The sequence below is a fragment of the Rhodococcus sp. NCIMB 12038 genome, from assembly GCF_002165735.1.
In the GTDB taxonomy this organism is placed as follows: Bacteria; Actinomycetota; Actinomycetes; order Mycobacteriales; family Mycobacteriaceae; genus Rhodococcus_F.
This window is the reverse complement of the sequence record NZ_NHML01000009.1, coordinates 112575-227501: the sequence shown is the minus strand read 5'-3', so window position 1 is coordinate 227501 and position 114927 is coordinate 112575. Positions and strand designations below refer to the sequence as shown.

At 68.5% G+C, this 114927-nt stretch carries 110 protein-coding genes (2 of these 110 running past the window's edge); 67 read left to right on the top strand and 43 right to left on the bottom strand.

All coding sequences use genetic code 11. From position 1 onward, the window contains the following. The 14 genes from CA951_RS16095 to CA951_RS16030 form a co-directional block, all read left to right on the top strand. Positions 1-384 carry the final stretch of an enoyl-CoA hydratase/isomerase family protein gene (locus CA951_RS16095; RefSeq protein WP_087557770.1) on the top strand. The gene continues 405 nt to the left of window position 1, outside the view, so only the last 384 of its 789 coding nucleotides appear in the window; its start codon lies beyond the left edge, outside the window; it ends in the stop codon at positions 382-384. Between the two features lie 37 nt (positions 385-421). Further along, positions 422-799, top strand: coding sequence for a Zn-ribbon domain-containing OB-fold protein (locus CA951_RS16090; protein ID WP_087557854.1), 378 nt, complete (start codon positions 422-424; stop codon positions 797-799). Beyond that, positions 799-1947 carry a thiolase family protein gene (locus CA951_RS16085; RefSeq protein ID WP_087557769.1) on the top strand — a complete coding sequence of 383 codons (1149 nt, stop codon included), beginning with the start codon at positions 799-801 and terminating at the stop codon, positions 1945-1947. The genes CA951_RS16090 and CA951_RS16085 overlap by 1 nt, the downstream gene beginning before the upstream one ends. A 9-nt stretch (positions 1948-1956) precedes the next feature. After that, entirely contained in the window at positions 1957-3162 is a 1206-nt protein-coding gene (locus tag CA951_RS16080) for an acyl-CoA dehydrogenase family protein (protein WP_256973776.1), read from the top strand. Further along, positions 3159-4121 carry a phosphotransferase family protein gene (locus CA951_RS16075; RefSeq protein ID WP_087557767.1) on the top strand — a complete coding sequence of 321 codons (963 nt, stop codon included), beginning with the start codon at positions 3159-3161 and terminating at the stop codon, positions 4119-4121. The genes CA951_RS16080 and CA951_RS16075 overlap by 4 nt, the downstream gene beginning before the upstream one ends. 52 nt (positions 4122-4173) lie before the next feature. Beyond that, positions 4174-5376 carry an acyl-CoA dehydrogenase family protein gene (locus CA951_RS16070; protein ID WP_087557766.1) on the top strand — a complete coding sequence of 401 codons (1203 nt, stop codon included), beginning with the start codon at positions 4174-4176 and terminating at the stop codon, positions 5374-5376. Next, positions 5373-6134 carry an SDR family NAD(P)-dependent oxidoreductase gene (locus CA951_RS16065; protein ID WP_087557765.1) on the top strand — a complete coding sequence of 254 codons (762 nt, stop codon included), beginning with the start codon at positions 5373-5375 and terminating at the stop codon, positions 6132-6134. The genes CA951_RS16070 and CA951_RS16065 overlap by 4 nt, the downstream gene beginning before the upstream one ends. 35 nt (positions 6135-6169) lie before the next feature. Continuing rightward, a complete protein-coding gene (locus tag CA951_RS16060; RefSeq protein WP_087557764.1) occupies positions 6170-6931 on the top strand; it encodes an SDR family NAD(P)-dependent oxidoreductase in 762 nt (253 codons plus the stop codon). An 11-nt stretch (positions 6932-6942) separates the two neighbouring features. Next, positions 6943-7992 (top strand): NAD(P)-dependent alcohol dehydrogenase, encoded by a 1050-nt coding sequence (locus CA951_RS16055; RefSeq protein ID WP_087557763.1) that lies wholly within the window; start codon positions 6943-6945, stop codon positions 7990-7992. 72 nt (positions 7993-8064) lie between these two features. Beyond that, on the top strand, positions 8065-9567 hold the full coding sequence (locus CA951_RS16050) for a class I adenylate-forming enzyme family protein (protein WP_087557853.1): 1503 nt from the start codon (positions 8065-8067) through the stop codon (positions 9565-9567). An 87-nt stretch (positions 9568-9654) separates the two neighbouring features. After that, complete coding sequence (locus CA951_RS16045) at positions 9655-10263, top strand: TetR/AcrR family transcriptional regulator (protein ID WP_083395629.1); 609 nt, start codon at positions 9655-9657, stop codon at positions 10261-10263. A gap of 74 nt (positions 10264-10337) precedes the next feature. Further along, the gene (locus CA951_RS16040) at positions 10338-10673 is read left to right on the top strand and encodes an EthD family reductase (RefSeq protein WP_179220216.1); all 336 of its coding nucleotides are present in this window, start codon (positions 10338-10340) and stop codon (positions 10671-10673) included. A gap of 11 nt (positions 10674-10684) precedes the next feature. Further along, on the top strand, positions 10685-11686 hold the full coding sequence (locus CA951_RS16035; protein ID WP_087557761.1) for an MBL fold metallo-hydrolase: 1002 nt from the start codon (positions 10685-10687) through the stop codon (positions 11684-11686). 15 nt (positions 11687-11701) lie between these two features. After that, positions 11702-12733 carry an NADP-dependent oxidoreductase gene (locus tag CA951_RS16030; RefSeq protein ID WP_087557760.1) on the top strand — a complete coding sequence of 344 codons (1032 nt, stop codon included), beginning with the start codon at positions 11702-11704 and terminating at the stop codon, positions 12731-12733. A 98-nt stretch (positions 12734-12831) separates the two neighbouring features. Here the strand turns inward: CA951_RS16030 and CA951_RS16025 are convergent, their stop codons facing one another. The 6 genes from CA951_RS16025 to CA951_RS16000 all read right to left on the bottom strand — a co-directional run bounded on the left by CA951_RS16025 (position 12832) and on the right by CA951_RS16000 (position 19251). Then, positions 12832-13596, bottom strand: coding sequence for an SDR family NAD(P)-dependent oxidoreductase (locus CA951_RS16025; RefSeq protein WP_087557759.1), 765 nt, complete (start codon positions 13594-13596; stop codon positions 12832-12834). 45 nt (positions 13597-13641) lie between these two features. Further along, positions 13642-15342 carry an iron ABC transporter permease gene (locus tag CA951_RS16020; RefSeq protein ID WP_087557758.1) on the bottom strand — a complete coding sequence of 567 codons (1701 nt, stop codon included), beginning with the start codon at positions 15340-15342 and terminating at the stop codon, positions 13642-13644. Then, positions 15342-16508: an ABC transporter ATP-binding protein gene (locus CA951_RS16015; protein ID WP_087557757.1), complete on the bottom strand. Its 1167-nt coding sequence runs from the start codon at positions 16506-16508 to the stop codon at positions 15342-15344. The genes CA951_RS16020 and CA951_RS16015 overlap by 1 nt, the downstream gene beginning before the upstream one ends. Before the next feature lie 149 nt (positions 16509-16657). Continuing rightward, positions 16658-17434 (bottom strand): SDR family NAD(P)-dependent oxidoreductase, encoded by a 777-nt coding sequence (locus CA951_RS16010; RefSeq protein ID WP_087557756.1) that lies wholly within the window; start codon positions 17432-17434, stop codon positions 16658-16660. Continuing rightward, on the bottom strand, positions 17431-18468 hold the full coding sequence (locus CA951_RS16005; protein ID WP_087557755.1) for an ABC transporter substrate-binding protein: 1038 nt from the start codon (positions 18466-18468) through the stop codon (positions 17431-17433). The genes CA951_RS16010 and CA951_RS16005 overlap by 4 nt, the downstream gene beginning before the upstream one ends. 87 nt (positions 18469-18555) lie before the next feature. Next, on the bottom strand, positions 18556-19251 hold the full coding sequence (locus CA951_RS16000) for an alpha/beta fold hydrolase (RefSeq protein ID WP_087557754.1): 696 nt from the start codon (positions 19249-19251) through the stop codon (positions 18556-18558). A 105-nt stretch (positions 19252-19356) separates the two neighbouring features. Between CA951_RS16000 and CA951_RS15995 the strand changes: the two genes are divergently transcribed. Both CA951_RS15995 and purD read left to right on the top strand, forming a co-directional pair. Beyond that, positions 19357-21291, top strand: a complete 1935-nt coding sequence (locus CA951_RS15995) for an FAD-dependent oxidoreductase (RefSeq protein ID WP_087557753.1) — start codon at positions 19357-19359, stop codon at positions 21289-21291. 34 nt (positions 21292-21325) lie between these two features. Further along, positions 21326-22579, top strand: coding sequence for a phosphoribosylamine--glycine ligase (gene purD, locus CA951_RS15990; protein ID WP_087557752.1), 1254 nt, complete (start codon positions 21326-21328; stop codon positions 22577-22579). 71 nt (positions 22580-22650) lie between these two features. On the opposite strand, the gene CA951_RS15985 is transcribed toward purD, so the two are convergent. After that, positions 22651-23403, bottom strand: coding sequence for a 3-hydroxybutyrate dehydrogenase (locus CA951_RS15985; RefSeq protein WP_087557751.1), 753 nt, complete (start codon positions 23401-23403; stop codon positions 22651-22653). Next, on the bottom strand, positions 23400-24788 hold the full coding sequence (locus tag CA951_RS15980; protein WP_087557750.1) for an MFS transporter: 1389 nt from the start codon (positions 24786-24788) through the stop codon (positions 23400-23402). Before CA951_RS15980 ends, CA951_RS15985 begins: the two co-directional genes overlap by 4 nt. Positions 24789-24919: 131 nt before the next feature. Between CA951_RS15980 and CA951_RS15975 the strand changes: the two genes are divergently transcribed. The 6 genes from CA951_RS15975 (at position 24920) to CA951_RS15950 (ending at position 29343) form a co-directional block, all read left to right on the top strand. After that, the gene (locus tag CA951_RS15975) at positions 24920-25828 is read left to right on the top strand and encodes a LysR family transcriptional regulator (protein ID WP_087557749.1); all 909 of its coding nucleotides are present in this window, start codon (positions 24920-24922) and stop codon (positions 25826-25828) included. A gap of 23 nt (positions 25829-25851) precedes the next feature. Continuing rightward, positions 25852-27018, top strand: coding sequence for a pyridoxal phosphate-dependent aminotransferase (locus CA951_RS15970; RefSeq protein ID WP_087557748.1), 1167 nt, complete (start codon positions 25852-25854; stop codon positions 27016-27018). Positions 27019-27109: 91 nt separating this feature from the next. After that, positions 27110-27397, top strand: a complete 288-nt coding sequence (locus tag CA951_RS15965) for a PLDc N-terminal domain-containing protein (protein ID WP_087557747.1) — start codon at positions 27110-27112, stop codon at positions 27395-27397. A 56-nt stretch (positions 27398-27453) separates the two neighbouring features. Beyond that, complete coding sequence (locus tag CA951_RS15960) at positions 27454-27873, top strand: DUF1707 domain-containing protein (protein WP_087557746.1); 420 nt, start codon at positions 27454-27456, stop codon at positions 27871-27873. A 104-nt stretch (positions 27874-27977) separates the two neighbouring features. Then, on the top strand, positions 27978-28574 hold the full coding sequence (locus CA951_RS15955) for a PepSY domain-containing protein (RefSeq protein WP_087557745.1): 597 nt from the start codon (positions 27978-27980) through the stop codon (positions 28572-28574). A gap of 88 nt (positions 28575-28662) precedes the next feature. Continuing rightward, positions 28663-29343, top strand: coding sequence for a DUF998 domain-containing protein (locus CA951_RS15950; RefSeq protein WP_087557744.1), 681 nt, complete (start codon positions 28663-28665; stop codon positions 29341-29343). On the opposite strand, the gene CA951_RS15945 is transcribed toward CA951_RS15950, so the two are convergent. Continuing rightward, entirely contained in the window at positions 29330-30853 is a 1524-nt protein-coding gene (locus CA951_RS15945; protein WP_087557743.1) for an alpha/beta fold hydrolase, read from the bottom strand. The genes CA951_RS15950 and CA951_RS15945 overlap by 14 nt on opposite strands. A 99-nt stretch (positions 30854-30952) precedes the next feature. Between CA951_RS15945 and CA951_RS15940 the strand changes: the two genes are divergently transcribed. The 3 genes from CA951_RS15940 to CA951_RS15930 all read left to right on the top strand — a co-directional run bounded on the left by CA951_RS15940 (position 30953) and on the right by CA951_RS15930 (position 33514). Then, positions 30953-31582: a TetR/AcrR family transcriptional regulator gene (locus tag CA951_RS15940; RefSeq protein WP_087557852.1), complete on the top strand. Its 630-nt coding sequence runs from the start codon at positions 30953-30955 to the stop codon at positions 31580-31582. 22 nt (positions 31583-31604) lie between these two features. Beyond that, on the top strand, positions 31605-33026 hold the full coding sequence (gene purB, locus CA951_RS15935) for an adenylosuccinate lyase (RefSeq protein ID WP_087557742.1): 1422 nt from the start codon (positions 31605-31607) through the stop codon (positions 33024-33026). 74 nt (positions 33027-33100) lie between these two features. After that, positions 33101-33514, top strand: a complete 414-nt coding sequence (locus tag CA951_RS15930) for an HIT family protein (RefSeq protein WP_087557741.1) — start codon at positions 33101-33103, stop codon at positions 33512-33514. 36 nt (positions 33515-33550) lie between these two features. Here the strand turns inward: CA951_RS15930 and CA951_RS15925 are convergent, their stop codons facing one another. After that, a complete protein-coding gene (locus CA951_RS15925) occupies positions 33551-34294 on the bottom strand; it encodes an NRDE family protein (protein ID WP_087557740.1) in 744 nt (247 codons plus the stop codon). A 504-nt stretch (positions 34295-34798) separates the two neighbouring features. Between CA951_RS15925 and CA951_RS15920 the strand changes: the two genes are divergently transcribed. Next, the gene (locus CA951_RS15920; protein WP_087557739.1) at positions 34799-35653 is read left to right on the top strand and encodes a pyruvate, water dikinase regulatory protein; all 855 of its coding nucleotides are present in this window, start codon (positions 34799-34801) and stop codon (positions 35651-35653) included. After that, complete coding sequence (gene ppsA, locus CA951_RS15915) at positions 35650-38031, top strand: phosphoenolpyruvate synthase (protein WP_087557738.1); 2382 nt, start codon at positions 35650-35652, stop codon at positions 38029-38031. The genes CA951_RS15920 and ppsA overlap by 4 nt, the downstream gene beginning before the upstream one ends. Positions 38032-38102: 71 nt before the next feature. Here the strand turns inward: ppsA and CA951_RS15910 are convergent, their stop codons facing one another. The 4 genes from CA951_RS15910 to CA951_RS15895 form a co-directional block, all read right to left on the bottom strand. Next, on the bottom strand, positions 38103-38525 hold the full coding sequence (locus tag CA951_RS15910; protein ID WP_087557851.1) for a nitroreductase family deazaflavin-dependent oxidoreductase: 423 nt from the start codon (positions 38523-38525) through the stop codon (positions 38103-38105). Positions 38526-38623: 98 nt separating this feature from the next. Then, the gene (locus CA951_RS15905; protein ID WP_087557850.1) at positions 38624-40276 is read right to left on the bottom strand and encodes a (2,3-dihydroxybenzoyl)adenylate synthase; all 1653 of its coding nucleotides are present in this window, start codon (positions 40274-40276) and stop codon (positions 38624-38626) included. Positions 40277-40312: 36 nt separating this feature from the next. Then, entirely contained in the window at positions 40313-41083 is a 771-nt protein-coding gene (locus tag CA951_RS15900; protein WP_087557737.1) for an SDR family oxidoreductase, read from the bottom strand. Further along, a complete protein-coding gene (locus tag CA951_RS15895) occupies positions 41080-42222 on the bottom strand; it encodes an isochorismate synthase MenF (RefSeq protein WP_087557736.1) in 1143 nt (380 codons plus the stop codon). The genes CA951_RS15900 and CA951_RS15895 overlap by 4 nt, the downstream gene beginning before the upstream one ends. A gap of 294 nt (positions 42223-42516) precedes the next feature. Between CA951_RS15895 and CA951_RS15890 the strand changes: the two genes are divergently transcribed. The 4 genes from CA951_RS15890 (at position 42517) to CA951_RS15875 (ending at position 46782) form a co-directional block, all read left to right on the top strand. Next, positions 42517-43467: an Lrp/AsnC family transcriptional regulator gene (locus tag CA951_RS15890; protein ID WP_087557735.1), complete on the top strand. Its 951-nt coding sequence runs from the start codon at positions 42517-42519 to the stop codon at positions 43465-43467. Positions 43468-43619: 152 nt separating this feature from the next. Beyond that, positions 43620-43889, top strand: a complete 270-nt coding sequence (locus CA951_RS15885; RefSeq protein WP_087557734.1) for a hypothetical protein — start codon at positions 43620-43622, stop codon at positions 43887-43889. Continuing rightward, positions 43886-45358 carry a sodium:solute symporter gene (locus CA951_RS15880; RefSeq protein ID WP_087557733.1) on the top strand — a complete coding sequence of 491 codons (1473 nt, stop codon included), beginning with the start codon at positions 43886-43888 and terminating at the stop codon, positions 45356-45358. Before CA951_RS15885 ends, CA951_RS15880 begins: the two co-directional genes overlap by 4 nt. After that, positions 45355-46782: an amidase family protein gene (locus tag CA951_RS15875; RefSeq protein ID WP_087557732.1), complete on the top strand. Its 1428-nt coding sequence runs from the start codon at positions 45355-45357 to the stop codon at positions 46780-46782. The genes CA951_RS15880 and CA951_RS15875 overlap by 4 nt, the downstream gene beginning before the upstream one ends. A gap of 65 nt (positions 46783-46847) precedes the next feature. Here the strand turns inward: CA951_RS15875 and dctA are convergent, their stop codons facing one another. After that, on the bottom strand, positions 46848-48296 hold the full coding sequence (dctA, locus tag CA951_RS15870; RefSeq protein WP_087557731.1) for a C4-dicarboxylate transporter DctA: 1449 nt from the start codon (positions 48294-48296) through the stop codon (positions 46848-46850). A 125-nt stretch (positions 48297-48421) separates the two neighbouring features. Continuing rightward, the gene (locus CA951_RS15865) at positions 48422-49516 is read right to left on the bottom strand and encodes a tartrate dehydrogenase (protein ID WP_087557730.1); all 1095 of its coding nucleotides are present in this window, start codon (positions 49514-49516) and stop codon (positions 48422-48424) included. A 191-nt stretch (positions 49517-49707) separates the two neighbouring features. Between CA951_RS15865 and CA951_RS15860 the strand changes: the two genes are divergently transcribed. Both CA951_RS15860 and CA951_RS15855 read left to right on the top strand, forming a co-directional pair. Further along, positions 49708-50643 (top strand): LysR family transcriptional regulator, encoded by a 936-nt coding sequence (locus tag CA951_RS15860; protein ID WP_087557729.1) that lies wholly within the window; start codon positions 49708-49710, stop codon positions 50641-50643. A gap of 33 nt (positions 50644-50676) precedes the next feature. After that, a complete protein-coding gene (locus CA951_RS15855) occupies positions 50677-52020 on the top strand; it encodes a diacylglycerol kinase family protein (RefSeq protein ID WP_087557728.1) in 1344 nt (447 codons plus the stop codon). Positions 52021-52044: 24 nt separating this feature from the next. Here CA951_RS15855 and CA951_RS15850 read toward each other — a convergent pair whose 3' ends face one another. The 3 genes from CA951_RS15850 to CA951_RS15840 all read right to left on the bottom strand — a co-directional run bounded on the left by CA951_RS15850 (position 52045) and on the right by CA951_RS15840 (position 55591). Beyond that, positions 52045-53079 (bottom strand): D-2-hydroxyacid dehydrogenase, encoded by a 1035-nt coding sequence (locus CA951_RS15850; RefSeq protein ID WP_087557727.1) that lies wholly within the window; start codon positions 53077-53079, stop codon positions 52045-52047. Between the two features lie 10 nt (positions 53080-53089). After that, positions 53090-54538 carry an MDR family MFS transporter gene (locus CA951_RS15845; protein ID WP_087557726.1) on the bottom strand — a complete coding sequence of 483 codons (1449 nt, stop codon included), beginning with the start codon at positions 54536-54538 and terminating at the stop codon, positions 53090-53092. 96 nt (positions 54539-54634) lie between these two features. Further along, positions 54635-55591: a GlxA family transcriptional regulator gene (locus CA951_RS15840; RefSeq protein ID WP_087557725.1), complete on the bottom strand. Its 957-nt coding sequence runs from the start codon at positions 55589-55591 to the stop codon at positions 54635-54637. A gap of 208 nt (positions 55592-55799) precedes the next feature. Here CA951_RS15840 and CA951_RS15835 point away from each other — a divergent pair, with 208 nt between their 5' ends. The 4 genes from CA951_RS15835 to CA951_RS15820 are packed head-to-tail and all read left to right on the top strand — an operon-like array spanning position 55800 to position 59802. Then, positions 55800-56453, top strand: a complete 654-nt coding sequence (locus CA951_RS15835; protein WP_087557724.1) for a DJ-1/PfpI family protein — start codon at positions 55800-55802, stop codon at positions 56451-56453. 11 nt (positions 56454-56464) lie between these two features. Then, entirely contained in the window at positions 56465-56773 is a 309-nt protein-coding gene (locus CA951_RS15830; protein WP_087557723.1) for a hypothetical protein, read from the top strand. An 11-nt stretch (positions 56774-56784) separates the two neighbouring features. Further along, the gene (locus CA951_RS15825; RefSeq protein WP_087557722.1) at positions 56785-57669 is read left to right on the top strand and encodes a phosphoribosylaminoimidazolesuccinocarboxamide synthase; all 885 of its coding nucleotides are present in this window, start codon (positions 56785-56787) and stop codon (positions 57667-57669) included. A gap of 3 nt (positions 57670-57672) precedes the next feature. Further along, a complete protein-coding gene (locus CA951_RS15820) occupies positions 57673-59802 on the top strand; it encodes a S9 family peptidase (protein WP_087557721.1) in 2130 nt (709 codons plus the stop codon). Between the two features lie 101 nt (positions 59803-59903). Here the strand turns inward: CA951_RS15820 and CA951_RS15815 are convergent, their stop codons facing one another. The 3 genes from CA951_RS15815 to CA951_RS15805 all read right to left on the bottom strand — a co-directional run bounded on the left by CA951_RS15815 (position 59904) and on the right by CA951_RS15805 (position 62483). Continuing rightward, positions 59904-60083, bottom strand: a complete 180-nt coding sequence (locus tag CA951_RS15815) for a hypothetical protein (protein WP_087557720.1) — start codon at positions 60081-60083, stop codon at positions 59904-59906. 148 nt (positions 60084-60231) lie between these two features. Continuing rightward, positions 60232-60921: a response regulator gene (locus tag CA951_RS15810; RefSeq protein WP_087557719.1), complete on the bottom strand. Its 690-nt coding sequence runs from the start codon at positions 60919-60921 to the stop codon at positions 60232-60234. Then, positions 60918-62483: a sensor histidine kinase gene (locus tag CA951_RS15805; RefSeq protein WP_087557718.1), complete on the bottom strand. Its 1566-nt coding sequence runs from the start codon at positions 62481-62483 to the stop codon at positions 60918-60920. Before CA951_RS15805 ends, CA951_RS15810 begins: the two co-directional genes overlap by 4 nt. A 160-nt stretch (positions 62484-62643) precedes the next feature. Here CA951_RS15805 and CA951_RS15800 point away from each other — a divergent pair, with 160 nt between their 5' ends. The 3 genes from CA951_RS15800 (at position 62644) to CA951_RS15790 (ending at position 65407) form a co-directional block, all read left to right on the top strand. Next, positions 62644-64029: a cation:dicarboxylate symporter family transporter gene (locus CA951_RS15800; protein WP_087557717.1), complete on the top strand. Its 1386-nt coding sequence runs from the start codon at positions 62644-62646 to the stop codon at positions 64027-64029. 81 nt (positions 64030-64110) lie between these two features. Continuing rightward, on the top strand, positions 64111-64605 hold the full coding sequence (locus CA951_RS15795; protein ID WP_087557849.1) for a glutathione peroxidase: 495 nt from the start codon (positions 64111-64113) through the stop codon (positions 64603-64605). Between the two features lie 97 nt (positions 64606-64702). Beyond that, positions 64703-65407 carry a DUF2334 domain-containing protein gene (locus CA951_RS15790; RefSeq protein WP_087557848.1) on the top strand — a complete coding sequence of 235 codons (705 nt, stop codon included), beginning with the start codon at positions 64703-64705 and terminating at the stop codon, positions 65405-65407. Positions 65408-65457: 50 nt separating this feature from the next. Here the strand turns inward: CA951_RS15790 and CA951_RS15785 are convergent, their stop codons facing one another. Next, complete coding sequence (locus tag CA951_RS15785; RefSeq protein ID WP_087557716.1) at positions 65458-66105, bottom strand: MBL fold metallo-hydrolase; 648 nt, start codon at positions 66103-66105, stop codon at positions 65458-65460. 131 nt (positions 66106-66236) lie between these two features. Here CA951_RS15785 and purS point away from each other — a divergent pair, with 131 nt between their 5' ends. Both purS and purQ read left to right on the top strand, forming a co-directional pair. Further along, entirely contained in the window at positions 66237-66476 is a 240-nt protein-coding gene (gene purS, locus CA951_RS15780) for a phosphoribosylformylglycinamidine synthase subunit PurS (protein ID WP_005244409.1), read from the top strand. Next, on the top strand, positions 66473-67150 hold the full coding sequence (gene purQ / locus CA951_RS15775) for a phosphoribosylformylglycinamidine synthase subunit PurQ (protein WP_087557715.1): 678 nt from the start codon (positions 66473-66475) through the stop codon (positions 67148-67150). Before purS ends, purQ begins: the two co-directional genes overlap by 4 nt. Before the next feature lie 53 nt (positions 67151-67203). Here purQ and CA951_RS15770 read toward each other — a convergent pair whose 3' ends face one another. Continuing rightward, positions 67204-67851, bottom strand: a complete 648-nt coding sequence (locus tag CA951_RS15770) for a HemK2/MTQ2 family protein methyltransferase (RefSeq protein WP_087557714.1) — start codon at positions 67849-67851, stop codon at positions 67204-67206. 195 nt (positions 67852-68046) lie between these two features. Here CA951_RS15770 and malQ point away from each other — a divergent pair, with 195 nt between their 5' ends. Next, positions 68047-70158, top strand: coding sequence for a 4-alpha-glucanotransferase (gene malQ, locus CA951_RS15765; protein WP_087557713.1), 2112 nt, complete (start codon positions 68047-68049; stop codon positions 70156-70158). Here malQ and CA951_RS15760 read toward each other — a convergent pair. After that, the gene (locus tag CA951_RS15760; RefSeq protein WP_087557712.1) at positions 70155-70745 is read right to left on the bottom strand and encodes a TetR/AcrR family transcriptional regulator; all 591 of its coding nucleotides are present in this window, start codon (positions 70743-70745) and stop codon (positions 70155-70157) included. The genes malQ and CA951_RS15760 overlap by 4 nt on opposite strands. Positions 70746-70839: 94 nt before the next feature. Here CA951_RS15760 and CA951_RS15755 point away from each other — a divergent pair, with 94 nt between their 5' ends. The 7 genes from CA951_RS15755 (at position 70840) to CA951_RS15725 (ending at position 79018) form a co-directional block, all read left to right on the top strand. Next, positions 70840-72045: a macrolide family glycosyltransferase gene (locus tag CA951_RS15755; protein WP_087557711.1), complete on the top strand. Its 1206-nt coding sequence runs from the start codon at positions 70840-70842 to the stop codon at positions 72043-72045. A gap of 40 nt (positions 72046-72085) precedes the next feature. After that, positions 72086-72439, top strand: coding sequence for a VOC family protein (locus CA951_RS15750; protein WP_087557710.1), 354 nt, complete (start codon positions 72086-72088; stop codon positions 72437-72439). Positions 72440-72464: 25 nt separating this feature from the next. After that, entirely contained in the window at positions 72465-73748 is a 1284-nt protein-coding gene (locus tag CA951_RS15745; protein ID WP_087557709.1) for a M18 family aminopeptidase, read from the top strand. 143 nt (positions 73749-73891) lie between these two features. Next, positions 73892-76213, top strand: a complete 2322-nt coding sequence (gene purL / locus CA951_RS15740; RefSeq protein WP_087557708.1) for a phosphoribosylformylglycinamidine synthase subunit PurL — start codon at positions 73892-73894, stop codon at positions 76211-76213. Between the two features lie 3 nt (positions 76214-76216). After that, on the top strand, positions 76217-77986 hold the full coding sequence (locus CA951_RS15735; RefSeq protein ID WP_087557707.1) for an alpha/beta-hydrolase family protein: 1770 nt from the start codon (positions 76217-76219) through the stop codon (positions 77984-77986). Next, positions 77983-78627 (top strand): CPBP family intramembrane glutamic endopeptidase, encoded by a 645-nt coding sequence (locus CA951_RS15730; RefSeq protein ID WP_087557706.1) that lies wholly within the window; start codon positions 77983-77985, stop codon positions 78625-78627. The genes CA951_RS15735 and CA951_RS15730 overlap by 4 nt, the downstream gene beginning before the upstream one ends. Positions 78628-78631: 4 nt before the next feature. Continuing rightward, a complete protein-coding gene (locus CA951_RS15725) occupies positions 78632-79018 on the top strand; it encodes a sterol carrier family protein (RefSeq protein WP_087557705.1) in 387 nt (128 codons plus the stop codon). Here CA951_RS15725 and CA951_RS15720 read toward each other — a convergent pair whose 3' ends face one another. After that, complete coding sequence (locus CA951_RS15720; protein WP_087557704.1) at positions 79019-80338, bottom strand: cyclopropane-fatty-acyl-phospholipid synthase family protein; 1320 nt, start codon at positions 80336-80338, stop codon at positions 79019-79021. Between the two features lie 173 nt (positions 80339-80511). Here CA951_RS15720 and purF point away from each other — a divergent pair, with 173 nt between their 5' ends. Both purF and purM read left to right on the top strand, forming a co-directional pair. Next, positions 80512-82095 (top strand): amidophosphoribosyltransferase, encoded by a 1584-nt coding sequence (gene purF, locus CA951_RS15715; RefSeq protein ID WP_087557703.1) that lies wholly within the window; start codon positions 80512-80514, stop codon positions 82093-82095. A 120-nt stretch (positions 82096-82215) separates the two neighbouring features. Further along, positions 82216-83295, top strand: a complete 1080-nt coding sequence (gene purM / locus CA951_RS15710) for a phosphoribosylformylglycinamidine cyclo-ligase (protein WP_087557702.1) — start codon at positions 82216-82218, stop codon at positions 83293-83295. Positions 83296-83406: 111 nt separating this feature from the next. Here purM and CA951_RS15705 read toward each other — a convergent pair whose 3' ends face one another. The 4 genes from CA951_RS15705 to CA951_RS15690 form a co-directional block, all read right to left on the bottom strand. Continuing rightward, positions 83407-83607, bottom strand: a complete 201-nt coding sequence (locus CA951_RS15705; protein ID WP_005244376.1) for a DUF3073 domain-containing protein — start codon at positions 83605-83607, stop codon at positions 83407-83409. Positions 83608-83788: 181 nt separating this feature from the next. Next, complete coding sequence (locus CA951_RS15700; RefSeq protein ID WP_087557701.1) at positions 83789-84742, bottom strand: asparaginase; 954 nt, start codon at positions 84740-84742, stop codon at positions 83789-83791. Beyond that, entirely contained in the window at positions 84739-85407 is a 669-nt protein-coding gene (locus tag CA951_RS15695) for an MOSC domain-containing protein (RefSeq protein WP_087557700.1), read from the bottom strand. The genes CA951_RS15700 and CA951_RS15695 overlap by 4 nt, the downstream gene beginning before the upstream one ends. After that, positions 85404-86525: a folate-binding protein YgfZ gene (locus tag CA951_RS15690; RefSeq protein ID WP_087557699.1), complete on the bottom strand. Its 1122-nt coding sequence runs from the start codon at positions 86523-86525 to the stop codon at positions 85404-85406. The genes CA951_RS15695 and CA951_RS15690 overlap by 4 nt, the downstream gene beginning before the upstream one ends. 62 nt (positions 86526-86587) lie before the next feature. On the opposite strand from CA951_RS15690, the gene CA951_RS15685 reads away from it, so the two are divergent. The 5 genes from CA951_RS15685 to cydC all read left to right on the top strand — a co-directional run bounded on the left by CA951_RS15685 (position 86588) and on the right by cydC (position 93517). Further along, entirely contained in the window at positions 86588-87460 is an 873-nt protein-coding gene (locus CA951_RS15685; protein WP_087557698.1) for an aminodeoxychorismate lyase, read from the top strand. A gap of 133 nt (positions 87461-87593) precedes the next feature. Then, positions 87594-89090, top strand: a complete 1497-nt coding sequence (locus CA951_RS15680) for a cytochrome ubiquinol oxidase subunit I (RefSeq protein WP_087557697.1) — start codon at positions 87594-87596, stop codon at positions 89088-89090. Between the two features lie 11 nt (positions 89091-89101). After that, complete coding sequence (cydB, locus tag CA951_RS15675) at positions 89102-90139, top strand: cytochrome d ubiquinol oxidase subunit II (protein ID WP_087557696.1); 1038 nt, start codon at positions 89102-89104, stop codon at positions 90137-90139. Beyond that, complete coding sequence (cydD, locus tag CA951_RS15670) at positions 90136-91848, top strand: thiol reductant ABC exporter subunit CydD (protein ID WP_087557695.1); 1713 nt, start codon at positions 90136-90138, stop codon at positions 91846-91848. Before cydB ends, cydD begins: the two co-directional genes overlap by 4 nt. After that, positions 91838-93517, top strand: a complete 1680-nt coding sequence (gene cydC / locus CA951_RS15665; protein WP_087557694.1) for a thiol reductant ABC exporter subunit CydC — start codon at positions 91838-91840, stop codon at positions 93515-93517. The genes cydD and cydC overlap by 11 nt, the downstream gene beginning before the upstream one ends. A 243-nt stretch (positions 93518-93760) precedes the next feature. Here the strand turns inward: cydC and CA951_RS15660 are convergent, their stop codons facing one another. Further along, entirely contained in the window at positions 93761-94870 is a 1110-nt protein-coding gene (locus CA951_RS15660; RefSeq protein ID WP_087557693.1) for a type IV toxin-antitoxin system AbiEi family antitoxin domain-containing protein, read from the bottom strand. Positions 94871-94957: 87 nt separating this feature from the next. Beyond that, positions 94958-95680 (bottom strand): FABP family protein, encoded by a 723-nt coding sequence (locus CA951_RS15655; protein ID WP_373413831.1) that lies wholly within the window; start codon positions 95678-95680, stop codon positions 94958-94960. 242 nt (positions 95681-95922) lie between these two features. Here CA951_RS15655 and CA951_RS15645 point away from each other — a divergent pair, with 242 nt between their 5' ends. Further along, the gene (locus CA951_RS15645; protein ID WP_087557691.1) at positions 95923-97194 is read left to right on the top strand and encodes a cutinase family protein; all 1272 of its coding nucleotides are present in this window, start codon (positions 95923-95925) and stop codon (positions 97192-97194) included. 128 nt (positions 97195-97322) lie between these two features. On the opposite strand, the gene CA951_RS15640 is transcribed toward CA951_RS15645, so the two are convergent. The 5 genes from CA951_RS15640 to CA951_RS15620 all read right to left on the bottom strand — a co-directional run bounded on the left by CA951_RS15640 (position 97323) and on the right by CA951_RS15620 (position 100467). Beyond that, complete coding sequence (locus tag CA951_RS15640) at positions 97323-97628, bottom strand: DUF1416 domain-containing protein (RefSeq protein WP_072943045.1); 306 nt, start codon at positions 97626-97628, stop codon at positions 97323-97325. A gap of 3 nt (positions 97629-97631) precedes the next feature. Further along, positions 97632-98468: a sulfurtransferase gene (locus CA951_RS15635; protein WP_087557690.1), complete on the bottom strand. Its 837-nt coding sequence runs from the start codon at positions 98466-98468 to the stop codon at positions 97632-97634. Positions 98469-98535: 67 nt separating this feature from the next. Continuing rightward, positions 98536-98988 (bottom strand): DUF4395 domain-containing protein, encoded by a 453-nt coding sequence (locus CA951_RS15630; protein ID WP_087557689.1) that lies wholly within the window; start codon positions 98986-98988, stop codon positions 98536-98538. A 235-nt stretch (positions 98989-99223) separates the two neighbouring features. Further along, a complete protein-coding gene (locus CA951_RS15625; protein WP_087557688.1) occupies positions 99224-99691 on the bottom strand; it encodes a thioredoxin family protein in 468 nt (155 codons plus the stop codon). Further along, the gene (locus CA951_RS15620; RefSeq protein WP_087557687.1) at positions 99688-100467 is read right to left on the bottom strand and encodes an LmeA family phospholipid-binding protein; all 780 of its coding nucleotides are present in this window, start codon (positions 100465-100467) and stop codon (positions 99688-99690) included. Before CA951_RS15620 ends, CA951_RS15625 begins: the two co-directional genes overlap by 4 nt. Before the next feature lie 195 nt (positions 100468-100662). On the opposite strand from CA951_RS15620, the gene CA951_RS15615 reads away from it, so the two are divergent. The 6 genes from CA951_RS15615 (at position 100663) to pstB (ending at position 106567) form a co-directional block, all read left to right on the top strand. Next, a complete protein-coding gene (locus CA951_RS15615) occupies positions 100663-101421 on the top strand; it encodes a response regulator transcription factor (protein ID WP_072943049.1) in 759 nt (252 codons plus the stop codon). Next, the gene (mshD, locus tag CA951_RS15610; protein ID WP_087557686.1) at positions 101418-102335 is read left to right on the top strand and encodes a mycothiol synthase; all 918 of its coding nucleotides are present in this window, start codon (positions 101418-101420) and stop codon (positions 102333-102335) included. The genes CA951_RS15615 and mshD overlap by 4 nt, the downstream gene beginning before the upstream one ends. Before the next feature lie 240 nt (positions 102336-102575). Then, on the top strand, positions 102576-103694 hold the full coding sequence (gene pstS, locus CA951_RS15605) for a phosphate ABC transporter substrate-binding protein PstS (RefSeq protein WP_087557685.1): 1119 nt from the start codon (positions 102576-102578) through the stop codon (positions 103692-103694). A gap of 68 nt (positions 103695-103762) precedes the next feature. Then, the gene (pstC, locus tag CA951_RS15600) at positions 103763-104836 is read left to right on the top strand and encodes a phosphate ABC transporter permease subunit PstC (protein ID WP_087557684.1); all 1074 of its coding nucleotides are present in this window, start codon (positions 103763-103765) and stop codon (positions 104834-104836) included. A gap of 2 nt (positions 104837-104838) precedes the next feature. Then, the gene (pstA, locus tag CA951_RS15595) at positions 104839-105747 is read left to right on the top strand and encodes a phosphate ABC transporter permease PstA (RefSeq protein WP_087557683.1); all 909 of its coding nucleotides are present in this window, start codon (positions 104839-104841) and stop codon (positions 105745-105747) included. A 43-nt stretch (positions 105748-105790) separates the two neighbouring features. Beyond that, positions 105791-106567 (top strand): phosphate ABC transporter ATP-binding protein PstB, encoded by a 777-nt coding sequence (pstB, locus tag CA951_RS15590; RefSeq protein ID WP_015888703.1) that lies wholly within the window; start codon positions 105791-105793, stop codon positions 106565-106567. Positions 106568-106708: 141 nt separating this feature from the next. Here the strand turns inward: pstB and phoU are convergent, their stop codons facing one another. The 4 genes from phoU to CA951_RS15570 form a co-directional block, all read right to left on the bottom strand. Beyond that, positions 106709-107407: a phosphate signaling complex protein PhoU gene (phoU, locus tag CA951_RS15585; protein WP_087557682.1), complete on the bottom strand. Its 699-nt coding sequence runs from the start codon at positions 107405-107407 to the stop codon at positions 106709-106711. 82 nt (positions 107408-107489) lie between these two features. Then, positions 107490-109565 carry an LCP family protein gene (locus CA951_RS15580; RefSeq protein WP_087557681.1) on the bottom strand — a complete coding sequence of 692 codons (2076 nt, stop codon included), beginning with the start codon at positions 109563-109565 and terminating at the stop codon, positions 107490-107492. A 119-nt stretch (positions 109566-109684) separates the two neighbouring features. Next, positions 109685-110827, bottom strand: a complete 1143-nt coding sequence (dusB, locus tag CA951_RS15575; RefSeq protein WP_087557680.1) for a tRNA dihydrouridine synthase DusB — start codon at positions 110825-110827, stop codon at positions 109685-109687. A gap of 78 nt (positions 110828-110905) precedes the next feature. Continuing rightward, a complete protein-coding gene (locus tag CA951_RS15570) occupies positions 110906-111862 on the bottom strand; it encodes an acyl-ACP desaturase (protein WP_087557679.1) in 957 nt (318 codons plus the stop codon). Positions 111863-112267: 405 nt separating this feature from the next. Here CA951_RS15570 and CA951_RS15565 point away from each other — a divergent pair, with 405 nt between their 5' ends. After that, the gene (locus tag CA951_RS15565) at positions 112268-112708 is read left to right on the top strand and encodes an MmcQ/YjbR family DNA-binding protein (RefSeq protein ID WP_087557678.1); all 441 of its coding nucleotides are present in this window, start codon (positions 112268-112270) and stop codon (positions 112706-112708) included. Then, on the top strand, positions 112705-113298 hold the full coding sequence (locus CA951_RS15560; protein WP_087557677.1) for a hypothetical protein: 594 nt from the start codon (positions 112705-112707) through the stop codon (positions 113296-113298). The genes CA951_RS15565 and CA951_RS15560 overlap by 4 nt, the downstream gene beginning before the upstream one ends. Before the next feature lie 27 nt (positions 113299-113325). On the opposite strand, the gene CA951_RS15555 is transcribed toward CA951_RS15560, so the two are convergent. Both CA951_RS15555 and CA951_RS15550 read right to left on the bottom strand, forming a co-directional pair. Continuing rightward, on the bottom strand, positions 113326-113622 hold the full coding sequence (locus tag CA951_RS15555; protein ID WP_256973752.1) for a hypothetical protein: 297 nt from the start codon (positions 113620-113622) through the stop codon (positions 113326-113328). A 142-nt stretch (positions 113623-113764) separates the two neighbouring features. Then, on the bottom strand, positions 113765-114238 hold the full coding sequence (locus tag CA951_RS15550; RefSeq protein ID WP_087557676.1) for a DUF4334 domain-containing protein: 474 nt from the start codon (positions 114236-114238) through the stop codon (positions 113765-113767). A 120-nt stretch (positions 114239-114358) separates the two neighbouring features. On the opposite strand from CA951_RS15550, the gene CA951_RS15545 reads away from it, so the two are divergent. Further along, a protein-coding gene (locus CA951_RS15545) for a TetR/AcrR family transcriptional regulator (protein WP_087557675.1) crosses the window boundary here: on the top strand, positions 114359-114927 show its 5' portion. 22 nt of this gene lie beyond the right edge of the window; the window shows 569 of its 591 coding nt (coding positions 1-569); its start codon is at positions 114359-114361; its stop codon lies beyond the right edge, outside the window.

Below are 114927 nucleotides of genomic sequence, written 5' to 3'. Positions count from 1 at the left end.
CACATCCGCCGCGCACTGTTCGGTGGGGCGGGCCCGATCTACCGGCTGCCGCGCATGATCGGCGTTCGCAAGACGAAGGAACTCATGCTCACCGGCAAGCTCCTCACCGGCAAGGAGGCGGAGGCCTTCGACCTGATCAACGCGTCGGCGCCGGCCGACGACCTGGACAAGCTTCTCGCCGAGTTCATCGCGCCGATCGTCGACAAGAGCCCGTTCATGATGAAGCTCACCAAGATGTGCATCGACCGCGGTCTCGACGCGGACATCCAGTCGCTCATGGTGATGGAGCACCTCGCCGTCGGCAACGCGCTGCAGTCGGAGGATGCACGAGAAGGCGTGAACGCGTTCCTCGAAAAGCGTGAGCCGAAGTGGGTCGGTCGCTGATCCGACCCCGAAAACGAATCCCGAGGAGAGAATGACGATGGGCGAGACACCCACCGCGCCGGCGCTCGAGGCGAGCCGCTGCACCCACTGTTCGACCGTCGCGTTCCCGGCCGCCACCGTGTGCTCGAGGTGTGCCGGGCCGGCGATGTCGCCGTTGACCTTGAGTGCACGCGGAACGGTCTGGGCGTACACGGTCCAGCGGTTCGCCCCGAAATCGCCGCCGTATGTTCCGCCGCCGGACGGGTTCTCACCGTTCGCGGTCGGCTACGTCGAACTCCCCGAGGGAATCAGGGTCGAAGGCGTGCTCGACTGCCATGACTTCGACGAGTTGGACGACGGGGCGCCGGTGACCTTGGTCGCCACGGCACCGGTGCCCCGGTTCGCCACCGACGCTTATCTGAAGGAGACCCGCTGATGTCCACCGTGTCGATCATCGGGGCCGGACTGTCGAAGTTCGGGCGTCAACCGGACAAGACCGGCCGCGGGCTCGCCCTGGACGCGATCGCGTCCGCCCTGGCCGACGCCGGCATCGCGTGGACCGACGTTCAGGTCGCGTTCGGTGGCAGCGACGGCTCCGGGCTCGCCGACACCCTGGTGTCCGAACTCGGACTCACCGGCATCCCGTTCACCAACGTCAAGAACGGGTGCGCGACAGGGGGTAGCGCTCTGGTGTCGGCCGTCAACGCCATTCGTGCGGGCGCCGCCGACATCGCGCTCGCGGTCGGCTTCGACAAGCACCCGCGCGGTGCGTTCGACCCGGCACCACAGGACTGGGGTCTGCCCGTCGGGTACGGCGAGGCGGGTCTCATGGTCACCACCCAGTTCTTCGGCATCAAGATCGCGCGGTACATGCGCGAACACGGAATCAGCGCCCCCACACTGGCCGCCGTCGCGGAGAAGGCGTATCGCAACGGCTCCCTGAACCCGAATGCCTGGCGGCGAGAACCGATGTCCGCCGAGGAGATCGCCGCCGCGGACATGGTCAACGACCCCCTCACCCGGTACATGTTCTGCTCGCCCGGCGAGGGCGGTGCGGCCGTCGTCGTGGCGAGCGAGGCCGCCGTCCGGCGACTCGGCGGAAGGCCGGTGCACCTGCGCGGCATTGCGGCAGGCACCCGCCGGTTCGGCTCGTTCGAGGTGTTCGGTCCGTCGATACAGGGCGCGGGTACCCCGTCGAGCGTGAGCACGTCCACCGCCGCCGCCGCATTCGAGCAGGCCGGACTCGGACCTTCCGACGTGGATGTCGCGCAACTCCAGGACACCGAAAGCGGCGCCGAGATCATGCACCTGGCCGAATGCGGATTCTGCGAGCACGGCGAGCAGGAAAAGCTGATCGCCGCGGGGGAGACGGAGATCGGCGGACGGATCCCGGTCAACACCGACGGCGGCTGCATCGCGAACGGCGAACCGATCGGCGCGTCCGGCCTCCGGCAGATACACGAGATCGTCACGCAATTGCGCGGAGAGGCCGGTGCCCGGCAGGTGCCCGGAAGCCCGCGGATCGGATTCACCCACGTCTACGGTGCGCCCGGGATCAGCGCCTGCACCGTCCTGTCAGTCTGAGGAAGAGCGATGAATCAAGCAACGATGCCCGGCCTGGACCAGTTCGTGGACGACGCACGCGCGTGGCTGCGCACGGTCGCCGAACCGCGCACCCAGATCAAATGGGGAGTGGGACCCGACTCTGTCGCCGTCTTCGAGAACTGGACCGCGGCGCAGGAACGCGAAGAGACCGACCACATCCGTGCGTACGAGCAGACGAAGTTCGATGCCGGCTGGGGTTCGATGAACTGGCCGGTCGAATTCGGTGGACGCGGCCTGCCGATGTCCTACGTGCTCGCCTTCCGGCGGGAGGAGAACGCATTCGACGTGCCCCGCCGAACCGAAATGTTCTCGGTCACTCAGCAACTGGTCGCACCGGCCATCGCCCAGTGGGGAACGCCCGAACAGTGTGAGCGGTACGTGCGGGCGATGCTCCGCACCGACATCATCGCCTGCCAGCTGTTCTCGGAAACCGAAGCCGGATCCGACCTGGCGGCGGTCCGGACGAGAGCGGTCGAGCGCGACGGCCGGTGGACGATCACCGGGCACAAGGTCTGGACGTCCGGCGCCCGCGTCGCCGATGTCGGGGTCGCGGTGTGCCGCACCGACCCCGAGGCGCCCAAACACAAGGGCCTCACCGTCTTTCTGGTCCCGATGGACGCTCCCGGCGTCACCGTCCGGCCGATCCGCCAGATGACCGGGGGCAGTTCCTTCAACGAGGTGTATCTCGACGGCGTCGAACTGTCGGACGACTACCGGCTGGGGCCGGTGGGGCAGGGCTGGCCGGTCGCATTGACGGTGCTGGCGGCCGAGCGCCTCGATGCCGGGAATCTGGGGCTGGCCAACGCGGATCAGGCCGTCGAACTCGCCCGCCACCTGGGCCGCGAATTGTCCGAGATCGAGCGCGACAAGATCGCGGATCTGGTGACGCGCAGCTATGTCCAGCGGGTCACGGGAATGCGGGTGGCCGCCGCGGTGGTCGCCGACAAGGACCCCGGTCCGGAGGCGTCGGTGGGCAAGTTGCTCGCCACCGACACCATGGCGCGCACCTCGGAAGTCGTCCGGATGCTGCTGGGGCGCGACCTGATCGCCGACTCGGGCGAGTGGGGCACGTTCGCGTGGACCGAGCACGTCCTCGGCGCACCCGGATACCGCATCGCAGGCGGCACCGACGAGATCCAGCGCAACATCCTCGCCGAGCGCGTGCTCGGCCTGCCGAGGGAGCCCCGACCGTGAGTGCAACGATCACCCTCGACGACCGTGTGGCGCGTCGCCTGCGCGAGCAGAACCCCGGCCTGGACGTCGGCCCGCTCGAGCCGCTACTCGGCGGGCACTCCGGTCTGACCTACAAGGTCCGGACCGGTGAGGGCGACCTCGTCGTCAAGGCCGTGCCCGAGGGGCAGCGTCCCATCGGGCGGCACGACATGGTGCGCCAGGCGAGGATCATGGAAACACTCGGAGCTACAGCGGTTCCCGTGCCCCGCATCGTCACCGTCGACGAGAACGGTCCGGCATGGTTCGCGATGGAGTGCGTCGCAGGCGAATCCCTCGAGCCGGTGCTCGATACGCCTGCGGTCGAACCGGCCGTCGCTGCCGCTCGGATGCGCCGGGCCGCCGAGGTGCTCCCACTACTGCACGGGGTGCCCCTCGACACGATCCCGGCCGCCGGAGAACCGTTGTCGCCCGGCGCCGAACTGGCGCGGTGGCAACGCACCCTGGACGCCGTTCCCCCCGAACTCGTGAGCGGGGGCGAGGAGTTGCTGGGTCTGCTCGCCGCCGACGTCCCGGACGGGATGGCGCCGACGTTGGTGCACGGCGACTACCGGCTCGGCAACATCCTCGCGCGCGGCACGGAGCCGGCGGCGTTGATCGACTGGGAGATCTGGAGCCTGGGCGATCCTCGGGTCGAGTTGGGCTGGTTCCTCGTCTTCGCCGACGGTGCAAACTTCCCCGGCGTCGGGCGCGCGGTGCCGGGTCTGCCGTCCGGGGACGAGCTGATCGACCTCTACACCGGGGACTCCCCGGCACTGCCGGACATGAACTGGTTCAACGCACTCGGCCGTCTGAAGATGGCGGCGATCATGGGCCACAACCTGCGCAGGCACCGGGAGGGCCGCCACCACGATCCCGATCAGGAACGGCTGCCCGACACCATCGCGCAGCTCATTCGCAGCGGCACCGCACTACTTGCCTGACCACTCTTTCGCGCACGGCTCGAGGCGCTGACAGGAACTGAAAGGACGACACGTGGACTTCGGATACTCCGCACGCACCGAGCGACTGCTCGAGCAACTGCGGACCTTCATGGAAGAGCACGTCTATCCGGCCGAGGCCGTGTACGACGAGCAGATCAGGTCGAACGACAACCCGCACGAACAGCCGAAGGTCATGCTGGACCTGCAGACGAAGGCACGGGAACTCGGACTGTGGAACCTCTTCATGACGCACGGCGAATGGGGCGCCGGGCTCACCAACCTCGAATACGCACCGCTTGCCGAGATGGTCGGACGCTCGGTGATCGGCAACGAAGCGATCAACTGCTCGGCACCCGACACCGGCAACATGGAAATCCTCGCCATGTACGGCACCCCGCAGCAGCAGTCCCGCTGGCTCGCGCCGCTCCTCGACTGCACGATCCGGTCGGCGTTCGCGATGACGGAACCGGAGGTGGCGAGTTCGGACGCCACCAACATCACCTCGACCATCCGCCGGGACGGCGACGAGTACGTCCTGAACGGCCGGAAGTGGTACACCTCGGGCATTCTCGATCCCGACTGCAAGCTCGTCATCTTCATGGGCAAGTCCGATCCCGACGCCCCGACGTACCGGCAGCAGAGCATGATCCTGGTGCCGGCGGATGCTCCCGGCATCGAGGTGCTCCGCGACCTGCCGATGTTCGGCTACCGGGACCGGCTCGGCCACGGCGAGGTCCAGTTCACGGATGTGCGGGTGCCGGCCGACCACATGCTCGGCGCCGAGGGTGACGGGTTCGCGATCGCGCAGGGCCGGCTCGGGCCGGGACGCATGCACTACGCGATGCGGGCGATCGGCATGGCCGAACGCGCCCTCGAGCTGATGTGCCGACGGGTCCTGCAGCGCACGGCTTTCGGCGGACCTCTCGCCGATCGCGGAGTGGTGCGTGAGTGGATTGCGCGGAGCCGGATGGAGATCGACCAGATCCGGCTGCTGGTACTCCAGTCGTCGTGGCTGATGGACACCCGCGGCAACGCCGCGGCCCGCTCGGAAGTCGCCGCGATCAAGGTGGCCGCGATGGAGGTTGCGCATCGCGTGGTCGACCATGCCGTCCAGGCGCACGGCGCCGCGGGCGTGAGTGACGACACGATCCTCGCCCGGCTGTACGCGATCACCCGGGCACTGCAGATCGCCGACGGCCCGAACGAAGTCCACCTGCGCACGATCGCGCGCCTCGAACTGAAGAAGTACGCATGAACACGACACAGGAGTTGAAAGGCAAGGTCGCACTCGTCACGGGGGCGACCCGCGGGCTCGGATACGCCATCGCCGGCGGGCTCGCCGCCGCAGGAGCGACCGTGATCGTGTCGAGCCGCAAGGAGGAGGCGTGCGTCTCCGCTGCCCGTGCGATCGTCCGGGACACCGGTGGAATCGCCGAACCGCTCGCACTGCACGTCGGGAAGTGGGACGCGATCGAAACCGCGGTCGACCACATCGTCTCCCGATTCGGGAAGCTGGACGTGGTCGTGAACAACGCCGGCATCGCGCCCCTGTCACCGACCCTGGAGTCGGTGTCCGAGTCGCTGTTCGACAAGACGATCGAGGTCAACCTCAAGGGACCGTTCCGGCTGATGGCGGTGGCCGGCGCCAGGATGAGCGCGGCCGGAGGCGGTTCGATCATCAACATTTCGAGCATCGGCGCGGTGCGGCCCAGCCCGCCCGAGGCGATGTATGCGGCGTCGAAGAACGGCCTCAACGCGCTGACGATGGCGTTCGCGCAGGAATACGCGCCCCGGGTGCGGGTGAACTGCATCATGCCGGGCGGATTCGCGACCGACATGGCGGCGGACTGGGACGACGAGTTCGTCGGCAAGATCGTCGACCGGCTGCCCGCCGGACGGCTGGGGCATCCGGATGAAATCGCCGGCCTCGTCGTGCATCTGGCCGGGGACCGCGCCGGCTACACCACGGGCGCCGTGATCCCGGTAGACGGCGGACGCACCGCCGTCTACTGACGCGCGTGCCACGAACAGGAGTAGGAGCCAACCACATGCAGGTACCCGAGCTGTTCCAGCTGAGCGGTCGCGTCGCCGTCGTCACGGGTGCGTCGTCCGGACTGGGGATGGGATTCGCGCGGACGCTGGCGGCGGCGGGCGCCACGGTCTACGCGGCCGCCCGCCGGGTCGATCGGCTCGAGGCACTGGCGGCGGAGGTCGACACCGTGGTCCCGGTCGAATGCGACATCACCGTCGACGCCGACCGCCGCCGCCTCCTCGACCGCGCCCGCGAGCGAACCGGCCACGTCGACATCCTGGTCAACAACGCCGGCAAGCCCGGACCTCCGAACGCGGAGGACGAAACCGCCGACGGATTCGCGTCGATCCTCGACGTCAACCTCGCGGCGGGGTTCCATCTGGCCACGTATGCCACGTCGACCGTTCCGGAGGGCGCGGGGATCTCGATCATCAACATCTCCTCGGTGATCGGTCTGGTGTCCACCGCTCCCATCGGCGGTGCGAGCTACGCGGCGTCGAAGGCGGGCATTCTCGGTCTGACCCGCGAGTTGGCGGGGCAGTGGGGCAGACGGGGCGCCCGTGTCAACGCCGTCGTGCCCGGGTGGTTCGATACCGAGATGACGGACGGACTGTTCGGCAACCAGCGCTCGGCCGACTGGGTGCGCCGCAACACGATGCTCGGCCGCGGTGGCCGGGCGGGCGAGGTGGACGGCGCCGTGCTGTTCCTCGCTTCGGATGCATCTTCGTACGTCACCGGGCAAACGCTCGTCGTCGACGGCGGCTGGGCAGCCAGGTAGGCGACGGGACCATGACCATCGAGACGATGCGAGCAGTGCGCCTGACCGGCTGGGGTGAACCCGTGCAGGTCCTGCGCGTCGAAGTCCCCGCAGCGCGGGGCGCCGAACTGCTGATCGAAGTCCGGGCCGCCGGGCTGTGCCGATCCGACCTGCACGTCATGGACGCACCCGCGGGCGCGTTCGACTACCCGCTCCCGCTCACACTCGGGCACGAGGTGGCCGGAACCGTGGTCGGCGCGGGCCCCGAGGCCGACAGGTCGTGGATCGGTGAGTCCGTGGTGGTCCACGGCGTGTGGTCCTGCGGGGAGTGCCGCAACTGCAGGCGGGGCCGGGAGAACTACTGTCACGAACTGCGTCCGCGGGCGGACGGCCGCCTAGCGGCGATCGGCAACGGTCTCGGGCACGACGGCGGTCTCGCCGAGGCCATGATCGTTCCCTCGGAGCGGTTCGTGGTGCGCACCAGGGGGCTTGCCCCGGAGAGTGCCGCCCCGCTCGCCGATGCGGCCCTGACCGCCTACCACGCGATCCGCACGAACCGGGACCTCGTCGACGGCCACTCGGTCGCCGTCGTGGTCGGTGTCGGGGGGCTGGGCCATCTCGCCGTCCAGATCCTTCGCGCTCTCGGCGCCGGCACGATCATCGCGGTCGATCCACGCGAGGACTCGCGCGACCTCGCCCTCCGATTGGGGGCCGACCGGACGGTGTGCGCGGTGGCCGATGCCGGCACAGGGCACAGCACCGCCGACGTGGTCTTCGACTTCGTGGGATCCCCGGCCACGATGGAACCGGCCGCCCGGTTGCTCGGCCCCGGTGGCCGCCTGGTCACCGTGGGCAGCGGCGGCGGCCGGCTCACGGTCGGCAAGGACCTCGGACTGCCCAGCGGCTGGCAGGTCAGCGCCCCGTTCTGGGGAACACGCGCCGACCTCGAAGCGGTGGTCGACCTCGCCCAACGGGGGATGCTGAGCGTCGAATCGACGGCGTACCGATTGGACGACGCCGTCGACGTGTACGACCGGCTGCGCCGCGGAACGATCCGCGGGCGCGCCGTCCTCGTGCCGTGACCGGCGAGGCCTGCGCGATACCGCGCACGATGACCGAGAATGACAGTGTTCGCTGAACAGGAGGATTGCGGGATGTGGGAGTTGGCTCGCGAATTCGTTGCTCGCGCAAAGAGTTCGCCCGATGAGATCGCGATCGTCGACGCCTCGGGCGAGTACACCGCCGCGCGCATCGCCGCGGCGGCGACCGAACTTGCCGCTCTGCTGGGCACCGCTCGCGGGGGTTCGCCCACCGTGCTCGTCCAAGCGGACAACAGCTGGCGGACGCTGACCGCGGCGCTCGCGGTCGGTCTGCGCGGCGGTGTCGTCGCAGTGTTCAGCAGGCACGCCACCCCGTCGGAGTTCGCCGTCGCCCTGCACGACATCGCGCCCGACGTGGTGATCGCCGACCCCGGGTCCCTTGCGCACTGGGGTGCCTCCGACGACCACTTCACCGAAGAGGCGACCGCGCTGGACGGCTGGTCAATGCGCTGGTCCCGGACACCGGTCAGCGACGTCGCCCGGTGGAACGGCGGGATCGCGATCGCGATGACGTCCGGGTCGACCGGACACCCCAAGTGCGTCGTGCAGTCGGAATCCGCGATCCGTTACGCCTGCCGCTGCACGATCGACGCGGTCGGCCTCGAACCCGGAGACCCGGTCGCCGCGTTCGTTCCGCTGTCGTCGGTGGCCGCATTCTGCTTCGGGCTCTACCTCCCGACGATGCTGGCCGCGCCCATGGTCTGCATGGACGGCTGGAAGCCCGCGGCCGCCCTCGAGGTGGTCGGGAAACATCAGGTTGCCTGGACGATGCTCGTCCCGACCATGGCGCTTCAGCTGGCCGTCGCACCCGACGCGGCGGGCGCGCTGAGCTCGCTGCGGGCGATGACCGTCGGCGGCGGCCCGATGGACGCCGGTGCGCTCGGCCGCGCCGAGCAGATTCTCGGGACGACGTTCCTGCGCGTGTTCGGGATGTCCGAGTGCCTCGGGCACACCACCCCGCTGCCGTCGGACGCGCCGGCTGTACGCCTGGGACGGGACGGCAGGCCGTTCCCCGGCACGGTGGTCCGAGCCGTCGACGAGCGCGGCGCTCCGTTGCCCCCGGGGCGGGTGGGCGACGCTCAGGTCAACGGGCCCTCCCTCTTCGTCGGCTATGCCCGAGCCGGGGTTCCCGCGCCGCCCGAACTCACCGCGGACGGGTTCCTGTCCACCGGCGACCTCGTCGAGATCGCGGACGACGGAACCATCCGGGTCATGGGGCGGCAGAAGCAGATCATCATCCGCGGGGGTCGCAACATCGACATCAACGAGGTCGAAGCCGCCATCGCTCGCATCCCGACCGTGTCCCAGGTGTGCGTGGTACCGGTGCCGGACGAACTGCTCGGTGAACGCGCCGCAGCCCTCGTCGTGAGCACGGGTGCAGCGATTACCCTCGGCGAGGTGGTTGCGCACCTCGGTGACATCGACTTCCCCAAGTTCAAGTGGCCGGAGTTCGTGTTCACGATCGACGACCTGCCGCAGAACCGGGTCGGGAAACTGTCTCGGCCGGATGCGGTGGACCTCGCAACACGCCTGCTCGCCGGTACCGAGACCACCTGACCTCCACCCGACCTGACCTCAGTTCAGGTAGTCTTACCGGTACCGACCCGACGACGAATGGATGGGGATCCCGTGTCCGTAGAAGCCATGACGCTCCGCGATGGTCCGCGTTCCAAGCGCGGGCTCATCCTCACGGCCGCAATCGAACGCTTCGGGGAAGTGGGCTTCGAGCACACGAAGTGGGCGTCGATCGCCGACGAGGTCGGTATCGGCCAGACCGCGCTCTACCACTACTTCGAATCCAAGGCGCACTGCCTGCTGACGATCATGCGTCTCGAACTGGCGCAGTCGCTCGAGCGATTCACGACCGCGATCGAGGGCATCGACGACCCGGTCGAGGCGTTGAGCGCCGCCATCACCAGCGCCCTGGAAGCGACCCCCCGCGACGCCCTGCAGCGCCGGATCCTTCAGAGCCACATGGATCTGCTGGCTACGCCCCGCCAGTCCGAGAAGGAAGAAGCCGAGCGCCAGACGTCACGGGCGCTGGTGAATTCGATCGAAGAGGCGTGGTCTCTCCTCATCGCGAAGGGGATGGGCGCCGGGGCCTTCGCCGACGCCGATGCGCGTTTGATGGCCCGACTCGTCCTCGGGCTCGTCGTCAGCGTGTGGCGCTGGTACCGGCCCGACGGCGACATGACACTCGACCAGCTCAACCGCCACGTTCGCGACGCCACTCTGCGTATCGTCCGCGCATAACCCGCGGCGGTCGTGGAGTGGTTTTCGCACACCCTCAATAATTGAACCAAATTCATGTCAATAATGGAGTGATGATGTACAACTTGATCGTCCTGGCCTCCCGTCCGCACGACTGGAGCCACGAGCAGTTCATCCAGTGGTGGCGCGGCGAGCACGCCGACGTGACCTATCCGCTCCCCGGCCTCCGTCGCTGGCAGCACACCGAAGTGCTGGACGCGATGGACGACAGGTCCCGGGAATGGGACGGCGTGTCGATCCTGAGCTTCGACTCCCGCGAGGACCTCGATGCCGCGCTCGCCAGCCCGGAATGGCAAGCCGCAGTGGACAACGTCGGCAAGATGCGCGGAAAGCGCATCCTCGTCATGGGCGAGGAGAAGACGATGGTCGAAGTGGACAGCGCGACATCATGAGCGCGGGGTGGATGGAGCCGGGCTGCTACGAAGTGGCGCCCGGTGTGCATCGAATACCCCTCCAGATGCCCGGCGACGGTCTCGGGGCCGTGAACGTCTACGCCCTCGAGACCCCGGACGGCCTGGCTCTCGTCGACGGTGGGTGGCGAGTCGACACGACGTTCGAGGAGATGGAACGGGCACTGCTCCGGATCGGCCACGGCACCGAGCAGATTCACGACATCTACGTCACCCACGTGCACCGCGACCACTACACGTTCGCCGTCGAACTCCGCCGCCGTCACGGTGCACGCGTCCACCTCGGAGTCGCGGAGGCAGACGGATTGGCGGCGGTCGGTGCCCTCGGCAGCAACGTTCCGACGGATTCGCTGCACGAACTCCGGCGCGCGGGAGCCCCCGTCCTGGCAGACACCGTCGAGGCGCTGACCGCCGCGGAACCCTTCCACCGCTCGGATTGGGAAGAACCCGACCACTGGCTCGCCGCGGGTCCGCTCCGGATCGGCAGGCACACCCTCGACGTCGTGCACACCCCGGGCCACACGAAGGGCCACATGGTGTTTCACGACGTGCGTCAGAGGCTGCTGTTCAGTGGTGACCACGTCCTGCCCACGATCACCCCGTCGATCGGCTTCGAACTGGGTGAGTGGGACCTGCCGCTGGGGCGCTACCTCGACTCGCTGTCCCGAATGCTCGACCGCCCCGATTCGCAACTCCTTCCGGCGCACGGAGATCCGACACCGAGCGTGCACCGTCGAGTCGAAGAGCTTCTCGCGCACCACGACCAGCGATTCGAAGTGATGCGCAACGCGCTGATCTCGCTCGGGCAGGGGACCGCGACCGCCGTGGCACACGCGGTCACGTGGACTCGTCGCGAAAGACCGTTCACCACGCTCGACCCGTTCAATCAGATGATCGCTACCTGTGAGACCCTCGCGCACCTCGACACCCTGGTCGACCGCGGCCGGCTCACCGTCCGACAACGAGACGGCCACGACCTCTTCGCCGTCGTCTGAATCGAAAGGATTCCTATGCAGAGTCGTGAGCTCACACTGGCGCGCCATCCCCGGGGGCGGGTTGTACCGTCGGACTTCCGCCTCGACGTGGTGACGGTTACCGAAGAACTCGGGCCCGGTGACATTCTCGTGCGCAACTCGTGGTCGTCGATCGACCCGTCCGTCAGGATGCGCCTCGGGCCCACCGGCCCCGCCGGCTACCTGCCGCCGTTCCGCATCGGGGAGACGCTGACCGGGTTGGCCGTCGGGGAGGTGCTCCGGTCCCGTGCCCCCGGCTTCGAGCCGGGCGACACGGTGCTGCACATCAACGGTTTTCGCGAGTTCGCCGTGATCCGGCAGGACAGTGACACCCTGGCCGGGGCCGGTGGTGTGACGCGACTCGACACCGGCGAGCATCCGCCGCAGGCGTATCTCGGAGCGCTGGGCAGCGCCGGGCTCACCGCGTATGTGGGATTGCACTGCATCGGCGAACTCGCCGGCGGAGACGTCGTGTGGATCTCGTCGGCGGCCGGAGCGGTCGGCAGCCTTGCCGCGCAGATCGCCAAGCTCCGAGGTCACTACGTGGTCGGCAGTACGGGATCGGCCGAGAAGGTCCGGTTCCTGAGGGAGGAACTGAATCTCGATGCCGCGTTCGACTACCACACGCCGGACCTGACGCGGGCCCTCGACGGTGCGGCACCCGACGGCATCGATCTGTATTTCGACAACGTGGGCGGAGCGCATCTCGGGGCCGCCCTGCATCGCCTTCGGCCGGGAGGCCGCGTGGCCATGGCCGGCGCGGTCGCGTCCTACGACGCCGAGACGGCGGCGGCAGGTCCGGACAATCTCTTTCAGATCGTATCGAAGAGCCTCACGGTGAAGGGTTTCCGGGCCGGTGCCTACGACCACCTGCTCGGCGACATGCGGGCCGAGGTCGGGGGCTACCTCCGCGACGGGCGGCTCGTTGCCGAGGAGACCGTGTTCGACGGTCTCGAGTCGGCGCCGGACGCCATCGTCGCGATGCTGCGCGGCCGCACCGTGGGAAAGACGCTGTGCCGTCTGCGGTGACGACCCAGCCACGCGGCAAACCTAGCCGGACAGGAAACCTAGCCACACAGCGAACATGGCCTCCGCATCGCGCGGAGGCCATGTTCGTCTGCCCGGGTTCAGGCCGCTGTCCACCCGCCGTCGGCGTAGATCTCCGATCCGGTGACGAAGGTGGAGTCGTCGCCGGTGAGGAAGGCGACCGCGGCCGCGATCTCCTCACCGCGCCCGAGCCGGCCCATCGGCGTGCCGGCCAGCATCTCGCGGTGACGCTCGGTGCCCTCCCAGCGTTCGAGCAGCGGTGGCGTCGCGATGAATCCCGGGTGCAGCGAGTTGACCCGCACTCCCGCTTTCGCCCAGTGCAGGGCGGCGTTCTTCGTCATCGTGCGGACGGCGCCCTTGGCGGCCGCGTAGGCGACACTGTTGCCCAGGCCGCCCACCGTTCCCAGGATCGAGCACATGTTCACGATGGAACCGCCGCCGCTGCGCTCGATCAGAGGGCCGGCATGTTTCATGCCCAGCCACGTGCCGGTCTGGCCGATCCCGATCACACGATCCCAGTGCGTTCGGGTTTCGTCCTCGGCGGTTGCGACACTGCCGATGGCGGCGTTGTTGACCAGGGCGTGCAGAGCGCCGAACGTCCCCTCGGCTGCCGCGACGACCGCCTCCCACTGTTCCTCGGAGGAGACGTCGAGGGCGTGCGCGGCGTGTCGCTCGGGCCGGGCGAGAGTGCGGAGCAGGTCGTGGCAGGCCGATTCGTCGAGATCGGTGACGACGACGTGGGCGCCTTCGTCGGCAAGTCTGCGGACTATCTCGACGCCGATTCCACCGGTCGCACCCGTCAGCAGGACGACCTTGTCGCGAAGCCGGTCAGGTCCCACACTCATCTGTACTCCTCGTCGTTCGTTCGGATCGGGCAGGGCACATCGACATCACAGGTTGCTCAACACGTTCCGGCCGCCGACGAGCATCGCGAACACGACGCCGATGCTGGTCACGGCCGTCATGAGCAGCGCCATCGCCGCCACCAGCGGGTAGGAACCGTTCTCCCACAGGTCGAACAGCAGCGTGCCCATCACCTGTGTCGTGGCGGCACGGACGAGCAGGGAGGCGGCGAACTCGTGGGTGAGCAGGATGAACATCAGGGCGACGGCGCTGAGCACGGTCGGTCTCATCAGCGGCAGGATCACCCGGAGATTGGTGACGAACGGGCTCGCGCCACTGGTCGCCGACGCCTCGGCGTAGGTCTCCCCGAGCGACAGCATCGCCGTCATCTGCATCCGGGTGGAGAACGGCACCATGAGCACGACGTACACGAGGATGATGACCGCTTTGGTGCCGTAGAGGATCAGCGGCGGCTGCGTGTAGGTCAGCAGGAACCCGACGCCGAAGATCACCGCCGGAATACCCAGGGGGAGAGCAGTGATGATGTCACCGATGGTTCCCAGGACCCGGTGCTTGCGGCCTCGCACGAGCAGAGTGGCGGTGAGATAGCCGATCGGCACGCAGATCACCACTGCCACGACGGAGGTGAGAAGACTGGTGAACACCGAGTCGACGATGCTCGCCGTCTGGAAGAGCGCCCGGAAGTTGTCGAGCGTGAACAGATTCCAGGACAGTGATTCCGACCAGTACGGAGACACCGCCACGATGGCGAGCCCGATCAGCGGAACGACGAGTGCGAGAATCGCGTACACGGAGATCAATGCGGCGGCCCAGACCGAGCGACCGGTGTTCGGTGCGAACGCTTTTCCGCCGTGAGTGACGAAGCGCTTCTGATTGCCGAGAAGCATCTTCTGCGCGAGCACGACGACGATGCCGAAGATGACGAGCGGTGAACCCGCGGCCGCCGCGGCCGCGAAATCCGCAGGCGACTCCGACACACGGCGGTACATTTCGGTGGTGAGTACCTTCACGCCCGCGTTCTGCCCCAGCAGGAGGGGCCCGGTGAACTGGCCCAGTCCGAGAAGCAGCGCGATTCCGCCGCCGTACACCAGCGACGGGCGCAGCAGGGGGAGCACGACGCGAAAGAACACCCCGAGCGTCGACGAACCGCTGATCTGCGCGGCCTCGAGGTGCTCGGAACTGATGTTCTGCATGCCCGCGCTGACAAACAGGTAGACGAAGGACGTGAGTCCGAAACCGGTGAGAATGATGATCCACGGGGTGCTGTAGACGTCGACCGGTCCGGAATCCAGGGTGTTCCACCAGGGAAGCGTGCGCAGGAGTGCGTTCAGGTACCCCGGTCCCGGTGAGAGGAGGAATGCCCACCCGACCACGTTGGCGACCGCGGGCATCACGATGGGCAGGATCGGGACGATCCGGAGAAAGCTCAGCCGGCGGGGCAGTCTGGTGGCCGCGAACGCGAGCACCGTTCCCAGCACCATGGCGATGGCGAGCGACGTGACGGCGAGGGCGATGGTCGTCCGGATGGTCTGCCCGATGTCGTACCGCCCGTACTGGGCCTGATACCCGCGAGCGCCGTCTTCGAACGCCAGCGACTGCAGGCGGAACAGCGGGAGCACGACGAGGTACGCGAGAAACGCCAGCAGCGCGCCGTACCCGAGCCGGGTTCGCCACACCGCGCTGACGACGAGCGGACGCGCGCCGCGGCTCACGGCGACGGTAGCCATCATGCCTCCGCTCGGGCTGCGGTACGAGCGAGCTCGGGAGCCTGCAGATCGACGTGCCCGTCGGGGTGCGGGAACACCCGTAGTGCGCTGGGGGAGAAGCTGACCACCAGAGGAGATCCCGTGGCGGCGCCGCGCAGCCAGGGCCCGTGCCGTCCGGCATCCGCGCGCAGGTACAACCGCTCACCGCCTGCGTCGACCGTCACGTCGAAATAGCGGCCGCCGTACTCCGAGGTGACGAGTTCACCGGTGAGTCCGACGTCGCCGGGGCGGACCTCGTCGAGCGAGCGGTGCAGGGCGAGGTCGTCGGGGCGCATTCTTCCCAGGGCCGTGTCGCCGCCGAGGCGTCCGCCCTGGATGCCGGCCGCATCGAGGTCTACCGGGGTGCCCGCGCGCGTCGTCCAGCCCTCGTGCCGCCGGACGAGTTCGAGTCGGTTCGCCATGCCGATGAACGCGGCGACATAGTCGGAGGACGGGGCCTCGTAGACCCGCTCCGGGGTGTCGTACTGCTCGATCTTGCCCGCCTTCATGATGGCGAGCCGGTCTCCGAGCGCGAACGCCTCGGCCTGATCGTGGGTGACGAATACGGCTGTGAAGCCGAGACGTTGGTGGAGCTGATGGATCTGGGACCGCACCTGATCGCGCAGTCGCGCATCGAGATTGCTCAGGGGTTCGTCGAACAGCACCAGGTCGGGTTGGGCGACCAGTCCGCGCGCCACCGCCACCCGCTGTTGCTGCCCACCGCTGAGCTGGGAGGGGTACCGGTCGAGCAGAGCCCCGCAGTCCACCATGCCCGCAGCGGTTTCGACCTGACCGGAGGCCATGGCGCTCTTCATCCGGCGGACCTTCAACGGGTACCGGATGTTCTCTCGCACCGTCATGTTCGGCCACAGCGCGTAGGACTGGAAGACCATGCCGATGTTGCGTTTGTAGGCCGGAACGTTGATCCGGGCCGATGCGTCGAAGACGGTGTGGTCCTTGAACGTGATCGACCCGCCCTCGGGTGTCTCGAGGCCGGCGATGCAGCGAAGCGTGGTCGTCTTCCCGCAACCGCTCGGGCCGAGCAGGACGAGGAATTCACCGTCCTCGATGTCGAGATCGAGTTGGTCGACGATGGTGTTGGACCCGAAGGTCTTGGTCAGGTTGGAAACCCTGAATTGCGATGTCACCTGGCACCTGCCTGGTTGCGAGTGGTTTGTCTTGGAGGGCGTCCGCCCAGGCTCCTGTCCTTGGAGCATCGGCGGAAATAAAGTGAATTCAGTTCATTTCAGCCTAGCGGTCGTAGGCCCGGCGGGCAAGGAGTTGCCCGGCCGGTCCGTCACGACGACGAGAGCTTGGGAGTCCTGGCGCCCGCCGAGGTTCCACCGTCGATCATGAGATCGGTGCCGGTGACGTAGCTGCTCTCGTCGCCGGCGAGGAACAGGATGGCCTTCGCCACCTCGAGCGGCAGACCGCGGCGTTGCAGCGGAATGCTTTTCACGTACGCGTCCATGTCGTCGTCGGCGAAGTCGGCGCCCGCGGTGATGGCCGTGTCGATGCTGCCCGGGCACACCGCGTTGACCCGGATGTTCTTCTCCGCGAATTCCAGCGCCGCAACGCGGGTCAGGGCGCGAACGCCGAACTTCGACGCGCCGTACGCACCGAGTTCGGCGGTCGCGAGGACGCCGCGCAGCGAAGACAGGTTGACCACCGACCCGCCCGTGGTCATCGCGGCACCCGCGGCCTGCAGTCCGAGGAACGTGCCCACCAGGTTGAGATCGATCATGCGTCGCAACTCGGCGAGCGAGGTGTCCATGATCGACGCCTTGGACGCGGCGCCTGCCGAGTTGACGAGAATCCGCAGCGGGTGGCCGCGATCCGCCATCTCGGCGGTCACCCGGGACCAGTCGGCTTCGTCGGTCACGTTCAGGTGCCGATAATGGGCTCTCGCACCGAGTTTCGCCGCGACACTGTTGCCGAGATCGTCGTCGACGTCGCACAGGTACACCGTCGCCCCGTGGGCATGGAAGAGTTCCGCTGTCGCGGCGCCGATCCCGCGTGCCGCACCGGTGACGAGAGCGCAGGTATCACGCAGTCGCGCGTCGTGTGACGTCACTGGATGAATCTCTTTTCCCAGTCGGCCTGGTATTCGGTGAGCGATTCGGGCGTCAGATCGGACGGGTTGGGCATTGCGATATCCTGGGCCCGCGCGACGCTTCCTTCGATGCCGGGGAGGGCGCTCGCGTAGCCGAGCGACAGCGCCTTCTGGCCGGCAGGCGTGACCATGAAATTCGCCAGCACCTGAGCCGCATTCGGGTGCGGCGCCGCGGACAGGGCGTGCGTGAACCAGGGTGTTCCCCACGGGGGTGAGGGCAGCGCCCAGTCGACGGGTGCGCCCGATTCCTTCTCCCGCACCAGGGGTTGCACCACCGGGGTGGCGACGATCTCGCCGGAGGTCAAAGCCTGGGCGACGCCCAGTGCGCTCGGGTAGATGCGCGGTTTCAGTTCGGCGAGTTTCTGGAGATAGTCGGGGCCGAAGTTCTTTTCGAAGAAGCGGTAGAAGTCGACGTAGGCGGCGATACCCGACGGGTTGACGATGCCGATCTTGCCCTTCAACGCCGGGTCGAGGAGGTCGTCCGGCTTCTGCAGACCGCCGGGAAGTGCTGTCGTGTTCCATCCGAGAGAGAACACCGCCGCGCTGGTCAGGAAGAACTTGTCGGAGATGATGCTCTTCTCGGGTTCGTACTCCGGCGCGTCGAACGCCGGGCCGACGAGGTCGGTCGAGTACGTGCCCGACTCCGCGGCCGTCTCGATCCAGGCGGAGTCGGTGAGCATGTGGACGTCGGCCGTGCCGCGTTTCGTCTGATTCTCGACCTCGACCTTCGGGTTGATGTCGGCGTCCGTTCCCCGGACGTATTCGAGGGAGATCTCGGGATACTCCTGCTCGAATGCCACTTTGAGCGCCTCGAGATTGGCGGGATTCTGGCTCGAGTACAGCTGTACGCTGCCTTCGCTCTTGGCTGCTGCGACGACGTCGTCCCACGTGCCTGACACGGGTTGACTGACGCCGGAACCGCCGGATCCACAGGCGGCGGAAGCGAACGCGGCGACCACCGCGACCGCCATCAGCTTTATCGGCACACTTCTCATGGCATGAAAGTCCTTCCGGAATCGGTTCGCCGGGTGCGAAACCGTGTATTCGTTTGCGGAGCGAGGGATCGAATGGGCGGCGACGGCCTACAGCGAGAGCCTGTGAAGCAGCGCGGCGACCTGATCGGGAATCGTCACCATGGCCATGTGGCCGGATTCGAGAAAGACGGTATCGCCGCCGACGACGGCGGCCGATCGCTCCTGCAGTTCGGGCGGATAGCAGGCGTCCTTCGTCAAACGTACGTATGTGCGGGGTATGTCGGCCCGAAGGCCGGACAGATCGACGGATTCCGTGAGTAACGCGGCGGAGTCGTCGACCAGCTGGTCGATCATCCAGCCGGTCTGCTCGGCGTCCATGTCGTTGCAGAGCATCGCTGTGGCGCCCACAGGATCCTGGCGATAGACACCGCCTTGAATCGACTCTTCCACGGCGGCGCGGACGTCCGGGTCGATCTGGTCGATCACTCGCGTGCCGTCGGCCGGGACGACAGCGGAGAGGAAGACGACGTGCCGTAGTCGGCCCGCGAGCGCCGCCATGGCAGGCGGGGCCGTCACTCCGGCAAATGAATGTGCGACCAGAACGATGTCCTCGAGGTTCGCCGCCTCCACATCCGCGACGACGGCCGCGGCGCAGTCGGCGAGGGTGACGGACCGCGGGTCGGCGGACCGGCGTCTACCCCGTCCGGGGAGATCGACTGCGAGAGTGTCGCCTTCGAGAAACGGCAGCAGTGGGTCCCAGCAGGAGGCGCCCATTCCTGCGCCATGAATGAGAACGAACGACATGATTCCCCTCAAATTGAACTGATATCAGTTTGAATCTAAAGAAGTTGCCGTGTGATGTCAATCACCTGCTAGCGTGAAGTGAATCCAGTTCAGTTGGGAGCTTCCTTGACTACTCCACGCGCGGCTCGGCCGCTACAGCTCGGCCCGCTCCGGTTGGCGAACCGTCTCGTCGGGACGGCGCATGCCTCGGGAGCCGTCGCCGGCGGTGTCCCGTCGCCCGGCGACGCAGACTACTGGCGCCGCCGGGCGGCGGGCGGCGCGGCGATGCTGATCGTCGGCGGCACCGTGGTGTCACCGAGCTCGGCCAACCGCAACGGCAACATCACCGAGGCCTGGCGTCCCGAAGTCGTCGCAGGCCTCGAGGCCCGGGCACGGGCGATCACGGAGGAGGGAGCCGTGGCGGCGTGCCAACTGGTCCACCTCGGTCGCGAAACGCTCGGCGCCGAATTGTGGAGCCATCCCGTGGCGCCGACCGTCGTCCGCTCGCCTCGCGAACCGACGCGTCCCCGCGCACTCGCGTCCGCGGAAGTCGACGGGATCGTCGACGCCTTCCGCACCTCCGCTGTGCACGCGTGGTCCGCCGGATTCCCCGTCGTCGAACTGCATGCAGCCCACGGATATCTGCTGGCGCAGTTCCTCTCGCCGGTCACCAACTTCGGCCCCGACGCCACGACGGTCTCGCAGCGGGTGCGGATCCTCGACCGCATCGCGGCCGCGGTCCGAGACGCCTGCCCCGGTGTCGTCCTCGGTGTTCGCGTCTCCGCAGAAGGAGGCGAAGAGGCCGGCCTCGGCATGGACCGGCTGTGTGAGCTGCTTCCTTATCTCTCCGGCTTCGACTACGTCAACGTCACCGTCGGCGTCCGCACCACCTACGTCCGGGACATGGCCGTCACCGAGCCGCCGCTGCTCGATGCGGTCGGACGGTTGCGCGCGGCCACTTCGGCACCGTTGCTCGTGTCGCAGTCCTTCCGTACCGGCGCGTCCATCGACACCGCCCTGCAGTCGGGTGCCGACCTCGTCGGCGTGGCACGACCGCTGATCGCGGACCCGCATTTTCCGCGGAAGATCCTGACCGGCCGGGAATCCTCGATCCGCCCGTGCGTGTCCTGCAACGAGGACTGCCGGGCGTTCGACCCGGTCCTGCTCTGCTCGGTCAACCCCGACCTCGCGCCGCCGGGCCGGTCCGCGCGCCCGGCGTACCCGCTGACCCTCGGCCCGACGCGCCGGTCCACGGCGCGGCGCCGGATCGCCGTCGTCGGTGCGGGCCCGGCCGGGCTCGAGTGCGCGATGCGGCTCCGATCCGACCACGACGTCACCCTCTTCGAGGGCCGCGACCGGATCGGAGGCCAACTCGCGATTGCCGCGGACGCACCACACCGCAGCGGCTGGCGTCGCCTCCTCGACTACTACTCCGACAATCTGTCGTCGGTGACGATCCGGCTGGGCCACCGGGTGAGTGCCGCCGACCTGGAGGGCTTCGACGACGTGGTCCTGGCCGTCGGGGCCGAGGAGACGCTGCCCCGTGAAGCGGCAGGAACGACGTCGCTGCTCACGTCGCAGGCACTGGCCGGGGGAGGGGAACCGCTGCGCGGCGCAGACCACGTCGTGGTTGTCGACGACGGATTCGGGCTCTGGCCCGCGGCAAGCTCGGTCGAAGCCGCACTCGCCGCCGGCGCCGGCCTCGTGACGGTCCTGACGCCGGCCGCGGCCTTCGCGTCGGGCCTCCCCGCGGAAGGTTGGGTGCAGTATCTGCGCCGGCTGTCGGGCCAACCGGTCGACGTGCGCGTGCTGTCGAAGATCGTCGCGGTCTCCGACGGCTCGGTCGAGTTGGAGAACACCCTGTCCGGGGCGAGGACCCGCCTCGACGCCGACCGGGTCGTCGTCGCCGGCGAGCGACTCTCGGCCGACTGGTCGCTCCTCGCGCCGGACAACGCACGCGTGCACGTCATCGGCGACGCGCTCGTCCCGCGCAAGGTCGCACACGCCGTCGCCGAAGGTCATGCTGTCGCCCGTGAGTACTTATTAACCGCCGGCGGTTAATAAGTACTCACGGGTGGGCCGTAGGCTGACACCCGTGCGCGTACTCGTTATCGGCTCCGGAGCCCGTGAACATGCCCTCCTTCTCGCCCTTGCTCGCGATCCGGGTGTCAGTGCCCTGATGTGCGCGCCCGGCAATGCCGGGATCGGCAAGATCGCCGAGCAGCACTCGGTCGACATCGCGTCCGGGGAGGCGGTGGCGGCCCTCGCGAAGAAGCTGGACGCCGACCTCGTCGTGGTGGGCCCCGAGGTCCCGCTGGTGCTCGGTGTCGCGGACGCCGTCCGCGCGGCGGGGATCGCCTGCTTCGGTCCGTCGGCCGACGCCGCGCGCATCGAGGGGTCCAAGGCGTTCGCCAAGGACGTCATGGCCGCCGCCGGTGTGAAGACCGCGCACAGCGAGATCGTCGACTCGCCCGCGAAGCTGGACGCGGCACTGGACCGTTTCGGGCCGAACTGGGTGGTCAAGGACGACGGACTCGCGGCGGGCAAGGGTGTCGTGGTCACCACCGATCGGGACGCCGCCCGCGACCACGCGGCCGAACTGCTCGAGAACGGCCACCCCGTTCTCCTCGAATCCTTCCTCGACGGTCCGGAGGTGTCGCTGTTCTGCGTCGTCGACGGTGAGACCGTCGTGCCGCTGCTGCCGGCCCAGGACCACAAGCGCGTCGGCGACGGCGACACCGGACCCAACACCGGCGGGATGGGCGCCTACACGCCGCTCCCGTGGTTGCCCGAGCAGACCGTGACCCAGATCGTCGACGACGTCGTGAAGCCGGTCGCCGCCGAACTCGTCGCCCGCGGCAGCGCCTTCAGCGGCCTGCTGTACGCCGGGCTGGCGATCGGCAAGGACGGCCCGGCCGTCGTCGAGTTCAACTGCCGATTCGGCGACCCCGAGACCCAGGCTGTTCTCGCGCTGCTGAAGAGCCCGCTCGGGGAGCTGCTGAACGCGGCGGCCACCGGAACGCTCGACCGGGTCGCGCCGCTCGAATGGCAGGACGGCTCGGCGGTGACCGTCGTCGTCGCGGCCGAGCACTACCCGGCGACCCCGCGCACCGGCGACGTGATCACCGGCGCCGACGGTGACGGCGTCCTGCACGCAGGCACCAAGCTCGTCGACGACCAGGTGGTCTCCGCAGGCGGACGCGTGCTCAGCGTGGTCGGAGTCGGAGCCGACCTCGACGCGGCGCGCGCCGACGCGTACTCCAAGATCTCCGCGATCAAGCTGCCGGGAAGCCATTTCCGGAAGGACATCGGGCTGGCCGCGGTCGAGGGCCGCATCGCCATTCCCTGAGATCGAAGCACTGTCGAAACAGGCGTGCACCCCTGGAGCATCCAGGGGTGCACGCCTGTTTCGTCACCACGTCATCGAGCGGTCCAGCCTCCGTCGATCGTGTAGGAGGCGCCGGTGACCATGCCTGCGTCGGCGGACGCGAGCCACGCGACGAGGGAGGCGACCTCCGACGGTTCCACCAGTCGCTTGATCGCGCTCTCGGTGAGCATCACCTTCTCGATCACGTCGGACTCGCTGATGCCGTGCACCTGCGCCTGATCCGCGATCTGCTTCTGCACCAACGGTGTCAGGACGTAACCGGGGTTGACGCAGTTGCTGGTGACGCCGTGCGGGCCACCCTCTAATGCCGTCACCTTCGACAGTCCCTCGAGCCCGTGCTTGGCGGTGACGTACGCGGCCTTGAACGCCGACGCGCGGAGTCCGTGCACCGACGAGACGTTGACGATGCGGCCGAAACCCGTCGCATACATGTGCGGCAGGGCGGCGCGGATCAGCAGGAACGGCGCCTCGACCATCAGCGTCTGGATGCGCCGGAAGTCCTCGGGGCGGAATTCCTCGATGGGACTGATGGTTTGGATCCCGGCGTTGTTGACGAGGATGTCGGTCTCGAGCCGCAACTCGGTGAGCGGATCGGTGTCGAGGAGGTCGACGTGCCACGCCGTTCCGTCGATCTCGTCGGCGAGGCTCTTGGCGGCCACGTCGTCGAGGTCGGCGACCGTGACGTGCGTTCCGCGCGCCGCGAGCGCCCGGGCGCAGGCCGCACCGATGCCGCTGGCGCCGCCGGTGACCAGCGCGGTGCGCCCGACCAGGTTCTGCTCGGTCATGCCGGGACCTCGTTCTTCGCGCCGGCGGCCTTCTCGTCCGCGAGGATCTGCGCGTCCGCCGCGTCGATCGACTCGAGCGAGATGCCCTTGGTCTCCCGGGCGACGACGACGGCGACGGCGGTGATCAGGCAGGCGATCGCCAGGTAGATCGCGATCGGAACGGCCGAGTCGTACTTGCTGAGCAGGCTGGCCGCGATGATCGGCGCCAGCGAACCGGCCACGATCGACGTCACCTGGTAGCCGAGGGAGACACCTGAGTACCGCATGCGCGTCGGGAACATCTCGGCCATGATCGCCGGCTGACCGGCGTACATGAACGCGTGGAACACCAGGCCGATGATGATCGCACTGAGGATGACGGCGTTGTGCCCGCTGTTCATCATCGGGAAGGCGAAGAAGCCCCACGTGCCCGCGGTCAGTGCGCCGATCATGTAGACGGGACGGCGGCCGATGGTGTCGGAGAGCCGCCCGACGAGCGGGATCGCGGCGAAGTGCACGGCGTGGGCGATCAGCATCCACCAGAGGATCTGCGCGGTGTCCGTGTGGACGACGACCTTGAGGTACGTGATCGAGAACGTGACCACGAGGTAATACATGACGTTCTCACCGAAGCGCAGGCCCATCGCCGTCAGCACGCCGCGGGGGTAGCGCTTGAGCACCTCGAAGACGCTGAACGACGTCTCCTTGACGTGTTCCGCTTCCTTCTGCGCCTGGATGAAGATCGGCGCGTCCGTCACCTTGGTGCGGATGTAGTAGCCGACGAGGACGATGACGGCCGACAGCCAGAACGCAACGCGCCAGCCCCAGCTGAGGAAGGACTCGTCGGACAGCGTCGTCGTGAGGATCAGCAGGACCACGGTCGCGACGAGGTTGCCCGCCGGCACACCGGCCTGCGGCCACGACGCCCAGAAGCCGCGGGACTTGTTGGGGCTGTGCTCGGCCACCAGCAGCACCGCGCCGCCCCACTCGCCGCCGACGGCGAATCCCTGAATGAAGCGGAGGGTGACGAGCAGGGCCGGGGCCCAGTACCCGATCTGGCCGTACGTGGGCAGGCAACCCATCAGGAACGTGGCCGTTCCGACGAGGAGGAGGCTGAACTGGAGCAGTTGCTTGCGGCCGAACTTGTCGCCGAAGTGACCGAAGACGATGCCGCCGAGCGGCCGGGCGACGAAGCCCACGGCGTAGGTCACGAACGCCGCGATGATCGCGTCGAGTTCGTTGCCGCCTGCCGCGAAGAAGACCTTGCTGAACACGAGCGTCGCCGCGGTTCCGTAGAGGAAGAACTCGTACCACTCGACGACGGTGCCGGCCATGGACGCGCCGACCACCTTCTTCAGCCCGGACGGCGGGGCTTCTTTCGCGTGCGCTGTTTCGTCGACGCTCATCTGTCGCTCCTCTCCACACTCCGTACCCCGTTGTGACTGGGGGCACAGTTCATTGGTCCTGCCGAGTATTGATGCATATTTGTGCGCACACAATGACGCAACCTGCAACCGGCATGTGCAAATATGCACAAATGACCTCCGGAGCAGCCATGCCCAGCGCCGATGACCTCCTCGTCCTGCTGGCAGTGGGACGGACCGGCCGCTTCAACACGGCCGCCGACGACCTGGGGGTCAACCACACGACCATCTCGCGCCGGATCGCGAGTCTGGAGAAGAGCCTCGGCGGCCGGGTACTCGTGAAGGCCGCCGGCGGGTGGGAACTCACCGACCTCGGGCGGCAGGCGCTGACCGCAGCCGAACGCGTGGAGGCCGCCGTCCACGGACTCGTCGCCGAACCCGGCGGCGCCGACCACCTGAAGGGCGTCGTCCGGGTCTCGGCGACCGACGGGTTCAGCGCCTACATCGCGGCGCCCGCAGGCGCGCTGATCCGCAGCAGGCACCCGGACGTGTCCGTGGAGATCGTCGCGATCACCCGCCGGGCCTCGCAGCAGCGGTCGGGACTCGACATCGAGATCGTCGTGGGCAAACCACAGGTGCACCGGGCGGAGGCGCTGTGGCTGGCCGACTACACACTCGGCCTGTACGGCGCGCGGTCGTATCTGGCCGAACACGGCACCCCGACGCGGGTCAGTGATCTGGCCGATCACTCACTCGTCTACTTCATCGACTCGATGCTGCAGGTCGACGAACTCGACCTGGCACGCCGCCTCACCGTCTCGATGCGCGAATCGGTGACGTCGACCAACGTATTCGTGCACGTCGAGGCCACCCGGGCCTCGGCAGGCATCGGGCTGCTGCCGTGCTTCATGGCCGACCGCCACGACGACCTCGTGCGGGTGCTGCCCGGGCAGGTCGAGGCCACGCTGGCGTACTGGCTCGTGGCGCGGCCCGAGTCACTGCGACGACCGGAGGTCGCGGCGGTGGTGGGGGCGATCCGGGAGACGGTCGAATCGCAGCGGGACGCGTTGGCGGGGGAGTGAGCGCGTCACGCTAGCGTCATGGGGTGCGTCCCGAATCCCAGCGGTCCAACATCCAGACCTTCCACGTGATGGACGTGTGGAAGGCCGCCACCGAACGTCAGCGCACCCACGGCGACGTGCTGACCCTCGCCGCGGGGCAGCCGTCCACGCCCGCGCCGCAGCCGGTGCTCCGCGCGACGCGGGAAGTGCTCGACGGTCACCTGCTCGGGTACACGGAGACGTTCGGGATCCTGCCGCTGCGGGAGGCGATCGCCGGATATCACGCCGGCAAATCCGGAATCGACGTCGACGCCGAGGACGTCGTCGTGACCACCGGTTCCTCCGGCGCGTTCACGCTGCTGTTCCTTGCCGCCTTCGACGTCGGCGACACCGTGGTGGTGGCCCGCCCCGGCTACCCGGCCTACCGGAACACGCTCGCCGCGCTCGGCTGCAACGTCATCGAGATCGACTGTGGAGCCGACACCCGGTTCCAGCCGACGGTCGCGATGCTCGACGCCCTGCCCGAGCCGCCCGCCGGACTGATCGTCGCGAGCCCCGCCAACCCCACCGGCACCGTCATCGACCCCGGCGAACTGGCCGCTCTCGCCCGCTGGTGCGACGCTCACGGGACGCTGCTGATCTCCGACGAGATCTACCACGGCATCGGATACGGCGAGCAGGCGATGACCAGCTCGTGGGAGACGTCGCGTGAATCCGTAGTCGTCGGCTCGGTGTCCAAGTACTTCTCGATGACGGGCTGGCGGCTGGGCTGGATGCTGGTGCCCGAGGGGCTGCGCAGGCCGTTGCAGCGGCTGGCGTCGAACATGACGGTGTGCCCGCCCGCCATCTCCCAGTACGCGGCGATCGCCGCGTTCACCGAGGAATCGAGGGCCGAACTCGACGGCCACGTCCAGCGCTACGCCGTCAACCGGGAACTGTTGCTGACCGGACTCCCCGAGCTGGGCATCACCGACCTGGCACCCGCCGACGGGGCGTTCTACGTGTACGCCGACATCGGGCACCTGCTCGGCGGAACCCACGGCGCGACGTCGACGGAATGGTGCTCGCGGCTGCTGCAGGACACCGGTCTGGCGCTGGCCCCCGGCATCGATTTCGACACCGTCCACGGAGACCGGACCGTCCGGCTGTCGTTCGCCGGATCCACGGCGGAGGTCCGGGAATCCCTGGTGCGACTGGGCCGCTGGCTGTAGCCGCAGTTCGCTCTTGCGGCGGCGTCGCAGCAGTTGTTCGATGGACTTGGGCGCACTGCGTGTTCGGGGGCGCCAGGCAAGGAGAACGGCGATGCTGTACGTCGCGTTGCTCGCATTCGTGTTGTGGGTCCTGTGCTTCGCCGACGCCGTCACCACCGACGACGACCAGTTCCGGAACCTCTCGAAGGAGGGCTGGCTGGTGATCGTGCTGTTGCTTCCGCTCGTCGGCTCGGTGCTGTGGATCGTGGTCGGGCGGCCGCAGAAGATTCCGAGCGATCGGCTGCCTGCCGACCCGGAGGAAGCCGAGTTCGTGCGGCGGTGCCGGGAACGCGCGGAGGAACAGCGCCGGCAGGGTTTCCACGGGCGCGACCAGGAATAGAAGGCCTACACTGTGGCTAGGATTACAGTGTTACAAACCAGGCGCGAGGCGACGACATGAGCGAGATCAGTCATCCACAGCCACCCCTTCCTGGCGGAGTCCGCATCGGGACCGTGGAGCGGGAGCAAGCAGCGGCGGCACTCGCCGACCATTTCGCAGCCGGACGGCTCGAGACCGACGAGTTCGACGCCCGGGTGCAGGCGGCGTACCTCGCCAAGACCGCCGGCGACCTCGTGCCGCTCTTCGCGGATCTTCCGGACACGCAGCGCTTCACGTCCGAACCCGAACGGGTGCGCGTACGACGCGACCCGGGGCGGGAGGCGGCGGCACTGCGGATACTCGTGTTCGTGGTGGCCATCCTCGCCGCGATTCTGTGGGTCGCGCTGGTCCGCATCCCCCCGCTCGTCTTCCTGCCCATCGTCTGGCTCGTGCTCGCCCGGCGCAGCTTCGGACGGCGGTCCTGTCGCGCGTGGTGAGGGTCTGACTCGGGCCGGGAACTGGCGAAAACTACCGCGAGGTCGGTTGTGGCTCCGTACTCTGACAGGCAGGTTTGACGCCGTCGAGCGATCGAGGAGCCACGATGACCACCAGAGTTGTGCGCTGTGTGAGCCTGATCCCGGTAGTCGCGGCCTCCGCGCTGCTGCTGGGCGGATGCGGTTCCGACAGCAGCGATACCCCGTCGACCTCCGCCAGTGCCACGACGTCGGCCACGGCAGCGATGACGTCGTCGCCCATGACCACGAGCGCCGCAGGGGCCGCGGTGGTCACCAAGGAACAGGCGGAGCAGACCGCTCTCGCGACGGTTCCGGGTGGCACCGTCGTGAACTCGGAGCAGCAGCAGCGGGACGGTAAGCCGGTGTGGCACGTCCACATCCGCGACGCCAAGGGCTGGGACTACGACGTGAACGTCGACGCGACGACCGGCACGGTGGTGTCCGACAGTCAGGACGGGCAGACCACCACGACCGCCGCACCCGCACCCCCCGCCGGCGCGGTGACCCAGCAGCAGGCCGAGCAGATCGCTCTCGCGACGGTTCCGGGTGGCACGGTCTCGAATTCGGAGCAGCAGCAGCGGGACGGTAAGCCGGTGTGGCACATTCATATCCGCGACGCCAAGGGCTGGGACTACGACGTGAACGTCGACCAGGCGACCGGAGCCGTCCTCCCCGACAACTGAATGGGTAGAACGACTCAGGTGATCACCTTCGGGAAGATGGGTGAATTACCCGATGTCCGGGGGGTGACGTCGCCCTAGCGTCGTGGTCATGGTCACCACGTCAGTTCGTCTGTCACACCCCGGCTTCCAGCGGTGGGCGGCCCGCGCGGGCGTCGCGGGTCCGGTGCTGTTCACCGCGGGATTTCTCGTCCAGGAGACGTTTCTTCGGGACGACTACAGCCGGATCGCCGACCCGATCAGTGCTCTCGAGGCGGACCCGAGTGGCTGGATCCAGCAGCTGAACTTCCTGGCCTTCGCCGTGCTGCTGACGATCTTCGCGGCCGGACTGCACCGCGGCATCGCGAACACGCGGTCCGGCTGGGCCGGGCCCGCTCTGCTCGGCGTGGCAGCGGTGGGGCTGATACTCGCCGCCGTGTTTCCGTTACGCGAGGATCCGGCAGGGGAGCCCTATGCCCCGGGCCATCACGTGATCGCGGGGGTCACGTTCTTTTCCTGCAGCGCCCTCGCCCTGGTGGTGCTGTCGCGCCGGTTCGCCGCCGATCCGCGGTGGCGCGGCCTGGCGCGCTACGTCGGGGTCGCCGGGATCGTCGGTCTGGGCTGTTTCGTCTTGCTCGGCCGGTTCGCGATGCCGGGTGGCGCGCCGCTGCACGAGATCGCCGGGCTCCTCCAGCGCATGACAATTCTCGCCGTGACGTTCCCGGCGCTGGTGGCGATCGCGCTGCGGCTCCGTCGCAGCGCCAGCCTGCCGCGGGCTCTCACCCGGTCGTGAACACCGGCATCTGCACCCGTGTCAGGCAACTCGTGTCGTAGCCGCCGGTCGGCTGCTCGAGAAAGCCGACCGTGACGGCCGGGGCGCAGTCCGAGGACTGCAGCACGTCGTGGCCGAGCCCGGGGAACTCGAGCACCTCGGACCGCGACAAAGTGGCGGCAGCGGTGCGCGCCTGCGACGGCGGGGTGACGGCGTCGAGCGACCCGGTGAGGAGCAGGGTCGGCACGTTACTTCCCGTGGGCTCGTGCACGCGGGCGTCGGACGCGGGCACGTCCCAGATGTCGCAGTCGTCGAAGATCCGGGCGGCCTGCGGCACCAGCGACAGCACCGCGTCCGGGAAGTCCGGGAGCGCCCGCTTCGCGGTGGCGGCAACCTGCCCCCGGTCGGTGAACGCCGTCTGCTCACCGCAGAACACCCCGAACGTCAGCCCGTAGCCGATGAGTCCGGGCGGCGTCACCGTGCCGAGCAGTGCGGTCGCGGCCGGGACGCCGTCACCGGTGGCGGTCGCGTGGACGAGCGCGGGGAGTCCGGCGTAGTTGCCCGGCGCGAGGCTCTGCTGAATCACCAGATTCACGAAGGTGTACCCGTCGAGCACGACGCGTCTGCCGGACAGGTCGACGGTCAGCGGCGCGGCGGCCAGCCGGTTCACGGTCGCGGTGAATTCGTCCGTCAGGCCCGGGTACGCCGCGGCGCACGCCGGCTGGGCCGCGCACGCGTCGAACAGTGCGCGGAAGCCCTCGGCGGCGCCCGGCCAGAAGCCCTCGATGATGTTGTTCTGCGTCGGCACGACCGAGTCCAGCACCACGCTGCGGATGCCGTCCGGGTGGTCGCGGAGCACGGTGAGCGCGAGGTCGGTGCCATACGAGACGCCGTAGATGTTCCACTCGTCGAGGCCGAGCGCCACCCGCAGATCCGCGACGTCGGCGGCGTTCTCCCTGGTGTCGTACGCGCCGAGGTCGTAGCCGCCAACCGCGACCCGGTCGCGGCAGGTCCGGGTGGCCTCGGCGTCGAGGGGTGCGGTCGCCGGATCGAGCGGGCTCAGGCCCGTCTGCGCCGCCTGGAACTCGTCGATCTCGGGGCATGCCAGGAACGGGTCGGAGTGCATGGTGCCGCGCTGGCCGAGGAACAGGACGTCGCGGTCGCGGTTCAGACCGAGCGGCGCGACCTGGGCGGCGCTCGCCAGCGCGGGCCCGCCCGGACCTCCCGTCAGGTAGACGAGAGGGTCGGGTCGCGGGGTCGCGGATGTGGCACCGAGCCGCGTCACGGCCAGTTCGATGCGTCGTCCGTCCGGACGGGAGCGGTCCTCCGGCACGGTCAACGTGCCGCAGCTGAACTCGGCGCCGAGGTCCAGTTGCGGCAGTCCGGGGACGTTCGGCGACGGGCACGCGGTGGCGGTGAAGACGGCCGCCGGATCGAGTGCCGGATCGTCGTCGGACCCGCACGCCGACGCAAGGACCATCGGCGCCGCCGCCGCGCATCCCAGGGCCAGCATCCGCACCGACACCCGCATCTTCCCGACGCTACGCGGGTGCGCGGCACCACCCACATACTTCGCGGTCTGTCGCCCAATCTGCCGTGGTGCGGCACCCGCGGCTGGCAGGATGAATTGGTGTCATCCGCGGCAACTCCGAAGGGCGAAAGGCGCCGACAGGCGCTGGTCGAGGCTGCCGCCGATCTCCTGCTCGAGGGTGGATTCGACGCGGTCCGGCACCGCTCGGTGGCCACCCGCGCCGACCTTCCGCTCGCGTCGACCACCTACTACTTCGAGTCTTTGGACGACCTGATCGCGAAGGCCGTCGAATGCAACGGCAACCGCGATCTCGCGGTCATGCGCGGCCGCGTCGAGGACGTAACGCACCGGCGCCGCGGACGCGAATCCACCGTCGACCTCCTCCTCGATTTGCTCGTCGGACCGGCCCTGATCAGTGAGGACTGCCGCGAGCGGCTGATCTCCCGGTACGAGCGGTTCACGGCCTGCGCGCGTCGCCCCGAACTGCGGGAAGTCCAGTTGCGGTTGCGCGCGCAACTGGACGACGTCCTCACCGAGGCCCTGCGGCGCTCCGACCGCGACGTCCGGCAGGAGCAACTCCGGCGGCTCGTCGCCGTCGTCGACGGAGCCGTGGTCACCGCGCTCGGCGAGCACGACGCCGACCTGCGGGCCCTCGCCCGGGCGATGCTGCTCGACGTCGTCGACGTCGTCGCGCCCGCCCTCGACCGGCCGGACCACGTCGAGCTGTAGCGCCGCCGTAAACTGAGGACTCGTGAGCCGCATCCCGAACGTCCTTGCCAACCGTTACGCCAGCCCCGAACTCGTCGAGTTGTGGTCGCCCGAGCACAAGATCATCCTCGAGCGTCAGCTGTGGATCGCCGTGCTGCGGGCCCAGGCGGAACTCGGGATCGACGTGCCGGCCGAGGCGCTCGCCGACTACGAACGCGTGCTCGAGCAGGTGGACCTCGACTCCATCGCCGACCGTGAGCGCGTCACCCGCCACGACGTGAAGGCCCGTATCGAGGAGTTCAACGCCCTCGCCGGCCACGAGCAGGTCCACAAGGGGCTGACCAGCCGCGACCTCACCGAGAACGTCGAGCAACTGCAGATCCTGCGGTCGCTCGAGCACGTCCACGCACACGGTGTCGCGGTGGCGGCCCGGCTCGCCGAGCGGGCCGCCGAGTACAGCAGCCTCGTCATGGCAGGCCGGTCGCACAACGTCGCGGCGCAGGCCACCACGCTGGGCAAGCGGTTCGCGTCCGCCGCCGACGAACTGCTCGTCGCGCTCACCCGGCTGCGCGAGCTGATCGACCGCTACCCGCTGCGCGGCATCAAGGGCCCCATGGGCACCGCGCAGGACATGCTCGACCTCCTCGACGGAGACGCGTCCAAGCTGGAGGCTCTGGAGCAGAAGGTCGCCGAGCACCTCGGCTTCTCCCACGTGTTCACGAGCGTCGGCCAGGTGTACCCGCGGTCGCTGGACCACGACGTGCTGTCCGCGCTGGTGCAGGTGGCGGCCGGGCCGTCGTCGTTCGCGCACACCATCCGCCTGATGGCAGGCCACGAACTGGTCACCGAGGGCTTCCAGCCCGGCCAGGTCGGGTCGTCGGCGATGCCGCACAAGATGAACACCCGTTCCTGTGAGCGCGTCAACGGACTGCAGGTCGTGCTCCGCGGCTACGCGTCGATGGCCGCCGAACTGGCGGGCGCGCAGTGGAACGAGGGTGACGTGTTCTGCTCGGTGGTGCGCCGCGTCGCGCTGCCGGACGCGTTCTTCGCGATCGACGGACTGATCGAGACGTTCCTGACGGTGCTCGCCGAATTCGGCGCCTACCCCGCCGTCATCGAGAAGGAACTCACCCGGTACCTGCCGTTCCTCGCCACCACCAAGGTCCTGATGGCCCTGGTGCGGGCCGGAGTGGGCCGGGAGACCGCGCACGAGGTCATCAAGGAACACGCCGTCGCCGTCGCGCTGGCGATGCGCGAGCAGGGCAAGGAGCCCGACCTCCTCGACCGTCTCGCCGCCGACGACCGCCTGCCCCTCGACCGGGCCGCCCTCGACGAGGCTCTCGCCGACAAGAAGGCGTTCATCGGTGCCGCCGAGGCGCAGGTCGCCACGGTCGTGGCGCAGGTGCAGAAACTCGTCGACGCCAACCCCGAGGCGGCCGCCTACCAGCCGTCCCCGATCCTGTAGGCGGCTTCGCCGCCCGTGCGCCTTTCTGGTAGCTGGGACTACCAAAAAGGCGCACAAGCACCGGAGGTGCCTACGTGAACTGCATTTTCTGCGAGATCGTGTCGGGCCGATCCGATGCCAGCGTCGTGCACGAGGACGAGAACGTGCTGGCGTTCCTGGACATCCGGCCGTGGACGTCCGGACATCTGCTGGTGGTCCCGAAGCGGCACGCGAGCGGGCTCGCCGACCTCGATCCGGGCGACGGTGCGGCGGTGTTCGCGGTGGGGCAGCGCCTCGCGACCGCGTTGCGGCACGGGCCGATGCGGGCGCAGGGTGTCAACCTGTTCCTGGCCGACGGGATCGCCGCCGGCCAGGAGGTCTTCCACGTCCACCTGCACGTCGTTCCGCGCACTGCCGGTGACGGGTTCGGGCTGCGTGGAATGCCGAAGTCGCCGAGCCGGATCGCGCTCGATCAGACGGCGGGCGTCATCCGGTCCTCCCTCTCCTAGGTGAGTGGCAAAGCGTGCGGGAGCACACTTTGCCGCTCACGTGGGGAGGGGGCCGTTCTCGTCGAACCGTCGTTCGGTGATGTCGTAGGTGCCGTCCGGCCGGACCCGCAGCAGGGTCGATGCCCGCGTCCCGTACTCGCCGTGGCGGATGAACCGGGACGACAGGGCGCGTTCGAGTTCGGGTTCGATGCCCGTGTCGGGCAGCGCGTCCCACGGCGCCGGATCGCTGTCGGCGAGCACGTCGAAGTACGCCCCGGGATCCGATTCGGGGCTGCCGTCGTCGGCGGCGAGCGCGGCGGCGAACGCCTGTTTGCCGCCGGTCACCTTCGGCCACGGGGTGTCGAGCTCGGCGTTGGACAGGCCGTGGACGCCGGGTTCGACGCGCTGCCTGCGACCGTGGGGCCGGTTGGTCACCCACCACAGTTCCGCGGGGTCGCCGACGAGCAGGTTGAAGCTGCCGTACTCGGCGCCGGTCGCGGCCACCTGTTCGGCGTGGTCGGCGGGCGAGAGCCGACCGCGGAGGAAGTCGACGGGCAGGTCTCCGCGGGACCGGGCCCCGGTCGCGGGAGCGCCGTCGCGGACGTTGGTGACGGCCGCGAACCGCAGGACGTCGGAGATGCCCATCCACGTTCCGCCCGCGAGCAGATCGCGGCCCGCGACGAAGCCGTCGTCCCAACGGCGCAGCGGTTCGGTGGGGCGGGCGTAGAACTCGTCGCGGTTGGCCGCGACGACGAGGGGGAGGTCGGGGCGGGTATGCCAGGCGAACAGGACCAGGCACATACGGACGGCTCCTCGTCACCCTCGACTACACGGTTGCAGGGCCGAGCGTAGCCGCCCTGGGTCGTAGGTGGAGGCAGGTGGAGTTGGTGCGACTGCTCCGCCGCAGGCCCGGCACGTCCGTCGCGGACGCCTCGCCGGGGCGCTCCATCTGGATCGCACCGAGGACAGCGATCAGGAGGTCGCCCGATGATGTTTCGCAGGGAGAAGGCCGCCGCACGACAGCGGCCGTCCCACCACGCGCTGGAACTGTCGCACGTGACGTACCGGTTCGGGGCCCGCGGCACCGGTCGACCCGACGTGATCGTCGCCCTGACCGACGGACAGACACCGGGGCCGGCGACGAGGCCGGGGTGTCGGACCGTGGTCGGGCTGTTCCCCCGGCCGAGCTCGTGGACCTCCGTGAACACCTCATCAACGGCCCGTTACGCGACCTGCCTGACAGCTCGAAAAGCGTCTAGGAAAAGATGGAGCCCACCGTGTGACGGCGACGATAGGAATGGACCGGTGATTGAGACGTATGCCGGTGACACGATCCCGGTTTTCTTCCTCTCGGACAGCACCGGGATCAGCGCGGAGACCATGGGCAACGCCCTGCTCCTGCACTTTCCCGACCACCGGTTCGAGCGGACAGTGATCCCGTTCATCACCACGCCCGACGACGCCCGCGAGGTCGTGCGCAGGATCGACGCCACGATGGACCGCGGCATGACACCCCTGGTGTTCGTCACGGCCGCGCTCGATGACGTCCGTCACGAATTGCAGCGGACCCGCGCACCTGTGATCGATTTCTTCGACATGCACATGCAGCAGGTCGAGTCCATCCTCGGCACCCGGGGCGCCCGGACCCCCGCGCGCCTGCACGGCGTGGGCGATGTCAAGCGCTACAACGCGCGTATGCAGGCCGTCGAGTACGCGATCGAACACGACGACGGCCAAAGTGTCCGCACGCTGGACAAGGCCGACGTGATCCTGGTTGCGCCGTCGCGCTGCGGCAAGACCCCGACGACCATGTACCTCGCACTGCAACACGGACTTCGTGTCGCGAACTACCCTCTGGTCGACGAGGATCTGGTGAGCACCGACCTGCCACGCCCCATCCTGCATCTGCAGGACCGCTGTTTCGGGATAATCACCACCGCGGCTCGTCTCTGCGCGGTCCGGACGGAACGTCGCCCAGACTCGACGTACGCGTCGCTGCGCCAGTGCGCTTACGAACTCAAGCGGGCGGAGGAGCTGTACCGCACGCACGACCTGCCCGTTATCGACTCGTCGGCCAAATCCGTCGAAGAAATGTCCACACTCATCCTGCAAGTGCTCGCACGCAGGGCCCACCGTCACGATTCAGGAGCCCGTCCATGAACAGCAACGTCCGATGGTTCGCCGACCTCGGCCTCGCCGATCTCGAGCAGGTCGGCGGCAAGAACGCGTCTCTGGGCGAGATGGTCCGCAACCTGACCAACGTCGGGGTCCGGGTCCCCAACGGCTTCGCGACGACCGCCGACGCGTTCCGCCGATTCGTGAATCAACCGAGCGCTGCGGGCACCGTCCTGGCCGAGAAGATCAGTGCGCGGCTCGCCGACCTCGACACCGACGACGTCCAGGCGCTGGCCGAGGCGGGCCGCGAGATCCGCGCGGCGGTCATGAAGCAGCCGTTCCCGACCGATCTCGAGGCCGACATCCGGACGGCGTACGCGGAGCTGTCGGGCGGATCGGACGACGCGTCGTTCGCCGTGCGGTCCAGCGCGACCGCCGAGGACCTTCCGGACGCGTCCTTCGCCGGACAGCAGGAGACCTTCCTCAACGTGCGCGGCATCGACGCGATCCTGCAGGCGATGCACGAGGTGTTCGCATCGCTGTACAACGATCGCGCCATCGCGTATCGGGTGCACCACAAGTTCGACCACGACGCCGTCGCTCTGTCCGCGGGCGTGCAGAAGATGGTGCGCTCCGACATCGGCACGTCCGGGGTCGTGTTCACCATCGACACAGAGTCGGGCTTCGCCGACGCTGTGTTCGTGACCTCCTCGTACGGCCTGGGTGAGGCCGTCGTCCAGGGTGCGGTGAACCCCGACGAGTTCTACGTGTACAAGCCTGCCCTGCGCGCGGGCCGTCCTGCGGTTCTCAAGCGCGGCGTCGGATCGAAAGCGACCAAGATGGTTTACACCGCCGACCGCTCGGTCGGCCGGACGACGGAGTTCGTCGACGTCGAGCCCGTGGATCGACGACTGCTGAGCCTCACCGACGCGGAGGTCGAGGCGCTCGCCCGCCAGGCGCTGCTGATCGAGGAGCACTACGGGCGTCCGATGGACATCGAGTGGGGCAAGGACGGCGTCGACGGCGAGCTGTACATCCTGCAGGCGCGTCCGGAGACCGTGCAGTCGCGGGCCGCGGTGACCGGCCAGCAGCGGTACCGGCTCAACGAGACCGGCACGGTCCTCGTCGAAGGCCGGGCGATCGGCGCCCGCATCGGAGCCGGCGCCGTCCGGGTGCTCGAATCGGTGGAACAGATGCACGAGTTCCAGGCCGGTGAGGTGCTCGTCGCGGACATGACCGACCCCGACTGGGAGCCGATCATGAAGCGCGCCGGCGCCATCGTCACCAACCGCGGTGGTCGCACCTGTCACGCCGCGATCATCGCCCGCGAACTGGGCATTCCCGCCGTCGTCGGTACCGGTGGGGCCACGCGGTCGCTCACCGCCGGTCGCGAGGTGACGGTCTCGTGCGCGGAGGGCGACACCGGTTACGTGTACGAAGGGCTGCTCGACTTCGACGTCACCGAGTCCTCGATCGAGGCGATGCCCGAGATCAGCACCAAGATCATGATGAACGTCGGTACCCCTGAACAGGCGTTCGCATTCTCCCGCCTGCCGAACAGTGGTGTCGGACTCGCGCGCCTCGAGTTCATCATCAACCGCCAAATAGGTATCCACCCGAAGGCCCTGCTCGACTTCGACACCCTCGACGGGCCGCTGAAGGAGCAGATCGGTGAGGCGATCGCCGCCTATCCGGGCGCCCGCGAGTTCTTCGTGGACCGGGTCGCCGAGGGCGTCGCGACGATCGCGGCAGCCTTCGCGCCGCATCCGGTGATCGTGCGCATGTCGGACTTCAAGTCCAACGAGTACGCGAAGCTCGTCGGCGGCGAACTCTACGAGCCCGAGGAGGAGAACCCGATGATCGGCTACCGCGGCGCGTCGCGGTACCTGTCGAAGGACTTCGCCGACTGTTTCGCCATGGAGTGCGCCGCTCTGAAGTACGTCCGCGACGAGATGGGCCTGACCAACGTCAAGGTCATGATCCCGTTCGTCCGAACCCTCACCGAGGCCGAAGGTGTCATCTCGCTGCTGGCCTCGCACGGCCTTCGCCGCGGCGAGAACGGACTCGAGGTCATCATGATGTGCGAGGTGCCTTCGAACGCGGTCATCGCCGACGCGTTCCTGGACCACTTCGACGGGTTCTCCATCGGATCGAACGACATGACGCAGTTGACGCTCGGGCTCGACCGCGATTCCGCGCTCGTCGCAAACTCCTTCGACGAACGTGACCCCGCTGTGAAGCACATGCTCGCAGCGGCGATCTCGGCGTGCAAGGCGCGCGGCAAGTACGTGGGTATCTGCGGACAGGGGCCCAGCGACCATGTCGATCTCGCCGAATGGTTGCTCGAACAGGGCATCGAGTCCATGTCGCTGAACCCGGACACCGTCGTCGACACCTGGACACGCTTGGCCGCACTCGGCTGAACCGACCGCTCCCAACGCACTTCGCGCCGCGGAGTGCGTTGGGAGCGACGGTCCTTCAGCCGCGACGGCGGTCACTCGAGCACGAAGACCGGGATCCGTCGTTCGGTCTTGGTCTGGTACTCCGCATACGGCGGAAAAGCGGCCACCGCCAGCTCCCACCAGTGCTCGCGCTCGGCGCCGTCGATCTCACGCGCGGTGAGGTCGCGAACCGTCGCCCCGTCCTGCACCGAGATCTGCGGGTGCGCCTTCACATTGAAGTACCACGACGGGTGGCCGGGCGCGCCGCCCTTGGACGCAACCATCGCGTACCTGCCGTCCTCCTCGACCCGCATCAACGGGACGTAGCGCTTCTTGCCGGACTTCGCCCCGGTGGTGGTGAACAGGACGATCGGACGGTCCAACACCTGGACGCCGTCGGTCGTACCCTGTTCCAGGATCTTCTCGGTCTGGTCACGTACCCACCCCTCGGGGCTGAGTTCTGGCTGATCGCTCATACTCATCGCCAACGCCTCCGAGGCGCTCGTCATTCCACGGTGCGCGAAAACCCTCGACGAACCCGTGCCGGCGTCAATCGGGATGGTGGTAGCCGGCGTCACGGCGTGACGAACGTCTTCTCCAGTGCCCGGCGCAGTTCCGACTTGCTGATCTTGCCGACACCCGTGACCGGGAACTCGTCGACGAACACCACCTTGTCGGGCACCTTGTAGTCGGCGAGTCCGCGGCCGCGGACGAACTTCTTGAGTTCGACGGCGTTCGGCTGCTCACCCTGGACGACGACGAACGCGCAACTGCGTTCGCCGAGGTACCGGTCGGGCATCGAGACGACCGCGACGTCGGCGACGGCGGGGTGCGCGAGCAGGTGGTTCTCGACCTCTTCCGCGGCCACCTTCTCGCCGCCGCGGTTGATCTGGTCCTTCGCACGGCCCTCGACGACGAGATAGCCGTCGTCGGTGAGCCGGACGATGTCGCCGGTGCGGTAGAACCCGTCTTCGGTGAACGCCGTCGAATTGTGTTCGGGGGCGCGGTAGTACCCGCGGATGGTGTAGGGGCCGCGGGTGAGCAGATGACCGGACGTGCCGCTCGGGACGGGTTGGTCGTGGTCGTCGACGACCCGCACCTCGTCGTCGGGGCTGATCGGCCTGCCCTGGGTGGTGACGATCGTGTCTTCCGGGTCGTCGAGCCGGGTGTAGTTGACCAGGCCCTCGGCCATCCCGAACACCTGCTGCAGAGTGCACCCGAGTTCGGGGCGCACGCGCTTGGCGGCCTCGGCGCTGAACTTGGCGCCGCCGACCTGCAGCACCTCGAGGCTCGAGATGTTCCGATCCGTGCGGGCGGCGGCGGACAGCCACGCCAACGCGAGCGGCGGCACCAGCGACGCGATCGTGACGCCCTCCCGCTCGATGAGCGCGAACGCGGTGTCGGGACTCGGATCCGGGGCGAGCACCACGCGGCCACCGGCGTGCAGCACGCCGAGGATGCCCGGGGAGCTCATCGGGAAGTTGTGCGCCGCAGGGAGAACGACCAGCATGCAGGTGTTCTCGTCGATGCCGCAGATGCGGTCCGACTCGCGCACCGAGTACAGGTAGTCGGTGTGGGTGCGCGGGATCAGCTTCGACACCCCGGTGGTTCCGCCCGAGAGCTGCAGGAACGCCACGGATTCCGGACCCGCCGCCGGCTCGTCCGCGATCGGTTCCGCCGTCCTCAGTTCGTCGAGGGAGGTGAACTCCTCCGCGTCCCCGGCCACGAAGACTCTCGGCGCGTTCTCCGCGGACGCCACCACGTCGCGGGCGAGCGCGCGGTAGTCGAAGCCGGCGTGCGTGTCGGTGACGACGTAGGCCGCGGCGTCGGCGAAACTGCAGAAGTAGGAGATCTCCAGGGAGCGGTGCGCGGGCAACGCGAACACCGGCAGCGCCCCGAGCCGGAACACCGCGAAGATCACCTCGACGTACTCGACGATGTTCGGCAGTTGCACCACCACCCGGTCGCCAGGTTGCACCCCCGACGACTGCAGCCCGGCGGCGAGCCGGTCGGCGCGGTCGGACAGTTTCCGGTAGGTGAGGGCGCGATCGGTCCCGGACGCGTCCGGTCCGGTCACGGCGATCGCGTCCCCGAATCGCTCGGCGCGGGCGCCCAGGAACTGCTGGAACGTCTCGTCCGTCCAGTACCCGGCGGCACGGTAGCGTGCGACGAGTTCGGCGGGATAGCCGGTGGTGGTCTCCAGGGGAGCGCGAACGCTCGTGGTCATCGAAAGTCCTTTCACGGGCATGGCTGTTCGGGGCCGTCAGGCTTGGAGGGTGGCGCCGCCGTCGACGTAGAGCGCCTGCATGGTGATGTGCCGCGCCCGGTCCGACAGGAGGAACTCGACGGAGTCGGCGATGTCGGCGGCGTCGGCGATGCGGCCCAGCGGGATGCCGACCTTGAACGAGCCCGGGTCGCCGTCGATCGCGCCGCGCGCCCCGTTGTCGTCGGCGGGGTCCGACCACAGCGACCGCTGCATCGCGGTGTCCGTCGAGCCGGGGGCGACGATGTTGGCGCGGATCCCGTATTCGGCGAGTTCGAGGCCGAGCACCCGGACGATCATCGCGACGGCGGCCTTGGACGCGCCGTACGCGCCCATCCCGGTGCGGGGGACGCCGGCGGCGTTGGAACCGACCACGACGATGGATCCGGCTGAGCGGTCACGCATTCCGGTGCCGACGGCCCGCAGGACGTTGACGAGGCCGGTGACGTTGACGTCGAACACGCGCTGCCAGCTCGCGGGATCGGCGTCGAGCACCGACCCGGTCTCGAGGATCCCGGCCACGTGCGCGAGGGCGGTGACGGGGCCGTGCTCGTCCTCGATCCGGCGGACCGTGTCCGTGACGGCGTCGGTGTCGCGGATGTCGATGACGGCGGTGCCGAGCGGAGGGGTGTCGAGCAGTGCGGCGGTGGCGGCGAGGCCGTCGGCGTCACGATCGAGCAGTACCAGGCGGTGGCCGGACCGCGACAGGGTGACGGCGGTGGCCCGCCCGATGCCCTGCGCCGCCCCGACGACGAGTGTCGTGCCGCTCATCGGGGAAGTCCCAGTGCCGTGAGGACGGTGCCCAGTTTCTTTGTGGTCTCGGCGAGTTCGTCGTCCGGTTCGGAGGCGGCGACGATGCCCCCGCCCGCGTACGCCGTGACGGTGGTGCCGTCGGCGTCGATCTGCGCGCACCGGATGGTTACCATCCATTCGCCGTCACCGTCGGCGTCGGCCCATCCCACGGCGCCGGCGTAGAAGCCGCGGTCGCCCTCGAGTTCGCCGATCAGCGCACGCGCGGCGTCGGTGGGGGTTCCGCACACGGCCGGTGTCGGGTGCACGGCAACGGCGAGGTCCAGTGCGGTCACCGAACGGTCCCGTAGCCGTCCCGTTACGGGTGTGCCGAGGTGCCACAGTTGCGGGGTGCTGGTGAGGGTGGGCCGGTCGGGGATGTCGAGTTCGGTGCAGAACGGTTCGAGGCTCGCGCGCAGCGCGTCGACGACGAGGGCGTGCTCGTGCAGGTTCTTCTCCGAGGCGGCGAGGTTCTTCGCTGTCTGCCGGTCGATCTCGGGGTCGGTGTGCCGGGGAGCCGAGCCGGCGAGAGGATGGCAGGTCACGGTGTCGCCGCGGCGGCGGATGAGGACCTCCGGGCTCGAGCCGACGAGGTGCCGTCCCGACCAGCCGGGGCCCGCGGCGCTCAGATCGACGCTGAAGCCGTTGCCGCCGAGGTCGTTCGCGACGAGTCTTGCGAGCAGCGTGTGCGGGTGCAGCGGTTCTTCGGCGTGCAGGACGACCGATCGGGCGAGCACCACCTTGTGCAGTGCGGCCTCCGGTTCGCGCAGCACGTGGATCGCGGCGGCGACGCGGGCGAAGTGCTCGTCCTCCGGCGGTACCGACGCTCCGGCGCGCACGTGCGGAAGTGTCTGCAGGCGAGGAGTCCAGCTGCCCGGGTGATGTCGCAATGTGTGCGGTGCGACGAGTGCGGCGGGATGCGACGGGTCGAAGGCGAGCGCGCCGGCCACCGAGGTGACGGTGCCGCTCTTCAAGGCGGCGGCGGCGTCGCGGGCGGAGTCGAATCCGGTGCGGATGCCGTCGGCGATCACGGTGCCGTGCGGGCGGGAGAGGACGAACGGCGCGCCCGGCGGAAGATCCGCCGAAGTCTCTGCGGACCCGGCAACGGCCGTCGACTGCATGTGCGATCACCTTTCGTAGTGGACAACTGCGGCGCGCGTCGCGACGCGCGCCGTCACACCTCGACCATATACGGTTAGCCTAACCTTTGGCGGCTCACCTTCTCGGCCGGCGGTCCGAGACCGGGACGTATTTGCCTGCAGTCCAGCGGTTTCGATCCTCCATGCGCGGGTGCGATTCGACCCGCGACCGGATCGGAGTTCTGCACGTCAGGGACTGGCCTACCATCGCATGCACACGTGGCGTCGTCGGGGACGTCGTCCGTGACGCAAAGGCATGGAGGGCAGGGTTCTGCAATGACCGAACGCAGGTTCTCGCTCGATCAGCGGATCGTCGCCGCCCTCCAGGTCGACGGGCGGTGCTCGTGGAGCCGGATCGCCCAGGCGCTCGGCGAACCCGAGCGGAACGTCACCCGGCACGGCATCGCGCTCCTCGAGTCCGGCCGGGTGGCCGTCACCGCCGTCGCGAACAGCGGCGGCACCGCGATCGTCCGCCTCCAGTGCTCGCCGGGAACGGTGCGGGTGGCGGCGAGCGCCCTCGCCCAGCGCAGCGACTGCATCTTCGTGTACATCCTCACCGGCACCGCCGACTGTGTGGCCGAGATCCACGTGTCCCGGGACCGCCTCCCGAAACTCGTCATGGACGAACTGCCCGCGACGATGGGCGTCGTCCGGAGCTGGACGGACCCCGTGCTGCGGTACTTCCGCACGGTCCGCGAATGGGAGGCCGGGGTGCTGAGCCCGGCCGAGAAGGAATCGATCGGCGGGGTCGCGCCTCCGGCGTCGTTCCTCACCGATCTGGAACGCGGAACACGGGATCCCATCGACCGCACCATCATCCGCGAACTCATGCAGAACGGTCGGGTGGGCACCACGGCGCTCGCCCGGACCGCGGGGGTGTCCGAGGCGACGGCCCGGCGGCGCGTCCAGTCGCTGCTCACCGAGGGGGCGATCAGTCTCCGGGTGGTGGTGGATCCGGCGCTGTTCGGGCTGCGGGCCGAGGCGATGCTGTTCATCAAGACTCAGCGCAACCGGATCGAACCGCTGGTGCGGGGGATGCTCGAGATGCCCTACGTGCGGTACGCCGCGGGCACGGCGGGCGAGTACCAGGTGGTCGCCAACATCGCCGCACCCGACGAGTCGGTGCTCTACGACTACATCACCACCGCCCCGTGGGTGGCGGACGCGCTGGCGCTGGAAACCAACATGGTGGTGCAGGCGGTCAAGCGCAGCGGCAGGGTGATGTGACGGATTTCGACATCGGACGGCCCCTCCGACGCGTCTGATTGCGATCTCCGACAGCTCAGTGGCCGATTTCGCCGAACCTCCCTCAGCGGTTGAGTGCTGTGATCCGCACCACGCATGCTTCCTCTACTCCCCTGGATGGAAGAAGGAACAGCATGCAACGAGACGCCATTCTCGGGGCGATCGAGGATTCGCCGCAGCGCCGCTGGCTGCTGCTCGTCCCGGTCGCCCCGGTGCTCGCACTCGTCACCGCCGTGTGGCTGCCGTTTGTGAACACGGCCGATCTGTGGCTGGGCATGCCCCGGCTGCTCGTCTGGTGCTCGGCGTGGGTGCTCCTGCTGCTGCCCGCGCTGGCGGCGGTGGAGTTCGGCCTCGTCCGGCCGTTCGAGGACGGCCTCCGCCTCGAGGAAGCGAGCCTCCGATGACGAACTCTGCTCTGTGGATCACCCTGGCAGGCATGATCGGTCTCGCCGTGATCGCCGTCGGCGGACACCGCAAACGCGCTCAGAGCCTGAGCGAGTGGACGGTCGGCAAACGGAACTTCGGTGTGGTCACCAGTTTCTTCCTGCAGGCCGGTGAATCGTTCACCACGTTCACGTTCCTCGGCGTCGCCGGTATCGCGTTCACCGCGGGCATCGGCGCCACCTACGCGATCCCGTACATCCCGCTCGGCTACGTGGCCCTGTACTTCATCGGACCGCGGATCTGGAAGCTCAGCAAGGATCGCGGCTACATCACCCAGGCCGACTTCTTCGCGGACCGCTACCGCAGCCCGCTCCTCGGACGGCTGGTCGCGTTGTGCGGCATCATCTTCCTGCTGCCGTACCTGCAGTTGCAGATCACCGGCCTCGGCCTCATCGTCCGCCTCGTCACGGGCAGCGCGAGTTCGGGCACGCTCAGCATGATCGTCGCGACCGTCCTCGTCGTCGGGTTCGTGCTGTGGGCGGGCATTCACGGTCTGGCGCGCACCGCCTACGTCAAGGACGTCCTGATCCTTCTCGCCGTCGTGGTGCTGTCCATCGTGATCCCGCTGCACTTCGCCGGTGGCATCGGCGACGTGTTCGGCCAGATCGCGCAGACCCACAGCGAGATGCTGACCGTGAATCCCGGCGACTACGACAAGGTCTGGTGGACCACCAGCCTGTTGATCTCCGCGATCGGCTGCGGCTTCCTCACCACCCCGCACCTGTGGCCGCCGCTGCTGGCCGCGAAGAACGGTCGAGTGATCCGCTCCAACAACACTTTTCTGCCGATGTACCAGGTCGTCATGATCCTCCCGATCATGCTGGGTTTCGTCGGGATCCTCGCACTGAACCCGAACACCAGCAGCAACGCCGTCCTGCTCACGCTGGCCGGGGGAGCGCTGCCGAACTGGGCGCTCGGACTGATCGCGATCGCCGCCGCGTCCGCCGCGATGCTGCCCGCCGGCGCCATCTGCATCGGCATCTCCACCCTGGCGTCGCACAACCTGGTGAAGATCGAGAGCGAGCGCACGAAACTCCGGTTCAACCACCTCGTCGTGATCGCCGCTGCCACCGTGGCTCTGGTGCTCGGCCTGACCCGCCCCGACCTGCTGGCCAACCTGCTGCTGCTCACGTTCGGCGGTCTCAGCCAACTCGCCCCCGGCCTGGCGCTCGCACTGCCCGAGAAGCCGTTGCTCGCCAAGCAATCCGTGTTCGCCGGTCTGCTCGTGGGAATGCTCACCGTCATCGTGATGACCGTTTTCGACCTCGACCTCGCCAACATCGACGCGGGCATCTGCGGCCTGGTCCTCAACCTCGCGGTGATCGCCGCGGTCGAGACCGTGGTCCGCGCCACCCGTCCCCGCACCCCGACCCCCGCGCCGTCGGAAGTCCGTCCGGCCACCGCCCCGATCCTGGAGACCTCGAAATGACCATCGACCATTACTCGACCGCGCGCGAGATGCTCACCGCACTCCGCAGCAAGGACATCTCGGCCCGCGAACTGCTCGCCCTGCACACGGACCGGATCGCGCACGTGAATCCGACGGTCAACGCGCTCGTCAGCCTCGACCTGGACCGCGCGCACGCCACCGCCGCCGCCGCCGACGCGCAGACGGCCGCCGGCGACCCGGTGGGTCCGCTGCACGGACTGCCGTTCGCGTTCAAGGACACTCACGACGTCGCCGGTTTCCCCACGATCGCCGGTTCGCCGCTGCTCATCGACAACGTGCCCGAGACCAGTGAGCTGATCGCCGAACGCGTCACCGCGGCCGGCGCCGTCACGATCGGCAAGACCAACGTTCCCGAGTTCGCCGCCGGATCGCACACGTTCAACTCCGTCTTCGGGACCACCACCAACCCGTACGACCCCACCAGGAGTGCGGGCGGCTCGAGCGGCGGCGCCGCATCCGCACTGGGCGCGGGACTGATTCCGCTCGCCGACGGCAGCGACATGGGCGGCTCGCTGCGCAACCCCGCGTCGTTCTGCAACGTCGTCGGGCTGCGCCCCACACCCGGCCGCGTGCCGTGCTGGCCCAACAGCGCGCCCTGGGACGCACTGGTGACGCAGGGGCCGATGGCCCGCAACGTCGACGACCTGGAACTGCTGCTGTCGGTGATCTCCGGACCCGACGCGCGGATCCGCAGTTCGCTCAGCGCGGATGCGCTCGCGCCCCGGCTCGGTGTCACCGGCCTGCAGGGTCTGCGTGTCGCGGTGTCCGCGGATCTGAACGGCCTCTTCCCGCTGGATGCGCCGGTCCGCGAGATCCACGACCGCCAGTCGTCGATCTTCGCCGCTGCGGGTGCGGTGGTGGCCGAGGACGCACCGGCGATTCCCGACGCCGAGTGGGTGTTCCGTACCCTGCGGGCGTGGCGGTTCAAGATCGACCTCGGTGCGCAGGCGGACGCCACCCCCGACATGTTGAAGCCGTCGCTGCTCGACAACATCCGGCAGGCCGACCGGCTCTCCGCCGACGACATCGCGAAAGCCATGGTGGCGCAGGCGGAGATTCAGGCTCGCGCCGTCGAATTCTTCTCCCGCCACGACGTCCTGGTGATGCCCGTGTCCCAGGTGCTGCCGTTCGACGCCGAACTCGAGTACCCGGCGGCGGTCGACGGCCGCCGCTGCGACGACTACCTCGACTGGATGACGTCGGCGCTGACCGTGACGGTGCTCGGGTGCCCCGCGATCTCGGTCCCCGCCGGGTTCAGCGCCGAGGGTCTGCCGGTCGGCGTGCAGATCGTCGCCGCCCCGGGCAACGACCTGTTCCTGCTCGACGTGGCCCGGGCCTACGAGCAGCTCAACCCGGTCGGAGCCGTTCGCCCGCACCTGCTCGACGGGGCCACGCGGGTCTAGCTCGTGGGCGCAGGCCGCGATGACCGGCCGGGGAGCTCCGGTCATCGCCGCGTGGCCTGCGCCGATCATCGCCGCGTGGCGTGCGCGGGGTCGAGGCGTTCGTGTTCGATGCGGACCGCGTCCGGATCGCCGTGGCCGGGGTGCTTGTCGCGGGGTTCCTGCTCCAGCACCTCCAGGTCGAAGTCGTTCTCGACCTCACCCTCGGGTGCGGGAAGGACCTCGCCGGCGAAGACGCGGCGGGCGCGATCGACGTCGAGTTCGTGGTTCCATTTGGCGACGAACAGGGTGGCGACGGCGTTGCCGACGAAGTTCACCAGGGCGCGGCATTCGGACATGAACTTGTCGATGCCGAAGATGAGCATGATGCCGGCCGCGGGAATGGTGCCGAGCGTGCTCAACGTGGCTGTCAGGGCGATGAATCCGCCGCCGGCGACACCCGCGGCGCCCTTCGAGGTCAGCAGCATGACCCCGAGCAGGCCGAGTTGCTGAGGGATCGACAGGTCCGTGTTGGTGGCCTGCGCGATGTACAGCGCGGCGAGCGAGAGGTAGATGGCGGCGCCGTCGAGGTTGAAACTGTAGCCGGTGGGCACGACCAGACCGACCGTGGGCTTCTTCACTCCGGCGTACTCCAGTTTGCGCATCAGGCCGGGCAGTGCGGGCTCGGCGGTGGACGTGCCGAGGATGAGCAGGAGTTCTTCCTTGAAGAAGCCGAGCATGCGGAAGATGTTGAGCCGCAGGTACGCCATGACCGAGCCGAGGACCACGACGACGAAGAACGCGGAGGTGGCGTAGAACAGCAGGATCAGGCTGCCGAGGCTGGTCAGGGTGGAGACACCGTACTTGCCGATGGCGAAGGCCATGGCGCCGAACGCGCCGAGCGGTGCGAGTTTCATGATGAAGCTCAGGACCTTGAACACCACTGCGGTGAGCCGTTCGACGGCGTCCCGGATCGGCGCGGCGATCTGCCCCACCGCATTGATGGCGACACCGAAGATGACGGCGAGGAAGATGACCTGCAGGATGTCACCCTCGACAAACGGGCCGAACACGCTGTCCGGGACCAGGTGGGTGATGAACTCCCACCACTCCTTCTCCTCGCCTGCCTTGATGAGTTTGCTTGCGGATTCAGTGGTTTCGAGGGAGGACGCGTCGGCATTCACCCCGTCCCCGAGGCGGAAGAGGTTGATCGCGACGAGTCCGGTCAGCAGCGCGAGGATCGTTCCGACCTGGAAGTAGGTCAGTGCCTTGATTCCGGTCAGCCCGACCTTCTTCAGGTCCGCGACGCTCGCGATGCCGCCGACGATCGTCAGGAACACGATCGGGCAGATCAGCATCTTCATCGCGGTGATGAAGGTGGTGCCGATCGGTTCCATCGCCTCGCCGGTGTCGGGCCAGAGCCACCCGACCAGGATGCCGAGCACGATCGCGATCAGGACCCAGAAGTACAGTTGCCTGTACCAGGGTTTCTTCACCGTCGCCGGTGGGTAACTCGCTGCGCTGCTGAGTGTTTCCATGACATTCACCTCGGGTGAGAGTGTTCAGGTATGAAGACGGGGTGGCCGAGAGTTACCGGCCGTTCGAGCAGTGACGGCCCGACCCGGCAGATTCTGCCGAGTCGGGCCGGCGGTATGTGGGACGGTCAGGCAGGGGTCAGTGCGGTCTGCAGGGCGTGCACGATCGCTTCGGTGACGGCCGCGGTGTCCGAGGTGCCGCCGATGTCGCGGGTCAGGGCGCCGCTCGCGGTGGCGGCCTCGATGGCGGCTTCGACGCGGCGGGCCTCGTCGTGCAGTCCGAAGTGGTCGAGCATGAGGGCGGCGCTGGCGATCGCGCCGATCGGGTTGCTGATGCCCTGGCCGGCGATGTCGGGGGCGGAACCGTGGACGGGTTCGAACATGCTGGGGAAGCGCCGCTCCGGGTTGAGGTTCGCGCTCGCCGCGACCCCGAGGCTTCCCGCCAGCGCGGAGCCGAGGTCGGAGAGGATGTCGGCGTTGAGGTTCGACGCCACCACCACGGACAGATCCTCCGGGTGCAGGATGAACTTCGCGCTCATCGCGTCGACGAGGACGCTTTCGGTCGCGACATCCGGGTAGTCGAGGGCGACGCGCTTGAAGACGTCGTCCCACAGGACCATGCCGTACTGCTGGGCGTTGGACTTGGTGACGCTGGAGACCTTCTTCACCGTGCGGGTGCGGGCCAGGTCGAACGCGAAGCGCATGATGCGCTCGCATCCCTTCTCGGTGAACAGCGCGGTCTGCAGGGCGACCTCGTTGCCCGGTCCGCGGCCGCTGAGGTTACGCCCGCCGAGGCCGGCGTATTCGCCTTCGCTGTTTTCCCGGACGACGACCCAGTCGAGTTCGGTGTCGTCCGCCTTGCGCAGCGGCGATTGCACGCCGGGGAGGAATTTCACCGGTCGCACGTTCGCCCACTGGTCGAAGTTCTGGGTGATGTTGAGTCGCAGCCCCCAGAGGCTGATGTGGTCGGGGACGTTCTCCCAGCCGACTGCACCGAAGTAGATGGCGTCGAAGGCCTTCAGGGTGTCGAGGCCGTCGTCGGCCATCATCTTCCCGGTCTGTTCGTAGTACCCGCAGCCCCAGGGGAATTCTTCCCACTCGAAGGCGAAACGCCCACCGGATTGTTCTGCGAGGACGTCGAGCACGCGCCGTCCGGCAGCGACGACCTCCGTGCCGACGCCGTCGGCGGGGATCGATGCAATCTTGAACGTCTGCGGTGCCATGTCAGTGCCTCCATCGTGTTGTGTTCGTCACATTGTGTGATGCATCCATTAACCCGTCACACTCGCGTAGCGTCCATGACCAAGAAGTGATTCGTCTTATAGGTTTCACCTAATCGGCGGGTGTTTCCGCAGGTAGAGTGAGTGCCCCGGGCAGTGGTCCGTCGCGAGGTGAACGAAAACGAGGTGAGCAGATGGACGCACGGCAGTTGCGGTACTTCCTGGCGGTGGTCGATCAGGGAGGCATCAACCGCGCGGCTGAGACACTGCTGATCGCGCAGCCCTCGCTGTCGCAGTCGATATCCGCGCTCGAACGGGAACTCGGGGTGCCGCTGTTCCACCGCGTCGGCCGCAGGCTGGTACTCAGCGACGCGGGCGAAACACTCGTCGGCCCGGCCCGGGTGGTGCTGCGCGACCTCGAGGACGCGAAGGCGTCCGTCGATGCGCTGAAGGGGCTGCGCGCCGGCCGCGTCGACCTGATCACGATGCCGTCCCCCGGGATCGAACCCCTCACCACGATCCTCACCAGCTTCAGTTGCACCTACCCGTCGGTCACCGTCAACGCCGAGGCGGCGTTCACACCCGAGGAGGTTCTGCACGCCGTCCGCACCGGCGTCTGCGAGGTCGGGATCCTCGGTTCCCCCGCCGCGGTCCGTGCCCCCGAACTCGACGTCGTCGCGCTGGAAAGCCAGCCGCTGATCCTCATCTCCGGGCCGGGCGCCGAAACGCCGGAGCGCCCGGAGATTCGGAGATCGGAACTGTCCGGATTCCGGTTGATCGTGTCGCAGCGGGGGTCATTGATGCGGACCCTCGTCGACGAGGTGCTCGCCAGCGGCGTCGCGGCCACCATCGTCGCCGAGGTCGCGCACCGCACCTCGATCCTGCCGATGGTGCTCAGCGGATTCGGCCAGGCCGTCATGCCGTCGTCCTGGGCGCCGTCGGCCCGGCAGGCCGGTGCCACCGTGCACCGCATCGTCCCCGAGTCCTACCTCCACGTCGCTGCCGTCTGCCGGCAGACCCACCTCACGCCACCCGCGCGGACGCTCATGGACGAGGCGCGCAAGTACGCGGCGCGGACACCCTCTGCGTGGGAAGTGCCCGCGACGGAGAGCACTCGTGATGGATACTGAGGAGGGACGCCCGGAAATGGCGAGGTGGTGGCAATGGCACTCCACGAGAGGGACTCGGCAGAATCTTCGGATCCTGCGAGCGGGCGCCGACGTTGGCTGGCCCGGGCCGCCTTCCTGGCGATCTTCGCCTCGGTCGCCGTGCTCCTGGTGTTCGCCGGGTTGCACACCCTGACGCTGCTGATCGTGGCCGTCGGTGCTGCGGTGGTGGAGGTCGCGGCGTTGTTCTGGTTCCTCACGACCCGGGGCGCGGTCCGCTGGATATCGCTGGTCGTGCTGATTCTGACGCCGATCGTCGTGCTCTGGCTTCTCGTCAGCGCCCGTCTGCTGTGGGTGGTGCTGCTCGCCGTGGCGCTCGCCGCACTCGCCGTCTTCTGCGCCCGCGCCGCCCTCGGCCGGGATCGCTCGGACTGGGTGATGCCCGAGCATCCGGCCGTCCCGCCGAAACGTGCCTTCCTGGTGATGAATCCGCATTCGGGTGGCGGGAAGGTCGGGAAGTTCGACTTGAAGAAACGGGCCGAGGCACTCGGTGCCGAGGTGGCTCTGCTCGAAGGACCGGGGACGGTCGACGTCCAAGCGCTGGCCAGGGACGCCGTGGCACGCGGCGCCGACCTGCTCGGTGTGGCAGGCGGCGACGGCACGCAGGCGTTGGTCGCCGGCATCGCCGCCGAGCACGATCTGCCGTTCCTGGTGGTCAGTGCGGGCACCCGCAACCACTTCGCGTTGGATCTCGGACTGGACCTCGAGGATCCGTCCCGCTGCCTCGACGCGCTGACGGACGGAATCGAACTGCGCATCGACCTCGGCAAGGTCGGCGAACGGACCTTCGTCAACAACGCGTCCTTCGGTGCATACGCCGAGGTGGTGCAGAGCCCCGCCTACCGGGACGACAAGACCGGCACGACCCTGCGGATGCTCCCCGACCTGATCGAGGGGCAGCGCGGGGCACGTCTGCTCGCTCGTTTCGGCGACAGGACAGTGGAGGGACCCCAAGCCGTCCTGGTGAGCAACGGGCCGTACGAGATCCACGATCTGGCCGGTCTCGGACGCAGGCCGCGACTCGACCGCGGCACCCTCGGCGTGGTGGCGATCTCGGTGAGCAGCACCCGGCAGGCCGTGGCTCTGCTTCGTCGTGCGCGCCAGGAGGGGCTGATCCAGCATTCCGGCCGTGAGGTCGTCATCGACGCAGATGGGCCCTCGATTCCCGCCGGGATCGACGGCGAAGCCCTCGTGATCCCGACGCCGGTTCGGTGCACCGTCACTCCCGGGGCGCTGCGGGTCCGGGTCCCACGCAACCGTCCCGGTGTCCGCCCGCCGACCCGGCCGGTGGACTGGGTCCGGCTCCGCCGACTGGCATTCGGGGGCGCGAATTCTGCGTGACGCGGTACCGGTCGCCGGCGGCCGTCAGTAACCCGCGTCGAAGTCGAATTCGTTGATCAGGGCGGCATCGCCCGACAGGTAGCGTCCGAGATTCTCGACGAACAGATCGACGATCTTCCCGTTCTCCGAAGGCACGTTGGATGCGCTGTGCGGGCTGAGGATGACGTGGTCGGCCGTCCACAGCGGCGAGTCCTCCCGCAGCGGTTCGGTGGACGTGACGTCCAGGACCGCCCCGCCCAGGCGCCCCGCCGACAGCGCTTCCGTGAGAGCGTCTTCGTCGATGATCGGCCCTCGGCCGAGGTTGACGACCAGTGCGCCGTCGGGGAGGGCGGCGAGTTCGCGGCGTCCGATCAGTCCGCGCGTGTGTTCGGTGAGGGCGCAGGAGATGACGAGAATGTGGGCGGTGGGCAGGTGCTCGGCGATCCGGTCGGTGGTGGTCATGACGTCGAAGGGGCCGCCGGCGGGTCGCGGGGTGCGGGCGACGCCGGTGACGGTGACGGAGAAGCAGCGGAGCAGTTCCGCTGTGCGCGAGCCGATCTTGCCTGCGCCCACGATCAGCGCGTGCCGTCCCGCGAGTTCGGTCGTCTCCTGTTTGCGCCACGTCCGGTCGCGCCGGTCCGCGATGAGCCGGGGCAGTCCGCGCGCGAAGTGGAGGATGCCTGCGAGCGCGAACTCGGCCAACGGGTCGGCGTGGACGCCCGCGGCGGTCGTCACCGTCAGCGGGGCCTGCGACAGCCCGAACCTCTCGATCAGCTGTCCGGCGCCCGCGGACGTCGCTTGAATCCATTGCAGATTCGGCGACTGTTCGAGGGTGCGTTCGGGGTGGCGCCAATCGAAATCGAACATGATGTCGGCGGTCCGCAGCATCGACGTCCACCGGTCGTGCTCGCCGGCCGTCAGTTCGCGCGGCACCCCGACGTGATCGCTGTGCCACCGCGGCCGGGGGAGCAGTTCGGGGGCGTACGACACCCGGATCCGCGGGTCGCTGCCTGCGATCCTGTCGACCAGGTCCTGCTCGAGATACGACGCGACGAGCACGTCGACGCACGGGTCGGGCACGGTGTCTCCTTCAGTGCTGACGGTCGGACGTCGCTGTGCTCGGCTCGGCCTCCGGTGCGGTGGCGGATTTCGGCATCGCCGCCGCGGCGAGAACGAGGACGACGGCCGCGCCGACAGCGGCAACGAACACCAGGTGCAGGGCCCCGGCCAGTTCGGCCGGCGCGGGGTTGTCGTCGCCGCCGAGTCGCGCGTTGACGAGCGCGCCGAACAGGGCGACGCCCACGGCGCTGCCGATGGACCGGGCGAACATGTTGGTCGACGTGACGACGCCGCGCTCGGACCAGTCGACGCTCGACTGCGCGGCGATGAGGGTGGGGCTCGCGACGAGACCCATGCCGCCGCCGATGACGAAGCAGCAGATCGCCACCTGCCACACCGCCGACTCGATGGACAGAGTCAGGGTGAGTGCGGTGCCCGCGACGACCAGCAGGCTGCCCGCGATGGCCGTGACGCGGAAGCCGAAGCGCAGGTACACCCGACCGGACTGCGACGCGGCGATCGGCCAGCCGATGGTCAGGGTGGCCAGCGCGAACCCGGCCACGAGCGCGCCCGTCCCGAGCACGCCCTGGGTGAACGTCGGGACATAGGTGGTCAGGCCGAGGACGATGGCCCCGACCAGCAGGGAGGCGAGACTGCTGGCCGCGAGCACCCTGCGGGTGAACACCCACAGCGGCAGCACCGGTTCGGCGGCGCGTCGTTCCACGAGGACGAAGACGATGAGGAATACGAATCCCGCGGCGAAGATGCCGAGGCTGATCGGTGAACTCCACGCCCAGGCCTGCCCGCCCTCGAGGAGTCCCAGGATGAGCAGCGTCGCCCCGACGGCCAGGATTCCGGCGCCTGCGTAGTCGATGGACCGCCGGGTGCGCACCCGCTTCTCGTCGAAGTTGCGGATCAGCATCACGGCCGCGAGCAGGCACAGCGGAATGTTGACGAAGAAGATCCACCGCCACGACAGGTACTCGGAGAACAGGCCGCCGAGGGTCGGGCCGACCACCGCCGACATTCCCCAGACACTGGCCAGGTAGCCCTGGGCCTTGGCGCGTTCGGCGAGGGTGTAGATGTCGCCGGCGATGGTCATGCTCATCGGCTGAACGGCTCCGGCGCCGAGTCCCTGCACGGCGCGGAACGCGATGAGCGCGGGCATGCTCCACGCGATCCCGCACAGCACCGAGCCGACACCGAACAGGGCGATGCCGAGGAGCATCACCGGTTTCCGGCCGAAGATGTCGGCCAGTTTGCCGTAGATCGGCACCGACACGGCCTGGGTGAGCAGGTAGATCGAGAACAGCCACGGGAACTGCGTGAACCCGCCGAGATCCCCGACGATGGTGAACACCGCGGTGGAGATGATGGTTGCGTCGAGCGCGACCAGCGACGTCGTGAGCATCAGCGACACGAGAATCGGTCCGCGTTCCGAACGGAATCCGACGTCCACCTGGGCCGTGTCCGTCGCCATTAGCCACCTTTTCCCGTTACCGCGCTCACAAGAGTTCCTGAACAACGGTAACGACACCGGGCGGCGATGTGTTCCGCGGCCGCGCCCGCGGGGCGGCTACGCGGTGGCCGAGGATCCGCGGAACGCCGCGCGGTAGGAGTGGGGGCTCGTCCCGACGACGCGCTTGAACCGGTCGCGGAACGCGGTCGGCGAACCGAACCCCACCTGCACGGCGATGCGGTCGACGGAGTGCGAGGTGGTCTCGAGCAAATATTGCGCCTCATGGATCCGGATGCGGTGCAGCCACTGCAACGGTGTGGTGCCGGTCTGCTCGCGGAACCGCCGGTTCAGGGTGCGGGCGCTCATCCCGGCTCGCCGGGCGAGGTCGTCGAGCGTGAGGTCTTCGCGGCTGTTGTCGTGCATCCACCGGAGCAGCGGGTCCAGGCTGGACAGTTCCGTGGACGGGGGACGGTCGTGGACGATGAACTGTGCCTGCCCGCCTTCGCGTTCCAGCGGCATCACCGACAGCCGGGCGGCGTCTGCGGCGACGGCGGATCCGTGATCGGAGCGGATCATGTGCAGGCACAGGTCGAGGCCCGCCGCCGCACCGGCCGACGTCAGGAACTGGCCGTTGTCGACGTAGAGCACGGCCGGGTCCACGTCGATCAGGGGGTGGCGCGCGGCGAGGAGGTCGGCCGCCGCCCAGTGCGTCGTCGCCCGGCGGCCGTCGAGCAGTCCGGTGGCGGCCAAGGTGAACGCTCCCACACAGATCGACGCGATCCGGGTGCCGCTGCCGGCCGCCCGGCGCAGCGACCCGAGTACGTCGGACGGAATTGGGGCGGTCGGGTCGGCGAGTCCCGGCAGGATGATCGTGTCTGCCGTGTCGAGCGCGCGCAGATCCCAGGGCGCGCGGAGTGTGAACGCACCGGCGTCCACGTCTCCGTCCGGTGCGCACACCTTCACCCGGTAGGCGGCGCGTCCGTCCGGCAACCGGGTGCGGCCGAACACCTCGACCGGGGTGGCGAGGTCGAACGCGATCACCCCGTCGAGCGCCAGGACCGCCACGGTATGCATGGCTACAAACTACGCAGTCGACGGGTTCTCGCCAACCGCATGTGAAGAGCGGGAAATTAGTTACCAACCTGGTGCTATCGAGAGATATCGGCTGGCGAGAATCCGTTGCAACGTGGCGGAAATGCCAGTTCTCCAGGCGCGATCGGCTGGCTAGCGTCATCACGGCCCCGTGCATTCGGCAGGGGGCACGTCGCGAAAGGTCCCACCGATGCATGTCCAGATCGCGCTGTTCGACGGCTTCGACCCGCTCGACGTCGTCGCTCCCTTCGAGGTGCTGCACGCAGGTGGGCTGTACGCCGCAGGCGCGGTGACCGTCGCACTGGCGTCCGCCGAGGGTGCGCGCGACGTTCCCAGCGGAACGGGTTCGCTCAGCCTGCGCGCCACCGAACTGCTCGACACTTCCAGGGCCGACGTGATCCTCGTGCCGGGCGCCTCGGGCCGGGTGGAGGAGAGCGCCGACGGTGACGACACCATCCCGAAAATTCTGGGGCGGACCCTCGAGACGCGGCTTCCCGACATACTGCGGGAGGCCTGCGCCGACCCGGACCTGATCGTCGCCACCGTCTGCGGCGGATCGCTGGTGCTCGCGATGGCCGGCCTGATCGAGGGGCGCCACGCCGTCACCCATCACCTGGGGATGGATCTGCTCGACGCCACCGGGGTGGTCGCCGTCGACGCCCGGGTCGTCGACGACGGCGACCTCGTCACCGCGGCCGGCGTCACCTCCGGACTCGACCTCGCGCTGTATCTGCTCGAGCGGGAGCTGGGACCGCGCATCGCGCACGCCGTCGAGCAGTTGTTCGCCCACGAGCGTCGCGGCACCGTCTGGCGGCCCCGCGGCCTCGAACCCACCACCATCTGAGGAGTGCAGCCATGTCCGTCGAAGGCACCTGGAACGTCGTGATCGCCACCCCCATCGGAAAGCAACGCGTCGAGCTGACGTTCTTCACCGAGGACGGCGAACTCCGCGGTTTCGCCCGCGGTGACGCCGAAGAAGTGCCGCTCACCGATCCTGTCCTCGACGGGAACCGGCTCACCTGGGCGCAGTCCATCACCAGGCCACTGCGACTGCACCTGAAGTTCGACGTCCTCGTCGACGACGACGAGATGACGGGGAAGTCGACCGCGGGGCGTCTCCCCAGCTCGAAGGTCAGCGGCCGGAGGTCGGTGCCCGACCGATAGGCTGGATCACCGTGCGCCCCTCACTCGATTCATACGCCCATCTGGCCGGTGGCAAGGTCCGCGACCTCTACACGATCGACGACGAGCACCTCCTGTTGGTCGCGAGCGACCGGATCTCCGCCTACGACCACGTCCTCAGCACCCCGATCCCGGACAAGGGGCGGGTGCTCACCGCGATGAGCGTCTTCTTCTTCGGCGTCCTCGGCGGCAACAACCACCTGGCCGGCGAAGCCGACGACAGCCGGATCCCCGAAGAGGTCCTCGGCCGCGCGCTGGTGGTCCGGAAGCTGAACATGGTCCCGGTCGAGTGCGTCGCCCGCGGCTACCTCACCGGATCGGGGCTGATCGACTACAACGAGACCGGCTCGGTCTGCGGAGTCGCACTGCCCGAGGGACTGGTGGAAGCGAGCCAGCTTCCCGACCCGATCTTCACCCCCGCCAGCAAGGCCGAACTCGGCGAGCACGACGAGAACATCAGCTTCGAGGCCGTCGTCGAGAAGGTCGGTCAGGATCTGGCCGTGAAACTGCGCGACGACACCCTCGACGTCTACGGCCGGGCATCCAACTTCGCCGCGGACCGGGGCATCATCCTCGCCGACACCAAACTCGAATTCGGACTCGACGCGCAGAACAACCTGATTCTCGCCGACGAGGTCCTCACCCCCGACTCGTCGCGGTACTGGCCCGCCGACGGCTACGAGGCCGGGAAGGTGCAGCCGAGCTTCGACAAGCAGTTCGTCCGCAACTGGCTCACCAGTCCCGAATCGGGCTGGGACCGGGCATCCGACACCCCGCCGCCGCCACTGCCCGCGGAGATCGTGGAGGCCACTCGCGCGCGGTACATCGAGGCGTACGAGCGGATCTCGGGTCTGTCGTTCGCGGACTGGGTGGGCTGAACCATGACCACCGAAGGCGCAAAGCTCACCCCGCCGGTCGCGAAGAAGGTCGCCACCGAACGTGTCCACCACGGACACACGTTCGTCGACGAGTACGAGTGGCTGCGCGCCAAGGAGGACGCCGAGGTCGTCGCGTACCTCGAGTCCGAGAACGCGTACACCGAGCAGCAGACCGCGCATCTCGCGCCGCTCCGCGACCAGATCTTCCAGGAGATCAAGTCCCGCACGCAGGAAACCGACATGTCGGTTCCCACCCGCATGGGCGACTGGTGGTATTACGCCCGCACCATCGAGGGCAAGCAGTACGGCGTCCAGTGCCGGGCCCCGATCGCGGGCGCCGACGACTGGACCCCGCCGGAACTGACCCCGGGCGTCGAACTGCCCGGTGAGCAGGTTCTGCTCGACGGCAATGCCGAGGCCGAGGGCCACGACTTCTTCTCCGTCGGTGCCTTCTCCCTCAGCCACGACGGCACGCTCCTCGCGTACTCGGTCGACGTGGTCGGCGACGAGCGCTACACGCTGCGGTTCAAGAACCTCGAGACCGGGGACCTGCTGCCCGACGAGATCCCCGACACCGCCCCCGGCGTCACCTGGGCGATCGACCACAGCCACGTCTTCTATCTCACCGTCGACGACTCCTGGCGTCCCGACACCGTGTGGCGGCACAAGCTCGGCACCGACCGTGCGCAGGACGTCACCGTGTTCCACGAACCCGACGAGCGGTTCTGGGTGTCGGTCGGGTCCACCCGAAGCGAGAAGTACCTCATGATCTGGGTGGGGTCGAAGATCACCAGCGAAGGCTGGGTGCTCGAATCGGAGAATCCCGAGGGCGAGTTCCGGGTGGTGCTGCCGCGCCGCGAGGGCGTCGAGTACGGCGTCGAACACGCGGTCGTCGCCGGCGAAGACCGCTTCCTGATCATGCACAACGACGTCGTCGACGGGGAGAAGGCCGAGAACTTCGTGCTCGCCGAGGCGCCGGTGTCCGACCCGACGTCGCTGACCATCCTCATCCCGCACCGCTCCGACGTGCGGTTGGAGGAGGTCGACGCGTTCGCCGATCACCTGGTGCTCGGGTACCGCCGGGAGGCGCTGACCCGGCTCGCCGTCTGGCCGCTCGGCGAGAACGGCTACGGCGAGTTCACGGAGATCGAATTCGACGAGGAACTGTTCAGCGTCGGGCTCGGCGCCAACCCGGAATGGCGGCAGCCGACACTGCGGATGGCGTTCACGTCGTTCATCACGCCCGGCCAGGTGTTCGACTACGTGCTGTCGACGGGTGAACTCGCGCTGCGCAAGTCGCAGCCCGTGCTCGGCGACTTCGACGCAGACAACTACGAGCAGCAACGCGACTGGGCGGTCGCCGACGACGGGACGCGCATCCCGCTCTCGATCGTCCGGCGCAAGACGGACGGCACCGAGGCTCCCGCCCCCACGCTCCTCTACGGGTACGGCTCGTACGAGGCCAGCATGGACCCCGCGTTCTCGGTCGCCCGGCTGTCGCTGCTCGACCGCGGCGTGGTGTTCGTGGTCGCGCACGTGCGCGGCGGCGGCGAGATGGGCAGGCACTGGTACGAGACCGGCAAGACGCTCACGAAGAAGAACACCTTCACCGATTTCGTCTCGAGCGCACGGCATTTGATCGACACCGGCCGCACCACACCGCAGCTGTTGGTCGCCGACGGCGGCAGCGCGGGCGGCCTGCTGATGGGTGCGGTGGCCAACCTGGCCCCCGAACTGTTCGCCGGCATCCTCGCCAACGTGCCCTTCGTGGACCCGCTGACGTCGATCCTCGACCCCACGCTGCCGCTGACGGTCATCGAATGGGACGAGTGGGGCAACCCGCTGGAGAACCCCGAGGTCTACGAATACATGCGCTCGTACAGTCCGTACGAGAACGTCGAGGCCAAGGACTACCCGGCGATCCTGGCGATCACCAGCATCAACGACACCAGGGTGCTGTACGTCGAACCGGCGAAGTGGGTCGCCAAACTGCGGGCCACCAAGACCGGTGACTCGCCACTTCTCCTCAAGACGGAGATGAGCGCCGGGCACGGCGGCGTCAGCGGACGCTACGAGAAGTGGAAAGAAGTAGCGTTCGAATTCGCCTGGGTGCTCGACACGATCGGCAACTAGGTACCGCGTCACCCGCGCCGGGGGTCCGATCCCGGCGTGCGGTTCGTGTCGGCGGGCGAGGCGGAAGTCGGCTTGTCAGGCCACTTTCCGTCTCGCCGCACTCAGATGCAGAAGCTGATACTGGCCGAACCCAGAGGCAGGTTGAGGCAGACCGCGATGGAACCGACTGCCGGTGTCGGTGACGGTGCCGCGGGTGCGGCGATCGCTGCGGGGGCAGCGAGGGCGCCGAGTGACAGGGTCATTGCGATCGCGGCGAGTGTGGTGGCAATTCTGCTAGACATTGTGACGGTCCTTGACTGAGTGGCTACGAGCCGGAGGTGACTCCCCTCAATCGTCCACCGATGTGATGCAGGTCACAACCTCTCGCGAGAACCGATCGTCTTGGCAACAGTTATCGGGTTCGATACGGGGGCCGGCTTCGTTACGGGATCAGCGCAGTGCGTACCGGATCTGCGGGCGCCCCGCCCGGCCGTACTCGGTGTGCCGGGTGAGCACACCGTCGTCGGCGAGACGTTCGAGATACCGCCAGGCCGTGACCCGGGAGACCCCGATGCCTGCCGCCACCTCGGCCGCCGTCAGCGGTCCGGCCGCCTCCCGGACGCAGGCGGCGACGTGGTCGAGGGTCTGGGGTGCAACGCCTTTCGGGGACGCCGCGCGCTCGTCGGAGGTGCGCAGGGCAGACATCGCCCGGTCGATGTCGTGCTGACTCAGCGCATTGCTTCCGGCGGGCAGGGCGTCGCGGAATTCCCGGTACCGCTCCAGTTTGTCGCGGAACGCCGCGAACGTGAACGGCTTCAGGAGATACAGCGCGATGCCGCGCGCCACCGCGGTGCGGACCATCTCGAGGTCGCGCGCCGAGGTCACGGCGATCACGTCGGGACTCGGCCGCACGCCGCTCAACGCCGCGGCCACGTCGAGTCCGCTCGCGTCCGGCAGGCCGATGTCGAGCAGCACCAGATCGATGGGGTCGTCACCGGCGTTCGCGGCGGCGACCGCGCGCATGGCCCCGCTGCCGTCGTGGACGACGGTGTGGACCGAAAAGCCCGGAACGCGTTCCACATACGCGCGATGAGCCTCGGCGATGAGCGGTTCGTCCTCGACGATCATCACCCGGATCACGAGGCGGCCCCCTCGATCGGGATCTCGACGACGATCATCGATCCGAGCGACGGCTCCGTGCGGATCGTCCCGCCGTGCCGGGCCACCACCTGGGCGACCAGTGCCAGCCCGAGCCCGCGCTGACCCGACTTGGTGGAATAGCCGCGCGTGACCGCCTTGTCGAGTTCGTCGGCGGGAATGCCGGGCCCGCTGTCGGCCACCCGCACCACCATCGTCGAATCCTCCTGACGGACCGTCACTTCCACCCACGCCTCCTCGCCGGGGGACTCTGCCGCGCCGCGGGCGGCGTCGATCGCATTGTCCACGAGATTACCCACCAGCGTGACGAGTTCACGCGCGCTGAGCGGCGCCACGGGCCCGAGGGCGGTGTCCTCGGTGACGGTCAGGTCGACTCCACGTTCTGCGGCCACCCCGACCTTGCCGAGCAGCAGTGCGGCCAGGGCCGGTTCGTGCACTGCCGCCATCAGGCGGTCGATCAACTCCTGTGACAACCGCAGATCCTCGGTGGCGAACGCGATGGCATCGTCGTACCGGCCCAGTTCGACCATCGTGATGATCGTGTGCAGGCGGTTCGCCGATTCGTGGGCCTGTGACCGCAGCGATTCCGCGAATCCGCGGACGGAGTCGAGTTCGCCCATGATGCTTTGCAATTCGGTGCGATCACGCAGGGTCAGCACGGTGCCGAGCCGCTGCCCCTCCCACGTCACGGGTTCCCGGCTGACGAGCAGCACGCGGTCCGCGGTCACGTGCACCTCGTCGCGGGAGTCGCCCTCCTGGGACTGCCGCAGCGACTCCGGCAGCGCGGCCACCGGGACGGGGCCCTCCGAGAGGCCGAGGAGCCGGCGCGCCTCGTCGTTGACCACCTCGGCCCGCGCCGTGTCACCGCTGTCGCGGCCGAGGACCACCAGTCCCTCGCCGATCGAGTGCAGGACGGCGTCGTGATGCTCGTACATCTGCCGCAGTTCGTCCGGCGCCATCCCCAGCGTCTGACGGCGCAGGCGCCTGCTCAGCAGGAACGAGCCGGCCGCCGACACCGCCAGGCCGATCGCGGCGACCGCGAAGATCGTCGGCAGGCTCGCGGCGAACTGGTCGCCGATCTTCGCCCGGGTGACGCCGACGGACACCAGGCCCGCGATCCGGTCGCCGTCGTACACCGGTGTCACCGCCCGGATCGACGGTCCCAGCGAACCGGCGTACGTCTCCGTGAACGTCTCCCCGCGGAGCGCGCGCTCGATGTTCCCGGAGAACACGCCGCCGATCAGCTCCGGGTTGGTGTGGGTGAAGCGGATGCCGGCGGGGGTCATCACGACGATGAAGTCGGTGCCTGTCGCGGCGCGGATCCGCTCGGTCTGCGGCTGGAGCACGGCCGTCGGGTCGGGGGAGCGCAACGCCTCCACGGTGCCGTCCGACAGCGCGAGCGTCGTGGCGACGGCGGTGACGGCCCGTCGCGTGGTCTCGTCGCTGTCGCGACGCTGGTCGACGATGGCCAGCGCCGTCCCGGCGGCGATGACCAGCACCAACACCACGAGCTGCAGGAGAAAGAGCTGCCTCGCGACGCTCATGTGCCGTCTCGGCGGATGGTGAGGCAATGCATTTCTCCTGAACGTAATGAACACAAACTTCACCAGCCAAGCGATCGCTTAGAAGATTCTTCCAAGACGTGATCGCGGTCACTAGCCGGCCTCACCGATCAGCTTGCCACTCGAATTGGAGGACAATCCCATGAGTACTGCGACAGGGAAGACGAAGAAACGCGACCGGACCCACTGGTTGTACATGGGGGTCATCGTCGCCGTCGTCGCGGGCATCCTCGTCGGGTGGCTGGCTCCGGGAGTCGGCAAGTCGCTCGGCGTGCTCGGCACGATGTTCGTCGACCTGATCAAGATGATGATCAGCCCGGTCATCTTCTGCACGATCGTGCTCGGCATCGGGTCGGTGAAGGCCGCCGCGAAGGTCGGCAAGGTCGGCGGACTCGCCCTCACCTACTTCATCGGGATGTCGACCGTCGCCCTCGGCATCGGACTGGTCGTGGGCAACCTGCTCGACCCGGGGACCGGCCTGAACATCAGCGCCGACACCGCGAGCACCGGCGCGGCGCTCGCCGAGAAGGCCCACGGCGCCGGTGGCACCATGGACTTCCTCCAGTCGATCATCCCCACGTCGCTGATGTCGGCGCTGACCGAGGGAAGCGTGCTGCAGACCCTGTTCGTCGCTCTGCTCGTCGGCTTCGGACTGCAGGCACTCGGCAAGCAGGGTGAACCGATCCTGCGCGCAGTCGGCTCCGTCCAGAAGCTCGTCTTCAAGATCCTGTCGATGATCCTGTGGCTCGCCCCGATCGGTGCGTTCGGCGCCATCGCGAACGTCGTCGGCCAGACCGGTCTCGGCGCCGTCGTCCAGCTCGCCACGCTCATGCTCGGCTTCTATCTGACCTGCCTGATCTTCGTGTTCGGTGTCCTCGGATCCGTGCTCCGCGTCGTCGCAGGCGTCTCGATCTTCAAGCTGGTCCGGTACCTGGCCCGCGAGTACCTGCTGATCTTCGCGACCTCCTCGTCCGAGTCGGCCCTGCCCCGCCTGATCGCCAAGATGGAGCACATCGGCGTCGAGCGCACCACCGTCGGTGTCGTCGTCCCCACCGGCTACTCCTTCAACCTCGACGGCACGGCGATCTACCTGACCATGGCCTCGATCTTCATCGCCGACGCAATGGGCCAGCCGCTGTCCTTCCCCGAGCAGCTGTCGCTGCTGGTGTTCATGATCATCGCGTCCAAGGGTGCTGCCGGAGTCAGCGGCGCCGGGCTCGCCACCCTCGCGGGCGGCCTGCAGAGCCACCGTCCCGAACTGCTCGACGGCGTCGGCCTCATCGTCGGTATCGACCGGTTCATGTCCGAGGCCCGCGCGGTCACGAACTTCTCCGGAAACGCCGTCGCCACCCTGCTCGTCGGTTCCTGGACCAACACGATCGACAACGAGCGCGTCCGCACCGTCCTCGACGGCAAGCTCCCGTTCGACGAGTCCACGATGGTCGACGACGACCACGGCGACGTCGCCGAAGAGCAGGTCACCGAGAGCCCCGCAGGCGACGAGCAGAAGGTGCTCGTGAAGAGCTGACACCCCTCCGAAGGAAACCTCTGTGCGCCCGGGCGATTCGAAGCCTGGGCGCACAGACGTTTGTTGGCTACGTTGGTGCGCATGACGACACCTGTTCAGAACATCGGCATCAACACACTCGGCGGCACACCGACGTCCCTCGGCGAATACGACGGCCGCGCCGTCCTCGTGGTGAACGTCGCCTCGAAGTGTGGACTCACCCCGCAGTACAAGGGCCTCGAGAAGCTCGCCACCGACTACGCCGACCGCGGCCTGACCGTGATCGGCGTCCCGTGCAACCAGTTCATGGGCCAGGAACCCGGCACCGCCGAAGAAATCGAAACCTTCTGCTCCACCACCTACGGCGTCACGTTCCCGCTGCTCGAGAAGATCGAGGTGAACGGTGACAACCGGCACCCGCTCTACGAGGAACTGACCAAGGCCACCGACGCCGAAGGCGCCGCCGGCGACATCCAGTGGAACTTCGAAAAGTTCCTCGTCGCACCCGACGGCACCGTCGTCAAGCGGTTCCGTCCCCGCACCGAACCCGACGCCCCCGAGGTCGTCGAGGCCATCGAGGCCGTCCTGCCGAGGTAGGCGGCTCCGCCGCTCGTGCGCCTTTCTGGTAGCTCCCACTACCGGAAAGGCGCACGAGCTTTGCCCTGTGTTCACGTTCACCTGTCACGCTGGGCCCATGACCGGACAGCTGATCGTGTCGGTGTCGGGGATCAAAGACGAGACGCGCGACTTCGCGGCCGCGTTCGCCGAGGAGATGGATGCGCGCGGCGTGCCGCTGTCGCTGCTCGTCGCCCCACGCCTGAAAGACAAGTATCGACTGGTCAACGACCCCGCGACGCAGGACTGGCTCCGCGCGCGCCGATCCCGCGGCGACGCCGTCGTCCTGCACGGATACGACCAGGCCGCCACCAAGCGCCGTCGGGCCGAGTTCGCCGCGCTGCCCGAACACGAGGCGCGGCTGCGACTGCTCGCGGCCGACCGGGTGATGGAACAGACGGGGCTGCGCACCCGGCTGTTCGCCCCGCCCCGCTGGCTGGCGTCGCAGGGCGCGGTCGCGGCACTGCCGTCCGCCGGGTTCCGGCTGCTGGCCGCGATGACCGCCATCCACGACCTCGACCGCGGGACGTCGGTGCGGTCGCGGGTACTGGGGATCGGGGAGGGATTCCGCGCCGAACCGTGGTGGTGCCGGGCCCTCGTCCTCGGCTCCGGCCGCACCGCCAAACGCGGGGGCGTGGTGCGCCTCGCCGTCACCGCGAAGCAACTGGGCACGTCGGGTCCGCGGCAGGCGATGCTCGACGCCGTCGACCTCGCGCTCTTCCACGACGCGCGGCCCGACGTGTACCGCTGGGAGCGGCGGATTTCGCATATCGGTGCCGCCTGACCCGTGAGTACTTCTTAACCGCCGGCGGTTGAGAAGTACTCACGGGGCCGTCAGGCCACCTCGACGCTCGACTCGCTCGGCATCGTGCGGAACTCGGTGCCCTCGGGTGCCATGTCCGTGTAGCGGCCGTAGAAGATGCCGGTGGCCTCGTTCGCGATGATCGCCTGGTGGATGGGCACCGCGACCCGCGGTGCGACGGCCCGCAGGTAGTCGATGGCCTCGGAGATCTTCAGCCACGGCGCCGCGGCGGGCAGGGCCAGCACGTCGACCTTCTGATCGGGGACGAACAGGGAGTCGCCGGGGTGCATCAGCCGGGCCGGGTTGGTGGCGTCGCCGAGGAGGAACGCCGTGTTGTCGATCACCGGGATGTCGGGGTGGATCACCGCGTGTGTCCCGCCGGTGCCGGTGACGTGCACGTCGCCGATGTCGAACTCGTCGCCGGCGTGCACTCCCGTCCATGCGCCGCCGAGTTGCGCCGCGGTCTGCGGGTCGGAGTACAGCGCTGCACCGGGGTTCGCCTCGACGAGGGCGGGCAGTCGTTGCTGGTCGACGTGGTCGGGGTGCTGGTGGGTGACCAGGATCGCGTCCAGTCCGGTGATGCCCTCGAACCCGTGCGAGAAGTTGCCCGGATCGAAGAGGATGGTGGAACCGTTCAACTCGACGAGGACGCAGCTGTGGCCGAAGTGAGTCAGTCGCATGAATTCGAGTATGCGCCTGCATGCATGGCTCGTCCCGTTCGTCCGATGCGAACCGCAGGCAGGTAGCCCGGTAAACTTCCGGGTGCCCGGTGTTCCACTCTGGGCTCGCGCACTACTACAAGGAGCAGCACGTGGCCCGTGTCGTCGTCGAAGTCATGCCCAAGGCCGAGATTCTCGACCCCCAGGGGCAGGCCATTGTCGGAGCGCTGCCGCGGCTCGGCTTCGCTGGAGTTTCCGATGTCCGTCAGGGCAAGCGCTTCGAGCTGGAGGTCGACGGCAGTGTCGACGACGCTCAGCTCGAGAAGATCGCCGAGGCCCTGCTGGCCAACACGGTGATCGAGGACTGGACCGTGAGGCGCGTCGAAGCATGAGCGCCCGCGTCGGAGTCATCACTTTCCCCGGCACCCTCGACGACGTCGACGCCGCCCGCGCCGTGACCCTTGCCGGCGGCGAGGCCGTGAGTCTGTGGCACGGCGACGCCGACCTCAAGGGTGTCGATGCCGTCATCGTCCCCGGTGGCTTCTCCTACGGCGACTACCTGCGGTGCGGCGCCATCGCGCGGTTCGCGCCCGTCATGGGCAAGGTCGTCCAGGCCGCGCAGGGTGGCATGCCCGTCCTCGGTATCTGCAACGGCTTCCAGGTTCTGTGCGAAGCGGGCCTGCTGCCCGGCGCGCTCACCCGCAACGAGGGTCTGCACTTCATCTGCCGCGACGAGTGGCTGAAGGTCGAGGCCACGTCGACGGCGTGGACGTCGCGCTACGAGACGGGTGCCGAGATCCTCGTCCCGCTCAAGTCCGGCGAGGGCCGCTACCAGGCTTCGGCGAACGTCCTCGACGAACTCGAGGGCGAGGGCCGCGTGGTGTTCCGCTACGTCGGCGACAACCCGAACGGTTCGCAGCGCGGCATCGCAGGTATCTCCTCGGCCAACGGCCGCGTGGTGGGTCTGATGCCGCACCCCGAGCACGCCACCGAGGCCCTCACCGGTCCCAGCGACGACGGACTCGGCATGTTCTATTCCGTCCTCGACAGCGTCATCTCCGCCTGATCCGATCGGCGCCGTGCGGGCCCTCGGCCACGCACGGCGCCGCCAGGCCGTTCCTATTTGACGGCGCGGATCACCACGATTTCCTCGACGGTCTGTCCGGCCTCGATGAGCCCTCGACGTTCGAGCATCTCCCGCCGTTCGACGAGGACGGGTCCGAACGGGATCTCGGCCGTCGCGGCGACGTCGACCGTCATGTTCTGCTCCTCGAGCATCGTCAGCGTCTTCTCGACGCCGCTCAACCCGGACTGCGCGAGCAGCAGAACCCCGCCGTCGACGAGTAGGTCGGGGGCCTGGAGGCAGATCCGGTCGAGCAGTGCGCGTCCGTTCTTTCCCGCGTCCCAGGCGCGCGCCGGACCGCGGTCGGGCACGGTGTCGACGGGTGCCGGGACGTACGGCGGGTTGGACACGACGAGGTCGAACCGGTCGTCGCGGACGTGTTCGGTGAGGTCTCCGTGGATCACCCGGATCCGGTGCCCACGGGCGAGCGCATTGAGCCGGATGCTGATCGCCGCCCGCCTCGACACGTCCACCGCGGTCACCCGGCCCGCACCGGCGGCCGCGGCGGCCACGCTCAGCGCACCGGTCCCGGCGCACAGATCGAGTACCCGGGAGTGGGGACCGAGTGGCTCCGCCGCCAGGACACCGGCCAGCAACTGCGTATCGTGTTGCGGGCGATAGACTCCGGGAAGGCGTAGCAGCATCGAAGACTCCTCGGTTGCCGGGCGCATCGGCGTATACCAACCGAGTGCCACTGGGCGCTCACCGTGGACGCCGTGCGTCTGATTACCGAACAGTTACCCCACTCGCCGTCGCGCCAATCACGCAGTCGGGTCCGACGCCCGCGGCGGGGGTCCGGAAGACGCGCGGAACCCGAGGCGAACTGGCACGATCGACGGGTGACGTACACCGAGCAGTTGCGTGATCTCGCGGCCCGGCACGGGGTGGCGACGTCGTATCAGGGTTGGGACAAGCAGCGTCACGACGTGGGTGACGAGACGCTCCGCAGCGTCCTCGCGGCGCTCGACGTCCCCGCCGCAACGGAGGACGAGGTGCGGCGCGCCCTGTCCGAGTGCGAGGTGGCGCCGTGGCGGCGGATGCTGCCGCCCGTCGTCGTCGGAACGGACGGATCCGAGACCCGTTTCGTGGTCCACGTCCCGCACGGCGAGAACGTGGACGTCACCATCGACACGGAGTCGGGCGGGACCGTCCGGGCCCGCCAACTCCAGGTGTGGGTCGATCCGCGGGAGGTCGACGGTGTTCTGGTGGGGCGCGCGACGTTCGCCGTGCCCACCGAGGTTCCGTGCGGATGGCACACGGTCCGGGCCTCCACTGCGGGCACCTCCTCCTCGTGCACGCTGGTCGTGACACCGGCGCGGTTGTCCACGTCCGACGCGCTGCGCGACCGCAGGCGCTGGGGTGTGCTCACGCAGTTGTACTCGATCCGGTCGCGTCGTTCCTGGGGTGTGGGCGATTTCGGCGACCTCGCGGATCTCGCGTCGATCTTCGGTTCCGTCCACGGCGCCGACTACGTTCTCGTCAATCCGCTGCATGCGGCGCAGCCCCGGCCCCCGATCGAGGCGTCGCCGTACCTGCCGACCACCCGCCGCTACGTCAACCCGCTGTACATCCGCGTCGAGGACATCCCGGAGACGGCGTACCTGTCGACGCGACGTCATGCGCGGATGCGCGACGCCGCAGCGCGATTCGCGCGGGCGAACGACCGGTCCGACCGGATAGCCCGCAACCCGTCGTACCGGGCCAAACTCCGGGTGCTCGAACGGGTCTTCCGGGTCGAGCGCAGCCCGAGCAGGCAGCACGCGTTCGAGGAGTTCTGCCGCGTCGAGGGTGACGGGCTGCGGGACTTCGCGACCTGGTGCGCACTCGCCGAGAAACTGCCGCCCGGCGACCCCCGCTGGCGGACGAAGGCGCACGCGCCGGACAGCGATTGGGTGCAGGCGCAGCGGCGCAAGCTCGCGCCGCGGGTCGAGTTCTACTCGTGGCTGCAATGGGTGTGCGACGAACAGCTTTCCGGCGCACAGGCCGCGGCCCGCGCGGCGGGCATGGACATCGGGATCGTGCACGATCTGGCCGTCGGGGTGCAGCGCGGGGGTGCGGACGCGTGGTCGCTGGGAACGGCTCTGGCAGAGGGCATTACCGTCGGCGCTCCTCCCGACGACTTCAATCAGCAGGGCCAGCAGTGGAATCAGCCGCCGTGGAGGCCCGATCGGCTGGCGGAACTGGGGTACGCCCCGTACCGCGACATGCTGCGCACCGTCCTGAAGCATGCGGGCGGCCTGCGGGTCGACCACATTCTGGGGCTGTTCCGGCTGTGGTGGATCCCCGCCGACGCGCAGACGCCCGCCGACGGAACGTATGTCACGTACGACCACGAGGCGCTCATCGGGATCCTCGCGCTCGAGGCGGAGCGGGCGGGCGCCGTGGTGATCGGCGAGGACCTCGGGGTCTTCGAACCCGCGGTGCAGGACTACCTCGCCGAGCGCGGCATCCTCGGGACCTCGATCCTGTGGTTCGAGCACGACGGCGAGCGGCCGACGCCCCCCGAGAAGTACCGGACGCTGTGCCTGACATCGGTGACCACGCACGATCTTCCGCCGACCGCCGGGTACCTCGCCGGCGAGCACATCGAATTGCGGTCACGGCTCGGGCTCCTCGAACGCGACCTCGAACTGGAGAAGGAACACGACGCGCAGCAGCGTGAGGCCGTCCTGCAACTGGCGCGAGACCGCGGATTGCTGGCGGACGACGCGTCGATACCAGACACCGTGAAGGCGCTGTACCGGCTGATCGCCCGGAGTCCGTCGCTGCTGTCGGGTGTCGCGCTCGCCGACCTGGTGGGGGAGTACCGCATCCAGAATCAGCCGGGCACCGACGAGACCCAGTATCCGAACTGGAAGATCCCCCTCGCCGACGCGTCCGGGCGCGTCGTCCACGTCGAGGACCTCGCGCACGGCGATTTCGGGTTCGTCGAGGACGCAACCCGCACCTAGGGCGCGAGGGCGCGCATCGCCAGGTCGACGACGGCGTCCGCGTGCTCGTGGGTGAGGGGATGGGCTCCGGACTGCCAGCGGTAGAACATCGGTGCCATGAACAACTCGAAGGCCAGCGCGAGGTCGACGTCGGACCGCACCTGCCCGGCGTCCTGCGCCGAGCGGAACCGCGTGGCGACGAACTCGAACTGCGGCCGGTGGATCCGTTCGACGATCTGTTCGCGCAGGGCCGGGTCCTGCAGCGATTCGATGGACAGCGCCCGGAACAGCGGTTCGAAATCGGGGGACGTGAACTCGTCGACGGTCGCGCGCAACACCATTCTCATGTCGGCCGCGAGGTCACCCGTGTCGGGCAGCGCCAGGGCCTCCTCGGCCCCGGCCGCGTTCTGTTCGTGCAGGGCGTCCACGACGAGTGCGCCCTTGGACCGCCACCAGCGGTAGATGGTCTGCTTCCCGACCTTCGCGCGCGCGGCGATGCCCTCGATGCTGATCTTCGCGTAGGGCTGTTCGCGGATCAGCTCCTGCGTGGCCTGCAGGATCGCGGCGCGGGACCGTTCGGATCGGCGGGGATTGTCGGCGGACGGCATGACCGGATCCTAGATCAGACGAGACGTATCGTCTTGACTTGGCTGCGTCCCAGTGTAAACATGTAGCGAGACGGACCGTTCCGTCTCGAAAAGGATGAAGATGACCCGCTCACACATCGCCATGGTCAGCATCCCGGCGCCCGGGCACGTCAACCCCAGCCTGGAGATTCTGCGAGAACTCGTCGCGCGCGGGCACCGCGTGACGTACGCCAACGACGTCGCCGTGAAAGACGTCGTCGAGAGCACCGGAGCGGAATTCAAGGAGTACGCCTCGACGTTGCCGCGCGTGAACACCGGGGGCGCGGCGGACGAGTCCGGGAAGTCCTGGGACGGCGACACCATCGATCACCTCACCCTGTTCCAGGCCGAGTACGAGTCGATGCTGCCGCAACTGCGGAGACTGTACGAGGACGACCGCCCCGACCTGTTCCTCTACGACATCGCAGGAGGTCCCGCCCGCGTCCTCGCCGAGGAATGGGGCGTGCCGATCGTGCAACTGTCGCCGACGTACGTGGCCTGGGAGGGCTACGAGAACGACATGAAATCGTTCGTGGACACCATGCGGGCCGACCCGCGCGGTGCCGCACTGTACGAACGGCAGGGGAAACTGCTGCGGGACAACGGTGTCGAGACCGACCCGGACGAGTTCTACGGGCGCCCGGCCCGGGCGGTGGTACTGATCGCGAAATCGATGCAGCCCAACGCCGACCGCGTGAACGAGGACGTCTACACGTTCGTCGGACCGGCCCTGCCCACCCGGCGGCCCGCCGACGGCCGGTGGGAGCGCCCGGCAAGCGCGGGCAAGGTGCTGCTCGTCTCGCTCGGCACCGCGTTCACCGATCACGCCGACTTCTACCGCCGCTGCATCGAGGCATTCGGCGACCTCGCCGGCTGGCGCGTCGTCCTGCAGATCGGGCAGCACGTCGACGCCGGCGAACTCGGCACCGTGCCCGGCAACGTCGAGGTCCACCGCTGGGTGCCGCAGTTCGACATCCTCGGCCAGGCCGACGCGTTCCTCACCCACGCCGGCATGGGCGGGTCCAGCGAGGGCATGTTCACGGGCACCCCGATGATCGCCGCCCCGCAGGCCACCGACCAGTTCGAGAACGCCGACGCGCTCGTCGCCGCGGGAGTGGCGGTGCGCGTGGACAGTTCGGAGGTGTCCGCGGCCGGACTGCGGGATGCGCTCGCGCAGGTCGACGCCGAGCCGGTCCGTCGCCGCAGCGCGGAGCTCGCCGCCGAGTTGCGTTCTGCCGGTGGAGTGGACGCAGCCGTCCGGGTCGTCGAGGAGTTCCTGTGAAGCCGCGAAACGTGTCGGTGGTCACGTCTACTCTGCGGGCATGGCACTCACACTCGGCATGATCACGTTCGACACCACCGACCCGGGGCCGCTCGCGAAGTGGTGGGCGAAGCAGACGGCGGGCACGGTCGAGCAGGAGAACGACGGCTGGTTCTACGTCGTCGCCCTCCCGGATTCCGCGCAGAAGCTGGCGTTCCAGAAGGTCGACGATCCCACTCCGGGGAAGAACCGCATCCACCTCGACCTGGCGTCCGAAGACCTCGACGGCGAGGTCGGCAGGCTGAGTGCCGACGGCGCGACGGAGGTCGCGCAGCACGAGATGGGCGGTTTCCGATGGGTCACGCTCGCCGATCCCGACGGCAACCAGTTCTGCGTCTCGGGTCCCCACGCGTGACAGCGGGTCCTGCATGATTGATCCCATGCCTTCCACTACGTGGGCCGACGCCCAGGGACTCTGCACCTTCGTCGATGCCTCACCGTCGCCGTTCCATGTGTGCGCGACGGTATCGATGTTGCTGACCGGCAACGGTTTCACCGAGTTGCACGAGACCGACTCGTGGCCCGGCGAGCCCGGCCGGTACTTCCTGGTGCGCGGCGGATCCCTCATCGCATGGAGCACCGAGGGGGTGGGCCGGACGGCGCCGTTCCGCATCGTCGGCGGGCACACCGACAGCCCGAACCTGCGCGTCAAGCAGCACCCCGACCTCTCGTCGGCGGGGTGGCAACTGGTGGGACTCGAACCGTACGGCGGCGCGTGGCTCAACTCGTGGCTCGACCGCGACCTGGGCATCTCCGGGCGGCTGAGCGTGCGGGCGGGCAACACGGTGGAGGAGAAGCTCGTCCGCGTCGACGAGCCGATCCTGCGCGTCCCGCAACTGGCCATCCACCTGTCCGAGGACCGCAAGGGCGTGCACCTCGACCCGCAGCGCCACCTCAACGGCGTGTGGGGCGTGGGTACCGAACGCCGGTCGTTCATCGACTTCGTCGCCGAGCGGGCGGAGGTGTCTGCCGACGCGGTGCTCGGGTGGGAACTGATGACCCACGATCTCGCGCCCAGCGCCCTGGTCGGAACCGAACAGGACCTCGTCAGCGCGCCGCGGCTCGACAACCAGGGCACCTGCTACGCGGGCACCCAGGCGTTGCTGTCGGCGGCCGAGCGTCCCGGGGATCAGGTGCCGGTGCTCGCGCTGTTCGACCACGAGGAGGTGGGGAGCATGTCCGATCGGGGCGCGTTCTCCGATCTGCTGAGCACTGTCCTCGAGCGCATCGTCCTCGGCCGCGGGGGCGGGCGCGAAGAATTCCTGCAGACGATGGCCGGGTCGATCTGCGCGTCCGGGGACATGGCGCACGCGACGCACCCCAACTACCCGGACCGGCACGAGCCCGCCCACCACATCGCCGTCAACGGGGGACCGGTGCTCAAGGTCAACCAGAACCTGCGCTACGCCACCGACGCGGCCGGGGCCGGTGCGTTCGCGCTCGCCTGCGACCAGGCCGGTGTGCCGCTGCAGCGGTACGTGCACCGGGCCGATCTGCCGTGCGGTTCGACCATCGGCCCGATCACGGCGTCCAGGACCGGGCTGAGCACCGTCGACGTCGGAGCCGCGCAGCTCGGAATGCATTCCTCGCGGGAGCTGATGGGCGCCCGTGACGTGCGGGCCTATTCCGACGCCCTTGCGGCCTTCCTCACACCGACGGCGTGACGGGGAGGGGCGAGGAGCGCCAGGTCGGTGCCGGAACGAGCCGCCGGATAGACTGACGTACGGCTCGTCGCCACCCGGCTTGCGCCGACCGTGACTCCCGGCTTGCCTCTCTTGACTCCCGTAGGGAAGGGACCCCACCTCCAGTGTCAGCACACCCGGTCGATACCGTCACCGCCGCCACCGCGACCCCCGACGTCGCACAGCCTTTCAAGGAGCTGGGTCTCAAGGACGACGAGTACGCCCGCATCAAGGAGATCCTGGGCCGGCGCCCCACCGAGGCCGAGCTCGCGATGTACTCGGTGATGTGGAGTGAGCACTGCTCCTACAAGTCGTCCAAGGTGCACCTGAAGTACTTCGGTGAGACCACGACCGACGAAATGCGTTCCTCGATGCTCGCGGGCATCGGCGAGAACGCCGGCGTCGTCGACATCGGCGACGGCTGGGCGGTCACGTTCAAGGTCGAGAGCCACAACCACCCCTCCTACGTGGAGCCCTACCAGGGCGCGGCCACCGGCGTCGGCGGCATCGTCCGCGACATCATGGCCATGGGCGCGCGGCCCATCGCCGTCATGGACCAGCTGCGTTTCGGTGCGGCGGACGCCCCCGACACCCGTCGCGTCGTCGACGGTGTGGTGCGCGGCGTCGGCGGCTACGGCAACTCGCTCGGCCTCCCCAACATCGGCGGCGAGACCGTCTTTGACGAGTCGTACGCCGGTAACCCGCTGGTCAACGCCCTGTGCGCCGGAACCATGCGCGTCGAGGACCTGCACCTCGCGTTCGCGTCCGGTGCCGGCAACAAGATCATCCTGTTCGGTGCGCGCACCGGCCTCGACGGCATCGGCGGCGTGTCCGTGCTCGCGTCGGAGACGTTCGACGGCGACGAGTCAGGGGACGAACACGAAGCCGAAGGCGGAGCTGGAGCATCGAAAAGCCGGAAGAAGCTCCCGGCGGTGCAGGTGGGTGACCCGTTCACCGAGAAGGTGCTCATCGAGTGCTGTCTCGAGCTGTACGCCGCAAAGCTCGTGGTCGGTATCCAGGACCTCGGCGGCGCCGGGCTGTCCTGCGCCACGTCCGAGCTGGCCGCGGCCGGCGACGGCGGCATGCACATCAACCTCGAGCAGGTCCCGATGCGGGCCACCGGCATGACCGCCGCCGAGGTGCTGTCCAGCGAGTCGCAGGAACGCATGTGTGCGGTCGTCACCCCCGAGAACGTCGACGCGTTCATGGAGGTCTGCAAGAAGTGGGACGTCCTCGCCACCGACATCGGTGAGGTCACCGACGGCGATCGGCTCACCATCTCCTGGCACGGCGAGACCGTCGTCGACGTGCCGCCGCGCACCGTCGCCCACGAGGGCCCGGTGTACGAGCGCCCCGTGCAGCGTCCCGCGAGCCAGGACGCCCTGGTCGCGAACACCACCGCCGGCCTGAAGCGTCCCGAGTCCGCCGACGAGCTGAAGGCGACGCTGCTGAAGATGCTCGCGTCCCCGGCGCTGTGCAGCCGCAAGTGGATCACCGAGCAGTACGACCGTTACGTGCGCGGCAACACCGTCCTTGCCGAGAACGCAGACTCCGGTGTGATCCGCGTCGACGAGAAGACGGGCCGCGGTATCGCGCTCGCCACCGACGCGTCCGGCCGCTACACCTCGCTCGACCCGTACTCCGGTGCGCAGCTCGCCCTCGCGGAGGCGTTCCGCAACGTCGCCGTCACCGGCGCCACCCCCAAGGCCGTCAGCAACTGCCTGAACTTCGGATCCCCCGAGGACCCGGGTGTCATGTGGCAGTTCCAGCAGGCCGTCCGCGGTCTGGCGGACGGCTGCGCGAAGCTCGGCATCCCCGTCACCGGCGGCAACGTCAGCTTCTACAACCAGACCGGTTCGACCGCGATCCTGCCCACCCCGGTGGTGGCCGTGCTCGGCGTCATCGACGACGTGCACCGCCGCATCCCCACCGGTCTCGGACTGGAACCGGGCGAGACGCTGATCCTGCTCGGCGACACCCGCGACGAGTTCGACGGGTCCATCTGGTCCCAGGTCGAGCACGGCCACCTCGGCGGCGTGCCGCCGAAGGTCGACCTCGACCGGGAGCAGTTGCTGGCCGACATCCTCCTCGCGGCGTCCCGCGACGGCCTGGTGTCCGCGGCGCACGACCTGTCCGAGGGTGGTCTCGCGCAGGCCGTCGTCGAGGCCGCACTGGCCGGGGAGACGGGCTGCCGCATCCTGCTTCCCGACGACGCCGATCCGTTCGTCACGCTGTTCTCGGAGTCTTCGGGACGGGTGCTCGTCGCGGTTCCGCGCACCGAGGAAACTCGCTTTACGGGTATGTGCACGGCCCGTAACCTCCCGTGGGTGCGCATCGGTGTGGTCGACGAGGGCTCCGATTCCGTCGAGGTCCAGGGCCAGTTCTCGGTCTCGCTCGACGAGCTGCGCACGACGTTCGAGGGAACTCTGCCGGCATTGTTCGGGTGATGAATGGTCGAATCGGGGGCGTTGGAGAGGGTTGACAGGGGGCCGCGGGAACTCTCGCGGCTGGTCGATCCTGCTCTCCTCCACGGTCCCCGACTCGACCGGACCTGGCGTTTCCTCCGCCTCGATTTCACCGGTATCGCGTTCGCGACGCTGTTCTTCTGCTGGTCGCTGACGCCGTCGCTGCTGCCCCGCGACTGGCTGTTCCAGGGGCTGATCGGCGGCATCAACGCCGCGATCGGTTACGCGGTGGGAACGGCGATCGGCTGGCTGGTCCGCCGCTACGTCCTGAAGAACCGGTCGTGGTGGCCGCTGCCGGAACCGTGGTCCACGGGCCTGCGCGTGCTCGTGACGGTGACGTGCGTGTCGGTGAGTCTCGTGATGCTCGCATACTCCGCGGCGTGGCAGCGTGAACTCGCCGCGCTGATGGGGGCGGAGGGCACCACCACCACCGGCTACATCCGCACCGGGGGTCTGAGCCTGCTCGTGGGTGCGGCGATCATCTCGGTGTGGCGGCTGACGCGCGAACTGGTGCGGTGGATCGCGGGACGACTCATCCGGCGGTGGCACCTCGCGATCCCCACGGCCACCACCGTCGGCATCCTCATCGTGACGGTGCTGTTCTTCCTCCTCGTGGACGGTGTCCTGATGCGCGGCATCTACGCCGCCACGAACGCGGCGTTCAGCCTGCAGAATTCGACCACCCGCGACGGCGTCGAGCAGCCGCTCGACCCCGAGAAGTCCGGTAGCCCGGAGTCGTTGGCGCCCTGGGACACCCTCGGGTACGAGGGCCGGAACTTCGTGTCCCGCGGCCTGGACGCCGACGAACTCACGGCAGCCAACGGCACACCGGCCAAGGACCCGATCCGGGTCTACGCGGGACTCGAGACCGCCGAGGACCCCGACGAACGCATGGACATCGTCATCGACGAACTCGAGCGGACCGGTGCGTTCTCACGCAAGGTCCTCGTCGTCATCCCCACCACGGGCACGGGCTGGGTCAATCCCACTGCGGCGCAGGCGATCGAGTTGGTCCACAACGGTGACACGGCGCTCGTCGCAAGCCAGTACTCGTTCCTGCCGAGCTGGATCTCGTTCCTCGCCGACCGGGAGAAGGCCGCCGAGGCGGGAAAGATGCTGATCGACCGCGTGCACGAACGGTGGTTGCAGGAACCCGAGGCGACCCGCCCCAAGCTGCTCGTCTACGGCGAGAGCCTCGGCACCCAGGCGGGGGAGGGCGCCTTCGACACGCTGAGCGACATCCGGCAGACCGTCGACGGCGTGCTGTGGGTGGGGCCGCCCAACTCGAACCGGCTGTGGGGTCAGCTCGTTCAGCGCCGCGACCCGGGCAGTCCCGAGGTGGACCCCGAGTACGCGGCGGGCCTGGTGGTGCGGTTCGCCGACGACTCCGCCGACATGGTCGAAGACCCGGGGGAGTGGTTGTCGCCGCGCATCCTGTACGTCCAGCACCCGTCCGATCCGGTCGTGTGGTGGTCGCCCGACCTCGCGTTCACCCGTCCCGACTGGTTGAAGGAACCACCGGGTGACGATCGTTCGCCGTCGATGAAATGGTTTCCGTTCGTGACGTTCTGGCAGGTGTCGGCCGACCTCACGAATGCCGCCGGGGTGCCGGACGGGCACGGCCACAATTACGGGACCCTCGTCCTCGACGGCTGGATCACGGTCGCGCAGCCCGAGGGGTGGACGCCCGCCGACACCGAACGCGTCCGGTCCACCCTCGAATCCCTCGCGGGCTCGGAGGGTCCGGAGAAGTGAGCAGGCTCGCGTCCGTGGCCGGTGCGGCGGCGGCCGTGCTGTGGAACAACGTGGTGCTGCCCGGTTCGGGACTCGGCCCGTACGGGCGGGCCGTCGCGGGCGGCGCGCTCGGACTGTCGGCGGTGGGAGCCGCGCGGGCCGGGGGGTACGGCGTCGACGAACTCGGGCTGTCCGCGTCGGCGGTGCGGTCCGGGCTGCGGTACGGCTCCGTGGTGTCGGTGCTCCCGCTCGCCGGATACGCGATCGCGCTGAGCGTGCCCGCCGCGCGCGGGCGGATTGCGGCAGGCGAGCGCGTCACCGATGTCGCCGGCTGGGTGGGGTTCCGGATCCCGGTGGGGACCGTCGTGCACGAGGAACTGCTGTTCCGCAGCGTCCTGTCCGCCGTGCTGCGCCGGGGCTGGACGCCCACCCCGGCGTACGCCCTGCACGCTGTGACGTTCGGGTTGTGGCACGTGCGCGCGGCCCGTATCGCCGGTGACCCGATCGCCGCGAGCATGCTGCTCACCGGTTCCTCCGCGCTGCTGTTCGAGTGGTTGCGACGGCGCAGCGGCAGCGTGGTAGCCCCTGCACTGCTGCATCTTTCGGTCAACGTCGGCGGGGTGGTGGCCGCCGAGGTCGCGCGGGCCCGCACAGTAGATTGAGCGTATGCCGTCGCGTCGAGCCGTAGATCCCGCCGAACTGAGGGCCGCCGTACTCGAGGTCGGTCCGTGGCTGCGCGGCGACACCGAGGAGAAGCCGTCCCGCACCCAGCTGGCGGCGGCGGTCCGGCTCAGCGCGCGGACGCTCGAGCAGGTGGCACCCGGTTCGAGCGTGGAGGTGCGGGTGCCGCCGTTCGTCGCGGTCCAGTGCATCGAGGGTCCCCGGCACACCCGCGGCACCCCGCCGAACGTCGTGGAGACCGATCCGCGGACGTGGCTGCTGCTGGTGACGGGACTGCTGGAGTTCGACGGCGCAACCTCCGGCGGCGCGGTGTCGGTGTCGGGGAGCCGCGCCGGGGAGATCGCGCACTGGCTGCCGCTGCTGCGCGTGTAGTCACCCCAGCCACAGCGCACGGGTGCGCGGCAGGCCGCTCGATCCGGTGTCGGACGGGCGCACGGCGAGGACCTGATGGATCGTCAGGCGACCCTTCTCCTCGAACCCCAGGGCGCTGGCCGCGAGGTACAGCAACCATGTGCGGGCCCGCTCCGCGCCCGCGAGCCGGACGGCATCATCCCAGGTGCCGCGCAGTCTGCTGACCCAGGCCCGCAGCGTCAGGGCGTAGTGCTCCCGGAGGGCCTCGACGTCGCGCACCTCGAGTCCGGTGCGCTCGAACGCGTCCAGGGTCCTGCTCAGGGGCAGCACCTCGCCGTCCGGGAAGATGTAGTTCTCGATCAGACCCGGCGCGTCCTCCGTCCCGGTGCGCGACTGCACCGAGGCGATGGCGTGGTTGAGCAGTCGCCCCTCGGGACGCAGAAGGGTTTCCAGGTGCGCCGCGTATTCGGGCAGGGCGGCGTCGCCGACGTGCTCGGACATGCCGATGCTGGAGATCGCGTCGAAGGGACCGTCGACGATGTCGCGGTAGTCCTGCACGCGGATCTCGATCCGATCCGACAGGCCCTCCTCGGAGACGCGGGCCCGCGCCCATTCGGCCTGTTCGTGACTGAGGGTGATCCCGACGACGGACACGTCGTACTTCTCGGCGGCGTGGATCGCCATCGAACCCCACCCGCAGCCCACGTCCAGCAGTCGCATGCCCGACTGCAGCCCTAGCTTGCGGCAGACCAGGTCCAGCTTGTCGTTCTGCGCTTCCTCGAGCGTCCCGATCGCGCCTCGGTCGCCCGGTCGCTGATCCCAGTACCCACACGAGTAGACCATCGTCGGCCCCAGGAACAGGCTGTAGAAATCGTTGCCGACGTCGTAGTGGTGCGAGACCGAGGATGCGTCGCGCGCCTTGCTGTGCTTGGCGCCGCGGCGGCGGGGCACCTCCACCGACGGCGGTTTCGGGCGGAGACCGAGGCCGCCGAGCCGGACGAACGTCGCGAGCGCCTTCAGGATCGCGGTGCGGTCGGAGCCGCGGACGCCGAGAGTTTCCAGCCGGTCGACGAGCCCGGGGAGCGCGAGGAGCCGGAAGACGTCGCCCTCGATCTCGAGGTCACCGGACACGTAGGCCCGGACGAGGCCGAGCTCGTTCGGCGACCACAGCACCCTCCGGACGGCCCGCCGGTTGCGGAAGACGACGGTGACGTCCGCGTCGGGGCCTGCCTCCGAGCCGTCCCAGCATCGGACACGTACGGGAAGGGGGATGCCCATCGCACCTTCGAAGGCGCTCAGCAGACGTTCTGCGGCGGTCGGAGCCGTGCTGCGGATGTTCATCGGAAAAGCCCCCGCTCGGTGGTTCGAGGAAACTGATCGATACCGAAACTAATCTATTTTCGGCCCGTCGTCCGGGAGTCGGGCCGGTTCGATCGGCACCGTGGGCGAAGCGACGGCGCCGGGCACGTAGACTGACCTTGCCCCTCACACGCCCATCCCCAGGGAGCACCCCGGTGACCAGAGCCGATCTGTCGGTCCACAGTCCTAATCTTCTCTCTTCGAACCCGTCCGACGAGGACGAGAACGAGCCCCGCGAAGAATGCGGAGTCTTCGGCGTCTGGGCGCCGGGAGAGGATGTGGCGAAACTCACCTACTACGGACTTTATGCTCTGCAGCACCGTGGTCAGGAAGCGGCGGGCATCGCCGTCGCAGACGGTTCGCAGGTGCTGGTCTTCAAGGACCTCGGGTTGGTCAGCCAGGTGTTCGACGAGCAGACCCTGGCAGCGATGCCCGGTCACGTCGCCGTCGGTCACTGTCGCTACTCCACCACAGGCTCGACCACGTGGGAGAACGCGCAGCCGATCTTCCGCACCACCGCCGCGGGCAGCGGCATCGCCCTCGGCCACAACGGCAACCTGGTCAACACGGCGGAACTGGCGCAGCGCGCCCGTGCGGCGGGTCTCGTCAACGACAAGCGTCCCGGCGGCGCCACGTCCGACTCGGACGTCGTCGGCGCCCTCCTCGCGCACGCCGCCGCGGACAGCACCATCGAGCAGGCAGCCATGAAGCTGCTGCCGACGCTGCGCGGTGCGTTCTGCCTCACGTTCATGGACGAGCACACGCTCTACGCGGCGCGTGACCCGCACGGCATCCGCCCCCTGTGCCTCGGACGACTGGACCGCGGCTGGGTGGTGGCCAGCGAGACGGCCGCACTCGACATCGTCGGCGCGTCGTTCGTCCGCGACATCGAGCCCGGCGAACTGCTCGCCATCGACGCCGACGGCGTCCGCTCCTCCCGCTTCGCGAACCCCGAGCCCAAGGGCTGCGTGTTCGAGTACGTGTACCTGGCTCGTCCGGACAGCGTCATCGGCGGACGGTCGGTGCATTCCACCCGCGTCGAGATCGGCCGCCGCCTCGCCACCGAGCACCCCGCCGAGGGCGACCTCGTCATCCCGGTCCCCGAATCGGGTACTCCCGCCGCGGTCGGGTACGCGCAGGGGTCGGGCATTCCGTACGGCCAGGGTCTGATGAAGAACGCCTACGTGGGCCGCACCTTCATCCAGCCTTCGCAGACGATCCGCCAGCTCGGTATCCGCCTCAAACTCAATCCGCTGAAGGAAGTCATCCGGGGTAAGCGCCTCGTGGTGGTGGACGACTCGATCGTCCGCGGCAACACCCAGCGCGCGCTCATCCGGATGCTCCGCGAGGCAGGCGCTCTGGAAATCCACGTCCGGATCGCGTCGCCGCCGGTCAAGTGGCCGTGCTTCTACGGCATCGACTTCGCCTCCCCGGCCGAGTTGATCGCCAACGGTGCGGGCGGCAGCGGCGAGCCCGGCAGCTTCGACGAGATGCTCGAAGGGGTGCGCCGCTCCATCGGCGCCGACACCCTCGGCTACATCTCCACCGACGGCATGATCGCGGCCACCGAGCAGCCGGCGTCGCGACTGTGCGCGGCCTGCTTCGACGGCACGTACCCCATCGCGCTCCCCACGGAGACGTCGATCGGAAAGAACGTTCTCGAGGGAATGCTCGAGAGCGCGGCAGGCGGTCCCGCGACGCGGGAGAACGACAACGCGAACGCCCTCAGTCGGCCGTAGGCCGGTACATCGGGAGCCGGCCGGGGAACGTACTCCGGTACCGTAAGGACGCAATCACAGCACTCGATTGCCCGACCGACACGATTTTGACGAGCAACAGAAGGCTGGAGTAACAACCACATGACCGAGGATCCGACAAGTCGCCCTGGCGCGTCCTACGCCGCCGCAGGAGTGGACATCGCCGCAGGCGATCGGGCGGTGGAACTCTTCGCTCCCTTGGCCAAGCGCGCCAGCCGTCCCGAGGTTCTCGGTGGTCTCGGTGGATTCGCGGGACTGTTCTCGCTCAAGGGTGACTACAAGGAGCCGCTGCTCGCGGCGTCCACGGACGGTGTGGGCACCAAGCTCGCCGTCGCCCAGGCACTCGACAAGCACGACACCGTGGGCCTCGACCTGGTCGCGATGGTCGTCGACGACCTCGTCGTCTGCGGCGCCGAGCCGCTGTTCCTGCAGGACTACATCGCCGTCGGGCGTGTCGTCCCGGAGCGGGTCGCCGAACTGGTCAGCGGTATCGCCGAAGGCTGCATCCAGGCCGGGTGCGCGCTGCTCGGCGGCGAGACGGCCGAGCACCCCGGCGTGATGGCGGACGGCGACTACGACCTGTCCGCGACCGGTGTCGGTGTGGTCGAGGCCGATCAGCTGCTGGGCCCCGACCGGGTCCGGCCCGGCGACGTCGTGATCGCGATGGGTTCGTCCGGTCTGCATTCCAACGGTTACTCGCTGGCCCGCAAGGTGCTGCTCGAGATCGATCACATGAGCCTGACGGCGCACGTCGACGAATTCGGCCGCACCCTGGGCGAGGAGATGCTCGAGCCCACGAAGATCTACGCCAAGGACTGCCTGGCGCTCGCCGCCGAGACCGACGTGCGCACGTTTTGCCACGTCACCGGTGGTGGACTGGCCAACAACCTCGCCCGGGTCATGCCGAAGGGTCTGGTCGCCGAACTCGATCGCGGCACCTGGAGCCCCGCTCCGATCTTCGCGATGATCGCGCAGCGCGGACGCGTGGAGCGGGCCGAGATGGAGCAGACGTTCAACATGGGCGTCGGCATGGTCGCGATCGTGGCGCCCGAGGACGTCGATCGTGCGCTGGCCGTCCTGACGGCGCGGCACATCGACTGCTGGACGCTGGGCAGCATCAAGAAGTCGCACGACGTGTCCGCCGAGCGCGCACTTCTCGCCGGCGACCACCCGAGGTTCTAGGGTCGGACGCCGTCGGTCGGAACGGGGCGAGCTAGTGGCCCCGACCGGCTGAAGACGTGGAAATGAGGGGGAGCCGGTATCGGCTCCCCCTCATTTCTGTGTCTTCAGATCTCAGCGCCGCCAGTCGTCGTCGTCCTCCCGGGAGTGACCCTCCCTGTCGGCACGCTGGTCAGCGAAGACCTCGTCCCGATGCGAGTTGGACGACCCACCTGAGAGCTCTCTTTGCAGGCTGTCAAAATCCGTGGTCGGTACGCTGTACTTCAGCTCGCGTGCAACCTTGGTCTGCTTTGCCTTAGCCCGGCCGCGGCCCATGGCTGACCCCCTCGCGCTTTCGCGGGGCGGCCTGGGGAATTTGGCGGCCCCGTTTGAGTGTGTAAGTTCCTGCCCCACACTCTAGCGTGGAAAAGTCCCTCGCGCTTCCATCCACACCCCGAAGCGGTGTCTGTTTAGTCTCATCGAGGTCGCGAACTGCCCCGATGCCGGTATTTCTGCTTCAGAAGACGCCCGGAATTGCCCGGACCGTCCCCACTCGGACGCCGCCGCCGAGCACGGGCTGCGATGCGAGGGCCGCCAGGTCCTCGGTCCACTCGGCGCCCATCCTGTGGAGAAGTGCTGCGGCGAGGGGCAACCGGGCCCGTTCGTGACCGTCGTCGATCTTGAACGCGAACGCCGAGCCGTCGGGGAGCGCGCCCGCGTAGACCCCGTCGGCGCCGGCCTTCGTCAGCAGCCCGGGAACGACCGGCATCAGCCGCGCGTCGTCCTTGCCGGTGCCCGAGACGAGATACGGGTGCTCGCGGACGGCGTCGGCGACGGCGAGTTCGGGGGAGCCGGGTTCGGCGGTGACGAGCCGTGCGAACGCCCGCGCCAGGTGCGTCAGCGACAGCGGGACGATCGGCAGCCCGCATCCGTCGATGCCGAGTTCGGCGTCGACGTCGCCGCTGATCGAGCCGAGCGTCTCGACCACGGCGAGTTGCAGGGGGTGTGTCGGCTCCAGGTAGCTGTCCAGCGGCCAGTCGGCGGTCAGACAGGTGGCCAGCATCGCCGCGTGCTTGCCCGAGCAGTTCATGTACACCGGGCGGGGGAGTTCCCCGGCGGCCAGCAGTTCGGCCCGCGCGAGCTCGTTGGAGGGCAGATCCGCGGGGCAGCGGAGCTGGTCCTCGTCGAGGCCGTACCGGTCGAGGAGCCGCTCGACGAGTTCGACGTGATCCGCCTCGCCCTCGTGGGATGCGGTCGCGATCGCGAGCTCTTCGGAACTGGACGGCTCGAAGCCGTTCCTCAGCATCGTCACGGCCTGCCACGGCTTGTTCGACGACCGGGGGTAGATCGGCGTGTGCACCTCGCCGAGGGCGAGCGAGATCTCGCCGTCCGCGCTGAGGATGACCGCGGAACCACGGTGGACGCACTCACGGAATCCGGAACGGACGACCTCGACCAGTTCGATGCTCAATACGTGACCTGCACTTCCAGTCCGGCGATCCGTCGGCGGGCCTTGTCCGCGACGGTCGGAGCGAGGTTCTCCTGCTGTTCGAGCAGCGCCACGAACCGTTCCGGGTCGCGGCCGGTGAACAGATCGCGCACGGTGACGCCGTGGCCGGGCACGTGGAGGCGGTGGACGGCGTCGCCTGCGGTGATCGACCCCTCGGTCACCACCCGCAGGTACGCACCCGTGTCGCCGCGTTCGGAGAACCGCTTGACCCACCTCGGCTCGGCGGCCCACACACCGAACGTGCCGCACGGCGTCCGCGGGCCGGCCACCTCCAGTTCGGTGGTGCCGATCCGCCAGCGTTCGCCGATCACGGCGTCGCTGGCGGCGATGCCGTCCAGCCGGAGGTTCTCGCCGAACCATCCCGGGGGCAGTTCGCGGCCGAGTTCCGACGCCCAGCGCCGCGCCTCGTCCTCCTGGTACGCGTAGACGGCCTTGAACGGCCCGCCGTGGTATTCGGTGTCGCAGACGCGGTCACCGGCCAGTCCGGTGGTCGTGACGGACACCGGGCCGTCGACGGGCCGCTTGTCGATCGCCGTGCGGGTCACCCGCCGGGTGCCGCTGTCGCGTTCGGCGTGCAGCACGCAGACGGCCAGCACCTCGCCGGCCGCCGCGGTCTCCCCGCTCACCGGCCGCGGAGCCGGTCGACGGCGGCGCGGCCCGCCTGGACCGCGTCGTCGACGGGCACGGAGTCGGGGTCGATGGACGCGGCGCACGGTCCGGTTACCAGTTCGGTGTCGATAGGGATGGACCGTTTGACGAGGGCCAGCGCGATGGGGCCGAGTTCGTGATGGTCGATCACCGTGCCGATCCGTCCGACGGCGCGGCCGCCCGCCGTCACCGGGTCACCCGGTTCCGGCCGGCCCTCGGCGCTGCCGTCGAGGTGCAGCAGGACCAGGTGCCGCGGCGGCTTGCCGAGGTTGTGGACGCGGGCGACGGTCTCCTGACCGCGGTAGCAGCCCTTCTCGAGGTGGACGGCGCCGTACTCGGCGGGACCGCCGATCCAGCGGACCTCGTGCGGGATGGTGCGGTCGTCGGTGTCGAGCCCGATCCGGGGACGCACGGCGGCCACCCGCAGTGCCTCGAACGCCCACGTTCCCGCGGGAGCGGCGCCTGCGGCGGTGAGCCGGCCCCACCACGTCGCGAGTCCTTCCCGCGGGACCAGCAGGTCGAAGGAGTCGGCGGTCGGCCACGGCATGCGGCGGACGAATCCGCCCCCGGCCACCGCGACCGCGGCGTACGGCTCGGCGGGCACGGCGACCCCGGCGGCGTCGAGGACGGCGGCGGCGTCGGGCCCGATCACGCTGAGGACGGCGAGTTCGTTGCCGTCGCGGGGCTCGGCCTTGGACCAGAACACCATCTTGGTGAGGAACGAGAGAAGGTCGGGTCCGCGGTCGGCTTCGGTGTCGATCCAGGTGACGCCGTCGAGGTCGGTCTGGACGAAGTGGTGTTCGACGCGGCCGTTGACGTCGAGGCTGAGGTTCTCGGCGCTCGAGCCGTCGGGGAGTGCGGCGACGTGCTGGCTGGAGATGGTGTGCAGCCAGGTGAGACGTTCGGGTCCGCTGATCGCGATGACGAACCGGTGGGATCGGTCGACGACCACCGCGGAACGCTCGGCGCTGCGTTGTTCGCCGAGCGGATCGCCGTGGTGCCAGGCGACGCCGGCGTCGGGGGAGCCTTCGGGCGCAGGGACCGCGCCCGGGGCCGTGACGAGTGGACTGGGTGAGACGGGCAGTTTGTCGACCACGAACCCAGTCTAGGGACCAAGGACCCCGGGTGGCGGTCAGCAGGGTCGATAGGCTGGGTCTCATGTCTGATCGAGTGCTGGTGACACTGGACCACGAGGTGCGCGACGCGGATGCTCCGCTGCTGCACGCGGACGATCTGGCGGTGGTGCGCGGCGACGGTGTCTTCGAAACGCTGTTGGTGCGCGGCGGTCGCGCACTGAAGGTGGAGCCGCACCTCACTCGACTGGTGGCGTCGGCGCGGGCCCTCGGTCTGCCGGTGCAGGACCTGGACGACTGGCGGCTGGCGCTGGAATTGGCCGTCGAGGAGTGGGGGTCCGAGCGGGAGGGTGCGATGCGCCTCGTGCTCAGCCGTGGCCGGGAGTCCGGTGGCGACGCGACCGCCTTCGTCACCGTCGGGCCGGTCGCCGACCGGATCCTGGACGCGCGCCGAGACGGGGTGTCGGTACTCACATTGGCCCGGGGCTATTCGGTGGATCTGTCGGCGAGCGCGCCGTGGCAGCTGCTCGGGGCGAAGACCTTGTCATATGCCACGAACATGGCCGCCCTGCGGTACGCGGCCACGTTCGGAGCCGACGATGTGATCTTCGTCAGTAGTGAGGGCAATGTGTTGGAAGGGCCACGTTCCACGGTGGTCATCGCCCGCGAGAAGACGCTCCTCACGCCGCCGCCGGAGCACGGAATTCTGCCGGGCACGACGCAGCAGGCCCTCTACGAGGTGGCGTCCGGCAAGGGGTTCCGATGCGAGTACGCGGCGCTGCGTCCCGCGGATCTCATTACGGCGGAAGGTGTTTGGCTCATCTCCAGCATCACCATGGCCGCGCGGGTGCGCAAGATCGACGGCCTCGCCCTTCCGGACGCGCCCCTCGCCGACGAGATCGTGGAGCTGGTTGGCCTCGCGGTCGAGACGTCGGGAGCCGAGTCCGCGGAGGCTTGACAGGTCTACTACATTTCGTAGTAGCAAAGTCCTGCGGGGGAAACGACCCCGCAGTACGTTGTTTTCAAGGGTCGGGCGGAAGCCCACGCTCCGGCCCTGAAGCCTGTCCTACGGGCCCAGTTTCGGAGTAGCCATGGATGCCTTGGATGTCTCCCGGTGGCAGTTCGGCATAACCACCGTCTATCACTTCATCCTCGTACCGCTGACGATCGGGCTCGCCCCGCTGATCGCCGTCATGCAGACGATGTGGGTGGTCACCGGAAAGGACCACTGGTATCGGCTCACCAAGTTCTTCGGGAAACTCTTCCTGATCAACTTCGCGCTCGGCGTCGCCACCGGCATCGTGCAGGAGTTCCAGTTCGGCATGAACTGGAGCGAGTACTCACGCTTCGTCGGCGACGTGTTCGGCGCGCCCCTCGCCCTCGAGGGATTGGTGGCGTTCTTCCTCGAGTCGACGTTCCTCGGACTCTGGATCTTCGGCTGGGGCAGGCTGCCCAAGCTCGTCCACCTGGCCACCATCTGGCTCGTCGCGATCGGTGTCAACGCGTCCGCGTACTTCATCATCACCGCGAACTCGTTCATGCAGCACCCGGTGGGGGCCGTCTACAACCCCGAGACCGGGCGCGCGGAACTCACCAGCATCTGGGAACTGCTCACCAACAACACCGCGCTCGCGGCCTTCCCGCACGTCGTCGCCGGAGCGTTCCTCACTGCGGGCACGTTCGTGGCCGGCGTCGGCGGCTGGTGGATGGTGCGCAGCATGCGCAAGTCGAAGGAAGCCACCGAACCGGAGGTCGCGAAGAAGCACGAGGAGACCGCCAGGACGATGTTCCGTCCGGTCACGATCCTCGCGCTGTGGGTGATGGTCGCCGCCGGTGTCGGACTCGCGATCACCGGCGACATCCAGGGCAAGCTGATGTTCGAACAGCAACCCATGAAGATGGCGTCGGCCGAATCGCTGTGCCACACCGAAACCGGCGCCGACTTCTCGATCCTCACCGTCGGCACCCAGAACAACTGCGACAGCATCACCCAGCTCATCAAGATCCCCGGGCTCACCTCGTTCCTCGCGGACGGCAACTTCGACTCCACCGTCGAGGGCGTCACCGAGATCCAGGCCCGCTACGAAGAGATGTACGGGCCCGGCAACTACAAGCCCAACCTGTTCGTCACCTACTGGACGTTCCGCGCGATGATCGGCTGGGCCGCCGGATCGGCGCTGCTCGCCGTCGTCGGCCTCTGGATGACCCGCGGCGGCCGCGTCCCGGACAAGAAGTGGTACGGCTGGCTGTCCATCCTCGTCATTCCGACGCCGTTCCTCGGGAACAGCGCGGGCTGGGTGTTCACCGAGATGGGCCGCCAACCGTGGGTCGTGGCACCCAACCCGACCGGGGTCGACATGATCAGACTCACTGTCGACCAAGGCGTCTCGAACCACTCCCCGTGGACCGTCTGGGTCTCGCTCATCACGTTCACCGTCGTCTACGGGTCGCTGGCGGTCGTGTGGTTCACGCTGATCCGCCGCTACACGGTGGAGGGACCGCTCGAACACGACGCGCATCCACCGGGTGACGACCACGACGAGCCCGAAGAACCGGGCAAGCCCGAGCAACTCTCGTTCGCGTACTAGGGGAGACGGTCATGGGACTTCAAGAAGTGTGGTTCATCCTGATCGCGGTGCTCTTCATCGGGTACTTCGTCCTCGAGGGATTCGATTTCGGTGTCGGCATGCTGATGCCGGTGCTCGGCAGGCGCAAGGACCCCCACGGGGACACACGACGGCGGGTGGTGCTCAACACGATCGGCCCCGTGTGGGACGGCAACGAGGTGTGGCTGATCACCGGCGGCGGCGCGTTGTTCGCGGCGTTCCCCGAGTGGTACGCCACGTTGTTCTCCGGTTTCTATCTGCCGCTGCTGATCATCCTCGTCGCCTTGATCGTCCGGATCTGCGCCATCGAGTACCGCGGCAAGATCGACGACGACACCTGGCGCCGACGCTGCGACTGGGGCATCGTCTTCGGGTCCTGGGTGCCTGCCGTGCTGTGGGGTGTCGCGTTCGCGAACATCGTGCGCGGCGTCGACATCGACGCCGACAAGCAGGTCACGTCCAACCTCCTCGATCTGCTCAATCCGTATGCGCTGCTGGGCGGTCTGACGACGGCGCTCGTGTTCGCCCTGCACGGCGCGGTGTTCCTTGCTCTGAAGACGGCCGACGAGGTCCGCACGGACGCAGTCGAACTGGCGTCGCGGCTGGCGATCCCGGCCGTTCCGGTGGCAGGAGCGTTCGTGCTGTGGACGCAGTTGGCGCACGGCAAGGGCTGGACGTGGATCCTCGTCGCGATCGCCGCCGCCGCACTCCTCGGGGTGGTCGCGTTGACCCGCGCCGAACGGGAGGGCTGGGCGTTCGCGCTCACCTCGATCGCGGTGATCGCCACCGTCGCCCTGCTGTTCGGCTCGCTGTTCCCCAACGTCATGCCGTCCACCCTGGACGCCGCGTACAGCCTCACCATCGACAACGCGTCGTCGAGTCCGTACACGCTGAAGGTGATGACGTGGGCCGCCGCGTTCCTCACTCCGGTGGTGCTCATCTACCAGGGCTGGACGTACTGGGTGTTCCGTCAACGGATCTCGACCAAGCACATCCCGCCGTCGATCGGTCTCCCGCTCGAGCGCAGATGAGCACAGCGGTCGGCGACGCACCCCGCCCCGCCGGGGAGCGCGGTTCCCGGCGCCCCGTCGATCCCCGCCTGTGGCGGTATTCGGCGGCGGCCCGCGGGTATCTCGTCCTCACGGTCGGACTGTCGATCGTCAATGTCGCGATGGTCATCGTGTCGGCGCTCATGATCGGCCGGGTGCTCGGTGGCGTCATCGTCGACGACGCCACCGACCTCGGGCGGTGGTCCACCGAATTGACGGTCCTCGCGGCCGCGGTGGGGATCCGGGTCCTCGGTACCTGGACGCAGTCCCGGTTCGCGCACCGGTCCGCGTCCCGGGTCGTGGCGGAACTGAAGGGCGAGGTGCTCGGTGTCGCCACCCGGATGCGGCCGCGAGCACTCGACCCGCGGCGGGACGAGATCGCGACCGTGCTCACCCGCGGCGTCGACGGACTCGTGCCGTACCTCACCGGGTACCTCCCCGCCCTGGTCCTGGCGGGGACACTCACGCCGGCGACGTTGGCGGTCATCGCATTCCAGGATCTGACGTCGGCGGCCATCATCTTCGTCACGCTGCCGCTCATCCCGGTCTTCATGATCCTCATCGGCCTTCTCACCCGGGGCAAGGCCGCCAAGACGCTGACCGCGATGACCACACTGTCCTCGCAACTGCTCGACCTGCTGGCCGGCCTGCCCACCCTCCGCGCACTCGGCCGCGAACAGGGGCCTGCGACGCGGGTGCGCGAACTCGGCGACGCGCACCGCCGCACCACGATGTCAGCGCTGCGGGTCGCGTTCCTGTCGTCGATGGTGCTGGAACTGCTGGCCACCCTGTGCGTCGCGCTCGTCGCCGTGAGCATCGGACTGCGACTGGTCTACGGGGGCATGGGACTCGAGGCGGGAATCGTCGCACTGATCCTCGCCCCCGAGGTGTACCTCCCACTACGGATGGTCGGCACCCAGTTCCACGCGGCCGAAGACGGAATGGCCGCCGCGAGCAGGGCCTTCGCCGTCATCGATGCCGACGAGCCGGTTGATGCCGACGGTGCAATCGCGGTGGACGCCGACGGTGTACTCGCGGTGGACGCCACCGGGGCGCGCCTCGAGTTCGACGACGTGGACGTCGCGTCGCGCCGCGGCCTGGCGCCGCACGGACTGACCGGGACCGTCGAACCCGGCGCGGTGACCGTGCTGACGGGACCCAACGGCGCCGGGAAATCGACTGCGGTGCACGCACTCCTCGGCCTCGTCGAACCCGACGGCGGGCAGGTGCGGGTGGCGGGCGTCCCCGTGAATTCGCTCGACCGGTCCGCGTGGTGGGCGCAGGTGGCATGGCTGCCGCAGCAGCCTGTCCTCGTTCCCGGCACGTTGGGCGCGAACCTCCGGCTTCTCGGCGACGTCGTCGACCTCGAACAGGCCTGCGCGGCGGCTGGTTTCGACGAGGTCCTCGCCGAACTCCCGGACGGTTGGAACACGCGCGTCGGATCCGGGGGAACGGGACTGTCGCTCGGACAGCGGCAGCGGCTCGCCCTGACCCGGGTGCTGGCCACTCGGCGTCCGGTCCTGGTGCTCGACGAACCCACCGCACACCTCGACGACGCATCGGAGCGGACCGTGCTCGATTCCCTGCGCGGCCTGGCCGCCGCGGGCCGGACGGTCGTGGTGGTGGGGCATCGCCCGACCGTGCTCGCGGCCGCCGACCGGGTGATCGAGGTGAGCGCCGATGTCGCGTGACCCGTTACTCCGGGCGCTGCCGCTCCTCGACCTGAAACCGGGACGGGTCGCGCAGGCCGTCGCCGCCGGAGTCGCCACCCTGGGCAGCGCCCTCGCGCTGGCGGCGCTGTCGGCCTGGTTGATCACGAGGGCATGGCAGATGCCGCCCGTCCTCGACCTCAGTGTGGCCGTCGTGGCCGTGCGGGCCCTCGGCATCTCCCGCGGCGTCTTCCGCTACCTCGAGCGGCTGGCCACCCACGACACCGCGCTGCGCGGCACCACGTCCGCCCGCACCCGGCTGTACCAGCGGCTCGCCGACGGAGACCCGGCCGCCGCCGCCGGACTGCGCCGCGGCGAACTCCTCGCCCGCACCGGGGCCGACGTCGATACGCTCGGTGACGTCGTCGTCCGCGCGCTCGTCCCGATCGCCGTGGCCGTAGTCCTGGCTGTGGCCGCCGTCGGCATCCTCGTGGTGATCTCGCCGGCAGCGGCGCTCGTACTCGCAGTGGCGCTCGCGGTGTCGGGGGTCGCGGCGCCCTGGTTGTCCGCGCGGGCCGCCCGCCTCGCCGAGACGTCCGGAGCGAAGGCGCGCGCCCGGTTCAGCGAGGACGCCGTCACCGCGCTCGATCACGCCGCGGAACTGCGCGTCGCAGGTCGCCTCGACAGCGCCGTGTCACGGGCCGTCGACGCCGAGCACGACGCGGTCTCGGCCACCGACCGCGCCGCCGCACCCAGCGCGTTCGCGGACGCCGCCACACCGCTGGCAACGGGGGTGAGCGTGATCGCGTCGCTGCTCATCGGCATGGACCTGTACTCGTCGGGGACCATGAGCCCGATGGCGATGGGCATCCTCGTGCTCCTGCCGTTGTCCGCGTTCGAGGCCACGGCGGCACTGCCCGCCGCAGCGGTCGCGCTGACCCGCGCCCGCATCGCGTCCCGTCGCATCCTCGCCGTACTCGACGCCGCCGTCGCGGATCCGCACCCCGGCGACCGGGACCTCGACGGACCGGCGGAGGTGGTCGCGAAGGACCTGCGGTGCGGCTGGCCCGGAGGGCAGGTCACCGCCGCGCTCGACCTCGACCTGCGGGCGGGCGCCCGTGTCGCGGTCGTCGGGGGCAGCGGGTCGGGGAAGACGACCACCCTGATGACCCTCGCCGGGTTGCTGCCCCCCGTCTCGGGGACGATCCGGATAGACGGCGTCGACCTCCACCGCATCAAGTCCGAGGCGCTGCGCCGGAACGTCGGGTTCTTCGCGGAGGACGCGCACCTCTTCGACACGTCGGTGCTCGAGAATCTGCGGGTCGCGCGCGGCGACCTGGATGCCGCGGAGGCGGTGACCGTCCTGGAGTCCGTCGGGCTCGGGGGATGGGTGGCGGGGCTTCCGGAGGGAGTGCACACCACCCTCGCCGGCGGTGCCAGGGCGGTGTCCGGCGGGCAGCGTCGCAGGCTGCTCCTCGCCAGGGCGCTGCTGTCGCCCGACCGGGTGCTGTTGCTGGACGAACCGACCGAACACCTCGACGCGGATGCGGGCGCCGACCTGCTGCGGAGACTGCTCGCACGCGACGGCGGACTGGTGTCTGCGCAGCGCACCGTCGTGGTGGTCACCCACCAGCTTCCGCAGGATACCAGCGCTGACCTGGTGATACGGGTGGAGAAAGCTGAGAGCGAAAATGCGTTGCCGACTCCGTGAGTGCGGCGTACGTTCTTGAGTACACGAGGAAGGAGGTGGTCTGAAATTGAATGACAGACGGACACGTGAGGTGGCTGCCAGCTAGCCGCTACCGCTGACGGAATTCACTGACCGCGCGAGCGGCGAGCGAATCCCAGGCAGCTACCCGGCCCCCGAGCCCCCGGTCTGGTCCAGATCCGGGACCGGTGCACACGCACCGGAAGGCTCGGGGGCCGTTGTGCGCTTCGCGCCCGTGAGTACTTATTAACCGCCGGCGGTTAACAAGTACTCACGGCATCGCGGGCACGGGTTCGACCCACTCCAGCCGCCCCGCTCGAGGACCGTGCGCACCTCGTCCGCGACCTCACACGAGCGTTGCGTCACCTCCTCCCATCCGTACACCAGCGTCGCCTTCCCCGCGAGTTCCGCCGCGTTGCCGCGACGCCGGTCGCGCAGAGCCACCGACCGCGACGAGTGGTACCGCAGCCCGTCCAAACGCACGAGGAGCGGAACCCCGCTGTCCGAGTAGTCCACGTCCTCGTACAGGGTCTTCCCGTCGACGAGCACAGGCGACTGTCGCCGGGCGGCCGGCAGTCCGTGGGCGAGTTCGACGTCGACGGCGTACCGGTGTTCCAGCATCGACTGGACGCCGCTGGAGACGAACGTCAGCGCGTCGGTCAGCGCCCTGCGGTATCTGCGTGGCGGACGCTGCTCGATCCGGCGAAGGAGCGTGTGGACCGACGCACTGCTGCCGGTGACCGCCGCGACGAGGACCCGCGCCGCTCCCCGCGCCGACGGCTCCTCGACAGCCAGGTCGACGACGGTGTCGGCCAGGGACGTTCGTGGCAGGAGCGTCGGAACGAGGATGTGGGCGTGCGCCCGGGACCGGTGCACCAAGACCCCGGGGTGGAGAAGATCACCCTCGCGCGGAACCATACGGTCGGATCGCCGTCCGACCTTGCGATACGTCGGTCCCTGGGGTTCCGCGGACAGTCCGTAGGGGACGGTGACGTGAATCGGCCCCTCGGGGTCGACGGGCACCAGCGACCACTCCTCGGCCGCTGTCCGGTGGCTGAGAATCGCGCGGGGACCACCGAACAGCAGCGCCGCCCACAGCATCATCGGCCGGTCGAGGGGACCGTTGGTGACGGCGTAGACGCCGTGCAGGACCGCCGACCACTGGCCGGACTCCACCATGTGCTGAATCTGCCGGGTCGAGATCCCCAGCCCGCGCAATTGGCGGGCCGTGACGAGGCCGTGCTGGTGGTCGAGGACTGTTTGGAACTCGGGCTTGAAGTCGATCGTCGCAGGTGTCATGGACGCGACGGTGCGCACGCAGGCCGACAGGAAACGCCCGAAAAGGGCCGATTTCAACTCGCCTGTGGATGAACGGCATGTTGTGGATAACCCGCCCCGTGAGTACTTGTTAACCGCCCGCGGTTAATAAGTACTCACGGGGCGCTAGCCAATATAGCGGGACAACCGCGCGGAGAGGTGAGGGCGCAGTTCCCCGTCCGCGATGATGCGTTCCTCGACGTACGCGAGGTCGCCGCCCTCGACGATGCCGTAGAGACGCTTGGCGCCGCCGACGAGAACACCGGAGGTGCTGCGGATCACGACGTCGGTCGCGAGTTCCCACGACGACTGGGTGAGGGCGCGGCCGTAGAACAGTTCGACGATGCCGGAGCTGTGGGCGAGGAGAAGTTCGACGACTTCCTCGTTGGTGCTGCCGGGTATGCCGTCTCCGCTGATCCGCCAGAAGCCGGTCTCGTGAAGGTCGGGGCGCACGTACTCGCCGTCGGTGTCCAGAACCCAGGTCTGGGATTTCCACTCGAGGTAGTTGCCACCGTTGTGGGAGACGATGATCTGCTGCCCGAAGTGGTAGTCGCCGGTGTCGGGGTCGTGGCCTTCCCCTTCACCGCGCCAGACACCCACGAGCGGCAGTACCGCGAGGAGTTCGTTGTTCAGATCCGGGCCGAGCCGCAGATTTGCGGTGTCCTCGGGCAGCGGAAGGTCCGGAAGCTGCGGGATGTTCCGCGACGCCGTCGTCTTGGAACGCTCGATGGCGTCCGCGACGGCTGCGTCACCGCTACCACGACGCACGGTGGGGGAGTCCCCAGCGGGCGCACTCGTAGTCGGGTGCTCGGAAGGCGGATCTGCGCCTGCGTCCGGAGTTTGACTCACGACTCGTCGGTGACCAGGCGGTAGATCGTGTAGAGGGAGAACCACGTGATCAACACGGCGGCAAGGACAAGAAGTACCTCGAAGAAGATAACCACGGTGACATCCTAAACCGAACCCGTCGAACGGTCGAAACGGGAGGCGGCTTACGGTCACTGCGGCTACGGTTTCTCGAAGGCGACCACCCGGTCGGTTCCGGATATCCTCATGCCGTCGTCTCGTCTCCCGCTCCTCCCGGAGGTCCCATGCTTCGATCCAGCCCTGCCCTCCCCGGCCTGGCGCGAGCCGCGATCACCGCGACGGTGCTGCTGCTCACCGTGTCCGCGTTCGGCGCTCCCGGTCTGGCCGTCGCGGCCCCGGACTCCGGCAGCGCAGGCTCGGGAAGCGCCGGTTCGGGGAGCGACGACACCGACCGCGTCGATCCGAACAACTACGCCGCCGACTGCCCCGACGTGATGATCGTCGCGGTGTCCGGCGCCACCGACTCGACGGCCGACCGCAACCCTCTGGCAGACGAGAACCGCCAGCTGTGGTCGAACTGGGTGGGCAACGTGACGGTGCCGACCGGCGAGGCGAACAAGGACGAGCCCGGGACGGTGGGGTGGATGTACGTTCCCTACCCGTCCACGTACGGTCTCGGTTTGCTGCAACCCGTTCCGACATACCAGGATTCGATGGCCGCCGGTGTGGCGTCGACGAACAGGATCCTCGACGAGAACAAGGCGAAGTGCGGCGAGGACACGAAGTACGTGCTTCTCGGATACAGCGTCGGCGCGGAGGTCGTCGAACGGGTGGCGCGCGAACTCGGCCACCGCGACAGCAATGCTCTGGTTACCGCCGACGACATCGCCGGTGTCGCGTTGATCGGTGACCCGTACCGTCCGGCGGGCACCCCGTCATTGGGCGAACCGGGCCCTCCCGGAGGCGGATTCATGTCTTCCGAGCCGGCCGACTACGGCGCCCTCGAAGGCAAGATCACCTACGCGTGCCGCCCCTACGACATCGCGTGCGACGCGCCGCAGGAGATCGCCGTCCTCGAGCTGGCCCTCGGGGTGCTGGGACAGCTGCACTTCACCCTGCTGAACCCCGGCCAGACCGTCTCCGACTTCGCGAACGCGGTGACGAGCATGGCGGCGCGGTCGATCGTGCACATCGTCACCCACGACGACTGGTTCGCCTCCGACGAGTCCTTCCTCGACGTCCTGCGCAAGGTGGCCGACCGGACCTACGACCCCGACGGGCCGGACCGGAACACGCAGGTGTCCCAGCAGCAGATGGTCGAGGCGCTGAACTGGGCGATGGGCCCCGGTTCCGAGGTCGTGAAGGCGAAGCTCGCGGCAGAGGGTCCCGGGTTCGTCGAGGACAACCGGGACATCTTCGAGCTCGTGATCAAGCCGTACATCTTCCTGGGCTTCATCCAGCACCTGTTCTATTGGAACAACAACCCGAACGACCCCTGGTACTGGGAGAGCGAGAAGATCGTCGACTGGATCACCGCGCTCGCGCAGAAGCAGTAGGCGCTCCGCGCTCGTGCGCCTTTCTGGTAGCTGGGGCAACCAAAAAGGCGCACGGGTGGCGGAGCCGCACACGCAGGAAGGCCCCGCTCCGAATGCCGGAGCGGGGCCTTCTGCGTTGGTGCCGGGTCTTACTCGCCGACCGTGACGTCGACGTTGTGCACGCCTGCGCTGGTCGGGCTCACCGTGGCGGTGCCGTTGCCGGAGCTGGACAGTGCACGCACGGTCCAGTCGCCGGGAGCGGCGAAGAAGCGGAAGTCTCCGGTGCCCGAGGCGACGACCTCGGCGGTGAACTCTCCGCCGCCGTCGAGGAGACGCACGAACGCTCCACCGATCGGCTGGCCGTCAGCGGCGAGAACGCGGCCGGTGATGACCGTTTCCTTCTCGACGTCGACGCCCGCGGGCAGGGTCTGGGTCTGTACAGGTGCTCCACACATGGCTCAGTGAACCTCCAACTCGATGGGTGCGCCGACGAGTGAGCCGTATTCGACCCAGCTGCCGTCGTAGTTCTTGACATCGGACTTGCCGAGGATTTCCTTGAGCACGAACCAGGTGTGGCTGGAGCGCTCGCCGATACGGCAGTACGCGATGGTGGGCTTCGACTCGTCGTAGCCCTTCTCCGAGTACAGCTTCTCCAGGTCGTCGTCCGACTTGAAGGTGCCGTCCTCGTTTGCGGTGGTGCTCCACGGGATGTTGATGGCCGTGGGGACGTGTCCACGCTGCTGCGCCTGCTCCTGCGGCAGGTGCGCGGGGGCGAGGATCTTGCCGGAGAACTCGTCGGGCGAACGCACGTCGACGAGGTTCTTGTTGCCGATGGCGTCGATGACCTCGTCGCGGAACGCGCGGATCGTCAGGTCGGGTGCGTCGGCCTTGTACTGGGTGGCCGGGCGGGACACGGTCTCCTTGGAGAGGGGGCGTCCGTCGAGCTCCCACTTCTTGCGGCCGCCGTCGATCAGCTTGACGTCCTGGTGGCCGTACAGCTTGAAGTACCAGTACGCGTATGCCGCGAACCAGTTGTTGTTGCCACCGTAGAGAACGATGGTGTCGTCGTTGGCGACACCCTTGGCCGACAGGAGGTCGGAGAACTGCTGCTGGTTCAGGAAGTCACGACGGACCCCGTCCTGCAGGTCCTTCCGCCAGTCGAGGCGGATGGCGCCTTCGATGTGGCCGCCGTCGTATGCGCTGGTGTCCTCATCCACCTCGACGAAAACGGTCTTGGGGGCATTGAGGTTCTGCTCAGCCCAGTCGGCGGAGACTAGGACATCGGAGCGAGCCATGGTGTTCCTTTCGATGTGTTCTTACTTGTGTCGGGTGGATCGTGCGGTGGTTCTGCGTGTGAAACTTTCAGGCCGCGGGCCTCAGGCGTGCGACGAGTGGGTAGATCTGGCAGCCGAGGCAGAACCCGAATGCGGCGTTGAGGAACGCCGCGAACAGGGCGAATGCGGTGGCCACGGCGCCGACGAGGCCGGAGCCGGCGAGGAAGCCGACGGTACCGACGGCGGCGAAGACGAATCCGACGAGCTGCGCGAACCGCAGCGGTGCGGCGGGTTCGCGTTCGCTCACCGGAGCGAGTCGCGGCGCGACGAGGGTGCCGAAGATCCGGCCGTACGGGCTGCGCCGCGGCCCGGTGGCTGCGCCCGCCGCGAAGACGACCGCCTGCAGTGCCAGCAGAATTCCTGCTGCGACCAGCGAGAACGTCGACACGACGAGGACGGCGACGAGGACTGCGGTGGTGACCCAGGCGGCGAACCGGGGGCCACGAACGTCGACCTGCTCGACCTCGAGTGTTGTGGACATGAGAAGTGCTCCTGCGGTGAGTCCTGAATGCTTGCCTGGCGCCGAGCAACGACGGACGACGTCGTCATCGGGTTCGATCACGTGCGCGGAGTCCGCGGTGTCAGCAGAAAGCGACAGCCCTGGTGATCAGCAACAGGTACAGCAACAAGCCCCGAGGCGGCACAGGTCTACCGTGCGGCGTCGGGTGAGCATGAGCTCGTGGCTGGATTGCACGACGACGAGTTTACCCGGTTCTTCAGGAATTTGAAGCCGGGGGCCGGGCGAGGGGTTCGAGCGCCGCCCTCAGGTCGGCCGCCGCGGGCACCCCGGACACCCGGAAGCGTTGCTGCAGGTCGGCGTCGAGAATGAACGTCGTCGGCAACGACAGAACGCCGAGTTCCTTGGCGAGAGCGGGATACTCGTCGATGTCGACTTCCACCTCGACCGGAGGTTCCGGCTCGCCGGCGAGGTCCGCGACGACGTGTCCGACGACCCTCCGCACCGCTGCGCACGGCCCGCACCAGTCGGCCGAGAAGTGGAGAACGGTGGCCTGTCGGGGGAGCCCCGGACCCACGCCCGCCGCCTCGAGGAGCGTGCGTCGCTCGTCGGTCACGACCGCGGTCGTCTCACCGGTGGTCCGGACCTTCCCTTGACGGCGCTGCCAGACGAGCCCGAACGCGAGGGCCGCGAACAGTGCGATCACTAACAGTGTGATTCCGGTCATCGGCTCTGCAGTTCGTTCAGGTCGATCGTGACGTTGTCGCCGACGCCCTCGATGACGATCTGCGAGCCCTCCGCGTACACCTCCGTCGGCTGGACACCGAACGGCAGTTCCTGGGGGTCGATCGTCCGGGTGAAGAGGCCGAGGATCGCGGGGGCGAGGGGCTCGGGGATGGTGAAGTCGGCGTGGCCCTCGGGCCCGAAGTAGAAGTCGCTGGCGACGATCTTCACCTGACCGCCGTCGAGGACGAGGTCGGCCTGCACGCTGACGGCGGTTTCGAGCGGGCCGACGGGCACGGTGCCGGTGAGGACGACGCCGCCCGCGGTCGTCATGCCGGAGCCGCCGGAGCCGCCGGTCCCGTCCGACTTGCTGGCCGGCGGGGCAGAAACCTGCAGGTCGGGGATGTCGAGGAAGCGGCCGAGGTCGGTGGCGTCGATGAGCATGCGGCCGGAGAGGTGGTCGACCGGAAGGCTCTTCACGGAGCCGTTGACGAGGTCGGACAGCGGCGCGGACACGCCCAGGAGGGTGGACTCGATCGTCACCTCACCGACCACGTCGCTCTGTACTCCCTGCGCGCGGATCTCGATGTTCTCGTACTTTCCGTCCCACGCCTGGGTGAGGAACGGGAAGCCGTGCACCGTCACCTCGGGATCCGCGGTGAGGGACGCGCCCGCCCGCAGTTCCCGCGACACCCGGTACTCCGCGTAGGCCGCCGAGCCGAAGTCGACGACGAGACCGAGTGCCACGAGGAAGACGATTCCGATGATGAGTTTCCGCACGGCCCCATTGTGACGGACACGGTGCCGGTGCAACCTCCGCGCCGGTTGCCGGGGTTCGGTGCGACGGACCTTGACGGCGGCGCGCTACTCTGTCACCGACAAAAGTGTCGATACCTTCAGTGTCGATCTACCTGGACCGGCGGACGAACGATCCGTCGGCCGGCCGGGTACGACGGCGACGAGATGGGAGGCTGTGTGGAGCTACTGCTTCTTACCTCCGACCCGAACCCCGAGGCAGTGCTGCCTGCCCTCGCCCTGCTGGCGCATTCGGTGCGGCCTGCCCCGACGGAGGTGTCCTCTCTCCTGGAAGCGAGCTCCGCCGACATCGCCCTGGTGGATGCGCGCACCGATCTCGCGGCGGCCCGCGGCCTCTGCCGGCTGCTGGGCAGCACGGGTTCCGCGGTTCCCGTGGTGGCGGTGCTCACCGAGGGTGGCCTGGTGGCGGTCAATTCCGACTGGGGCCTCGACGACATCCTGCTCCCGGGCACCGGACCGGCCGAGGTGGACGCCCGCCTCCGCCTGCTTGTCGGACGCGCCGGCGGCGTCGCCAGCCCGGAGGCGTCGGGCAAGATCACGCTCGGCGAACTGGTCATCGACGAGGGCACGTACACGGCCCGGCTGCGTGGCCGACCCCTCGACCTCACCTACAAGGAGTTCGAACTCCTCAAGTACCTGGCGCAGCACGCGGGTCGCGTCTTCACGCGCGCGCAGTTGCTGCAGGAGGTGTGGGGATACGACTTCTTCGGTGGTACCCGCACGGTCGACGTCCACGTGCGTCGTCTGCGCGCCAAGCTGGGCAGCGAGTACGAATCCTTGATCGGTACAGTCCGCAACGTCGGGTACAAGGCCGTGCGTCCCACCCGCAGCAAGTCGGGTGCGCCAGTGCCGCCGGTCGACGATCTCGACGCCGAAGATGCAGATTTCGAATCCGCGGAAGGACCTGTGATCCAGTGAGCGCTTCGGTGCAGTCCTGGACCGATCGACTCGACGGCAAGCAGGCCGCGGACGTGTCCGCACTGCTCGACCGCGCGACCGCAGCGGACGGAACCGCGCCCGTGTCGGAACAGGGCGTGCACGCCGTGTCCGGCGCCGGCGGCGACGGTGTCCGTCATCTCGTGGAGACCGACGCCGATCGGATCGTCGGGTACGCGCAGTTGCAGCCGGGTCACGGTGAACACCCGGCGATGGCCGAACTCGCGGTCGATCCCGAGGCACGCGGCCGGGGGGTCGGTAGCCGGCTGGTTACCGAGGTCCTGTCCGAGGGTGGCCCGGACACCCGGGTGTGGGCGCACGGCAACCTGCCTGCCGCGCAGGCGGTGGCGCACCGCCTCGGGTTGAGCGGTGCACGCGAACTTCTGCAGCTCCGGCGTCCGCTCGACGGCGCGGATCTTCCGGAAATCGTTGTGCCGGAGGATATTTCGCTTCGCGTGTACCGGGGGGTCGAGGACGACCCGGAGGTGCTGCGGGTCAATGCCGCCGCCTTCGCCTGGCATCCCGAGCAGGGGTCGTGGACCGAACGGGAAATGGCCGAACGTCGCGCGGAGGCCTGGTTCGATCCGGCAGGACTGTTCATGGCGTTCGCCACGTCCGACGAGAAGCGGCTGCTCGGATTCCACTGGACCAAGGTGCACCCGCAGCAGGGCGACGAGCCGGCCATCGGTGAGGTCTACGTGGTGGCCATCGGGCCCGACGCCCAGGGGCGTGGTCTCGGCCGGTTGCTCACACTCGCCGGACTGCACTACCTGCGTGACCGCGGGCTCGGTGCGGTGCTGCTCTACGTCGAGGGCGACAACGCGTCGGCGTTGCACACCTACGAGCGGCTCGGGTTCGAGCGGTTCCACACCGACGTCGCGTACGCGCGAGCCTGAGGCTGTCGCGTACGCGCGAGCCTGGGGCGCTCCTCTACTTCGGCACCCGTCGTTCGTCTCGGAAATATGGGCAAATGCGCGGTCTGTTCACTTTCCGTTCACCGATCGTGGTCCAACTGGACATTAGCTACCCCTAGGTTTCTCCGTGGGCAGCGCCGTGCTGCCTGGTGCAGGATCCTCCCGGTCCGCGCCTCATGTCGCCGCCCGATCGAGGGCGAGACGGTATTTCCGGAGGACTAGGTGAATCTCAAGCGCAGTGGCGCCCTGCTCGGTGCAGTGGCCCTGGGTGCCATGACCTTGGCCGCGTGTGGCAGCGACAACAACACCGCGTCGAGCGGCGTCGACGCCGCTGCCTCGAACGCGACGTGCGAGGGCAAGGCCAACCTCTCCTCCGCCGGTTCCTCGGCGCAGAAGAACGCCATGGACCAGTTCGTCTCCACCTACATCTCCGTGTGCCAGGAGAAGGGCAAGACCGTCAACCTGGCGTACAACCCCAGCGGTTCCGGTGACGGACGCACCCAGTTCATCGCCGGCCAGATCGACTTCGCCGGTTCCGACTCGGCGATCAAGGCCGAGCAGGCGGAGCAGGCCAAGGCTCGCTGCGTCGGTGGCGAGGCGTGGAACCTTCCCCTCGTCTTCGGACCCGTCGCCGTGGCCTACAACCTCGACGGCGTCCAGGACCTGGTGCTGAACGGTGAAGTGACCGCCAAGATCTTCAACGGCACCATCAAGAAGTGGAACGACCCGGCCATCGCCGCCCTCAACCCGGGCGCCACCCTGCCGGACCAGGACATCACCGCGATCATCCGCTCGGACTCCTCGGGAACCACCGACAACTTCCAGCAGTACCTCACGGCCGCCTCCAACGGCGCCTGGACCACCGGTGCCGGCTCCGACTTCACCGGTGGCATCGGTGAGGGCGCCAAGGGTTCGGCCGGCGTCGCGCAGGCAGTGGCCTCCGCCCCCGGCTCGATCACCTACGTCGAGAAGTCGTACGCAGACCAGAACAAGCTGTCGGCAGCGCAGATCGACACCGGATCGGGCCCGGTCGCCCTGTCCGACGAGTCCGCGGCGAAGGCGATCGAGGGTGCGCAGTTCAAGGGTGCGGGCGAGGGCGATCTGACCCTCGACCTCGCCTCGATCTTCGGCACCAAGGAAGCCGGCGCGTACCCGCTGGTGCTCGCCACCTACGAGATCGTGTGCTCGAAGGGCTACGACGCCGACACCTCCGCGGCGGTCAAGTCGTTCCTGACCAGCGCCGCCAACGAGGGCCAGGACAACCTGGCCACACAGGGCTACGTGCCGCTGCCCGACTCCATGAAGGAGAAGCTGAACGCGTCGGTCGCCGCAATCGGCTGATTCACACGGTAAGTCGTTCGGACCCGCCCATGACTCGATATTCTGACGATGAAAGATTGGGAGCGCAGATGAGTGAAGCGCACACCGAATCAGCACCTCGCGCCTCCGGCTCCGCTACAGGCGGGGCCGGGGTGGGCGGTCCGAACGGCACTCCGGAGGCCGAGTTGAGTTCCACCAAGGCCGAAACCCCGACCCCGACCGGTACACCTCGCGGCAAAGCCGTCGCGAGGCCGGGAGACCGGATCTTCAAGTCCCTCGCGACCACGTCGGCGATCTTCATCTCCATCCTCATCGCCGCGATCGGCATCTTCCTCGTCTGGCGTGCCGTTCCCGCGCTGAGCCGGAACCAGGTCAACTTCCTCACCAGCCGCGAATGGGTCACCCAGAACATCAACGCCATGGCGTTCGGTGTGCTCGACCTCTTCCAGGTGACGGTCCTGGTGTCGCTGTTCGCGCTCGTGCTCGCGATGCCGGTTGCCCTGGGTATCGCGATCTTCCTCACCGAATACTCGCCGACCTGGCTCAAGCGTCCGCTGGCCTACGTCATCGACCTGCTGGCCGCGGTGCCGTCGATCGTCTACGGCCTGTGGGGTCTGCTGGTGTTCGCACCGGCGATCAGGCCGCTTGCGATGTGGCTCAACGAGACTCTGGGCTGGTTCCCGCTGTTCGCGACGGGCAGCGGTTCGATCACCGGCGGCGGCACCATCTTCACGGCCGGCATCGTCCTCGCCGTCATGATCCTCCCCGTCATCACCGCCGTGACCCGCGAAGTGTTCGTCCAGACACCGACGTCTCACATCGAGGCGGCGCTCGCCCTGGGCGCCACCCGGTGGGAAGTGGTGCGTACCACGATCATTCCCTTCGGCAAGTCCGGCTACATCAGCGGATCGATGCTCGGCCTCGGTCGCGCGCTCGGTGAGACCATGGCGCTGTACCTGATCCTGCGCACCACGTCGCAGCCCTTCGGATGGTCGCTGTTCGACGGCGGCGCCACCATCGCGTCCAAGATCGCCCTCGGCTACGCGGAGTTCAACAACAACATCCAGGCCGGCGCGTACATCGCCGCAGGTCTGGTGCTCTTCGTACTCACGTTCGTCGTGAACGCCGCGGCCCGCGCCGTGATCGCAGGAAAGAAGGACTGACCATGACCGCGACACTCGACAAGCCGGTCAAGGCGCCCACCTTCCGGGGTGTCGGTACCCGGCGGCGCATCACCGATATCACCGCCACCGTTCTCGTGACGCTGGCAGTGCTCGTCGCCCTGGTCCCGCTGGTGTGGGTCCTGGTCACCGCCGTCGTCAAGGGTATTCCCGCCCTGACGTCGGCCACCTGGTTCACCCACTCGCTCAGCGGACTCACGTCGTCGGCCGAGGGCGGCGGTATCTACCACGCGCTGATCGGCACGATCCTGCAGGGACTCGTCTGCGCGGTGCTGTCCATTCCGCTCGGACTGTTCGTCGCGATCTACCTCGTCGAGTACGCCGACCGGAAGTCGCGGCTGGCGAAGTTGACCACGTTCATGGTCGACATCCTCAGCGGTGTCCCGTCGATCGTGGCCGCCCTGTTCATCTACGCTCTGTGGATCGCGACGTTCGGTTTCCCGAAGTCCGGGTTCGCGGTGGCGCTCGCCCTGGTCCTGCTGATGGTGCCCGTCGTCGTCCGCAGCACCGAGGAGATGCTCCGCATCGTGCCGCAGGACCTGCGCGAGGCGTCGTACGCGCTGGGTGTTCCGAAGTGGAAGACGATCGCCAAGATCGTGCTGCCCACCGCGCTGCCGGGCATCATCACCGGCATCATGCTGGCGCTGGCCCGTGTGATGGGTGAGACCGCTCCGCTGCTGATCCTGGTGGGGTACGCACCGTTCATCAACTTCAACCTGTTCGGTGGCGAGATGGGCACCCTCCCCGGCGTCATGGTCGCCGAGATGAACAACCCGACCGATGCCGGTACCAACCGCATCTGGGGTGCGGCGCTGACGCTGATCCTCCTCATCGCGGTCCTCAACATCGCGGCCAAGGTCGTCGGCCACTTCTCACAGGTCCGCAGCAAGTGACACATACACTCGATTTCGAACATCAATCAGTAGGGAGCCGGTAATGGCCAAGCGTCTGGATCTCAAGGACGTCAACATCTACTACGGCAAGTTCCACGCCGTCGCCGATGTCGGGCTGTCGGTCCCCCCGCGGAACGTGACCGCGTTCATCGGTCCGTCCGGTTGCGGCAAGTCGACCGTGCTGCGTTCGCTGAACCGCATGCACGAGGTGACTCCCGGTGCGCGCGTGGAGGGTTCGATCCTCCTCGACGGTGAGGACATCTACGGTTCCGGCATCGACCCGGTCGGCGTCCGCAAGACGATCGGCATGGTGTTCCAGCGTCCCAACCCGTTCCCCACGATGTCCATCAAGGACAACGTGGTGGCCGGCCTCAAGCTGCAGGGCGAGCGCAGCAAGAAGCGTCTCGACGAGGTGGCGGAGCGGTCGCTGCGCGGCGCGAACCTGTGGAACGAGGTCAAGGACCGTCTCGACAAGCCGGGTGGCGGACTCTCCGGCGGTCAGCAGCAGCGTCTGTGCATCGCCCGGGCCATCGCCGTCTCGCCCGACGTCCTGCTGATGGACGAGCCCTGCTCTGCGCTCGATCCCATCTCGACGCTCGCGATCGAGGACCTCATCACGGAGTTGAAGAAGGACTTCACCATCGTGATCGTCACCCACAACATGCAGCAGGCGGCGCGGGTGAGTGACCAGACCGCGTTCTTCAACCTCGAGGCCACCGGTAAGCCGGGACGTCTCGTCGAGATCGACGACACGGAGAAGATCTTCTCCAACCCGACGCAGAAGGCCACCGAGGACTACATCTCGGGCCGCTTCGGATAACCCACACCACACGAGAACGCCCCGGCCTGATCTTCGGCCGGGGCGTTCTCATTGGTATGGACAACTCCCGGTGAACGAACGGGACGCTCGTACGGTCTGACCGTACGAGCGTCCCGTTCGCGCGAAAAGTGTTGGGGAAGTTTACTGTTCCGGGTAGGACGTGAGGTTGTCGGCGTCTTTCACGGCGGTCTCGGTCTCGTCGGGCAGCTTGCCCGTGACCAGGAAGATCACCCGGCGGCCCACCTCGACGGCGTGGTCGGCGAAACGCTCGTAGAAGCGGCCGAGCAGGGTGACGTCGACGGCGGCGGCCACGCCGTGCTTCCACTCGCGGTCCATGAGCACGGTGAACAGGTGCCGGTGGAGGTCGTCCATCGCCTCGTCCTCTTCGCGCAGGCGCGCGGCACGCTCGGGGTCGCGCGTCTCGAGAACCTCGCGGGCTGCGGCGCCGATGGAGACCGCGATGCGCCCCATCTCGGCGAAGTAGCCGTTGACCTCTTCGGGGAGCACGTGGTTGGGATGTCGGCGGCGCGCGATCTTGGCGACGTGGAGCGCCAGGGCACCCATCCGGTCGATGTCGGCGACGATCTGGATTCCGCTGACGACGGAGCGGAGGTCGCCGGCGACCGGTGCCTGCAGGGCGAGGAGGGCGAAGGCCCGCTCCTCGCAGATGGTGCTGAGCTCGGTGATCTTGTCGTGCTCGCCGATGACCTGCTCGGCGAGCGAGAGATCTGCCTGGAGCAGCGACTGGGTGGCTCGCTCCATGGCGACCCCCGCAAGCCCCGCCATCTCACCGAGCAGGTCGGCAAGCTCGGTCATTTGTTCGTTGTAAGCCACGCGCATGAGGTCACAGCCTACGGTGCACGGGAAACCAAGTCACGATCACACGGTGAACGCAGGGTGAACGACGCCGCTGATCGGGACGTCAATCGCAGGACGTGTCGCCCGCGTTCACAACGGCCAGGTCCGCGGGGATTTCCGCGTCCTCCGGCTGGCCGATTCGCACGTCCGCCATGCTGAGCGGGGTGTCGATCGGGCTCGGTGTCTGCACGGTTCCGGTGAAGCTCGAACCGATCGCGACCTCGACGACGGTGCCGAGTCCGGTGGTCGATTCGAGGACCGCACCCGGGAACGACGACGCGAGGGTCGCCGCCTCGGCCTCGTGGCCCGGCGAGAACCGGATGACGGTTTCGCTGCTGGTCCCCGTGTAGTTGCCGACGTTGTAGATCTGGAAGCCCTCGGCGGCCAGGGAGTCGGCGACGGTCGCGGCCAGTCCCGACTCACCCGACGCATTCGACACCTGCACGGTCACGCTGGACGGGTCGACGGCCTGGACCGTCTGCGGGGTGGGCGCGGCCTGCGGTTCGGGGGCGGACGAGGGCAGCGGTTCCGCCCGCTTCTCGCCGGGCAGTGCCTCGTCGTCGATGATGGCGCGGAAGATGGCCTTGATGTCGTCGGTGCGCGGAATCTCGTTGCCCCACTCGGTGGTGCCCGCAGTGGGGACCGTCAGGAACGTGACCGCGCCCGCGTCCACGTTCTGCAGTGAGCGACCGAGCGTGACCAGTGACTTCGTGTCGATGTTCTCCACGAACGTGTCGCGGGTGAACGCGTTGATGAAGCCGTTCAGTTTGCTGGGATTGAGCAGCACCTGACTGGACAGGGCGCCCCGCAGCAGGGCGGAGAGGAATCTCTGCTGCCGGTTGATGCGGCCGTAGTCGCCGTTGCCCTCCGCCTCGACGTGTCTGGCGCGGACGAAGTTCAGTGCGGTCTTGCCGTCGAGCATCTGGGTGCCGGGCTGCGGCAGAACGGTGCCGAGAACGTCGTCCTCGAGCGGCTGGGTGGTACAAACCTTGACCCCGCCGATCTCGTTGACCATCGACTCGAAGCCGGCGAAGTCCATGCCGACGAAGTGGCCGATCTTCAGCCCCGACATCTTCTGGATCACCTTCACCAGGCACTTCGGTCCGCCGAGTGCGTAGGTGGCGTTGAGTTTGTCGCCGTCGGCGGCGGGGAAGGTCTCTCCGGTGTAGGTGCCGCTGTCGTTGTCCCAGCCCTGGCAGACGGGCCGTTCGACGTCGAGGTCGCGGGGGAACGACACCGCGACCACCCGGCTCCGGTCGGCGGGGATGTTGACGAGCATCACCGTGTCGGCGCGGGAGCCCTCGGCGTCGTCGATGGTTCCGGCGCCCACCTCGCCGCTCGCGCCGGCGCGGGTATCGGTGCCGACGATGAGATACGTCTCGTCACCGGTCTGCCCGACGGCGTCGACGATGTCGGTCGACTCGGTGTCGAGTGCCGCGATCTGGTCGAACTTGCCCTCGGTGGAGCGGAGGTAGCCCCAGACGATGCCGGTGCCGGCGAGTGCGACCACCGCCACGAGCGCGACGACGGCGCGTCCCACTGCACGGAGACGCTTGCGTTTGCGGGTCTTGTTGAGAGCCAGGCGCGTGGTGCCCGGGTTGCCGACCACCTGCGGTACCGCGGTGGTCTCGGCGGAATCCGCGACCCATTCGAGTTCGGGCGGGGTCTGCGGCGGCTCCGGCGGCGGGGCTGCCGGAGGGGTCTTACGTGGCGGAACCCCGGGAGGCGGCGGTTGCCGCTCGTCGATCGGGGGAAGGGTCTCCGTTTTCTCCGGATCGTGGGGCTCGTTCGATTCGTTCTCGGCGACCTTCTCGTCCTCGGCGACCTTCTTCACCAGGTCGGCGACGGAGAGCCCTTCGGTGGGCCCGCCGGCGGCCCGGCGGCCGATCCGGCCGCTGTCGTGGCGGGACGGTTCGGTGCGTTCCACCGGCGCACGGCGCTCGGGGGACGCGGTCCGTTCGGGAGGGCGCTGTTCGGGAGGGCGCTGCTCGGGAGGGCGCTGTTCGGGAGGCGACTGAAGGGGCGGGAGTCGCCGCGGCCGCCCCGACTGGGATTCCCGGTAGCTGGGATCCGCTAGAGGACGCTCCCAGGGGGCGCGGGATTCGGGAGTCGGTGAGTCCGCACTGTGATCATCACCCACCGATGCAACCTGACCTCTCCGCCGACTCGGACCTCCGTCGGCCCCGACGGATTCCAGCCATAGTACTTATCGAACGTCGGGGCCCCCCACAAGTCCCGAGGGGACGCGCGTTCGTGCCGCTAACCACCGGAATGCATGAGGTCGGCGCCGGCGGGCACCAGGCAGTCGTCGGGGTCGTCGAGCCACCCCTCGGGGAGTGCGACCGTGCCGGGTGATCCCTGCCGCCCGCGCGGACCCTCGGCGTCCTTGGGGAACGGGATGGTCGGATCGAGTTGGGCGAGGAGGTCGTCGAGTTCGGTGAGTTTGCTCACGAGGGCCATCGCGACCCGCAGTTCGGACCCGGCGGGGAAGCCCCGCAGGTACCAGGACACGTGCTTGCGCAGTTCACGCAGGCCCTTGTCCTCGCCGTGGTGATCGGCGAGAAGTTCCGCGTGCCTGCGGATGATCGTGGCCACCTCGCCGAGGTTGGGCGGAGTGGGCTGCGGGTTTCCGTTCAGTGCCGCGCTCAGCTCCGCGAACAACCACGGCCTGCCGAGGCACCCGCGTCCGACGACGACGCCGTCGCACCCGGTCTGCTCCATCATGCGGGCCGCGTCCTCGGCCGCGAAGATGTCGCCGTTCCCGAGGACGGGCACGTCGGTGACGTGCTCCTTGAGCCGGGCGATCTCGTTCCAGTCGGCCGTGCCGGAGTACCGCTGCGACGCGGTCCGCGCGTGCAGCGCGACGGCGGCGGCACCCTCGCCTGCGGCGATCCGGCCTGCGTCGAGATGCGTGTGATGCTCGGCGTCGATGCCGACGCGGAACTTGACGGTCACCGGGACGTCGGTGCCCTCGGTGGCCTTCACGGCCGCCGCGACGATCCGGCCGAACAGGGTGCGCTTGTACGGCAGCGCCGCACCGCCGCCCTTGCGGGTCACCTTGGGGACGGGGCAGCCGAAATTCATGTCGATGTGATCGGCGATGTTCTCGTCCACGATCATCTTGGCCGCGGCGTACGTGGTGTCCGGGTCGACGGTGTACAGCTGCAGCGACCGTGGCGTCTCGGTCGGGCCGAATGTCGTCATGTGCAGGGTCGCGGGCTGCCGCTCGACGAGCGCCCGCGCGGTCACCATCTCGCAGACGTACAGGCCGGACGTGCTGCCCGCGCGTTCCGTCTCGAGCTCACGGCACAGTGTGCGGAAGGCGACGTTGGTGATCCCGGCCATGGGGGCCAGAACCACCGGACTGCGCAGCTCGAGCGATCCGATACGAAGGGATGACATTGACGACCTCTGGGAAAGTGCTGGAAAAAACTGTGCCCGGTACCGAATCCGGTACCGGGCACAGGATAACTGTTTACGTCAGGAAGCCTTCTGCTCGCGCTTCTTGGCCTCGCGGGCCAGCATGCGGTCGCGCTGCTCCTCGAACTTGGTGGCCTGGCTCTCGAGGTTCTCGAGGAACTTGCCGAGGCTCTCGCGGATCTCTTCGCCGCGGGCGGTGAAATCGTTCCGCTCGAAGATGCTCCACTTGCGCAGGACGGGCATCACGACCTCTTCGAGGTGCTGACGCAGGTCGTAGATGCCGTGCTTGGCCATGAGGACACCGTTGCGCCGGAAGTTCGGCATACCGGCACCCGGCATCTGGAAGTTCTGGACGATCATGTTGACGGCCTCGAGCGCCTGGTCGGGCGCGAGGTCGAGGGCCGCACCGCACATGTTGCGGTAGAAGATCATGTGCAGGTTCTCGTCGGCCGCGATGCGCTGCAGCATCTTGTCGGCGATCGGGTCCTTGCATGCCTTACCGGTGTTGCGGTGGCTCACGCGGGTGGCGAGTTCCTGGAACGTGACGTATGCGACGGAGTGGAGGAAGCCTGCGTCGACGTCGGCGGGGGATGCGAAGCCGTTCGTCATGTGCTCCATGCGGAAGCGCTCGAGCTGGACGGGGTCGACGGCGCGGGTCACGACGAGGTAATCGCGCATCACGATCCCGTGACGGTTCTCCTCGGCGGTCCAGCGACCGACCCACGTTCCCCACGCGCCGTCCTGCGAGAAGTTCTCGGCGATCTCGCGGTGGTACGACGGCAGGTTGTCCTCGGTGAGGAGGTTCGTGATCATCGCGGCCTTGGCGACCTCGTCGAGCTGCGACTGCTCGGGGTCCCAATCGCTGCCGCCCATCGCGGCGAAGTTGCGGCCTTCGTCCCACGGAACATAGTCGTGGGGATGCCATTCCTTGGCCATGGAGAGGTGGCGGTTGACGTTCTCTTCTGCAACCGGCGACAACTCCTGCAGCAGTTCGAGTTGGGTCAGGTCCCTCGCCATGTGTAATGCCTCCAGTAGCTCAAATTTGACTTTGTTCAGCCTACGGCACCGTAAGTAGGTTGGTAAACGCCGTCGGCGGCCCGGGAACCGTCGAAGTTACCGATCCGTAATGGACCTTCCGGGATGTGTCGCCGCCACGCGGCGAACCGTTACATGACAGTGTACTGATGAGGTTGCGTGTGCGGTGACCAGCGTAATCATCCCAGGGAGAGATCATCACAGCGACGCGCGGGCAGTTGTGGACGATCGCAGATTTGTGGGTCTCCACAGATTCCCCGCCCCAACTCGAGCCGTGTCGGCGGTTGCGCTGGGGACGGTTCGTCCGGCTCCGAGTCTCCTGGGAATTCGATCCACCCCAGGTGTGAATATCGCCACCCCCGGACTTCCGGCATCGGTGGATCCCGTATGTCCGTTATGCCTGTTGCGGTCGGTCGGGGTGCTGCCGACAATCGTCACATGGGCAACAACATGAGCCGCCTCGAAGAGATCGCCGCCGAATTGCCCGAAGCCGTACGGGTGGACATCGAGCAGTGGGACGGGCACCCGACGTTCCGGGTGCGGGGCAAGAACTTCGTGTTCAGTGACGTGAACGCCACCCGGTTGACGGTGAAGCTCACCGTCGACGAGGCGGAAGCGGTGGTCGCGACGGAACCGGGGGCGGAGCCCGCGGGATACGGTCTCGGGAGACACGGCTGGATCGCAGTGGACGTCGCGGACGCGGATGGGCCCCGGTGGGAACAGTTGCGTGAGTGGATCAGGACGTCGTACACGCTCGTCGCGCCGAAGCGACTGGCCAAGCAGGTGCTGGACGAAGAACCGTTGCCGACGCAGGGAGACCAGTCATGACAACCGACAACAGCGCACCCACCGCCACGCCGGCGAAGTCAGGACTGCCGTCGTGGGCCAAGAAGGCCATCGGGATCGCCGTCCTTCTGGTGGTACTGGTCGTCGCGTATTTCATCCTCGCGGCGTACCTCCCGCGGGCGTGGGCGCAGAACGTGGGCGGAATGGCGGACGGCAGCTTCGGCGGCGGCATCCTGTGGGGACTGCTGTTCGGCACCCTGTGCACCCTGCTGCCCCTGCTGCTGTTCCGCGGGGCATGGCGACTGTTCCGCAAGCGCCGGTTCAAGCCCGTGCAGATCGTATTCCTGATCCTCGGAGTCCTTGTGGTGCTGCCCAATCTGCTGACGCTCAGTGTGGTGCTCGGCGGCAACAGCGCGGCGCACGCCGGTGAACGGATCATGGACGTCGACGCGCCCGGCTTCCGCGGTGCGTCGCTCGCCGGCGCGATCATCGGGGTGGTGCTGTTCCTCGGAGTCGCCGGAGTCAGCTTCACGTACCGCAAGCGCGGTGAGGATCTCGCCGAGATGCGCAGGGACACGAAAGCGAAAGACGGGCAGGTCGGCGGCGACGGGCCGTCACCCGCCACGCCCTGAGGATTCACCATACGAGCACGGGTTTGATCACCGCACCCGCGGCCTGATCGGCGACGGCGAGGTTGATGTCCTCGAACCGGTACTCGGCGACGAGGCGGTCGAACGGAATCTCCCCTCGGCGTGCAGCGCCAGCAACTGCGGAATGAACTGCTGCACCGACGAATCGCCCTCGACGCAGCCGCGGAGTGTCTTGCCGTTCAGCATCAGGTCCTGAACGTTCACCGCCACTTCGGGTGCGCCCAGTCCGACGACCACGGCGCTGCCTCGCGCCCGCAGCGACGACGCGCGGGTTCCGGATCCGCCGCGAAAAGCGTTGCGATGCACACGGATCGGGAGGAGAGACCCGCACTTCGGCATTGGTCGCAGTCACCGCAGTGGCGGTAGCTGAGAATCACGTGGTCGCCGGGCGTGACCTGCATTGCTGTTCCCCGGGTTCCGCGCGGGGGGCTGGGACACGGCCGGGACCTCAGTCCCGTTCGAGCAGGAAGTAGTAGTGCCTGCCGCCGTCGAGGACCAGCGCGGACTTGCCGTTCATGATGCCCATGAGCGTCGAGTCGTCCACCTTCTTGAAGTGATCGAAGATGGGAGCGCCGTCGTACACCATGGTCGCGGTGACCTCGTCCCGGAACTCGATGTTCCACAGACTGGCCTCGCCGTTGCCACCCTCGACGTCGGAATAGAGGTTGCCGTCCGCGTCACGGCAGATCAACGGCTTCGCGTCCTCGAGGGAGTGGAACGTCTTTCCGTGCCAGCGGCTCGCGACCAGCTTGTCGTGCAGGCGGTGGCCGGTGGCGAAGTCGTCGCCCTTCCAGCTGCCGAGGATGTCCTCTGCCCGCACGGTGTCGAGTGCCGCCCACACGGCGTCGAGTTCGTCGGAGGAGACGCCGGTGTCGCGCCGTCGAAGCTCGTGGAACGTGCTGCGGGCCTGATCGATGTCCATGGTCGTACCTCGGGTCTCGTGTGGAGGTGCAGATGGAAGAGTTTCCGAACCAAGTTGTTCGTCAACGCGCACGCTACGCCGAACCAGATGGTTCGGCAACGGGCGATTTAGGATGTCGCCATGCGATCAGCGGGAGAAGCCACGCGCGAGCGGATCCTCGCCGCGGCCAAGGACGAATTCGCCCGCTACGGAGTCGCCGGGGCCCGGATCAACCGAATCGCGGAGGCGGCCCGGGCGAGCAAGGACCGCCTGTACGCGTACTTCGACAGCAAGGAAGCGCTGTTCGACGCCGTCATCCAGCAATGGATCGTGGAGACGACGGAACAGACGGCACTGCGGGGCGACGACCTGCCGGGGTACGCGGGCCGCCTGTTCGACGACTACGTGGCGCACCCCGAGAACGCCCGGCTACAGGAGTGGGCCGACCTCGAGATGCGGGAACAGATCGCGGACAGCGACGCGCGGATGGTCACCCTGCGGCCCAAGGCCGCCGAGATTCGCCGAGGGCAGCAGGAGGGATTCGTCGATCCGTCGTGGAACGCAGGCGAACTACTGCTCGTGATCACCGACATCGCCCGGTCACTGGCCACCGCCCCCGGCGGCAGGAAGTCGGGGGAGCGCACGGTGGCGCAGCGGCGGCAGACCGCTGTCGAGGCGGTTCGGCGGTTGATCCGAGTGCCCTCGGTGGA

Excerpts from the sequence above, each read along its gene's own strand:
- CA951_RS15550 (WP_087557676.1), bottom strand. The coding sequence starts at position 114,238 with ATGGACATCGATCAGGCCCGCAGCACGTTCCACGAGCTTCGACGGCGC.
- CA951_RS16060 (WP_087557764.1), top strand. The coding sequence starts at position 6,170 with ATGCAGGTACCCGAGCTGTTCCAGCTGAGCGGTCGCGTCGCCGTCGTC.
- pstC (WP_087557684.1), top strand. The coding sequence starts at position 103,763 with ATGAGTGAAGCGCACACCGAATCAGCACCTCGCGCCTCCGGCTCCGCT.
- CA951_RS15720 (WP_087557704.1), bottom strand. The coding sequence starts at position 80,338 with ATGAACATCCGCAGCACGGCTCCGACCGCCGCAGAACGTCTGCTGAGC.
- CA951_RS15945 (WP_087557743.1), bottom strand. The coding sequence starts at position 30,853 with ATGCGGGTGTCGGTGCGGATGCTGGCCCTGGGATGCGCGGCGGCGGCG.
- dusB (WP_087557680.1), bottom strand. The coding sequence starts at position 110,827 with ATGTCATCCCTTCGTATCGGATCGCTCGAGCTGCGCAGTCCGGTGGTT.
- phoU (WP_087557682.1), bottom strand. The coding sequence starts at position 107,407 with ATGCGCGTGGCTTACAACGAACAAATGACCGAGCTTGCCGACCTGCTC.
- purQ (WP_087557715.1), top strand. The coding sequence starts at position 66,473 with ATGAGCGCCCGCGTCGGAGTCATCACTTTCCCCGGCACCCTCGACGAC.
- CA951_RS15645 (WP_087557691.1), top strand. The coding sequence starts at position 95,923 with ATGCTTCGATCCAGCCCTGCCCTCCCCGGCCTGGCGCGAGCCGCGATC.
- CA951_RS16085 (WP_087557769.1), top strand. The coding sequence starts at position 799 with ATGTCCACCGTGTCGATCATCGGGGCCGGACTGTCGAAGTTCGGGCGT.
- CA951_RS16045 (WP_083395629.1), top strand. The coding sequence starts at position 9,655 with ATGACGCTCCGCGATGGTCCGCGTTCCAAGCGCGGGCTCATCCTCACG.
- CA951_RS15560 (WP_087557677.1), top strand. The coding sequence starts at position 112,705 with ATGACAACCGACAACAGCGCACCCACCGCCACGCCGGCGAAGTCAGGA.
- CA951_RS15965 (WP_087557747.1), top strand. The coding sequence starts at position 27,110 with ATGCTGTACGTCGCGTTGCTCGCATTCGTGTTGTGGGTCCTGTGCTTC.
- CA951_RS15805 (WP_087557718.1), bottom strand. The coding sequence starts at position 62,483 with ATGAGCGTCGCGAGGCAGCTCTTTCTCCTGCAGCTCGTGGTGTTGGTG.
- CA951_RS15960 (WP_087557746.1), top strand. The coding sequence starts at position 27,454 with ATGAGCGAGATCAGTCATCCACAGCCACCCCTTCCTGGCGGAGTCCGC.
- pstB (WP_015888703.1), top strand. The coding sequence starts at position 105,791 with ATGGCCAAGCGTCTGGATCTCAAGGACGTCAACATCTACTACGGCAAG.
- CA951_RS15800 (WP_087557717.1), top strand. The coding sequence starts at position 62,644 with ATGAGTACTGCGACAGGGAAGACGAAGAAACGCGACCGGACCCACTGG.
- CA951_RS16020 (WP_087557758.1), bottom strand. The coding sequence starts at position 15,342 with ATGGCTACCGTCGCCGTGAGCCGCGGCGCGCGTCCGCTCGTCGTCAGC.
- CA951_RS15680 (WP_087557697.1), top strand. The coding sequence starts at position 87,594 with ATGGATGCCTTGGATGTCTCCCGGTGGCAGTTCGGCATAACCACCGTC.
- CA951_RS15735 (WP_087557707.1), top strand. The coding sequence starts at position 76,217 with ATGGTCGAATCGGGGGCGTTGGAGAGGGTTGACAGGGGGCCGCGGGAA.
- CA951_RS15950 (WP_087557744.1), top strand. The coding sequence starts at position 28,663 with ATGGTCACCACGTCAGTTCGTCTGTCACACCCCGGCTTCCAGCGGTGG.
- CA951_RS15865 (WP_087557730.1), bottom strand. The coding sequence starts at position 49,516 with ATGGCACCGCAGACGTTCAAGATTGCATCGATCCCCGCCGACGGCGTC.
- CA951_RS15820 (WP_087557721.1), top strand. The coding sequence starts at position 57,673 with ATGACCACCGAAGGCGCAAAGCTCACCCCGCCGGTCGCGAAGAAGGTC.
- CA951_RS16050 (WP_087557853.1), top strand. The coding sequence starts at position 8,065 with ATGTGGGAGTTGGCTCGCGAATTCGTTGCTCGCGCAAAGAGTTCGCCC.
- CA951_RS15910 (WP_087557851.1), bottom strand. The coding sequence starts at position 38,525 with ATGAGCGATCAGCCAGAACTCAGCCCCGAGGGGTGGGTACGTGACCAG.
- cydB (WP_087557696.1), top strand. The coding sequence starts at position 89,102 with ATGGGACTTCAAGAAGTGTGGTTCATCCTGATCGCGGTGCTCTTCATC.
- CA951_RS16035 (WP_087557761.1), top strand. The coding sequence starts at position 10,685 with ATGGAGCCGGGCTGCTACGAAGTGGCGCCCGGTGTGCATCGAATACCC.
- CA951_RS15640 (WP_072943045.1), bottom strand. The coding sequence starts at position 97,628 with ATGTGTGGAGCACCTGTACAGACCCAGACCCTGCCCGCGGGCGTCGAC.
- CA951_RS15815 (WP_087557720.1), bottom strand. The coding sequence starts at position 60,083 with ATGTCTAGCAGAATTGCCACCACACTCGCCGCGATCGCAATGACCCTG.
- cydC (WP_087557694.1), top strand. The coding sequence starts at position 91,838 with ATGTCGCGTGACCCGTTACTCCGGGCGCTGCCGCTCCTCGACCTGAAA.
- CA951_RS15845 (WP_087557726.1), bottom strand. The coding sequence starts at position 54,538 with ATGGCGACGGACACGGCCCAGGTGGACGTCGGATTCCGTTCGGAACGC.
- CA951_RS15885 (WP_087557734.1), top strand. The coding sequence starts at position 43,620 with ATGCAACGAGACGCCATTCTCGGGGCGATCGAGGATTCGCCGCAGCGC.
- CA951_RS15790 (WP_087557848.1), top strand. The coding sequence starts at position 64,703 with ATGACCGGACAGCTGATCGTGTCGGTGTCGGGGATCAAAGACGAGACG.
- CA951_RS15630 (WP_087557689.1), bottom strand. The coding sequence starts at position 98,988 with ATGTCCACAACACTCGAGGTCGAGCAGGTCGACGTTCGTGGCCCCCGG.
- CA951_RS15725 (WP_087557705.1), top strand. The coding sequence starts at position 78,632 with ATGCCGTCGCGTCGAGCCGTAGATCCCGCCGAACTGAGGGCCGCCGTA.
- CA951_RS15840 (WP_087557725.1), bottom strand. The coding sequence starts at position 55,591 with ATGCATACCGTGGCGGTCCTGGCGCTCGACGGGGTGATCGCGTTCGAC.
- CA951_RS15860 (WP_087557729.1), top strand. The coding sequence starts at position 49,708 with ATGGACGCACGGCAGTTGCGGTACTTCCTGGCGGTGGTCGATCAGGGA.
- CA951_RS15635 (WP_087557690.1), bottom strand. The coding sequence starts at position 98,468 with ATGGCTCGCTCCGATGTCCTAGTCTCCGCCGACTGGGCTGAGCAGAAC.
- CA951_RS15625 (WP_087557688.1), bottom strand. The coding sequence starts at position 99,691 with ATGACCGGAATCACACTGTTAGTGATCGCACTGTTCGCGGCCCTCGCG.
- CA951_RS15975 (WP_087557749.1), top strand. The coding sequence starts at position 24,920 with ATGACCTCCGGAGCAGCCATGCCCAGCGCCGATGACCTCCTCGTCCTG.
- CA951_RS16030 (WP_087557760.1), top strand. The coding sequence starts at position 11,702 with ATGCAGAGTCGTGAGCTCACACTGGCGCGCCATCCCCGGGGGCGGGTT.
- CA951_RS16080 (WP_256973776.1), top strand. The coding sequence starts at position 1,957 with ATGAATCAAGCAACGATGCCCGGCCTGGACCAGTTCGTGGACGACGCA.
- CA951_RS15755 (WP_087557711.1), top strand. The coding sequence starts at position 70,840 with ATGAAGATGACCCGCTCACACATCGCCATGGTCAGCATCCCGGCGCCC.
- CA951_RS15895 (WP_087557736.1), bottom strand. The coding sequence starts at position 42,222 with ATGCAGTCGACGGCCGTTGCCGGGTCCGCAGAGACTTCGGCGGATCTT.
- CA951_RS15855 (WP_087557728.1), top strand. The coding sequence starts at position 50,677 with ATGGCACTCCACGAGAGGGACTCGGCAGAATCTTCGGATCCTGCGAGC.
- CA951_RS15785 (WP_087557716.1), bottom strand. The coding sequence starts at position 66,105 with ATGCGACTGACTCACTTCGGCCACAGCTGCGTCCTCGTCGAGTTGAAC.
- cydD (WP_087557695.1), top strand. The coding sequence starts at position 90,136 with ATGAGCACAGCGGTCGGCGACGCACCCCGCCCCGCCGGGGAGCGCGGT.
- ppsA (WP_087557738.1), top strand. The coding sequence starts at position 35,650 with ATGAACAGCAACGTCCGATGGTTCGCCGACCTCGGCCTCGCCGATCTC.
- CA951_RS15905 (WP_087557850.1), bottom strand. The coding sequence starts at position 40,276 with ATGACCACGAGCGTTCGCGCTCCCCTGGAGACCACCACCGGCTATCCC.
- CA951_RS15565 (WP_087557678.1), top strand. The coding sequence starts at position 112,268 with ATGTCCGTTATGCCTGTTGCGGTCGGTCGGGGTGCTGCCGACAATCGT.
- CA951_RS15900 (WP_087557737.1), bottom strand. The coding sequence starts at position 41,083 with ATGAGCGGCACGACACTCGTCGTCGGGGCGGCGCAGGGCATCGGGCGG.
- CA951_RS15955 (WP_087557745.1), top strand. The coding sequence starts at position 27,978 with ATGACCACCAGAGTTGTGCGCTGTGTGAGCCTGATCCCGGTAGTCGCG.
- CA951_RS15830 (WP_087557723.1), top strand. The coding sequence starts at position 56,465 with ATGTCCGTCGAAGGCACCTGGAACGTCGTGATCGCCACCCCCATCGGA.
- CA951_RS16055 (WP_087557763.1), top strand. The coding sequence starts at position 6,943 with ATGACCATCGAGACGATGCGAGCAGTGCGCCTGACCGGCTGGGGTGAA.
- CA951_RS15570 (WP_087557679.1), bottom strand. The coding sequence starts at position 111,862 with ATGGCGAGGGACCTGACCCAACTCGAACTGCTGCAGGAGTTGTCGCCG.
- CA951_RS15875 (WP_087557732.1), top strand. The coding sequence starts at position 45,355 with ATGACCATCGACCATTACTCGACCGCGCGCGAGATGCTCACCGCACTC.
- CA951_RS15795 (WP_087557849.1), top strand. The coding sequence starts at position 64,111 with ATGACGACACCTGTTCAGAACATCGGCATCAACACACTCGGCGGCACA.
- CA951_RS15880 (WP_087557733.1), top strand. The coding sequence starts at position 43,886 with ATGACGAACTCTGCTCTGTGGATCACCCTGGCAGGCATGATCGGTCTC.
- CA951_RS15685 (WP_087557698.1), top strand. The coding sequence starts at position 86,588 with ATGTCTGATCGAGTGCTGGTGACACTGGACCACGAGGTGCGCGACGCG.
- CA951_RS15925 (WP_087557740.1), bottom strand. The coding sequence starts at position 34,294 with ATGTGCCTGGTCCTGTTCGCCTGGCATACCCGCCCCGACCTCCCCCTC.
- CA951_RS16040 (WP_179220216.1), top strand. The coding sequence starts at position 10,338 with ATGTACAACTTGATCGTCCTGGCCTCCCGTCCGCACGACTGGAGCCAC.
- CA951_RS16090 (WP_087557854.1), top strand. The coding sequence starts at position 422 with ATGGGCGAGACACCCACCGCGCCGGCGCTCGAGGCGAGCCGCTGCACC.
- CA951_RS15980 (WP_087557750.1), bottom strand. The coding sequence starts at position 24,788 with ATGAGCGTCGACGAAACAGCGCACGCGAAAGAAGCCCCGCCGTCCGGG.
- CA951_RS15745 (WP_087557709.1), top strand. The coding sequence starts at position 72,465 with ATGCCTTCCACTACGTGGGCCGACGCCCAGGGACTCTGCACCTTCGTC.
- CA951_RS15705 (WP_005244376.1), bottom strand. The coding sequence starts at position 83,607 with ATGGGCCGCGGCCGGGCTAAGGCAAAGCAGACCAAGGTTGCACGCGAG.
- CA951_RS15985 (WP_087557751.1), bottom strand. The coding sequence starts at position 23,403 with ATGACCGAGCAGAACCTGGTCGGGCGCACCGCGCTGGTCACCGGCGGC.
- CA951_RS16025 (WP_087557759.1), bottom strand. The coding sequence starts at position 13,596 with ATGAGTGTGGGACCTGACCGGCTTCGCGACAAGGTCGTCCTGCTGACG.
- CA951_RS16000 (WP_087557754.1), bottom strand. The coding sequence starts at position 19,251 with ATGTCGTTCGTTCTCATTCATGGCGCAGGAATGGGCGCCTCCTGCTGG.
- dctA (WP_087557731.1), bottom strand. The coding sequence starts at position 48,296 with ATGGAAACACTCAGCAGCGCAGCGAGTTACCCACCGGCGACGGTGAAG.
- pstA (WP_087557683.1), top strand. The coding sequence starts at position 104,839 with ATGACCGCGACACTCGACAAGCCGGTCAAGGCGCCCACCTTCCGGGGT.
- purM (WP_087557702.1), top strand. The coding sequence starts at position 82,216 with ATGACCGAGGATCCGACAAGTCGCCCTGGCGCGTCCTACGCCGCCGCA.
- CA951_RS15890 (WP_087557735.1), top strand. The coding sequence starts at position 42,517 with ATGACCGAACGCAGGTTCTCGCTCGATCAGCGGATCGTCGCCGCCCTC.
- CA951_RS15750 (WP_087557710.1), top strand. The coding sequence starts at position 72,086 with ATGGCACTCACACTCGGCATGATCACGTTCGACACCACCGACCCGGGG.
- CA951_RS15770 (WP_087557714.1), bottom strand. The coding sequence starts at position 67,851 with ATGCTGCTACGCCTTCCCGGAGTCTATCGCCCGCAACACGATACGCAG.
- CA951_RS15760 (WP_087557712.1), bottom strand. The coding sequence starts at position 70,745 with ATGCCGTCCGCCGACAATCCCCGCCGATCCGAACGGTCCCGCGCCGCG.
- CA951_RS16005 (WP_087557755.1), bottom strand. The coding sequence starts at position 18,468 with ATGAGAAGTGTGCCGATAAAGCTGATGGCGGTCGCGGTGGTCGCCGCG.
- CA951_RS16065 (WP_087557765.1), top strand. The coding sequence starts at position 5,373 with ATGAACACGACACAGGAGTTGAAAGGCAAGGTCGCACTCGTCACGGGG.
- CA951_RS15835 (WP_087557724.1), top strand. The coding sequence starts at position 55,800 with ATGCATGTCCAGATCGCGCTGTTCGACGGCTTCGACCCGCTCGACGTC.